This is a genomic window from Fulvivirga sp. AWR4_260 (assembly GCF_056158185.1).
In genome coordinates this window covers 988851-1104193 of record NZ_JBSWSU010000001.1, presented here as the reverse complement: position 1 = coordinate 1104193, position 115343 = coordinate 988851, and the positions used below count along the sequence as shown (strand labels likewise).

General features: G+C 35.7%; 101 protein-coding genes (1 of these 101 only partly in view). 48 read left to right on the top strand and 53 right to left on the bottom strand.

Annotation, left to right across the window (positions count from 1 at the left end; translation table 11 throughout):
- The 7 genes from ACXACQ_RS04725 to gldB form a co-directional block, all read right to left on the bottom strand.
- On the bottom strand, window positions 1-417 hold the 5' portion of the coding sequence (locus ACXACQ_RS04725) for a thioredoxin family protein (protein WP_474974779.1). Its footprint begins 39 nt before the window's first position; only the first 417 of its 456 coding nucleotides appear in the window; it begins with the start codon at window positions 415-417; its stop codon lies beyond the left edge, outside the window.
- Window positions 418-573: 156 nt separating this feature from the next.
- Window positions 574-1938 (bottom strand): dipeptidase, encoded by a 1365-nt coding sequence (locus ACXACQ_RS04720; RefSeq protein WP_474974778.1) that lies wholly within the window; start codon window positions 1936-1938, stop codon window positions 574-576.
- A 75-nt stretch (window positions 1939-2013) separates the two neighbouring features.
- A complete protein-coding gene (locus ACXACQ_RS04715) occupies window positions 2014-2550 on the bottom strand; it encodes an OmpA family protein (protein ID WP_474974777.1) in 537 nt (178 codons plus the stop codon).
- A gap of 125 nt (window positions 2551-2675) precedes the next feature.
- On the bottom strand, window positions 2676-3644 hold the full coding sequence (locus tag ACXACQ_RS04710; protein ID WP_474974776.1) for a DUF697 domain-containing protein: 969 nt from the start codon (window positions 3642-3644) through the stop codon (window positions 2676-2678).
- A 2-nt stretch (window positions 3645-3646) separates the two neighbouring features.
- A complete protein-coding gene (locus ACXACQ_RS04705) occupies window positions 3647-4393 on the bottom strand; it encodes a type III pantothenate kinase (RefSeq protein WP_474974775.1) in 747 nt (248 codons plus the stop codon).
- A 10-nt stretch (window positions 4394-4403) separates the two neighbouring features.
- Window positions 4404-4997 (bottom strand): hypothetical protein, encoded by a 594-nt coding sequence (locus ACXACQ_RS04700; RefSeq protein WP_474974774.1) that lies wholly within the window; start codon window positions 4995-4997, stop codon window positions 4404-4406.
- Between the two features lie 30 nt (window positions 4998-5027).
- Window positions 5028-6044, bottom strand: coding sequence for a gliding motility lipoprotein GldB (gldB, locus tag ACXACQ_RS04695; RefSeq protein ID WP_474974773.1), 1017 nt, complete (start codon window positions 6042-6044; stop codon window positions 5028-5030).
- Between the two features lie 75 nt (window positions 6045-6119).
- On the opposite strand from gldB, the gene ACXACQ_RS04690 reads away from it, so the two are divergent.
- A complete protein-coding gene (locus ACXACQ_RS04690; protein WP_474974772.1) occupies window positions 6120-6755 on the top strand; it encodes a porin family protein in 636 nt (211 codons plus the stop codon).
- A 5-nt stretch (window positions 6756-6760) separates the two neighbouring features.
- Window positions 6761-8083, top strand: a complete 1323-nt coding sequence (locus ACXACQ_RS04685) for an HTTM domain-containing protein (protein ID WP_474974771.1) — start codon at window positions 6761-6763, stop codon at window positions 8081-8083.
- Here the strand turns inward: ACXACQ_RS04685 and ACXACQ_RS04680 are convergent.
- The gene (locus tag ACXACQ_RS04680; protein WP_474974770.1) at window positions 8016-9071 is read right to left on the bottom strand and encodes an alpha/beta hydrolase; all 1056 of its coding nucleotides are present in this window, start codon (window positions 9069-9071) and stop codon (window positions 8016-8018) included. The genes ACXACQ_RS04685 and ACXACQ_RS04680 overlap by 68 nt on opposite strands.
- 9 nt (window positions 9072-9080) lie before the next feature.
- On the bottom strand, window positions 9081-9731 hold the full coding sequence (locus tag ACXACQ_RS04675) for a YciI family protein (RefSeq protein WP_474974769.1): 651 nt from the start codon (window positions 9729-9731) through the stop codon (window positions 9081-9083).
- A 144-nt stretch (window positions 9732-9875) separates the two neighbouring features.
- Here ACXACQ_RS04675 and ACXACQ_RS04670 point away from each other — a divergent pair, with 144 nt between their 5' ends.
- A complete protein-coding gene (locus tag ACXACQ_RS04670; RefSeq protein WP_474974768.1) occupies window positions 9876-10058 on the top strand; it encodes a hypothetical protein in 183 nt (60 codons plus the stop codon).
- Between the two features lie 285 nt (window positions 10059-10343).
- A complete protein-coding gene (locus ACXACQ_RS04665; protein ID WP_474974767.1) occupies window positions 10344-10628 on the top strand; it encodes a hypothetical protein in 285 nt (94 codons plus the stop codon).
- On the opposite strand, the gene ACXACQ_RS04660 is transcribed toward ACXACQ_RS04665, so the two are convergent.
- Window positions 10609-11001, bottom strand: coding sequence for a VOC family protein (locus ACXACQ_RS04660; RefSeq protein ID WP_474974766.1), 393 nt, complete (start codon window positions 10999-11001; stop codon window positions 10609-10611). The genes ACXACQ_RS04665 and ACXACQ_RS04660 overlap by 20 nt on opposite strands.
- 155 nt (window positions 11002-11156) lie before the next feature.
- Between ACXACQ_RS04660 and ACXACQ_RS04655 the strand changes: the two genes are divergently transcribed.
- From ACXACQ_RS04655 to hutF, 7 genes are all read left to right on the top strand, one after another.
- Window positions 11157-12932, top strand: a complete 1776-nt coding sequence (locus tag ACXACQ_RS04655) for a chloride channel protein (protein ID WP_474974765.1) — start codon at window positions 11157-11159, stop codon at window positions 12930-12932.
- 550 nt (window positions 12933-13482) lie between these two features.
- A complete protein-coding gene (locus tag ACXACQ_RS04650) occupies window positions 13483-13959 on the top strand; it encodes a TlpA family protein disulfide reductase (protein WP_474974764.1) in 477 nt (158 codons plus the stop codon).
- Window positions 13960-13971: 12 nt separating this feature from the next.
- Window positions 13972-14580, top strand: coding sequence for a thioredoxin family protein (locus tag ACXACQ_RS04645; protein WP_474974763.1), 609 nt, complete (start codon window positions 13972-13974; stop codon window positions 14578-14580).
- Window positions 14581-14689: 109 nt separating this feature from the next.
- Entirely contained in the window at window positions 14690-15994 is a 1305-nt protein-coding gene (locus tag ACXACQ_RS04640) for a D-alanyl-D-alanine carboxypeptidase/D-alanyl-D-alanine-endopeptidase (RefSeq protein WP_474974762.1), read from the top strand.
- Window position 15995: 1 nt separating this feature from the next.
- Window positions 15996-17081, top strand: a complete 1086-nt coding sequence (locus ACXACQ_RS04635) for a glycoside hydrolase family 3 protein (protein ID WP_474974761.1) — start codon at window positions 15996-15998, stop codon at window positions 17079-17081.
- 9 nt (window positions 17082-17090) lie between these two features.
- Complete coding sequence (locus tag ACXACQ_RS04630) at window positions 17091-17891, top strand: N-formylglutamate amidohydrolase (protein WP_474974760.1); 801 nt, start codon at window positions 17091-17093, stop codon at window positions 17889-17891.
- Window position 17892: 1 nt separating this feature from the next.
- Complete coding sequence (gene hutF, locus ACXACQ_RS04625; RefSeq protein WP_474974759.1) at window positions 17893-19266, top strand: formimidoylglutamate deiminase; 1374 nt, start codon at window positions 17893-17895, stop codon at window positions 19264-19266.
- 33 nt (window positions 19267-19299) lie between these two features.
- On the opposite strand, the gene ACXACQ_RS04620 is transcribed toward hutF, so the two are convergent.
- From ACXACQ_RS04620 to ACXACQ_RS04610, 3 genes are all read right to left on the bottom strand, one after another.
- Window positions 19300-19881 (bottom strand): hypothetical protein, encoded by a 582-nt coding sequence (locus ACXACQ_RS04620; protein ID WP_474974758.1) that lies wholly within the window; start codon window positions 19879-19881, stop codon window positions 19300-19302.
- A 69-nt stretch (window positions 19882-19950) separates the two neighbouring features.
- On the bottom strand, window positions 19951-20841 hold the full coding sequence (locus ACXACQ_RS04615; protein WP_474974757.1) for a hypothetical protein: 891 nt from the start codon (window positions 20839-20841) through the stop codon (window positions 19951-19953).
- Window positions 20842-20862: 21 nt separating this feature from the next.
- Window positions 20863-21471 carry an inorganic diphosphatase gene (locus tag ACXACQ_RS04610; RefSeq protein ID WP_474974756.1) on the bottom strand — a complete coding sequence of 203 codons (609 nt, stop codon included), beginning with the start codon at window positions 21469-21471 and terminating at the stop codon, window positions 20863-20865.
- Between the two features lie 564 nt (window positions 21472-22035).
- Here ACXACQ_RS04610 and ACXACQ_RS04605 point away from each other — a divergent pair.
- A complete protein-coding gene (locus tag ACXACQ_RS04605; protein WP_474974755.1) occupies window positions 22036-22734 on the top strand; it encodes a hypothetical protein in 699 nt (232 codons plus the stop codon).
- A 14-nt stretch (window positions 22735-22748) separates the two neighbouring features.
- On the opposite strand, the gene ACXACQ_RS04600 is transcribed toward ACXACQ_RS04605, so the two are convergent.
- Complete coding sequence (locus ACXACQ_RS04600) at window positions 22749-24548, bottom strand: GAF domain-containing protein (protein ID WP_474974754.1); 1800 nt, start codon at window positions 24546-24548, stop codon at window positions 22749-22751.
- A gap of 231 nt (window positions 24549-24779) precedes the next feature.
- Here ACXACQ_RS04600 and ACXACQ_RS04595 point away from each other — a divergent pair, with 231 nt between their 5' ends.
- A complete protein-coding gene (locus tag ACXACQ_RS04595) occupies window positions 24780-28145 on the top strand; it encodes an amidohydrolase family protein (RefSeq protein WP_474974753.1) in 3366 nt (1121 codons plus the stop codon).
- A 16-nt stretch (window positions 28146-28161) separates the two neighbouring features.
- Here ACXACQ_RS04595 and ACXACQ_RS04590 read toward each other — a convergent pair whose 3' ends face one another.
- From ACXACQ_RS04590 to ACXACQ_RS04545, 10 genes are all read right to left on the bottom strand, one after another.
- On the bottom strand, window positions 28162-28635 hold the full coding sequence (locus ACXACQ_RS04590) for a nucleoside/nucleotide kinase family protein (protein WP_474974752.1): 474 nt from the start codon (window positions 28633-28635) through the stop codon (window positions 28162-28164).
- Window positions 28636-28895: 260 nt separating this feature from the next.
- Complete coding sequence (locus tag ACXACQ_RS04585; protein WP_474974751.1) at window positions 28896-30725, bottom strand: tetratricopeptide repeat protein; 1830 nt, start codon at window positions 30723-30725, stop codon at window positions 28896-28898.
- A gap of 386 nt (window positions 30726-31111) precedes the next feature.
- Complete coding sequence (locus ACXACQ_RS04580) at window positions 31112-32815, bottom strand: Ig-like domain-containing domain (protein ID WP_474974750.1); 1704 nt, start codon at window positions 32813-32815, stop codon at window positions 31112-31114.
- Window positions 32812-33696: a class I SAM-dependent methyltransferase gene (locus tag ACXACQ_RS04575; RefSeq protein ID WP_474974749.1), complete on the bottom strand. Its 885-nt coding sequence runs from the start codon at window positions 33694-33696 to the stop codon at window positions 32812-32814. The genes ACXACQ_RS04580 and ACXACQ_RS04575 overlap by 4 nt, the downstream gene beginning before the upstream one ends.
- Entirely contained in the window at window positions 33696-35561 is a 1866-nt protein-coding gene (gene mnmG / locus ACXACQ_RS04570) for a tRNA uridine-5-carboxymethylaminomethyl(34) synthesis enzyme MnmG (protein ID WP_474974748.1), read from the bottom strand. Before mnmG ends, ACXACQ_RS04575 begins: the two co-directional genes overlap by 1 nt.
- A 123-nt stretch (window positions 35562-35684) precedes the next feature.
- Window positions 35685-36098, bottom strand: coding sequence for an rRNA maturation RNase YbeY (ybeY, locus tag ACXACQ_RS04565; protein WP_474974747.1), 414 nt, complete (start codon window positions 36096-36098; stop codon window positions 35685-35687).
- Window positions 36098-36499: an ATP-binding protein gene (locus ACXACQ_RS04560; protein WP_474974746.1), complete on the bottom strand. Its 402-nt coding sequence runs from the start codon at window positions 36497-36499 to the stop codon at window positions 36098-36100. The genes ybeY and ACXACQ_RS04560 overlap by 1 nt, the downstream gene beginning before the upstream one ends.
- 4 nt (window positions 36500-36503) lie before the next feature.
- The gene (locus ACXACQ_RS04555; RefSeq protein ID WP_474974745.1) at window positions 36504-39782 is read right to left on the bottom strand and encodes a DUF4175 family protein; all 3279 of its coding nucleotides are present in this window, start codon (window positions 39780-39782) and stop codon (window positions 36504-36506) included.
- A 141-nt stretch (window positions 39783-39923) separates the two neighbouring features.
- Window positions 39924-40292, bottom strand: a complete 369-nt coding sequence (locus ACXACQ_RS04550) for a hypothetical protein (protein WP_474974744.1) — start codon at window positions 40290-40292, stop codon at window positions 39924-39926.
- Window positions 40289-40636, bottom strand: a complete 348-nt coding sequence (locus ACXACQ_RS04545) for a carboxymuconolactone decarboxylase family protein (RefSeq protein WP_474974743.1) — start codon at window positions 40634-40636, stop codon at window positions 40289-40291. The genes ACXACQ_RS04550 and ACXACQ_RS04545 overlap by 4 nt, the downstream gene beginning before the upstream one ends.
- Before the next feature lie 44 nt (window positions 40637-40680).
- Between ACXACQ_RS04545 and ACXACQ_RS04540 the strand changes: the two genes are divergently transcribed.
- Window positions 40681-41355 carry a ComF family protein gene (locus ACXACQ_RS04540; RefSeq protein ID WP_474974742.1) on the top strand — a complete coding sequence of 225 codons (675 nt, stop codon included), beginning with the start codon at window positions 40681-40683 and terminating at the stop codon, window positions 41353-41355.
- Window positions 41356-41692: 337 nt separating this feature from the next.
- Here ACXACQ_RS04540 and ACXACQ_RS04535 read toward each other — a convergent pair whose 3' ends face one another.
- The gene (locus ACXACQ_RS04535; protein WP_474974741.1) at window positions 41693-42289 is read right to left on the bottom strand and encodes an HD domain-containing protein; all 597 of its coding nucleotides are present in this window, start codon (window positions 42287-42289) and stop codon (window positions 41693-41695) included.
- A 113-nt stretch (window positions 42290-42402) separates the two neighbouring features.
- On the opposite strand from ACXACQ_RS04535, the gene ACXACQ_RS04530 reads away from it, so the two are divergent.
- The 5 genes from ACXACQ_RS04530 to ACXACQ_RS04510 all read left to right on the top strand — a co-directional run bounded on the left by ACXACQ_RS04530 (window position 42403) and on the right by ACXACQ_RS04510 (window position 47872).
- Complete coding sequence (locus ACXACQ_RS04530) at window positions 42403-42957, top strand: RNA polymerase sigma factor (RefSeq protein ID WP_474974740.1); 555 nt, start codon at window positions 42403-42405, stop codon at window positions 42955-42957.
- Entirely contained in the window at window positions 42950-44281 is a 1332-nt protein-coding gene (locus tag ACXACQ_RS04525; RefSeq protein WP_474974739.1) for a hypothetical protein, read from the top strand. Before ACXACQ_RS04530 ends, ACXACQ_RS04525 begins: the two co-directional genes overlap by 8 nt.
- Before the next feature lie 56 nt (window positions 44282-44337).
- Window positions 44338-45324: a DUF6268 family outer membrane beta-barrel protein gene (locus ACXACQ_RS04520; protein WP_474974738.1), complete on the top strand. Its 987-nt coding sequence runs from the start codon at window positions 44338-44340 to the stop codon at window positions 45322-45324.
- Window positions 45325-45687: 363 nt separating this feature from the next.
- Window positions 45688-47247: an alkaline phosphatase D family protein gene (locus ACXACQ_RS04515; RefSeq protein ID WP_474974737.1), complete on the top strand. Its 1560-nt coding sequence runs from the start codon at window positions 45688-45690 to the stop codon at window positions 47245-47247.
- 76 nt (window positions 47248-47323) lie between these two features.
- Window positions 47324-47872: a TlpA family protein disulfide reductase gene (locus ACXACQ_RS04510; protein ID WP_474974736.1), complete on the top strand. Its 549-nt coding sequence runs from the start codon at window positions 47324-47326 to the stop codon at window positions 47870-47872.
- A gap of 26 nt (window positions 47873-47898) precedes the next feature.
- Here the strand turns inward: ACXACQ_RS04510 and msrA are convergent, their stop codons facing one another.
- The 4 genes from msrA to ACXACQ_RS04490 all read right to left on the bottom strand — a co-directional run bounded on the left by msrA (window position 47899) and on the right by ACXACQ_RS04490 (window position 52588).
- The gene (gene msrA / locus ACXACQ_RS04505; protein WP_474974735.1) at window positions 47899-48444 is read right to left on the bottom strand and encodes a peptide-methionine (S)-S-oxide reductase MsrA; all 546 of its coding nucleotides are present in this window, start codon (window positions 48442-48444) and stop codon (window positions 47899-47901) included.
- 52 nt (window positions 48445-48496) lie between these two features.
- Window positions 48497-50848 (bottom strand): 7TM diverse intracellular signaling domain-containing protein, encoded by a 2352-nt coding sequence (locus tag ACXACQ_RS04500; protein ID WP_474974734.1) that lies wholly within the window; start codon window positions 50846-50848, stop codon window positions 48497-48499.
- 11 nt (window positions 50849-50859) lie between these two features.
- Window positions 50860-51960 (bottom strand): 6-phosphofructokinase, encoded by a 1101-nt coding sequence (locus ACXACQ_RS04495; protein ID WP_474974733.1) that lies wholly within the window; start codon window positions 51958-51960, stop codon window positions 50860-50862.
- A 232-nt stretch (window positions 51961-52192) separates the two neighbouring features.
- Window positions 52193-52588, bottom strand: coding sequence for an acyl-CoA thioesterase (locus ACXACQ_RS04490; RefSeq protein ID WP_474974732.1), 396 nt, complete (start codon window positions 52586-52588; stop codon window positions 52193-52195).
- Between the two features lie 180 nt (window positions 52589-52768).
- Here ACXACQ_RS04490 and ACXACQ_RS04485 point away from each other — a divergent pair, with 180 nt between their 5' ends.
- A complete protein-coding gene (locus ACXACQ_RS04485) occupies window positions 52769-54664 on the top strand; it encodes a M61 family metallopeptidase (RefSeq protein ID WP_474974731.1) in 1896 nt (631 codons plus the stop codon).
- A 24-nt stretch (window positions 54665-54688) separates the two neighbouring features.
- Here the strand turns inward: ACXACQ_RS04485 and ACXACQ_RS04480 are convergent, their stop codons facing one another.
- Genes ACXACQ_RS04480 through lipB form a run of 5 tightly spaced genes read right to left on the bottom strand, consistent with a single transcriptional unit; the run spans window position 54689 to window position 59748 of the window.
- Window positions 54689-55663 carry a polyprenyl synthetase family protein gene (locus ACXACQ_RS04480; RefSeq protein WP_474974730.1) on the bottom strand — a complete coding sequence of 325 codons (975 nt, stop codon included), beginning with the start codon at window positions 55661-55663 and terminating at the stop codon, window positions 54689-54691.
- Window positions 55664-55699: 36 nt separating this feature from the next.
- Complete coding sequence (gene rnr, locus ACXACQ_RS04475) at window positions 55700-57853, bottom strand: ribonuclease R (protein WP_474974729.1); 2154 nt, start codon at window positions 57851-57853, stop codon at window positions 55700-55702.
- Window positions 57854-57911: 58 nt separating this feature from the next.
- Complete coding sequence (locus ACXACQ_RS04470) at window positions 57912-58625, bottom strand: 3'-5' exonuclease (RefSeq protein ID WP_474974728.1); 714 nt, start codon at window positions 58623-58625, stop codon at window positions 57912-57914.
- A complete protein-coding gene (locus ACXACQ_RS04465; protein ID WP_474974727.1) occupies window positions 58625-59029 on the bottom strand; it encodes a hypothetical protein in 405 nt (134 codons plus the stop codon). The genes ACXACQ_RS04470 and ACXACQ_RS04465 overlap by 1 nt, the downstream gene beginning before the upstream one ends.
- Window positions 59026-59748: a lipoyl(octanoyl) transferase LipB gene (lipB, locus tag ACXACQ_RS04460; protein WP_474974726.1), complete on the bottom strand. Its 723-nt coding sequence runs from the start codon at window positions 59746-59748 to the stop codon at window positions 59026-59028. Before lipB ends, ACXACQ_RS04465 begins: the two co-directional genes overlap by 4 nt.
- Before the next feature lie 37 nt (window positions 59749-59785).
- Here lipB and ACXACQ_RS04455 point away from each other — a divergent pair, with 37 nt between their 5' ends.
- On the top strand, window positions 59786-60133 hold the full coding sequence (locus ACXACQ_RS04455; protein ID WP_474974725.1) for a YraN family protein: 348 nt from the start codon (window positions 59786-59788) through the stop codon (window positions 60131-60133).
- On the opposite strand, the gene ACXACQ_RS04450 is transcribed toward ACXACQ_RS04455, so the two are convergent.
- From ACXACQ_RS04450 to ACXACQ_RS04405, 10 genes are all read right to left on the bottom strand, one after another.
- On the bottom strand, window positions 60130-60855 hold the full coding sequence (locus ACXACQ_RS04450) for a sensor histidine kinase (protein ID WP_474974724.1): 726 nt from the start codon (window positions 60853-60855) through the stop codon (window positions 60130-60132). The genes ACXACQ_RS04455 and ACXACQ_RS04450 overlap by 4 nt on opposite strands.
- Before the next feature lie 231 nt (window positions 60856-61086).
- Window positions 61087-61743 (bottom strand): response regulator transcription factor, encoded by a 657-nt coding sequence (locus ACXACQ_RS04445; protein WP_474974723.1) that lies wholly within the window; start codon window positions 61741-61743, stop codon window positions 61087-61089.
- On the bottom strand, window positions 61744-62118 hold the full coding sequence (locus ACXACQ_RS04440; protein WP_474974722.1) for a response regulator: 375 nt from the start codon (window positions 62116-62118) through the stop codon (window positions 61744-61746).
- The gene (locus ACXACQ_RS04435) at window positions 62111-64438 is read right to left on the bottom strand and encodes a PAS domain-containing sensor histidine kinase (protein WP_474974721.1); all 2328 of its coding nucleotides are present in this window, start codon (window positions 64436-64438) and stop codon (window positions 62111-62113) included. The genes ACXACQ_RS04440 and ACXACQ_RS04435 overlap by 8 nt, the downstream gene beginning before the upstream one ends.
- Window positions 64431-65864, bottom strand: coding sequence for a sensor histidine kinase (locus ACXACQ_RS04430; RefSeq protein WP_474974720.1), 1434 nt, complete (start codon window positions 65862-65864; stop codon window positions 64431-64433). Before ACXACQ_RS04430 ends, ACXACQ_RS04435 begins: the two co-directional genes overlap by 8 nt.
- Complete coding sequence (locus tag ACXACQ_RS04425; RefSeq protein WP_474974719.1) at window positions 65861-66280, bottom strand: response regulator; 420 nt, start codon at window positions 66278-66280, stop codon at window positions 65861-65863. Before ACXACQ_RS04425 ends, ACXACQ_RS04430 begins: the two co-directional genes overlap by 4 nt.
- Before the next feature lie 4 nt (window positions 66281-66284).
- Entirely contained in the window at window positions 66285-67856 is a 1572-nt protein-coding gene (locus tag ACXACQ_RS04420; protein WP_474974718.1) for a sensor histidine kinase, read from the bottom strand.
- Window positions 67857-68389: 533 nt separating this feature from the next.
- The gene (locus ACXACQ_RS04415; RefSeq protein WP_474974717.1) at window positions 68390-69217 is read right to left on the bottom strand and encodes a toxin-antitoxin system YwqK family antitoxin; all 828 of its coding nucleotides are present in this window, start codon (window positions 69215-69217) and stop codon (window positions 68390-68392) included.
- Window positions 69218-69432: 215 nt separating this feature from the next.
- Entirely contained in the window at window positions 69433-71325 is a 1893-nt protein-coding gene (gene htpG, locus ACXACQ_RS04410; protein ID WP_474974716.1) for a molecular chaperone HtpG, read from the bottom strand.
- A 164-nt stretch (window positions 71326-71489) separates the two neighbouring features.
- Window positions 71490-71969, bottom strand: coding sequence for a DUF4293 domain-containing protein (locus tag ACXACQ_RS04405; protein WP_474974715.1), 480 nt, complete (start codon window positions 71967-71969; stop codon window positions 71490-71492).
- Between the two features lie 97 nt (window positions 71970-72066).
- Between ACXACQ_RS04405 and ACXACQ_RS04400 the strand changes: the two genes are divergently transcribed.
- From ACXACQ_RS04400 to ACXACQ_RS04380, 5 genes are all read left to right on the top strand, one after another.
- A complete protein-coding gene (locus ACXACQ_RS04400) occupies window positions 72067-72750 on the top strand; it encodes an HAD family hydrolase (protein ID WP_474974714.1) in 684 nt (227 codons plus the stop codon).
- Window positions 72747-73493 (top strand): tRNA pseudouridine(38-40) synthase TruA, encoded by a 747-nt coding sequence (gene truA / locus ACXACQ_RS04395; RefSeq protein ID WP_474974713.1) that lies wholly within the window; start codon window positions 72747-72749, stop codon window positions 73491-73493. Before ACXACQ_RS04400 ends, truA begins: the two co-directional genes overlap by 4 nt.
- A gap of 63 nt (window positions 73494-73556) precedes the next feature.
- Window positions 73557-75269, top strand: a complete 1713-nt coding sequence (locus ACXACQ_RS04390) for an ABC transporter ATP-binding protein (protein WP_474974712.1) — start codon at window positions 73557-73559, stop codon at window positions 75267-75269.
- A 54-nt stretch (window positions 75270-75323) separates the two neighbouring features.
- Entirely contained in the window at window positions 75324-76028 is a 705-nt protein-coding gene (locus tag ACXACQ_RS04385; RefSeq protein WP_474974711.1) for a hypothetical protein, read from the top strand.
- A gap of 23 nt (window positions 76029-76051) precedes the next feature.
- A complete protein-coding gene (locus ACXACQ_RS04380; protein ID WP_474974710.1) occupies window positions 76052-76573 on the top strand; it encodes a hypothetical protein in 522 nt (173 codons plus the stop codon).
- A gap of 2 nt (window positions 76574-76575) precedes the next feature.
- Here ACXACQ_RS04380 and ACXACQ_RS04375 read toward each other — a convergent pair whose 3' ends face one another.
- Window positions 76576-78360: an ABC transporter ATP-binding protein gene (locus ACXACQ_RS04375; RefSeq protein ID WP_474974709.1), complete on the bottom strand. Its 1785-nt coding sequence runs from the start codon at window positions 78358-78360 to the stop codon at window positions 76576-76578.
- Between the two features lie 204 nt (window positions 78361-78564).
- Between ACXACQ_RS04375 and ACXACQ_RS04370 the strand changes: the two genes are divergently transcribed.
- The 7 genes from ACXACQ_RS04370 to coaE all read left to right on the top strand — a co-directional run bounded on the left by ACXACQ_RS04370 (window position 78565) and on the right by coaE (window position 83898).
- Window positions 78565-79665: a Glu/Leu/Phe/Val family dehydrogenase gene (locus ACXACQ_RS04370; RefSeq protein WP_474974708.1), complete on the top strand. Its 1101-nt coding sequence runs from the start codon at window positions 78565-78567 to the stop codon at window positions 79663-79665.
- Window positions 79666-79874: 209 nt separating this feature from the next.
- Window positions 79875-80984, top strand: a complete 1110-nt coding sequence (nusB, locus tag ACXACQ_RS04365) for a transcription antitermination factor NusB (RefSeq protein WP_474974707.1) — start codon at window positions 79875-79877, stop codon at window positions 80982-80984.
- 11 nt (window positions 80985-80995) lie between these two features.
- Window positions 80996-81310 (top strand): YtxH domain-containing protein, encoded by a 315-nt coding sequence (locus ACXACQ_RS04360; protein ID WP_474974706.1) that lies wholly within the window; start codon window positions 80996-80998, stop codon window positions 81308-81310.
- 28 nt (window positions 81311-81338) lie between these two features.
- Window positions 81339-81884, top strand: coding sequence for a DUF1573 domain-containing protein (locus ACXACQ_RS04355; protein ID WP_474974705.1), 546 nt, complete (start codon window positions 81339-81341; stop codon window positions 81882-81884).
- A gap of 103 nt (window positions 81885-81987) precedes the next feature.
- On the top strand, window positions 81988-82317 hold the full coding sequence (gene yajC / locus ACXACQ_RS04350) for a preprotein translocase subunit YajC (RefSeq protein ID WP_474974704.1): 330 nt from the start codon (window positions 81988-81990) through the stop codon (window positions 82315-82317).
- A 29-nt stretch (window positions 82318-82346) separates the two neighbouring features.
- Window positions 82347-83309 (top strand): YbbR-like domain-containing protein, encoded by a 963-nt coding sequence (locus ACXACQ_RS04345; protein WP_474974703.1) that lies wholly within the window; start codon window positions 82347-82349, stop codon window positions 83307-83309.
- The gene (gene coaE, locus ACXACQ_RS04340; RefSeq protein WP_474974702.1) at window positions 83296-83898 is read left to right on the top strand and encodes a dephospho-CoA kinase; all 603 of its coding nucleotides are present in this window, start codon (window positions 83296-83298) and stop codon (window positions 83896-83898) included. The genes ACXACQ_RS04345 and coaE overlap by 14 nt, the downstream gene beginning before the upstream one ends.
- A gap of 55 nt (window positions 83899-83953) precedes the next feature.
- Here coaE and ACXACQ_RS04335 read toward each other — a convergent pair whose 3' ends face one another.
- The 3 genes from ACXACQ_RS04335 to ACXACQ_RS04325 form a co-directional block, all read right to left on the bottom strand.
- A complete protein-coding gene (locus ACXACQ_RS04335) occupies window positions 83954-84556 on the bottom strand; it encodes a hypothetical protein (protein ID WP_474974701.1) in 603 nt (200 codons plus the stop codon).
- 309 nt (window positions 84557-84865) lie between these two features.
- Window positions 84866-85918 carry a lysylphosphatidylglycerol synthase transmembrane domain-containing protein gene (locus ACXACQ_RS04330; protein WP_474974700.1) on the bottom strand — a complete coding sequence of 351 codons (1053 nt, stop codon included), beginning with the start codon at window positions 85916-85918 and terminating at the stop codon, window positions 84866-84868.
- On the bottom strand, window positions 85919-86668 hold the full coding sequence (locus ACXACQ_RS04325; protein WP_474974699.1) for a segregation and condensation protein A: 750 nt from the start codon (window positions 86666-86668) through the stop codon (window positions 85919-85921).
- 191 nt (window positions 86669-86859) lie between these two features.
- Here ACXACQ_RS04325 and dxs point away from each other — a divergent pair, with 191 nt between their 5' ends.
- Together dxs and ACXACQ_RS04315 are read left to right on the top strand one after the other, a co-directional pair.
- Window positions 86860-88782, top strand: coding sequence for a 1-deoxy-D-xylulose-5-phosphate synthase (gene dxs, locus ACXACQ_RS04320; protein ID WP_474974698.1), 1923 nt, complete (start codon window positions 86860-86862; stop codon window positions 88780-88782).
- Window positions 88782-89561, top strand: coding sequence for an alpha/beta fold hydrolase (locus ACXACQ_RS04315; RefSeq protein ID WP_474974697.1), 780 nt, complete (start codon window positions 88782-88784; stop codon window positions 89559-89561). The genes dxs and ACXACQ_RS04315 overlap by 1 nt, the downstream gene beginning before the upstream one ends.
- Before the next feature lie 5 nt (window positions 89562-89566).
- Here ACXACQ_RS04315 and ACXACQ_RS04310 read toward each other — a convergent pair whose 3' ends face one another.
- Window positions 89567-90163, bottom strand: coding sequence for a DUF4202 domain-containing protein (locus ACXACQ_RS04310; RefSeq protein WP_474974696.1), 597 nt, complete (start codon window positions 90161-90163; stop codon window positions 89567-89569).
- A 371-nt stretch (window positions 90164-90534) separates the two neighbouring features.
- Between ACXACQ_RS04310 and nirB the strand changes: the two genes are divergently transcribed.
- The 8 genes from nirB to ACXACQ_RS04270 all read left to right on the top strand — a co-directional run bounded on the left by nirB (window position 90535) and on the right by ACXACQ_RS04270 (window position 103698).
- Window positions 90535-93027, top strand: coding sequence for a nitrite reductase large subunit NirB (nirB, locus tag ACXACQ_RS04305; protein WP_474974695.1), 2493 nt, complete (start codon window positions 90535-90537; stop codon window positions 93025-93027).
- A 22-nt stretch (window positions 93028-93049) separates the two neighbouring features.
- Complete coding sequence (nirD, locus tag ACXACQ_RS04300) at window positions 93050-93445, top strand: nitrite reductase small subunit NirD (protein WP_474974694.1); 396 nt, start codon at window positions 93050-93052, stop codon at window positions 93443-93445.
- A 74-nt stretch (window positions 93446-93519) separates the two neighbouring features.
- Window positions 93520-95310 carry an ATP-binding protein gene (locus ACXACQ_RS04295; RefSeq protein ID WP_474974693.1) on the top strand — a complete coding sequence of 597 codons (1791 nt, stop codon included), beginning with the start codon at window positions 93520-93522 and terminating at the stop codon, window positions 95308-95310.
- A gap of 9 nt (window positions 95311-95319) precedes the next feature.
- The gene (locus tag ACXACQ_RS04290; protein ID WP_474974692.1) at window positions 95320-95997 is read left to right on the top strand and encodes a response regulator transcription factor; all 678 of its coding nucleotides are present in this window, start codon (window positions 95320-95322) and stop codon (window positions 95995-95997) included.
- 134 nt (window positions 95998-96131) lie between these two features.
- Window positions 96132-97394 (top strand): alginate export family protein, encoded by a 1263-nt coding sequence (locus tag ACXACQ_RS04285; RefSeq protein ID WP_474974691.1) that lies wholly within the window; start codon window positions 96132-96134, stop codon window positions 97392-97394.
- Between the two features lies 1 nt (window position 97395).
- Entirely contained in the window at window positions 97396-98736 is a 1341-nt protein-coding gene (locus ACXACQ_RS04280; RefSeq protein WP_474974690.1) for a NarK family nitrate/nitrite MFS transporter, read from the top strand.
- Between the two features lie 24 nt (window positions 98737-98760).
- Window positions 98761-102267 (top strand): molybdopterin-dependent oxidoreductase, encoded by a 3507-nt coding sequence (locus ACXACQ_RS04275; RefSeq protein WP_474974689.1) that lies wholly within the window; start codon window positions 98761-98763, stop codon window positions 102265-102267.
- Window positions 102268-102276: 9 nt separating this feature from the next.
- A complete protein-coding gene (locus ACXACQ_RS04270) occupies window positions 102277-103698 on the top strand; it encodes a rubredoxin (RefSeq protein ID WP_474974688.1) in 1422 nt (473 codons plus the stop codon).
- Here the strand turns inward: ACXACQ_RS04270 and ACXACQ_RS04265 are convergent, their stop codons facing one another.
- Window positions 103699-103845: a hypothetical protein gene (locus tag ACXACQ_RS04265; RefSeq protein WP_474974687.1), complete on the bottom strand. Its 147-nt coding sequence runs from the start codon at window positions 103843-103845 to the stop codon at window positions 103699-103701.
- A gap of 178 nt (window positions 103846-104023) precedes the next feature.
- Between ACXACQ_RS04265 and ACXACQ_RS04260 the strand changes: the two genes are divergently transcribed.
- The 4 genes from ACXACQ_RS04260 (at window position 104024) to fabF (ending at window position 109376) form a co-directional block, all read left to right on the top strand.
- Window positions 104024-106072, top strand: coding sequence for a S9 family peptidase (locus ACXACQ_RS04260; protein ID WP_474974686.1), 2049 nt, complete (start codon window positions 104024-104026; stop codon window positions 106070-106072).
- 204 nt (window positions 106073-106276) lie between these two features.
- Window positions 106277-106735 carry a hypothetical protein gene (locus ACXACQ_RS04255; protein WP_474974685.1) on the top strand — a complete coding sequence of 153 codons (459 nt, stop codon included), beginning with the start codon at window positions 106277-106279 and terminating at the stop codon, window positions 106733-106735.
- 69 nt (window positions 106736-106804) lie between these two features.
- Window positions 106805-108070: an MFS transporter gene (locus tag ACXACQ_RS04250; RefSeq protein ID WP_474974684.1), complete on the top strand. Its 1266-nt coding sequence runs from the start codon at window positions 106805-106807 to the stop codon at window positions 108068-108070.
- Window positions 108071-108125: 55 nt separating this feature from the next.
- On the top strand, window positions 108126-109376 hold the full coding sequence (gene fabF / locus ACXACQ_RS04245) for a beta-ketoacyl-ACP synthase II (protein WP_474974683.1): 1251 nt from the start codon (window positions 108126-108128) through the stop codon (window positions 109374-109376).
- Here the strand turns inward: fabF and ACXACQ_RS04240 are convergent.
- The 3 genes from ACXACQ_RS04240 to ACXACQ_RS04230 form a co-directional block, all read right to left on the bottom strand.
- Window positions 109370-110497, bottom strand: coding sequence for an adenylate/guanylate cyclase domain-containing protein (locus tag ACXACQ_RS04240; protein WP_474974682.1), 1128 nt, complete (start codon window positions 110495-110497; stop codon window positions 109370-109372). The genes fabF and ACXACQ_RS04240 overlap by 7 nt on opposite strands.
- 167 nt (window positions 110498-110664) lie before the next feature.
- Window positions 110665-111132, bottom strand: a complete 468-nt coding sequence (locus ACXACQ_RS04235) for a DUF4199 domain-containing protein (RefSeq protein ID WP_474974681.1) — start codon at window positions 111130-111132, stop codon at window positions 110665-110667.
- Between the two features lie 56 nt (window positions 111133-111188).
- Entirely contained in the window at window positions 111189-113603 is a 2415-nt protein-coding gene (locus ACXACQ_RS04230; protein ID WP_474974680.1) for a GAF domain-containing protein, read from the bottom strand.
- A 198-nt stretch (window positions 113604-113801) separates the two neighbouring features.
- On the opposite strand from ACXACQ_RS04230, the gene ACXACQ_RS04225 reads away from it, so the two are divergent.
- Window positions 113802-114902 carry an adenylate/guanylate cyclase domain-containing protein gene (locus tag ACXACQ_RS04225; RefSeq protein ID WP_474974679.1) on the top strand — a complete coding sequence of 367 codons (1101 nt, stop codon included), beginning with the start codon at window positions 113802-113804 and terminating at the stop codon, window positions 114900-114902.
- Window positions 114903-115343: the final 441 nt, after the last annotated feature.

Genomic DNA, 115343 nt, shown 5'->3' with positions numbered 1-115343 from the left:
AGCTGCACCACCTTCCTGATAACCGGTTTTCTTTATTACCCTTCCATTGTAATCCATTAAAACAACCAAAGGAAATGCTCCTGAATTATTATACTCACTAGCCAATTTTTCATTCTTAGTAATTTGATCCTTGTCAAGTTTATTCTTTTTCAAACGAGGAAAATCTGCTAAAACTAATACCAAATGATCATTGGCATAATCAATAAAGCTGGGCTGTTCAAAAACCTCGCGTGTAAATTTGATGCATGGCTTGCACCAGTCCGATCCGGCAAAACTCAACATCACCATCTTATGCTCTTTTCTGGCTAGCTGCTTTGCTTCCTCTATGTCATAATGCCAATCTGGCTTTTCACCTTCTTGCTCCATTACCGAAAATGTAGGAGCTATCAGTAACAATATTTTCAATAAGGTTTTCATATTCTTTTTATTTTATATCACGCTTATAGTGATCTAAAGTTGATGAACCATATTTATTTATAAAAATATATAAAGCCTGCGTTTTTAAATTAAATTTCAGGCCAAAAAAAAGGCCACTTATTAGTGGCCTTTATATTTCAATTCTCGAAAAGAGATTTACTTCATAGCAGCAAAATGCTTATAAAATAAAGTGATTGTTTCAATTCCTTTAAAATAGTTAAAAACACCATAATGCTCATTTGGAGAGTGAATTGCATCAGAATCTAACCCAAAACCTAAAAGCACAGTATTTACCTTTAATTCCTTCTCAAATAAAGAGACAATAGGAATACTTCCGCCATCTCTTGTTGGTATTGGAGTTTGGTTCCAAGCCTCCTCAAATGCTTTGCTGGCCGCTTGGTATGCAATAGAATCTGTAGGAGTTACTGCAGGCTCACCTCCGTGATGTGGAGTAACTTTTACCTTTACTGATTTTGGAGCTATTGATTCGAAGTGTTTTTTAAACAGATCGGTAATTTCTTGAGATACTTGATCAGGAACCAGTCTCATAGAAATTTTTGCATAAGCCTTAGAAGGCAATACCGTCTTAGCACCTTCTCCTATATATCCACCCCATATTCCGTTAACATCTAAAGTTGGTCTAATACCAGTTCTTTCTAAAGTAGTATAACCGTCCTCGCCACTTACATCTTCCACATCTAGGTCTTTCTTGTACTCATCAAGATCAAAAGGAGCCTCATTTAAGGCTTTTCTCTGCTCCTTTGTGAGCTCTGCTACCTTATCATAAAAACCAGGAACCGTAATTTTATTATTTTCATCTTTCAATGAGGCAATCATCTCACATAAAGCATTGATAGGGTTGGTTACACCTCCTCCATAAACACCCGAGTGCAAATCTCTGTTTGGTCCTGTTACTTCTACTTGTACATAACTTAAACCACGAAGCCCTGTAGTAATAGATGGATGCTCATTCGAAATTATAGCTGTATCTGATATTAAGATTACATCAGCAGCTAACTTCTCTTTATTTTCTTTTACAAATATTCCTAAATTGTCAGAGCCAACCTCCTCTTCTCCTTCAATCATGAACTTAACGTTACAAGGTAGGCTGTTTGTAGCCATCATTGTTTCGAAAGCTTTCACATGCATGTACATTTGACCTTTGTCATCGCATGCACCACGAGCATAAATTTTATCGTTTTTGATTACCGGCTCAAATGGAGGAGAATCCCATAGCTCATATGGGTCTGCAGGTTGCACATCATAATGACCATAAACAAGTACCGTGGGTAACTTTTCATCAATGATTTTTTCACCGTATACAATAGGATAACCAGCTGTAGGGCAAATTTCAGCCACATCAGCTCCGGCCTTTTGTATGCTATCTTTTACAGCTTCAGCTGTTTTTAAAACATCATCTTTAAACTTACTATCAGCACTTACCGATGGTATTCTAAGCAAGTCAAGAAGTTCATTCAAAAACTTGTCCTTATTCTTGTCTATATATTCTTTAGTAGTCATCTATTATGGATTTTCTTAAAAACCCAAAGGTAGGATGTATCAGTCAATTATACCAATACTGTACTATGACTACTTCTAACGGTAAGCAAACTCTATCTGAGCACAAGCATTAGCCCACTTATTCATGGCGATATCATTAGAATCAGGCTTTGGTTTATCTGATAACCAACGCATTACGTGAATTCTTTCTTTTGGAATTCCTTCATTTACTAAATAATCTTTCACGATTTCGGCCCTTGCTTTGGAGAGGTCAGTGGCAGAGCCATAGCTCATGTCATTGGTTTTATCATTTAGATCAAAGTAATCTGCAGATTCTCCTTTAATGATCATCGGCCCAGCGGCCTTTCTACTGGTATAACCCTGAATGTAAATCTTAGAGTCTGGGTGTTCTTCCAAACTTGTCATCACCTTTTCAATAACCGGTCTAGATTCGGGTAGTATTAAAGCTGCATCGAGATAAAAATATATACTATATACAGAATCCGACAAATCTTCCTTTTCAGGAATAATGCTAGCCTTTTTTATAACAGGAGTTTTAATGTCCTTATGAAAAATGAGAGAAACAACATTTATAGCCAACAGCACAACAATTAAATAACTATAATGCTTCACTTTTAACCGACTTTTTGACTTCTTATATACTTATTCTCTGAATATAAATTATTGCCATATAATTTAAACTATAATATCGATTAAAGGATGGGTATAAAGGATGATAAGCATTTTATAGCGATGAGTTATTCTTGTTGCTTATCAATATTCTTTTTTCTTTTAAACAAACCTGATACCCCTTTACCTGCTGACTTGATAGTGTTTTTACTTGCTGATTTGACCGCAGTTACCACACTATTAACCACTTGACCCGAAGATTCTAAAACTAACGCTTTCAACAAAGTAGACGCTGTAATGAAAGAATTTTTACGTATACTTTTTTGAGTCTCCTTTTGCTGAGCACCACAATAATTTTGTGTAACAATGCCAATTCTCAGGGTTAAAAATGCATTAGTAGATCCCTCTAATAAACTATCAGTAATAATATGTGCAGCATGACCTATAACAGGGATGGATCTACCTGGACTTTTAATTACAGCATTAATCACAGGATCGATCTGTCTGGTTATATCCACTTCATCAAGTTCTGAAGCTATTAGCGAAGTGGCGGCTACATTACCATACAAATAAAGCATGTCTTTTAAAAAGGGGCGTTGCCAATAAACATGAGCCACTTCCCAAATCATTTTACTTTGGGTAATAAAAACAGTTAGCGCATCCAATTTTCCGTTTTGAGATATGGCTGTAGTTAAAAATACGCTTTTAGCCGTTTTCTTTATGATTTCATCAGAGGTAGACTTCAGTAAATCCAGTGCTTCAGCTAGTCCTTGGTCAGAAGATAAGTCTATGGCAGAAGATTTTACTAGCTTATTTCTTTTCAATCTTCGTTTTAAACTAGCAATGTACGCCTCTTCATTATTGTTATCATCAGGGAAAATTATCGCCTTGGGTAACCGAAGAATTAAAACCACTGGCACTAAAATTAAAAGCAACAGCACGGTAGCTATCCCGCCTGTAACCAACCAAGCTAGTGTTTCATTAATTGTTAACAAGTTAGCATGTAGCATAGCCACTTGGTTAATAGAAAATATGATAAAGCCTATTACCAGTGCTCCACACACCATTGCACCCATCTTTTTAAATGACTGCAACATACTTAATCTTTATTAGCTTCAAAGATTAACCTTACTCCTTCTAGGGTAATGTTTGCATCAATTTCATCGAATGTATTTTCTAATGGCTTTAATACTTTTGATAAACCACCAGTAGCTACAACTTTCATTTTAGTTGATAATTCTGCTTCTATACGTTCAATCATTTTTTCTACCAAGCCAACGTACCCCCAAAGAATGCCCGACTGTATAGCTGTAGTTGTATCAATGCCAATAACAGAATCAGGGAGCTCCAAAGGTATTTCGTTGAGCTTTACAGCGCTGCTAGCCAAGGCTCTCATGGAAGTTCTTAACCCCGGAGCAATATTTACACCTCTAATTTTTTTATCAGACACAATGGTAAATGTAAGTGCAGTACCAAAATCAACGATAATACAATCGCCTCCCGTAAGTGTAAAACCAGCCAAAGCATCTGCCACCAAATCGCTGCCTATCTTATCAGGATGAAGCACTTCAATAGGAAGTTTTGCATAGCTTTTGTGGTCTATTACATAAGGAGTAATGCCCAATTTATCCGTTAGCTTAGTCTTTATAATATTGGTAAAGAAAGGCACCACGCTACTTATAGCCACTGCAGTAACATCAACATTGTCAAGATTTTCATTTAATGAACTAAATAGCACTGCCTGCGATTCATCTTTAGTTTCCAAGCGCCACACTTTAACCCAAGAAGAGCCATCGTGCAAACCAAAAACGGCATTGGAGTTTCCTATATCTACTGCTAATAACATGATTAATATTTTAAATTTGGTGGATTAAATGTGCATAACCATACGAGTTTTCTGCCTTCAGAGCGTAAGGTATAGGCTTTGTTTCAAAAATATAATTTAAAGTTTTTTCTAAATTATCCGAAGCTGACGGGCCAAAAGCCTCAAAAGCTAATGACCAATATTGTTTATTTTTAATAGTTATGGTAGACAACTCTATTTCACAACCTTGGTTAGGTCTAACCTCCATCTTTACTTGGTCAGGATACCCTCCGTCCAAGGTGAACTTAATCATTCTTCGATCTTTGGTTACCGGAATCCATACTTCTGGTTGTTCTATCAAATAAGACCATTCTGAATTTTGCTCTACTTTAAAGCTCCATTTTGAATAACTCTCTTTATTACCAATTATAGAGTTACACATAAAATTTCCATGCTGGCCTAATCGTGACTTGATCTGTATATTCCCTTCTCTCAGTTTAATCCCTAAAGTACCTCCCTCGGTTTGGTGATAATAATAATCCGTACGTGGAGCCTGCTCTTCGGGCGATAATTCATTAAACCAAAGCTCTAACTCACTAGGTAAAGCTTCATTAAACATCCATCGGCATTCAAAAGATTTTATCATGGCACAGTAACAGTCTAATTTAACAGGGGTTTAATGCTTTTCAGGTTTATACTTAGATTTTTCAAAAACCTTTCTTGCATTAGGCTCAGCCATTAATTGAGGTAAAGTGGCATCGTTATTATCCATATATTGTTTTACAATTTGCCAACCAAGCCATGTAGCTATCCTACCAGGTGCTTTATCTCCAACTTCGTAGGTTTTTGGTCGCTCATCTATGTATTTCTTCTTTATCAAATGATCGGTTTCATATAATAACTGGTTTTCTAAAAAATGAGCATAAATAATATCTTGGTTTTGCTCAGCTCCGGCAATCTCTTCACCAGAATACCAAATTAGCACACTATCTGGCGTGCAAGGCATCATATGCTTTGCAAAATAAAATGACTTACCATAGCCAATCATATCTGCCAAAATTGTTTTATCACTGATGTCGGTTTTATTATACTGAGGAGATATTCCATAAAGCAACATCACAGAAGGCACTACATAACCGGGTCTGTAGCGTTCAAGAATATAATTGAATAACCCTAGAGGTCTATATTTTGCACCATCACCCAAATAATAATCTAAACCCACAATCAGTAAAGAATCTGATACATACAAATCATTGTCCAAACCAGAAGCTACAAATTTCACCTTAGGTACTTTCGCTTCCGGATAGTAATATTTTAAATTCTTAAATGCATCAGTAAATTCGGCTTTTAATTCAGAGAGGTCTCCAAACACACGGCTAATTTCCATTTGTAAGGTATCTATGTGTGGGTTAGTAAACCTGCTGAATAACGTTTCCATCATAATGGAATCATTTGGGTACTGATCACGCTTAAGAAAATATTGAGTGAGTATATCGTTAGATTGCAACACTTGTCGCAATTCACTCTTAGATTTCACCCCCAAAAGCATACTGTCCAATCTTTGAAATTCTATTTCAACATTTATGTTTGATAAATCGGGTTGAAACACACATTCTTCATTTTTTTTACTACATGCTGTAATAATTGAGGCAATAACTACGATAGATAGTAAAAGTCTAATTCCTTTTTTCATGTTCAAACTATTCGTTTATTTGGACGTTAGTGTTCGTAAGCTAGAACTTGCTAAGTAACTAAAAATTATGTTCTGATGAGAAGAAATCTGTTTTTACTGTTGTTTTTAATTGTATCTTTTAATGCCTACTCGCAGTTTCAGCTAGGCTTAAAGGCGAGCCCTACAATAGCCACCAACAGGATAACCTCTGATTCAGATAGCTTAAAATTTAATACTGATGGCGTTGGTCTGAGATTTACGGTTGGGCCATTTGCAGATATTCAGTTTAAAGAAAATTACTTTATAAGCACAGGTATCTTTTTAGTAGCGAAAAGATCGGCTTTTGAAGTAAATAATAAAAACACAGGTTTTTCTAAATCAGAATCTTACAACCTTCATTATATTCAGATACCCCTAGACCTAAAATTATATACTAACGAAATAGCACTGGACAAGCGAATTTATTTTAACGTAGGTGCTACCATGGAATTTAACGTAAAAGAAAAGGCTGAAGAAGAATCTAATTATTATGTAAATGACTTCAAACTTTTCGATTCCTCAGTACAAATAGGTTTTGGACTTGACTATAAAATAGGTTTAAATACCAGTGTTTTTGGAGGTTTTAGCTACCATAGAGGATTGATAAACGCAGTGAGCAAACAGATTAAAATGGACGATAAACTTGTAATTAAAAATGACTACATTGGTCTCGACTTTGGGATCAAGTTTTAATTACAATGCATCAAAAATTTTTTAGAGAGGTTGATAACAGCCCTCTTATAGTGTTTAGAATTTTATTTGGTTTTTTACTCATAGCAGAATCATGGGGTGCAATACTTACCGGCTGGGTTACAAAAACCTTTGTTACTGCAGCATATAATTTCCCTTTTATCTTTTTTGATTGGCTACGCCCATTACCTGGTAGCGGCATGTATTATTATTATGCATTGATGGGACTGCTCGGGGTATTCATCATGATCGGGTTTAAATACCGCATCAACATGATTTTGTTTGCCATTATGTGGAGCGCAACATATTTCATGCAAAAGACCCACTATAATAATCATTACTATTTAATGGTATTATTGTCATGGTTAATGACCATTATGCCAGCCAATACTTATGCGTCTATCGATGCAAAAATGAATCCCCAATTAAAAAAACTTAGCTGTCCACAATGGTGCCTTTGGGTGTTTGTTGTTCAAATGACCATTGTATACACCTATGCATCTATTGCTAAGATGTACCCAGATTGGGTGGCATTAAAGCCGATTGAGATTTGGTTTAGAATGAAAAGCCACTATTATGTTGTGGGAGAATTATTACAATTAAAGTGGTTTCAATATTTAATCGCTTACGGTGGTATTTTGTTTGATTTACTGATTGCTCCAGCACTTATATGGAACAAAACGCGTAAATATGCCTTCATCACAGCTGTGTTTTTTCATTTATTTAATTCTGCCGTTTTCCAAGTTGGCGTATTTCCGTATATGGCCATAAGCATTAGTATATTCTTTTTTCATCCAGAAACTATACGTAGGATATTTTTACCTAAAAAGGATAAACTCGAAAGCTCAGAACTTAGCCATGCTGTTGAGTCAAGATTTCAACCTGTAATCTTTTACCTGCTATTAATATATTTTTGCGTTCAGGTTGCATTACCACTAAGGCATTATTTCTATACTGATAAGGTAGTTTGGACCGAAGAAGGCCACCGGCTAAGCTGGAGAATGATGCTTCGTATAAAATCTGGTTACGTTAAGTTTAAAATAATAGATCCTGAAACGCATAAAGAGTGGATCATCAGCCCTAATCAATATTTAAATGCTAAGCAATCTTATGCTATTGCAAGCAAGCCAGATATGTGTTGGCAATTTGTACAAATATTGAAAAAGGACTTTGCCAACAAGGGTTTTTCTAACGTAGAGATATATGCTAATGGAAAAGTAGGAATCAATGGAAGACCAATGACTCCTTTATATAACCCTGAAGTTAATCTTGCAACTGTAGAGTGGAGTCACTTTCAACACTCTGACTGGCTTCTGCCTGCGCCTTTTTAACCGGTGAAAGGTGAAGCACATTTTCTATGAAATCATAAGTAGCTTTTTTAACCGAGGGTAAATCCTGAGAAGTTAATGCACTACCAATTACATGACTCCCTGCCTCAGGAAACGCTACTTTTACTTTTAAATCATCGGGTGTTCCTAACTGATCATACATTTCGAGCATAGCAGGCACAGAAACAGTATGGTCTTGTAAGCTATCGTTTTTGTAGTAATAGCCTAAAAAAACAGGCTGAGTTACTTGTTTGAAAGTTGACTCAATCATAGTTCTATCAAGTAACATTTCTAATTGCGGTAAAGCTTCTACTCTTACTCGCTCATACCAATATGGCTTGCAATCTGCACCATCGTCATTAATATAATAATTACCGCCTAATACTTTTTTGGCTATCTGTAAGCCCCAAGGGTTATCAAGTAAAAATGCTTTGGAGTCAAAAACCCTAATATTTGGCGAATAAAGAATCTGAGCTGCCACATTAGCATTACCTCCAGATAAATAAAGACTTAATGTTCCTCCTGTAGATGTACTGAACAATATTACTTTTTCACCGAGCTGCTCTCCTATGGCAATTGCTCTTTTTGCTGACTCCATTAATTTCTCAGCGGTAAAATCAATCATAGGCTCTTCACTTTCCAAGCCATGAGTTTGTAATCGTGACAAATACAAATTACAGCCATAACGCTGAGCCAATTCTTTGTGAATGGGGGCGCCCTCAGCCTGGCTAGCTCTAAATCCGTGCAAATAGACAATGCTATAAGGTGTTTTTTTATAAGCACTATCATACCATATTATTCTGGCTTCGTTATCAGGTCTTACTTTTACACTATCTTCTTCAAAAGCATTGACTTCCATTTCCAATTGTTTTAGGTTGGATGTCACCACGGGCATTGTTCTATTAAATTCCGCAGGTTCCACTTTAGGACCTAGAAAATAAATAACTACTAGCAATAGTACTATTGCAGAAAACCACTTCAGAAATTTCATATCAGCTTATTATAATTCGCAAAATGTGCCTTTGAGCGCCCATATTTTTTTTATTTCAGGGCCGATAATGCCATTTTTCACGCTTGGGTCTGACATAATCACTTCCTGATCCAAATCTCCTTCCATAATCATTATTCCGCCATCGCTATTATCAAAATAGCCTTCTAACAATACATTACCTGTCCGCTTGATTTGCTGTAAGTAAACATCGTGCTGCCGAAATAAAACAGGGGCGTCCCTTACATTAAATTTAGTAATATATGTGTTATACCTAATAAAAGTATATGAAGAATATTCTGAATTTACATCCGCATCGCACACCTTACCATATCTTAAAAACCATGGTAATACTTCACTATGATACAAACCAGCTTTAATTGCCGGATCGCTACTAATCCAATTTCTGGCCGAATCTGGCTTATCGGTTTCTAGAATAAAAAATATCCCGCCTTTATCAAAAGGACCAGCAACCATTAATTTACGCTCATTTTTTAGCCTTTCTATATTTGATAAATGTTTTCTCCTAAGGCTATCGAGCTGATTTCGCGAGTATTCTTGTACTTTTTGAGTGGGCTTTAAAAAAGCAAACATATATTTTTCCTGGGCATTGGCTACACACGCAATCATGCACAGCGCCACTATTAGACATGCATTTTTCATTTTTTGTGGAGTTATCTCCTCGTTTTCACATAAATAACACATCTAAAGTAAGCTTTATTTACAGTTTAAGATACTTCTACTCATTTATTTATATGCTTAGTCTGAAGGAACGGTATTTGTAATACTTAAGAAAAAGGAAAAGTTATGATTAAAAATTTAGCATTAGCACTTACCATAATTGGCATAATCGGTCTAATATTTGGAGTACTCGGTATATTTGGGAGTAACCTTGTGAGTCTCAGCCCATGGGCATTGGCCATATTGGGACTTATTTTCTTCACTTCGGGAATAGGAATTTTAAAGAAACAACCCAACGCAGATAATTAATTCTGTTTAAATATAAGTTAAGTTAATCTGTAGAGAATAACGATTCTTTAACTTTAAAAGGAGATAATTAACCCTATTTTGCTTTTAAAGTTCAAAATTTTAACCAATTTTACATAGATATTTAATACCACTAAAGCTATAAGCCTATCTTACTTTAAATCAACACTTAAAGTAAATGTTGGTATATTTTTTAATATTATTCAGAAATAGATATTAACTATAGCCAAGGAGCTACGTTATAAGATTTATTAATTCTGATTTTTTCTTTCTCAGGCCATTAATAGTATGATTAAAGCTACAAACTACAAAGGGATTATTTATGTAAGAATAAGCGAACTTCCTGAAGAGCAGCAAAGCGCCATTTCAAATTGGGCTAACGATGATATTATCATTAAAATTCAGGATGATAAAACACTTATGAGAGATTGTGTGCTTTACAAAGATTACCAACACTGGTTTGAAAATATATTTACTAATGCTGTAGCAGACTCACCCGAGACCACAACTGACAATAAAGAAAAGGCAAATGCTCTTAGAAAGATAGGGTTGCCTAATCCCAAACACCTTTAGGAACTATCTCCAGCACATTCATTTCAGGATCATTAAAGTAAAAAGATTCATATTGGCCTGGCCACAGTTGTGAATCAATAATAATCACGCCTTTTTTAACAAGCATTTCTTTAACGGGTTCATAGTCTTCAGGGCTTACTTCAAAGGCAAAATGCTGATTTCCTTTAGCAAAATGACCCGGTGGTGAAGTTTTTTGCTTGCTATCCTCCGGGTTAAAACATAATAATACCGAAGCCCCTGCCTTAAAAAATATATGCTTCTCTGGCTGATAATGAATAACCTCTAGCTCCAGTATTTCTGTATAAAATATTCTGGCTCGCTCTAAATCATTTAAATACAAACAGTTTTCTTTTATCTGAATAATTTCTTTCATAGCTTTTCCATTTATATCTTTCGAAACAATAATTCTATTGGGCTATAAATGTGGTCCATTCATTTACTGATAAACTGAAATTAACGAGTTAAGTTTATTGTTTAAAAAGTATTATTCTAACTTTGCATTTTAATTAAATTAATAGCCATTACATTGTGAAACACGAAAGCCTGTTAGTGAGATTTTTAATCTGGCGAATCAAGCATATCAGTAATAAAAACTTCGTTCTTATCCTGGCAGGTATTATTGGTTTGCTTTCTGGTCTTGCAGCGGTAACGCTTAAAGAATCAGTCCACTTTATTCAGCACCAACTCACCGGAAATTTTGATAAGGAATATGAAAACTACTTTTATATTGGTTTTCCTCTGATAGGTATTTTTATCACAGCCGCTGTTTCAAAATATATTTTTAAGGATAAAACTGGTCACGGCATTACTCAAATCTTATATGATATTTCAAAAAATGGGAGCATCATAAAAAGAGCGAAAATGTTTTCAAGGATGATCACCAGCGCCATAACCGTAGGTTTAGGTGGTTCAGTAGGGCTTGAGGCTCCGATAGCGGTTACTGGTTCTGCCATAGGATCTAATGTAGGTCGCTTCACACATCTTAATTACAAAAAAAGAACTCTCTTAATTGGCTGTGGTACGGCCGGTGCCATTTCTGCCATATTTAATTCGCCAGTAGCAGGAGTAATATTTAGCATGGAGGTGATCTTAGCCGATGTTACAATTTCCATGTTTATTCCTTTATTAATTGCCTCTGTTAGTGCCGCACTAGTTTCTCTTACTCTCCTTGGTGACGATGTACTTTTCTCTTTTAAACTAGTAGATGGTTTCAAGGCTTCTGATACTCCTTATTATATTTTACTCGGAATATTGTGTGGTTTAGTTTCTGTGTATTTCACCAGAATGACTTACAAAATTGAAGGGCTAATTGCCAAAGTTAAAAACCTATTTAGCCGAGCACTAGTAGGAGGTATTTTATTGGGCATCATTATTTTCATTTTTCCGCCTATTTACGGTGAAGGATATAGCACCATCAAGTTATTACTGTCGGGCAAAGAGCTTGATATTTTAAATACCAGCCCATTTTTTAGTGAACTCGATAATATTCTAATCATCTTCATTTTCATTTTTGGAGTTATAATGATTAAACCTGTAGCTTCTGCACTTACTATTGGGTCTGGCGGAAGTGGAGGTATTTTTGCCCCTGCATTATTTTTAGGTGGGGTAACAGGTTTCTTATTTGCGGCCGTTCTCAATGAAGTAATATGGGTCAACATCAGTACCAGTAATTTTACTCTAGTAGGAATGTGTGGTTTAATGAGTGGTGTGCTTTATGCTCCATTGACAGGGGTCTTTCTTATTGCTGAAATTACCAGTGGTTATGAACTCTTTGTGCCGCTCATGTTAGTGTCTGCCATTTCATTTAGTACCAGTTCTTTCTTTGAAAAACATTCTTTATATACCAAGCATCTTATTGAAAGAGGAGACTTAATACAGTACGATAAAGATAGGCAGGTATTGAGCCTAATAGATCTTCATAAGATAATTGAAAAAGATTTACTAAAAATAGACCCTCATGCTAGCTTGGGAGACTTAGTTAATTTGGTGAGGATCTCTAAAAGGAATATTTTTCCTGTAGTTAATGAAAATCAAGAATTACTAGGAGTAGTAACCTTAGACGATATCAGAAATATTATGTTTGATACCGAAAAGCAAGAAAACACCCTAGTTAAATCATACATGCACAGCCCTCCAGCATATATTTCGTCTCATGAAAATATGCAATCAGTAATGAGCAAATTCGAGCTTTCTGGCGCATGGAATTTACCAGTAATTGATGATGGAAAATATGTTGGTTTCTTATCAAAATCAAGGATTTTTAATACCTATCGTAAGAAGCTAATTAGGCACAACAAGGAATAGCTGTATTTCAAAAATCTTACATAAAAAGAAGGAGTTTACACAATAAAAAATTTCCTTCTTTAAGCTCTTGATTTTTAGAATTAAATCCTTAGTTTCGCAGCCCGCCCAAAATTATTTTGAGTTGTCCACAAAGTGACCATTCAAGAATATTACCACAACACACTGATTTACAAGCATTTATACATTAACCAAAATGCAATGTGGATAAATAGTCAAAAATGTGGAAAACTTTCAGTTGATTTTTCAAATTCTTCTTTTTGTCTAAACGATGTATATTAGACTTCAATCAAAAACCACGATTTTCTCAAAATATTACACACTTCAACTTTAGAATAAAATCCGTGTTTTTAACGGTTAACCCAAATTAAAATAGTTGAAATGTATAAACTCCAAGAGTTATCTAAATATTATGGCAGTATGTAATTAACATTATGCCACATTGCAGGAGGTTTAAATATTAATTCGCCCGGGTAAATCAACATCTCAAAATAATGATATTCCTAAACACTTAGTAAGAATCTTCTTACGGAAAAAATCGTATATTTTCAGTATGAAAAAATTATATTTAATACTACTAGTCTCTTTGGTTGGTTACAAAGGTTTTTCACAAGATATACCGGTTATAAAATTTGATAAAGTACAGCAGACTTTAGAATCCAAATCAGATAAAATTCAAATAATAAATTTTTGGGCTACTTGGTGCGGGCCTTGCATAAAAGAGCTGCCTTACCTAGAAGAGGAAGCTAAAAGCAACGCCAACGTAGAAGTTCACCTGTACAGTCTAGATTTTGCTGATAAACTCACTAATGTTGAAAAATTTGTAAGTAGAAAAAATATCTCGGCAAGCAAAGTAGCCCTTCTCGATGAGGTGGACTATAACAGCTGGATAGACAAAGTAGACCAAAGCTGGAGTGGAGCAATTCCCGCAACTTTAATCATTAACCCTAAAAATGGTAAAAGGGTATTTACAGAAAAAGAATTGCACGAAGGAGATTTGCAAAAATTAATAGCAGAAGTATCTAACTAAACCAATCATATAATGAAAAAGATAATATTATTAGCATTTTTTTGTCTGCCAATAATTTTTGCAGCCAAAACCATAGATAAAGGATATACCGTAGGAGATACTGTAAAAAACTTTACCCTAAAAAGTGTAAATGGCAAAGACATTTCCTTGTCTGATTATAAAAAAGAGAAAGGCATTATATTGATCTTTGATTGCAATACATGTCCATTTTCTAAAGCTTATAATGAGAGAATAAAAGAACTACATAGCATGTATGCTTCTAAGGGCTTTCCAGTATTAGCCATCAACTCCAATGATCCTAAAAGACAACCCGATGATTCTTTTGATAAAATGAAATCGTATGCAAAAGAGCACAATTACAAACATGCTTACGTGCAGGATGTTGATCAAGCAGTGGCTCATGAATTTGGAGCTACCAACACTCCTCATGTTTATGTTTTACAACAAGTTGAAGGAAATTTTAAGGTTGCTTATATAGGAGCCATTGATAATAATACCAAAGATGCTGAAGCGGCTGACAAAAAGTATGTGCAGAGTGCAGTAAATGCTTTGCTTAATGGAGATGAACCAGAAATTACCCACACAAAAGCTATAGGCTGTACTATTAAATGGAAAGAATAAACTAAAATATGGGAGAGTGTTCTCCCATATTTAGTATAAATAAGCTTTGCAGTACAACAGTACACAGACAAACCTTTCAAAGTAGCTTGCAATATTCGTAATTTGCAGCATGAGTTATAAGCTGCGCTTAAATTGTAGTATTTTAATAGCATCCGTTTTATTCGGCTGTGGCTCCTTAGCCAAAAAAGCTGTAGTAAATGATGTTAAACAATTAGAAACAGATTTTCAAAATCATTCTGGTTTTGTACTATATGATCCTATAGAAGACAAAACCGTTATAGATTATCATGGTGATAAATACTTCACGCCAGCATCTAACACAAAAATTTTAACGTTTTTCCTTTCTTCTCAAATTTTAGGAGATTCTATTCCTGGACTTTATTACACTGAAAATAAAGACTCTTTGATTTTTTGGGGATCAGGAGACCCCACATTTCTTTATAACAACCTGCCGCAAGGAAATATTCTCGATTATTTAAAAGGTAAGAAACAGGCATTATTTTTTAGTGCTTCTAACTATCAAGACAATCAATTTGGACCCGGATGGGCTTGGGACGATTACTATTATTCTTTCTCTAGCGAGAAATCACCCTTTCCTATTTATGGCAACACGGTGCATGTAAGTTATAAAAAGGGGCAAGACCATTTGTCTATAGATCAGCCTATCTTCAAAAGTAATTTTTGGCTAGGCGACTCCATCAAAGGAAGATCAACAATAGTTCGTGCATATGATAGCAATCATTTTATTTATTACCCCTCTAGAAATAGGGCCATATTTAGTAAAAATGTACCCTTTCATTATTCTGACCAAGTTTTCACTTCTTTACTAGAAGACACCTTAAAGGCTCCAGTACATATAATTGACTCCAAACTTCCTGCAAATCATCAAACTTTATTTAGCATTAGCACGGAGTCTGCTTATAGAGAAATGATGAAAGAGAGTGACAACTTCATAGCAGAGCAACTTTTATTAACCTGCGCAGGCGTATTATCTGATACGTTAAACTCAGATATTGCTATTCAATATGGCTTAACTAAGCTTATGCAAAATTCTCCAGATCCACTGATTTGGGTTGATGGCTCAGGGCTATCTAGATATAACCTCTTCACTCCACGATCATTAGTATGGATATGGAGTCAGCTTTACCATTCTATGCCACAAGAAAAACTCTTTAGCATCATTGCCAATGGCGGAGAAAAAGGAACTTTGAAAAACTATTATGCTAATAGTGAGACATATATATATGGTAAAACCGGTACTTTAAGCAATAATCATAACCTGAGCGGGTTTTTAAGAACAAAGCGTGGTAAACTTTACATTTTTGCTTTCATGAATAATAACTACCCGAGCAAATCAGCTCCGGTAAAAAAGGAAATGGAAAGGATACTACAAGAGATACATGAAAATAACTGATATGAAATTATACCTAAGTGCACTTTTGGCCATAAGCTCATTATGTTCTTATGCCCAAAAACAAGATAGTCTTGACATTAAAATTGGCCAGATGCTTATGGTGGGCTATCCCGGACAATCTGTTACGGAAAACAACCCTATCATAAAAGATATTGAAACTGGCAAAATAGGAGGCATTCTACTCTTTGAGAAAAATATCACTAGCCATAACTCATACATTAATTTGAAAAGGCTCAACACTACTTTTCAAAACCATGCACATATCCCTTTATTTGTTGCTATTGACCAAGAAGGCGGGAGAGTAAACAGACTAAAAGAAAAGTATGGTTTCCCTAAAACTGTATCTGCTGAGTACTTAGGACAAGTAGCCAATAGCGATTCTACAAAATTCTATGCTGAAATTACAGCGGCCACATTGGCCGGACTAGGTTTCAATGTAAATTTTGCGCCAGTAGTTGATGTAGCTATTAACAAAAACAACCCTGTTATTGCTAAAATCCAGCGCTCATATTCAGAAAACCCTGATACGGTGGCTCTACATGCCGAAACGGTAATAGAAGCGCATAAGAAATTCGGAATAGTTTCCGTTCTTAAGCACTTTCCTGGGCATGGTAGTTCTCATGCAGACACACATTTGGGAATAGCCGATGTAACCGAATATTGGCAAGATAAAGAATTAGTGCCTTACAAAACTTTAATTGCACATGACGCAATTGATGCAATTATGACCGCTCATATTGTAAATAAAAAACTAGACAAAAAGGGGCTTCCAGGCACTTTGAGTAAAAAAATAATAACTGACCTTTTGAGGGACAGTCTTAATTATAATGGAGTGGTCTTTTCTGATGACATGCAAATGCACGCTATCACAAAACATTATGGACTGGAAACTTCTATAAAGCTGTCTATTCAGGCTGGTGTAGATATATTAATTTTTAGCAATAACATTCAAGGCAGTGAAGAAAGAACTGTAGATGCTGTACACAACATTATCAAAGAACTAATTAAAAAAGGCGAATTGACTGAAAGCAGAATCGATGAATCTTACCAGCGAATTATTAAATTAAAAAAAGAAAGAATCGAATAGCGATTAAATATGAGTGTATACAAAATTATAGAACCTACGGCACCAAAAGTTCCTATTTTAATTAGTGTACCACATTGTGGCATAAATTTTCCTGATGAACTTAAAAGTCATTATAACCCTGCGTTAACCTCAGCACCAGATGATACTGATTGGTTTGTAGATAAATTGTATGATTTTGCCCCTGAGCTTGGCATTACTATGATAACAGCAAACTATAGCCGGTGGGTAATTGACCTAAACAGGGATCCGGAAAGTGCACCTTTGTATGATGATGGAAGAATAATTACCGATTTATGCCCAACAACATCTTTTGCAGGAGAACCTATATATAAAGAAGGGCACATGCCACCTGCGGAAGAAATTGACAGAAGGGTGGAAAATTATTATTGGCCATACTATAATCAAATTCAAGCAATGCTCAACGAACTCAAGAAGAGTTTTGGTCATGTACTTTTCTGGGATGCTCATTCTATAAGACAATACGTTCCGCTCATAAGAAAAGAAGTTTTTCCTGACCTTATTTTAGGAGACAACAACGGAAAAACAGCTAGCAAAAAATATATAAATACTGCTTTTGAAGCACTTTCTGCTCAGCATTTAAAGCTTCAGCACAACGAGCCTTTTAAAGGCGGGCACTTAACCCGATATTTTGGTAAACCAGAAATAAACCAGCACGCACTACAATTGGAAATGACCAAAATCAATTACATGGACAATAAAGAGATAAATTACGATCAAGAGCGTGCCGGTAATATCAGAGAATTATTAATAACCTGTTTTAAAAATCTAATAAAAGAGCTTAGCGCCTAGTATGAGAACTTACCGATTCAAAGCCGTATTACAAAATGACGGCTGGTATGAGAATACATGTATAAGAGTAAATAGCTACGGTTTAATTGAAAAAATCGGGGCTGAAAAAGAATTTGAAGGAGATGAAATTGAAACGGTAAACGGCTTCGCATTGCCTGGGTTTCAAAATACACATAGCCATGCCTTTCAATACGCTATGGCCGGTGTTACTGAAGTTCAGATGGCAGGTAATAGTGCAGATGATTTTTGGTCATGGAGAGAAACCATGTACCAACTGGCTCTTACAATGGATCCCGAAGATGTTGAAAATATAGCTGCTATGCTGTATAGTGAAATGGTGCAACATGGCTATACGCATGTGGCAGAGTTTCATTATTTACACCATGATAAAAATGGCAAGCCTTATGCTAACCTTGCTGAGCATGGAGATAGGTTAATTGCAGCGGCAGAAAAAGCTGGTATAAGAATAACATTGGTACCGATGTTTTATCAAAAAGGAGGCTTTGATCAAGCTCCTCAAGAAAGACAAAGGCGTTTTATAAGCTCTACAACAGATGAATATTGGAAACTACTAGAAGCTTCTAATATGTCTACCTTATTTTATGATGGAGCTTCAATAGCTTATGGCATTCATAGCTTAAGAGCCGTAAGCTCGGATGATATTATAACTACAATAGAGCAAGGCCCGAAAGGTATTCCTTTTCATATTCACATTGCAGAACAACTAAAAGAAGTTGAAGATTGTAAAGCGCATTTAGGCGCTCGTCCGGTAGAGTGGCTGTTGAATAATGTAAACGTTAATCACTCATTTCATTTAGTACATGCCACGCATTTAACTAATAGTGAAATCATAAATTTGGCAAAATCTGGAGCCCACGTGGTGGTTTGCCCATCTACGGAAGGAAATTTAGGCGATGGCTTTTTCAGGTTAACAGATTATCAAGAAGCTGGCGGAAAATGGTCTATCGGAACTGATAGCCATATAGGGTTGAGCCCATTAGAAGAACTACGCATATTGGACTACGGCCAGCGTATGATATCACACAAAAGAAATACATTTGCGGCAGGTGGAGTGGCCAATACAGCCATTGAACAATGGCTAACCAGTGGTAGAAATGCCATGGGCCACAGTGAAAATTCTTTTTTTAGAGAAGGAAAGCCTTTAGACGCTGTAGTTTATGAAGCCGATTCACCACTTTTAAACTGCTGCAGTAATAAAAATTTATTGCCTACTATCATGTATTCTCAAGGACGTGTAAATACTTTGGGTACGCTGGTAAGAGGCAAATTTGTAGTTAAACATCAGCATCACATTAATAAAGCTGAAATAGTAGATAAATTTCAGCAGAGCATGAAAAAGCTAAATATTAGATAAAAAAGAAGGCAGATTTAAAATCTGCCTTCTTTTTTATATCAATACTTTTAAGTCACTCATCATTTGTCTGGTGTCATTAAAATAATCATTAACTACATCAGATTGATCAGCAAGGCTTACATTATCCTCAATAGAATTAATGTCTTGCTCTAGCTTGTACATATCTCTATCCACTTCTTTATTAACATCAAGATCAATATCATCAAACAAAGTATTAGCCTGTGTTAATAAATCTTTTAAGTCCTCTGCAGAAGCTTGCGTATCAAAGTTGTTTACTGCTTTGTTAAAATCCAGTACATCATCTGCCTCTAAAGCTGTAACCTCACTAAGGTCATCAAAAGCTCGCCCCATTCTAGTCAAAGCATTTTTCGCATATTCAGTTGGGTTGTCAGCAGGCGCATGCTCCACAAATGATATATAAGCATCAATAGCCCTGAGCTTTCGCTCTCGGTTTAACTTACCAGAGATTTGTGTCTCACTTTCCCTTACCACTTTTTCATGTTCTAGTGTGGCTTCACTTTCAGCTGCCATAAAGTACTGATATCCTAGAAAAGCCACACATGCCAAGATAAAACCTACAAGAAGGCCTCGGCTTGTTTTTCTATTATCACTCATAGCTGTATTATTTACATTCAATAATTATTATAACAGCTAAAAATGAGCTTTGTTAAGTAATTATCAAGATTACTTGCGTTTGTAATAATATAACATGGCCTCAAGTCCAAGAGGTTCTTCGCTTAAAGTAAAGAAACCAGATCCGTCCTTTTTCCATGCGATGGCTTCGCCTTGAGGTTCGGCAGTATATGGAATTTCTGAAGGCTCTTTCATTAATGCATCAGCTATGCTAGTATTAGCATCTCTATTCCAATAGTAAATTTTGCTATATGTTTTTATAAGAATCTCTAAGCCATCAGAAGAAATATCTCCTGCCACCACATTATTAAGCGGAATAGTACACACCTTTTCCATCTTATTATCTTTATCAACAGCTTGTGGATAAACTACCTTATACACAGAAACACTCTTTTCTCGTTTCGACACTATGTATAAATCCTTAGTTAACGGATCCACCATTAAACACTCAGCATCTCTTTTTCCATCAGGATAAACGATAGATATCTTGTCCACCTTACTCACCACTTTCTCTGTACCAGGCATAGGCTCTTCAAAACGATAGATATATTTATCTTCAAATCGAGCCAGATTATCGCCTGTTTCAGCAATGTAGATATAATTCTTACCTTTTTCCGGTCCAGGTCCGGTGGCTATATCTTCCCAGTCTCGGTTCTTTACTCCTTGAATTTGGTATGTACCCTTGTCTTTACCATGCTCATCTATAAGAAAAATGCGCGGTTTACCACCACTATCGTTATGAGTCCATAACATACCTGCATTATTTATGCCCTCAGCTATTCCTGAGGCTTCATTAATAGCAGGGTTTTCAATCTGACCTTGAGAAACACCTGTTTCAAAACTTTTTGAGATGGCATCTACAATTTCTTCCGATATGCCTGCTCCACAGGCGGCCACTACCGCTAAGGCGGAAAGCCAGTACTTGGGTTTTAAAATATTCATTTCAAAGTCATATTAATTGTTTCAATCATTTTTTTTCCACTTATCAATAATTCTCATAGCCTCCTTTTCATCACCCCAACCGTTAGTCTTCATTTTCCCAACTCCTTTATAACTTGTAAACCATTTTTCTATAATGGCAAGGGCATTAGGATATTGTTTATCAAGGCAAGCGAAATCTTCACACTCGATAATTCTTAAATTTTCAGCAGCGGGCACGGCTATTATTTTGTCATCTTGCTCCCCTCTATCAATAAGATGTAGTACTCCCACAGGAATTACTTCAAGCAAAGTAGCTTGAGGCAAAGTTTCAGAAACCACCAGTATGTCTAAAGCATCTCCGTCACCACCTCTGGCAGTATCCATTAATGTGGAAGGAATAAAACCATAATTACCCGGATAAGGTAAGAACTGAATAATCCGACCTTTGCCATTTATGGTATCAAGTTCAAATTCGCCCGTAGTTGGGTTAAACTCAAATTTCTTGTTCGTTCCAGCAGGAATTTCAACCACCATTTGAATAAATCCGTCCTCACTTGTAGTAGGTGCGTTATAATTGTTACCACTACACCCATATATAACGCAAGTTATCAATAAAAGATAATTAAAAATACCACGTTTGTTGTTGAACATAATTAGACTTTTAAATTTAAAATTTTGATTCACCATTTATATTAATGTTAAAAATAGACAAGTGTTAGAGGTATAGAAGATTAAGACCGAAATCCATTTCAATTCAAAATTAAATTTATGAAAACCATTGCTAATACATTTTTTTTCATAAATTTAAGGCGTTTAAGGTTGTAAATTGTTTCATCTCGACTTTGAACATATAACTGATAGCCAGATTTTGTTAAGTACGACCAACAAATCTGGCTATCAGTCTTTTTACTCATCTCCACATTTCACATTCATTTCTACTTCCACTGTTAATCTATAAACATAAGGCTGTTGATAACTAATTATTTATATACATAAAAACTGACTAATCAGTCTAAAAGTTGAGAAACATGCTTAATGTGATTATTTATACACAAATTGATGTTAATTAACATTAAAACGATTGACTAGACAGTCTAAATATTTGGATATATAAAACTGTACTACGCAGAAAAATTAAATGACTAACATTCGTCATATCTTTACTTATATATTTTTTCTAATTTCGTGCCTGCTTATAAATCACACTAAATAATTATGAAAGGCTTCAAACTATTACTACTAAGCATACTCATTTTACTAATAACTTTTTTAACACCTTTATACATACAGCTTGATGCAGCCTATTCTCCATTTACTATTTCAGGTTTAAGCATCAGTTTGTTGATAAGTATTGTTGGCTTATTACTTGGCCTTAAAGATAGTGAACCCGAAAACCGCACTTTTGGAAAAATGGGCAACCTACTATTAATAATCTTTTCAATAGCCATGCTATTTCATCACATTAATAACCCAAATGCAGGTAAGCAAACATCCATCAGCCAACAAGATTTTAATGATTTAATGATACGTGAACTATCCAAAACCTCTCCAACAGTAAAATATAGTTTGCCGTCAGATACCGCATTTTCAAGTAAGATTTATAATATGAAATATTGGCTTGAACAAGATGATCGACTAGCGGCCATTGCAGAATATAATGGTCTGCAATATGAGAAAATGTTTAATTACGACATTGGAGAGATTGATTATTTAAGAGAATTTGAATCCATCAACGATATGGGAAAGCTAAGCTTTGAGTTTGATGATAGAAATACAGAAGGTACTAAATCTGTGGATGTGATGGTTAAGGCTATTTTCAAAAAGGATTCAGTACAATTTGATACAACTTATAAATCTACATTTACATATTACTTAAAAGAGGATTCTATTGGATACAAAAAAGGATACCTATAAGTATCCTTTTTAATTTATATATTTTCAGCCATCTCGGCTTTTCGTCTCCTCTCCTCTTTGTAGCCTTCTAGCTCCTCTCTCAATAACAGCAATTCGCTTTCTCGCTCCGACAATTTTTCTGTTTGTTGCTCTGCCTCATGTACAAGATTCTTCATGTTTTCTGAAGACTGTTTACTGGCAATAATATTGGCAATATTATCGGCTACATTTTCTACAAACTCAATTTCATGTTTTGCAAACTCGCTAAACGAAGCTAACTCCAATGCACCTACTATTTCTTCTCTTATTTTAAGAGGTACTATTAACACACACGAAGGTGTAGCTGCACCTAGCCCACTAGTAATTTTAACGTAGCTTTCAGGTATATCCGTTACGTAAATTGTTTCTCCTTCTAATATTGCCTGCCCCACTAAGCCTTGCCCAGCATTTAATTTTTCTTCAACAAATCTCTTTTTCTCATAAGCATAAGTAGCTATTCTGTAAATATCTTCATCCTCTCTAATAATATACAGTGCCCCCTGATTCGCCATCAAATATTTAGTCATTTGAGATACTATGTCATCACCTAATGCTTGAATATTATCAGACTCATTTTTCAGTATTTCAGTGAATTTTGCTAACCCTTCATTTGACCAATTAATCAGGCTTTGCTTTTGTTCAGAATCAATGAGTTGTTCTTGCATATCAATAATTGAACTGGCCAAAACATCATTATTAAAACGGTCATCATATTTAATTTTCAAATTTCCTTTACCTAATGATCGAGCAAAATTTACAGCTGTTTTTATTCTTTCAACCAATTGATTTAATGCCTTCTTAGTTTCTGCTAGTTCATCGTTAGATCTCGTTTTCAAATCATCAGGAAAAACACCATTTGAAAGATCGACCATTGCATCTTTAATTTCTTTTATACTTTTGGTAATAAGTCCTGAATATACCAACACCAATAAGAGTCCCACCACCAACTGACCGGCAAACAGAGCAACTATCAACATTATACTTTTAGAAGTTAAACTATCTGTTTTATATTGAATATGATTGGTCAGTTTTAAAATATCGCCTTCCACTAAAGCTGCTTCATCGTTAATTTTACCAAGCACACCAACACTATTACTTAAACCAATATTTTCTTCAAGTTTAACAATCTCATTAAATAAACTCTGGTACATTCCGAGGCTAGCAATTATATCATTCTTTTCGAAATCAGAATTGTTTGTATTGCCTATATCGTTTTTGAAATCAACTACTGCAGTATTGAACTTATTCAAATATTTCATGTCCTTACGGAGAAAGAAATCTTTTTCGTGCCTCCGCAACATGAGCATATCTGCAGCATTAAAATTATAGGTAGAGTTTTCCACAGTATGAATGGCTTCTCTTAGTTTGCCCTCTAATCCATAATCTTGAAAACCTCTAATTTTATAAAGTTCAACTAAATCATTAAACAGAATATGATAGTTATCCACATGCTCCTTCAGCTCTGTTAAAAAATGATCAGATTCAGGATCTTCGAAATACTTTAAATCAGACAACATTTGTAAATCTACTTTAACAGAATCCATAGTACCGTTGAAACTTTTAATCAGTTTACTTTCTCCTGTTTGTAGAAATTGATCGTCTTTAAAACCTCGGTTAGCAAAATCTTTTAAATGCAAGTCAGTATTTAAAACCATAATATGAGTTCTGTCTACCACACTTCTAAGTTCTCGCAAATCGAGAATAGAATTGATAGCAGAAATAGTGAGGATTACCAACAGCACCGAAAGTAGTAGTATAGAACCAAACGCAAGAAGCAATTTTGTTTTGATTCTCATTTTTTTGAAAATACTTTTCATCATCTAAAATCAACCATTAAACCATACAAAAGTAAACGTATTTTCAGAAATACGTTGCTATCTCATTCATTATGATTGCATTATGATAACATGAAGATGAATTAACGTGATCTTTAATTCCAACAAAAAATACTAATAACTAACCACTTGCATAATTATTCTATCACTAAAGTGGCATTTTAATTAATTTTTCAAAAAAATGTTTTTTTCATGAAATTATTGATGAGCCTAATGGTCTGCGGGCTAATTTATATACCTTGTTTTGCACAACAAGATAGTATAGCTGTTGCAGACACTGTATCTCGCGAAGAGACAAAAAAAGAATTGCCCCTTTCTGCCGAAAGGAAAATAAAAATCGAAACGGACGAAGCCTCTTGGATTTCGCTTGATGTAAGCCCAGATGGTAAACAGATAGTTTTTGACATGCTAGGTGATTTGTACCTTTTGCCCATTGAAGGCGGAAAAGCTGAAAAACTAACTGAAGGAATGGCCTTCGATTCTAACCCTCGTTATAGTCCTGATGGAAAAAAAATAGTTTTCATCTCTGACCGAAGTGGTGGCGAAAACGCTTGGACTATTGACCTTAATGATAAATCTACCAAACTCATAACAAAAGGAAATAACAACACTTACCAATCTGCAGAATTTTCACCTGATGGCAAATACATTGTAACTGCCCAAGGAACCAGAAATTTGAAACTTCATATCTATCACATAGACGGGGGATCGGGTGCAGCCATCATAAGCAAACCTGAATATTTAAAAACTGTGGAGCCCGCTTTCAGCACCGATGGAAGATACATTTGGTATTCGAAAAGAAATTCTGGCTGGGAATATAATGCAGGTTTACCTCAGTATCAGTTAGCCACTTATGATCGTGAAACAGGAGAATCTTCTGTTGTTACTAACCGATATGGATCGGCTTTTACTCCAACCTTATCGCCTGATGGCCAATGGCTGGTTTATGGAACTAGATACAATGTAGAAACCGGATTAATTTTAAGAAATTTAAAAACAGGAGATGAAAAGTGGTTGGCGTATCCTGTACAAAGAGATGAGCAAGAATCCATAGCACCTCTTGGAGTTTTGCCAGCCATGTCTTTTACACCGGATAGCAAAAATCTAATTGCATCTTATGGAGGAAAAATTTATAGTATACCCATAGCAGGTGGTGAAGCCACAAACATTCCTTTTGAAATTGATACTGAAATAGAATTGGGCCCACAACTAAAATTCACCTATCCTATTTCCGACAGCACAGAAATGACCGTTACTCAAATTAGAGATGTGCAAATTTCTCCTAATGGAAATCAAGTTGCCTTTACTGCTCTAAACGAATTATATGTTATGGATTTGCCAGATGGCCAACCACGAAAAATAACAAATTTTGATTTTAATGAAGCTATGCCAAGCTGGAGTCCTGATGGTAAATATTTAGCTTTTGTTAGTTGGCAAGCTGCAGAAGGTGGGCATATTTATAAAGTGAATACCAAGGGAAAAGCCAAACCTATTCAATTAACAAAAGTACCCGCTACCTATACTTCCCCTGCCTGGAATAATACTGGCGATAAAATAGTTTTTCTTAAAGGTGCCAGACAAAATTTTTTAAATAGTACAGGACCCGTTGGTTTTAAAACACAAGAGGACATCTGTTGGATAAGTAGCAAAGGTGGCGAAATAAATTTTATAGATAAATCTAAAGGCAGGAGTTATCCACACTTCACCAACAATAGCGACAGAATATTTTTATATAGCGGTGGTAAAGGTCTAGTATCTATTAGATGGGATGGAACTGATGAAAAAGAAATTTTAAAAGTTACCGGAATCACGCCTTATGGATTTGGAATTAGCGGACTCGATTTGCATGATCATTCTATTTTACACACTGAAGATGCCGAAGCTCCTAGCAAACCTTCAAATGCAGGATTAATTTTAATGGCACCGGAAGGTGATCAAGCTTTGGTACAAATTCACAATGAAATATATGCTGTAACGGTACCACTCATTGGTAAAGATGTGGTAAAAATAGCTGTTGCAAATCCTGCAAATGCGGCATTTCCAGCAAAAAAACTTACTAAGATTGGAGGCCAATTTCCTAGCTGGGGGCACCAAGCCAAAAAAGTTTATTGGGCTATCGGTAATGCATTATTCAGCTACGATCTGGATGAAGCCAAACAAATTGACCTAAAAATAGAAGCAGAAAAAGAGGCTAAAAAAGATGATGGAAACAGTGCCGATGATAAAAAAGAAGAAAAGGGTACAAAACCCTATGAAGCCAACGAACTTAGAATTAAAGTTAAGGTAAAACGAGATGTACCACATGCGAAAATTCTTCTTGAAAATGCAAGGGTCATCACCATGGCTGGAGATGAGATAATTGAAAATGGTGACATATACATTGTGGATAACCGAATTGTTGATGTTAAAAAGCATGGTGAAATAGCAGTTGGTCAGGATGTTGAAAGAATGGATTTTACAGGAAAAACTATTTTGCCCGGTTTTGTTGATACACACGCTCACCTAAGACCAGCTTGGGGTTTAGAAAAAAATGAGACATGGCAATATGCAGCTAACTTGGGCTATGGGGTAACCACAACTCGAGATCCACAAACTGGAACTACAGATGTACTTACCTATGCAGACATGGTGGAAAGTGGAAAAATGGTTGGGCCTCGAATTTACTCCACGGGACCTGGTGTTGGATTTTGGGCTTATAACATTAAAAACCTAGATCAAGCAAGGGATATTCTAAAACAGTATTCTGAATACTACCACACCAAAACAATTAAAATGTACATCACGGGAAATCGACAACAAAGGCAGTGGATAATTATGGCTGCGAAAGAACAAAAGTTGATGCCTACTACTGAAGGAGCCCTGAATTTTAAACTGAACATGACTCAGATAATTGATGGATATCCAGGTCATGAACATAGTTTTCCTATATATCCATTGTATAAAGATGTTGTAAAATTTGTTAGCGAATCACAAACTGCCTACACTCCTACCCTGCTTGTTTCTTATGGTGGACCTTGGGCTGAAAATTATTATTACGAAAGTGAAAATGTGCAGTACGATAAAAAACTAAATTACTACACTCCGAAGTCAGAATTAGATGCGAAAACAAGAAGAAGAAAAGCGGGCTGGTTTATGGATGAAGAATACGTTTTTGAAGATCATGCAAAATTTGTAAAAGATTTAATTGATGCAGGCGGATTGTCAGGAATTGGTTCTCATGGTCAGTTACAAGGTTTGGGATATCATTGGGAATTATGGTCTGTACAATCTGGCGGGTTAACCGAACACGAAGCTTTAAAAATTGCCACAATTATTGGAGCGGAAGCCATTGGTTTGCAAAACGATCTTGGTTCTATCGAAAAAGGTAAGGTAGCTGATTTGTTAATTTTAGATAAAAATCCGTTAGAAAATATTAGGAACAGCAACACCATTAATTTGGTGATGAAAAATGGAAGATTATATAAAGGTGATGACTTATCCCAAGTTTATCCACAAAAGGTAGAGGCTAATTTCAAATGGCATCAACCAATACCAAAAAACCTTCCTGGAATTAAATAAGCAATATTTTGAGTTATTAGAGACCGGCAAATGCCGGTCTTTTATTTTCAGAAATGTTGATAATCTCTAAGTTATCCACATGGGATGGCAAACCATATTGATTATAACTTTTCCAGATGTGCTCAATATACCAGTTTGGTTCAGCTCCCCATCTGTTATCCTCCAATTTTCTCTTTAAAAACAATGACTTTTCTATTTTGAGAAAATACCTTTTGTCATAGAGCTGGTTCAAATCGAAATCATAAAACGCCAACAAGCCTTCTACAATAATCACCTTGGCGGAGCAAGTGTGAATATGTGCTAAAAGCTTTTTGAAATTGATAGACTTTGGATGTTCCCAATCTGTTCTATCTTTAATTTTTGGTATTTGATTTTCAGGATAAGCAAAATCATCTTGATGAAAAATATGAACATCATCAAATGATTTGGCCAAAATATGAGCAAACGTAGTTTTGCCAGCCCTACTCACTCCTCCTATTCCAATTACCATAGTTCCGTCTCTCTTGTTTGAGTAATTAGCACTTGGTCTATGCTAATGATTAGCGATCTCATGGCATTAAAAATTTTAGCTAAATCAAATTCCGGCATACAGGCTGAAGACAAACTAGATATTCTAAGCGATTTTAAGCGTGGTTTAAGAAACTTATACATTTTATTCGACCCAATACACCAAAGCATTCTTAGAACGGCTTAAAATAATACTTAATTTTTGAAATCGTCAAAACGAAGGCTTTATACAGCGCACAGAAATTAGTATTGCTGGCTAACGTCCGTATAATCTCCTCTGAGGGCCCTAAATCGCTTTCTTGCTTCGGCTACAAAAACACTTCCGGGGTATTTTGTGAGAAAGTCTCTATAAATCTCCATTGCTTTTTGCTTTTCGTTCAGCTGCTTGTCATAAATTGAAGCAATCATAAAATAAGCATCATCACTTAAGATATCGTAATCATACTCTTCCACAATTTTAGAAAGCAACAGAATGGCTTCCGAAAATTTGCCTTGTTTTTTCATTATTTCAGCTTCTTTCCACAAAAGCTCATCGGTTAAACTATGGCCTGAATACTGCTTCAACATATTTTTAATTTCTGATAATGCGCTATCTTCCTTATGCTGAAACAGCAAAAGTTCTATAGCAGCATAATTTTTCATTGCGGTTTCTGAAGAATCTAGCGCCACATTGTCTTTGATTAAAATACTTAAAGCCATGGCATCATTGGCTATTTCCCTAGTAGTTGCTTCTTTCAGAATATCGAGATGTTCTTGAGCCAATTGAAAATCTCCTTTGAAGTAAGAAAGTTTAGCATTTTTCAATTTGGCTTCATATCCTAATGGCGATTCTTTATTGTCTTTTTCCACTTGGGAGTACAGCAATGTAGACTCCCATGGTTGTGCATCCAACAAATAAATATCTCCTAAGTCTAATTTAGACTGAGCCACAATATCCGAATTTGCCCTTGGCGTATTTATGATTTTTTTTAACAATGTAATAGCTGAATCTCTTTGATCAAGATAAAATGCATGCAATAGTGCTTTGCTCCGCATAGCTTCCAAAGTACTACTACTCATTCCTGATTCATCTATAAATTCCTGATAGTCTTCAATAAGAATTACTATATCGTTGAGTTCTACAGGATAGGTATTTTTCACTTTCTGCTCATAAGCCTTTATCAAATACATTTTAGCGAGCATTTGATTGTGCGAATCGGGAAACTCATTAATCACATAATCGAAAATTTTGATAGCAGTATTGTAATCTTTGTTATCGAGAGCAATGAATCCTATATTCAAAGATTTTGCTCCACCAGTTTTTAAACGTTTATCCACAGCACGTGCCTGAACAAAGGCACCATAAAAATTTTTCTGCTGAAGGTTAACCCAAATCAATAACTCAGAGAAAATTTGACTATCCGGATTTTTTTGAATTTTATCCAACAGTAAATTTTCCAAAGCCTCATATTCTTCGGGAGTGGTCAAAAGATTTTGAAGGGTGTTTTCAACATAGGCCACATTAGACGGATTTTGAGTAATGTAATTTAAATACTCTTCCACCATTTCATCTTTTTTGTTCATAATACGGTAAAGGTTGGCTAGCTCCAATCCAAATGCCGCGTCATTAGAAGAATTTTTTCTGGCTTGTTGATAAGTTAAAACAGCGTATTGGTTCAGCTGCTTATTGATAAAATACTCAGCAGCTACTCTTGTATGGAAAGTATTACCTTTTATTTCAGCAATAATATCTTTAAAATATTTGTCGGCTTTTTCTTCTTCAGCTTGATATTGATACAGCAAACCTAAGTCTAAGCGGTATTCCAGTTCGGCCGGAAATTTTTTGTTGAGATTTTTTATGTACTTTTCAGCTTCTTTAAAATCGCCAGATTTCAATAGAAGGAAATAATAATTACTGTGGATAAGTGAAATATTGCGCAAATTTTTCGCAAGGTCTTCGTAAAGACTTTTAGCCTTTTCAAATTCACCTTTAGAATAATATTCATTAGCCAACTGTACATCTACATTGTTTTGAGCTTTTAAAGAAAAGCTTAAAACACAAAGTAGAGTAATGAGTCCGATATATCTTTTCATGTTATTCACACTTTCAACATCCCTATATTATAATATATATATATTAATTAAAGTTTATTATTATTTATTATGCTGTGGATAAGTGGATAAATGAGTAAAACTAAATTTGGATATATAACTTGTTTATCATTTTAACACTTATCAAATATTTATCCACACAGAAAAATTAGTTTAAAGTACTGATTTTCATTAGTTTATAATTTCAATCAACATTCTAGTTCACATTGTGGATAATGAATGTGAATTTGTTGTAAGTGTGGATTACCTGAAGGAAAACTCTGAGTTGTTTTAGATAATCCACACATCTTAGTTCAATTTTTAAATTCTTTTCTGTTTCCCACATTAGCGTTTGAGATTTCCACACATTATTATGTGGGTTATCCACACTAAAACTCGAAGTTGTTAGGACCTAATTCCCAATTAGCTCTTAGTGTGAGTTTCTCATTTCCTTCCGATGTACTGTAAAACTTGATTTCTTCTGGCTCTTTATTAAATAGAATATTACCCAAATCCCATTTTTGATTCCCATTGTTGTCAATGAGAGCTCTTAGTTTATAATCACCAGGAGTTACATTATCAAACCTAAAGTCCTTTCCATTATACACCTGCCTTACTACCTCTCCTTTTTCGTTTGTTAGTTGTAGATAATAGCTTGGTTCGTTAGTTTTTACATTAACTATAATTGTACCCAGTTGATTAGGTGTAGTAAATGAGAGGGCTTCTTTAATGGTTGTAGAGCTATCATTCTCTGCGCTTATAAAGGTGCCTTTCATTACGTAGAAATAAGGTGCTATCTGTACTTTCTTTTTGGCTTTGGAAGTATCTGCCTCGTTAGAATGGTTGTATCTTTCTGAAGCGGTTATATTTTTATCTTGCTGAACAAATAGGCTTGGGTCTATGCTATAATTTAAATGAGCGGTATCTCTGTACATGTTCCACGTGAAGTCTTCAGCTGTAAACATTTTTATGTTAGCCGAATCAAGAAATAAGTAAACGGTGTCATCTACTATTTCTTTCACAGGTTTGTTAAATGTGAATTCGGCTTTCAATACTGGAGTAATACTTAGTATTTTTTTTAGGTTATGCTTTTGAGTAAAAGTGGCGGGTTTTCTATCTGTTGTTTCAAATTTTATATAGGTAGTGTCCGTACGCTCCGCCAGAGATGAATCTGTGGCTGTTAAAATACCTTGTATACTATCGGTGAGATTAACATTATTATAAAACTGAACTGTATTGTGATTTTCATTGTCAATGTTGTACAATATATCATGTCCAGTATTATTCAATATAATTTTATCTATGTATTTGTTGTATTTTATATTGAACGTGGTGCCTGTTTGTCTGCCTCTTTGAAACTCTAAAGGTCGCACATCCATGCTATATACAGGGATTAGAATGTTGTTTTGATTACTATCTAATTCAATGATATCTGACTTAAAACCATAACTTTCTGATTTACTGTCCAGCATCAAATTCTTATTTTTATCGTTTAGAGCATATATTTTATAACTCCCTGCTTTGATATTCTGGATTTTAAAGTTTCCTTCTTCATCTGTTTTGGTGAGATAAATAGGTTTTCCGTTAAAGACATCTACTGTGTCTTTACTGTCATATAATGATACAGTTATGTCCTTTTTGGGCTGATTGGTGTACAAGTCATAAACGTTCCCCCCTACTTTGAGAGAATCTAGAAAATCCCCAGTACTGAATGCTAAAATCAATTCATTTGCTGGATTGCCCTCAGTAATGTCTTTTACAGCTTCTCTAAAATTGATTGAATATGTGGTATTATCTTTAAGAGGTTCGTCAAATTCAAGAATAACTTTGTTCTTTTTGTATTTTACCTCGTACTCGGAATCTAATGTGGGCGTTATTATTATTTGTTCCTTGGCTTTATCTAGTTTAATATACTCATTGAACTCCAACACTATTTGCTCACCTTTAAAATTAGTAGATTCATGCTTAGGTATTGAATTTTCTAATTCAGGTGGTTCCTCATCTTTAGGCCCGCCTGTTGGTGATGATTGATTAGCACACGCGTATAATAAACACAATGTTGGTATTAAAACATAACGTGATATTATTCTCATTTCTTTTTAATGATATAGATTAAGCTTGAGTAATTTTTATTATTGGCCCTAGCATAGTTATTGGCTTTCAATCCTTCTAACAATGCTTTTGGGTATTTCATAATACCGGTGCCAGTATTTGATTCACTTAGTAGAGAAACGTAAAATGAATCAAGTTTCATTGGTAGCACCTCTATTATTCTAAATTGATGCAATTCCATTAAGTGATGCATGGTACTTTGATTAAAATGATACAAATGACGAGGAACATCATAGGCGGCCCAGTCAGCACCATAATCTTCTGCATCCTTTGATTCATGGTTAGGTACTGCGATCATTAGCGTACCATTAGTGGCGAGTAGTTCGTATAATTTACCTACATACCAAGTTAAATCAGCTACATGCTCCAGTACATGCCACATGGTAATGACATCAAATTTTTCTGTGTGCAGTTCTTTTAAGTTAGTAAATATCGGTGCCTGAATGTTTTCAACAGATAGTTTACGAGCATTTTCGTCTGGTTCAATACCTGTTACAAACCAACCGTTATTCTTAGCTTCTGTTAAGAAATGACCTGTACCACAGCCTATATCTAGTAAATGACCTTTGCTACTATATTTATTAATCAGGCTTATTTTACTTTTTAAAGTAAATTTACGGGCTACTTTGTAAATAGCATTGGTGATATTGGTGGACTTGTCACTATGTGATATATAGTCTTCTGACTGGTAATATTTACCCAGTTCCTCATCTTTAGGTCTTGGATTGGTAAATATTAGATCACATTCGTTACATCTGTCTAAATTAAATGTTTCCTTAGACACCGAATAGTCCTTACACTTGAGATAATGTACGTAGTTATTACTGCCGCATGCAGGACATTGACTTAATTCTTTTAACATTACTTGCTTAAATAAACCATTAATATTGATATGTCAGCTGGTGATACTCCACTGATTCTTGTTGCCTGCCCTATTGTTTGTGGTTGCACCTGCTTTAGTTTTTCTCTGGCTTCAGCTGAGAGTGCTTTTATCTCATCATAGTTGAAGTTGGCTCTTATCTTTTTATTCTCTAATGATTCCATCTTTTCTGCCAGTTGCTTCTCCTTATCTATGTAACTGTCATACTTGACCTGAATTTCAGCTTGCTCTAGCACATGGTTAGAATACTGATTCATGTAATTATCAATAGCCGGGTCTAAAGATTTTACCTGATATATGTTTAACTCTGGCCTCTTAAGTAATGAGATTATAGGACCTCGTTGCTTTAATGTAGCAGACTTAAATTCTTCAAGTTTAGGGTTCGCTATATTGGGTTCAATTCGTTTTTGGTTCAGATCATTGATAAGATGTGCTACCTGTGTTTTCTTATCATTAACATTTTTTAGACGCTCATCAGAGGCTAACCCTATGTTGTGCCCTTTTTCAGTTAAGCGTATATCCGCATTGTCTTGTCTTAAAAGTATTCTGTATTCTGCTCTTGATGTAAACATACGATATGGCTCTTTAGTACCTTTATTTATAAGGTCATCAATGAGTACGCCTATATATGCTTCAGACCTCTTAAGGACAAATGGATCTTGTTCATGAACTTTGTTGTGGGCATTGATACCTGCTATTAAACCTTGGCAAGCTGCTTCCTCATAACCTGTGGTGCCATTAATCTGTCCAGCAAAGTATAGGTTGTCTACCAGTTTGGTTTCTAGAGTATTGTTTAACTGTGTTGGTGGAAAGAAATCATATTCTATGGCATAACCAGGTCTAAACATTTTGGCATTCTCAAAACCTGGAATCAAGCGTAGTGCTTTATGTTGCACATCTTCTGGTAATGAGGTTGAAAAGCCATTAACATATATTTCCACTGTATTCCAGCCTTCTGGTTCTACAAAGATTTGATGTCTTTCCCTTTCAGCGAATCTGTTGATTTTGTCTTCTATAGACGGGCAATACCTAGGTCCTAGCCCCTGAATTCGTCCATTAAACATTGGTGACTTTTCAAAGCCCGTTTGCAATGTTTCGTGTACATCAGAATTGGTGTAAGTAATATGACAGCTGCGCTGATGCTCTAAAGCCTGAGTTTCGTTACTGAATGAAAACTTTTCAGGGTTTTCATCACCGGCTTGTTCTTCCATTTTGGTATAGTCCAAAGATCTGCTATCCACTCTTGGAGGCGTGCCTGTTTTCATTCTACCTGATTCAAATCCTAGATTAACTAGATCTTCTGTAATGCCTTTGGCTGCTCTTTCACCAGTTCGACCACCACCAAAGTTCTTTTCTCCAATATGTATTAAACCATTTAAGAAAGTACCATTGGTGAGTACTACAGACTTTGCTTTTATTTCTAATCCTAAACTTGTCTTGATTCCAGCTGCTTTCCCATTTTTGACAATGATGCCAGTTACCATTTCTTGCCAAAAGTCTACATTAGGTGTATGCTCTAAAGCCAATCTCCACTCTTCAGCAAAACGCATTCTGTCGTTTTGGGTCCTTGGACTCCACATGGCAGGGCCTTTAGACTTATTAAGCATTCTAAATTGTATCATTGACTTATCTGAGATTATACCAGACATACCGCCTAAGGCATCTATTTCTCTAACAATTTGCCCTTTGGCTACACCTCCCATTGCAGGATTGCATGACATTTGAGCAATGGTATTCATGTTCATGGTTGCTAGCAAAACTTTCGATCCCATCTTAGCTGCTGCATGAGCGGCCTCACATCCAGCATGACCAGCCCCTACTACTATTACATCGTACTCTTCAAACATATTTTTAGTGTTCCACGTGGAACAGTTTTCATCTAATCTATAAACATAAAAAGTGTTCCACGTGGAACACCTTGTTTTTATTTTTTACTTACTGTAACTGTTCCACGTGGAACAGTTGTGTATTTATAGTGAAGTTATGCTCTCATCTTCCTTTTGTCGCATAACTGTTTTTTCTTCTGCAGTCTTGTCTTTATATCCTAATAGGTGTAGTGTTCCATGTATAAGGACACGAGCAAGCTCTTTTTTGAAGTCTAAATCCATGTCCTTTGCATTGTCCTCTACTCTTTCAATGCTGATGAATATGTCTCCTTCAATTTCTTTTTCTACTTCACTGTTGTCGAACGTGATAATATCAGTTAGAGTGTCGTGGTCTAGATACTCTACGTTGATATTGTGTAGGTAGTCATCTGAGCAGAATATGTAGTTTAATTCCTTTAATTCATAGCCCTCTTTAGTGATGATGCTTTTGATCCATTGATGGTGATGTTCTGGATCATGTAGTTCAAATTCAATGTCTTCAGTGAAAAAATTGATCATTAGTTTATATAGAAGTTAAGTTCTACAGTTTTGCCTTCGTCTTTAAATGTTACCTCGTCAGATAAATGCCTCATTAAAAAGATGCCTCTTCCTCCTGGTTTCTCTAAGTTTTCTGGAGATGTGGGGTCTGGAAGGTTCTTAAAGTCAAAACCTGGGCCTTCATCTTCAATTATAAATTTGATTAAACTGTCGTGTAGCGTTAATGATAGCGCTACATTCTTTTCTTTGTCTAGTTGGTTGCCATGTTTGATCGCGTTGTTAACCGCTTCAGTTACGGCAATCATAATGTTACCATAGATGTCATCATTCAATTGAAACTTCTCCTTGGCATTGTCAATGAAGCTTTCAATCATTCGAATGTTTTCTGATAACGATGGAATCTCAATTCTGATTGTATTCATCTAATTAGAGGTTAGGGTCTGTGCCTAGTCTTTTAAAATATTCGTTAACTTCTTTTTTATAATATGGGTACAGTTTCGGAGGAACTGTCTTTAATAATTCTATTTCTTTTTCCTTCATTTTAAAGTATTCTTCAAATGCTTTAGGCAATTCATTGTTGTAATCTTTAGCTGTTTCAGCTTCTCTTTTCTTCTCTTGTTCCTGCTCTCTCATAGCATCTTCAGCTTCTAGCATTCTAGTAAGGATCTCTTCTTGCCTTTTAATGGTCTCTTCTGTTAGTTGTTTGTTAACTAAATCTTTTTCAGTTTCCTCCATTTTCTGTGGTATACCTTGGCCTGGTTTATTGCCATTTCCGTCTTTAGGTAACCCTTCTTGCATCCCTTCCATTTGCTGCCTTATACGTTGTTGCTCTGCTGCAAGTTTTGCTAGTTCTTCAGAAAGCTGTCTGCCTGTCTTACCACTACGTTTTAGTTCGGATATTTTATTGTTTAATTGCTTCTGTAGATCACTTAAAGATGGCGTATTTCCTTTCTTCTCTCCTTTCTGGTTGCCTTTAGCATCGTTCATAGCGTTTTGCATTTGTTGAAGTACATCATCAAGCAATAAGGCTAAGTTATTCATAGATGTCATGGTAAATTGCTGCTCGGAAACAGCTACAGGTTTCTTCCTTTCTTTAATGGCATCTAAGCTGTTATTGATATGTCTGTTCATATCTCCAACCTCTCTTGTAACAAATGAACTAATTTGGAATACTCTTTTTGCTAAAGATAATAGACTGTCTTCTACAATTTTGGCATCATCTCTTAATTTAAGCTGCTCTTGCCCAAGGTCAACAAACCTAGGATCGCTTTGTTTTACGTTGCTAAATTCATTCATTAGAGCTTCTTCATCAAAAGAAAGGGTAATCAGGTTATGGATAATGTCACGCAGATGGTCTAGGTTTTCTTGCATCATGCTCATCTCCATGCCTTGCTGCATCTGTTCAAGCTTTTGTTTCATTTGCTTCATTTTCTGTGAAGCATTATTTTGTGATTGTTTGGCCTGCTTTCTTTTGTTTTTCTCTAATGATTCTTTCGATTTCTGTTGTTCTTCGCTTACTTCCTTTTGCTCTTCATCTGTGTTTGGTAAAGATTTAGGGCTTTCCATGTCTTGATTCAGCTCCTCTAACTCCTCTTGCTCTTTCTTAAGCTCATCAAATTCTTTGTTTAGCTCTTCTTGTTCTTTGCTTAATTCTTCTAAGTCAGTTTTCTTGTCCTCTGTCTGCTCACTGAGTTCTTGCTGTTTTTTAATTTGCTCATCAAGCTTATTAATCATTTGATCTAGTTTGTTCTCAAACTTCATCTTCTTGAATAGCTCCAAGGTTCTGTCTAGCTCTTTCTCTAGGTTATCTTCCTTGTTATTTATTTGGTCGAGCTTTTTCTGTATGTCTTCTATGTTTTCCTGATCCTCTAATAGCTTTTGAAGTTCTTCATAGAGCTTTTTAGTTTCTTCATCTAGTAACTCGTCCATTAGCTTCTGGAGTTCTTCAGCCTTTTTTTGAAGCTTTTCATCTTGCTCAGTAAAGCGATCCTGCTTTTGTTGATTCGCTTTGTTCTCTTCCTTGAGCTTTTCTATTGCTTTATTTAGCTCATCCTTCTTTTCAAGTATGTCCTTCAGCAGATTCTTTTCCTGCCATGTAAGCTCTTTCTTTCCTCTAAGTTTATTTTCAGCGTCTTTTATCTTCTTTTGTAGCTCTTTAGACTCTTTCAGTGTTTCTGATATCTCTTTTTCTGTTTTAGCTGTAGCTTGGTCTATCTTCTCTTGTACTTCTTGCGCTGTAGGTATTTTAAAAGAGAAAACACCTGTTTTTGTTGATTTTGATCCGTTTACTCCATCATTGTCCCAAACTTGTAAATAATATTGGAGTCCATCTCCCTTGTGGATATCGATAGAATCTAAATTCCATTGATAGAAGAATCTCTGACTACTCTGATTCGAATGGATGGGTATCTGAATGGATTTGTAATTTTTCTGTTCTGTATTCTTATAAAAGAGCTTTAATTGGGTTAGTCCATAATCATCAGAGATGTTACCGCCAAGTGCTATGTATTTAAACATGGTCGTATCTTGGAAGTTTTCTGAACTGATTTCTGGGTAGGCGTCTTTTATAACGTCTACCTTATATAGAATTTTCTCCTTATTGCTGCTGTACTTATTCTTTAAATTGAGGCTGTAAATTTGAGAATTAAAGAATTGTTTTTGATATATGAATTGATCCTCTTCTTTTCTATTGAATGCGTAAGGTTCATGTTTGCTGTCAAAATCTATAGCTAGGCTATCTGAGGCTATAGTGTTTATCTTCCATAAAACTTTGGACCCTTCTGGTATTTGTAGATTGCCTGTATTATTGAAAATTTCTCCTTTTCTAGATAAATACCGAGGAAACTCTACCTGAACAGTGAAATTTCCAATATTGGGTCTTGACACTACTGCAATGTCATAGTTCTGCGATGTAAAGCCTGCAGCTTCAAAATAAAGCGATTTGCTACTTTGTATTTTGTTAAAGGTGTAAGAGTATGTGTGTCCCTGCCCTTTTTCCAGCTTTATTTTTCTGCTGTTTTGCACCATATAAACCATTTCTGGCATAGCTTCTCCTTTTAGCTTTAGCTGTAGGTTGAAGTCTTCATTTTTAAAAGCAGTAAGGTCTTGGTTTATTACTTCAAATGTAAACGGTGCCTTTGGAGCAAATTCTTCGTTGTATTTCAGTATTCTTTCTGAAGATGCTGTTAATAGTGAAGGTTGTATGAAGTATAAAACCGCGATAATTAAAACTGGTACTATCAAATACTTATATAGAGAACTATTCTTTGAGGTATCAACGGCTTCAGAGAAATTATACTGATTAATAGCTGCATCTTTTTGATGTATACTAGCTTCAACTAAACTTCCACTCAAATTATTTAATTGAATGATATTCAATAATTTATCGCTCACTTCAGGGAAGTGAATCCCAATGTTTTTTGCAGCATCCTCATCAGAAATTACTCGACTTTTAGAGTTAAGTTGAAATAATGGGTATAGTACATAAACAAAGAGAGCCACAAGTGTGGCTGCAATGAATAGGAATAGTAAAGATGCCCTTATGATAGAGCCGAATCTGAAAGAGTATTCGAGTAAATTAAATACTACAAACATGGATAACACAAACCCGAGAGAAATGAACATTCCCCTAAGTGCTATATTTTTATAGTACTTCCTTTTATAAGATTTTATCTTATCAGATATTTGATTGCTATTACCTTTCATTTTATAGAATCCCTTTTTTGTGGGTTATCCTATCATTGATTTTGTTCAATATATACGCTTTTCTACTCTTGTTAGTTCACAGTCTTTGTGCTGATTCGGATAAATATACGTGCATCTATTTTTTAAACCAAAATGGGCATATCATCCGGCTTGGATGGAAATGCCCATTTCAACTTGAAAATATTCGATTACATGCATTTTGAGCATCTTTTCTTGTTCTAAGAGATCAAAGTGAGGTAATTTTTTTACTAGTTTCCAATGTGGCCAGCCCTGCTCATCTAATCCTTCTAGTTCATAGAAGCCAGAAAGACTTAATACTTTGCAAATGGCTATATGCATGAGATCTTGTTTTTCCTCTTTACTAAATATTTTTTTGCCCTTGCCGAGCTCCTGAACACCTACTAAAAACAATACAGCATTTAAATCCTTTGGCTTTTTGCCTATGATTTGTTCTAATTGCTTTAATAGCTGTTGCCAGGTTCTTTCTAGCTCCAGATCTTTTTTAATCATCCCTTATGGTTTTCTAGTTCTTCCCAATATTCAACAGCTCTTCTCAAATGTGGTATTACAATAGTCCCTCCTACTAAATTGGCTATTGCAAAAGATTCAAATACTTCGTCTTTAGTTAGCCCTATTTCATGACATTTACCTAAATGATAGCTGATACAATCATCGCACCTCAATACCATGGATGCAACTAGCCCTAAGAGCTCCTTAGTTTTAACATCTAAGGCACCTTCTGCGTAAGCATTCGTGTCTAGGTTAAATATCCTTTTTATCACTTTATTGTCGGCCGAAAGAATCTTATCATTCATTTTGGCGCGGTAATTATTAAATTCTTCGACTTTATTCATTATCTTCTAATACTTTAATCGGCAAATATATTGATTCTCACAAAATGCTAAGTGATTTCGTATCATTGTTCTTTCCTAATTGCTGTCTTATCTGTAATAATGGATTGGTTAAAGGCGAACGCTTTATTTGTGAAGTCTGTCAGGTAGAGCTTCCTAAAATAGATTTCACTTCTCCTCAATCTAACTTTGTAATACAGAAATTCTATGGGAAAGTTCCTATGCAGCATGCCCTTTCCTACTATAAATTCAATAAGCAAAGTCACGTACAGAAAATGCTGCACAAACTTAAATACGATAATTACCCCGATCTAGGTGTCTATTTGGGCGAAAAGTTTGCTATTGAGTTAAATGAAGCAGATTGGCTGAGTGAATATGACCTTTTAATACCCGTTCCCTTGCATAGAAGTAAATTAAGACGAAGAGGTTATAATCAGAGTACTAAAATTGCCGAAGGCTTAGCATCTATAACCGGTATTCCTCTGGTTGAAGAAATATTGGAGAGACGTATCAAAACCCAGACTCAAACGAGAAAAACGAGACGTCAACGTTGGGAAAATGTGGAATCTATATTTACAACTTCTGTTCAGCAGCTTAATCAGTCCTGTCTTATAGTTGATGATGTCATTACTACTGGTGCCACAGTTGAGTCATGTGCTATTGAGTTGATCAAAATCGGATGCCCCAAAATTGGTTGTCTTAGTTTGGCCGCTGCTCAATGAATAGTGACTATAGTTGAATAAAACTTCGGCTTTTTAACTTAATTTGATACCTATAAAATTATATTATAAAACATAATAATGAATTTATTGATATTATGTTATTAAAATTAATTGATGTATATTTTATAAGACTTATATTAATTTATTTTCTGTAAAATTCTTGATTTATTTAAAATGAATTTAGTTTTCTTAAACTCATTGAAAGCATATTTAATTAAGATTGTTTTATTAATTTAATAAAACTTAATAAAAATTTTAATACCTTATTTTTTCAATTTTATAAAGACTAATTCTGAATTTATTTGGTAAATATTAACATAGAAATATTATATTAATATCAACTAATTGAATTGAGATGTTGGAGGTTTGCTTTAATATTTTTTTGCTTTTTCATTTCCCATTTTCGCTTTCCATATTTTGTACAGAACTTGTGTTTTCTTAAAAATTCGTAGTTCCTTCGGTAAAAATCCTGATCTGTAAAATTTGATTGAAAAGTACTCTCCCACTCCATTCTAAGCCTTTTTAATATAGAAAAGTAGTGATTACAAGCTAAATGAAAGGCGTCAGCATCGCGTAGAATTTTCTCTTCTGTACATTGAGCCGTATAATTAATTCTGGTGGCATTAATTGCGTTTAAAACTTTATTGATTTTACGTATGGAATATTGCTTTTTTAATAAAAATTCCATAGCAATATTTTTGCTCTCTTCTTCATGCCCAATGTATTCTTTGATGTAACCGGTGTCATGAAACCACGCAGCAATTAATACTACTTCTCGGGTTTCATCATCAGCTCTTATTTCATTACAAATTTCATTGGCTGCTTCTACCACCATGTGAGTATGGCTTAAATTATGAAAGTGATAATTGGCCGGTATTCGTGAGAGTAAATCACTTGCAAATTTTTCGACCTGTTTGAGAATAGAAGTTTCCATAATTAAAAAATCGTTATCATATTCACCACGTAGAATTTTTTTAAATGGTTGGTCACTGTTTTCATTATTTAATACCAACCATTGTGTAGTTCTATGCGTGTAGTATTTGGATCATGATAACAGATAAAAGTTTTAAAACTTTAATTAAAAAATGTAGAGCGGGGGATCGGGAATCGCAGAACTCGATTTACAGAGAATACTATTCTTATGCTATGAGCATATGCCTTCGCTACTCGAGAGATAAAGAAGAAGCGTATGAAATAGTTAATGATGGTTTTATTAAAGTATTTACTCACTTGGAGAAGTATACCGATACATTGTCTTTTACTGGATGGATCAGAAAAATAATGATTAATACTTCCATCGATTATTATCGTAGAAACGAGAAACATTATCATGGTGTAGACATATTGTATGCTAAATATGAAAATAGTACCGAGGATATTTTGGATACCATTTCTGAAAAGGAAATTATTGATTTGATTCAGAATTTGGCTCCTTCTTATAGAATAGTGTTTAACCTGTACGTAATTGAAGGTTATAAACATCATGAAATAGCTAAGAAACTAGGAATTAGTGAAGGTACTTCAAAATCAAATTTGTCGATAGCGAGAGCAAAATTACAAGCCGCTATTTTAAAAACTCAAAATCGAAGAAGTCATGGATGATAATAAATTTGACGATAAAATAAGAAATAAGGTTAATGACTATCAATATACTGATTTTGATCAATCAGCTTTTGCTGATTTTCAATCACGTATGGATAATGTAAAGATAGTTAGGTGGTACGAGCCTTATTTGAAGCCATTGAAATATGCTGCTGCCATAATTTTTATATCATTATTAAACTTTGGGCTTTATGCATATTATGATGCTAAGAATAATGATTTGCTAATGACGCAATTGGCCGAACTACGTGCCGACAATGAAGAGCTAGATGCTTTGAAAAACCAATTGTCGGAGATTCAACGGCATCGTAACACTCCTGATACTGTGTATGTAAAAAGCAGTTTCACAAAAATAGGTAGGTATGCTTCAAATTATGAAAACTATGAAAAAGGTGGTTCGTCTAATCAAGAAGCAATTTTGAAATTCATTAATCAACTTCCTGTTTCATACCAGCAGCTGATTAATGAATATGCCTCAACAAATTCTGATTTCTCAAATCTATATCAGTACAATAAAAATGAGTTATATTCACCTAGTAAAATCCAAGGTAAGGGCTTTGAACCTTATAAAATTGCTTTAAACAGCCGTTTTGAGATTGCGCCTGTAGACATGCCCGCTAAAAATGCTTTGGACAAAGAAGACAAAAAATATAGTGTAGCGTTTTTAAGAAATGTAGAAAAGCATCATATGCATGGCATAGGTGTAAAAGTGGGGCCTGAGTTGGAAATAGGTAAACTTGGTGGAGCAGATATGAGTGGAAGAGCTTATTTAGGGCTTGGGGCTGAGGCCGAAATTATATTTACCCCTGCTGTTCGCCTGGTAACGGGTGTAAATTATATCACCAGTAATTATGTATTAAATTCTGCCCATGATCTCAAGGCAGAAGCGCAGAATTATCCTGCCATTGATAATGAAATTGGAGAGTTGAATAAGATTGAAAGTCGTACGCATGCAATAGTCACGCCCATTCATGCCAAATATAATTATCCTTTAGATAGAAATAGAGATATTTTTGTGAGTGCTGGCCTATCTCCATATGTGGCTACTGTCCAAAATTTCAATTATTCCTATGGGTTTAATTATGATGGTGCAGGAAATCAGGATGATTATTCTGTTGATATAAAAGCTAAGAAGCATACCGATAGTCCAAAATTTTATGCAGGAACTGTAGATATGAAAGTAGGCATGGAGAGAAAAGTTAATGATAATTCTACTGTAAGTTTTGCTGCGTTTTATAAAAGAAGTGTAGAGCCAATAGGAATAGAAGGTGAAAATTATGGTGTTGCGGGTATTCAAACGGCCATAAAGTTTACAGCCCGATAGGTTTTTGGAACTTTCTAAAAGGGTTTCCAGTTTCTTAAAAACTCATATACGACTCTATGCAAAAACTGACCATTGTTCTATTATTATTAGTTTCTGGCCAAGGTGTTAGGGCACAACTGACAGAATCAGCAAGTGAACTTGAACCAGCTTCGCTGCCATATAGGCCGCGGATAGCTGAGATTACTTTCAACAACTTGTACGATTATTCCATGAATAGCACTTCTAGTGCTTATGGTGAAGCCAGCTCTAAAATACAGCGCGATAAACAAATGAAAATAAGGCTGGGTGTTCCGATAATAATGAAGGATAAGAAAATGTTTGGGGTACAGTTTAAGTATGACAAGCACAATTTTGTTCTGGATCGGGATCTCAATGCAAGTGCTTATGAACTATATGATCATCTTGAAAGTAAGAATTTTACTAGCCTGGGGGCACGTGCTTTGTATCAAGTAGAGCTCACGGAAGATAAAAAGCTCTCATTTATTGCGGGAGCAGAACTAAAAAGTGACCAAATTCAGTGGCAATTAAATACAACAAAGTATTATGCGCATGCTGGATATGAAGTGAAAATAAATAAAAACAGTAAAATTGGAGCTGGTTTGGCTATTGCTTACACATTGAAAACTCCGCAGATTTATCCACTTGTTAGTTATGAGCATCACTTCAATAAACAGTGGACTATGGATTTGTATCTACCTAAAAAAGTGTCATTCCGATATAAAGTAAACGAACGTTTTTATATCACTGCCTCTACGGAAGTTAAAGGATGGCGATATGCCTATAAGGAAAAGGATTTCTATGATAATGAAACAGTTACTTTAAGAAAGTCTGATATTTTCAGTGGCCTTTCTTTTGAGCATGAGCTCCATGATTGGTTATGGTTTTCTTTGGATGCGGGATATGCTGTTAACCTTAGAAGTTATGTAGCCAAAGTTGGTGATCGAAGACGCGATGCCATTGTTGATATGAAGGCAGGCAACGCACCGTATGCCCGATTCGGGATTTTTATAGTTCCGCCTAAAAAGTTTTATTATAAACATTAGTTATCCACAACTGTGGATAACTAATGTTTATAGACTCATTTTATCTTAAAATTAGGCGTGATTTATATTCATATTATATATTACTTATGATATTTTTTTCAGTATAAAATTGAATGAAATATGTGGAAAAGTTATGTTGATAAAAATTATATTTAATTCAATTAAGAATAGATTTTTAGACCATTTTCCCTATTAATTTTTTTATTATTTTATAAGTCTTAATTTAATTTATAACTTATCTTTTTTACTGTTCTAATTAGTCATAAAATTTATCTTATTCACTAGAATGAATAATTGAATTAGGAAATATTATGTGTAGCAAAATTTTATGTAGAAATTAGCCGCGGATAATATCTTTAATTCATGAAAAAATATATTGCGTCAATATTAACAGTTGCTACGCTGTTCTCGTGTGGTAAAAAGTCTGAAACTAATGCCATTAAAATGGCGGATACAGATTTGTCTAAATTCTATAAAGCTGATCTGAAACCATTTTATCATGGTGTGGCTTCAGGAGACCCCCTTTCTGATGCTGTAATTATTTGGACACGTGTAACGCCCGAAGATTCGGTTGATCACATTAAAGTGGTTTGGGAAATGGCTCAAGATAGCTCATTTACTGAAATTATAGCTTCAGGTGACACCATTACTACTCCGGAGGTGGACTATACGGTGAAGGTAGATGTAGAAAAATTGAAGCCAGCTACGCACTATTTTTATAGATTTAAGGCATTAAATGGGGTTAGTAGCACTGGGCGTACTTTAACAACACCTGTTGATAATATAGACAGTCTCAAATTTGCTGTGGTAAGTTGTAGCAATTTTGAATGGGGGTATTTTAATACCTATGGCAGAATTGCGGACAGACAAGACATAGATGCTGTAATTCATTTGGGCGATTACATTTATGAGTATGCACCTGGAGGTTATGGAGATACTACGCTGGGTCGAATACATATTCCGGATCACGAATTAATAAAACTGCAGGATTATAGAGAAAGATATGCAGAGTATAGGTTAGATCAGGATCTTATGAGAGCTCATCAAATGCATCCTTTCATTTCTGTTTGGGATGATCACGAAGTGGCTAATGATGCTTATGTAGGTGGCGCGCAAAATCATCAGCCCGAAGAAGGCGATTATACAATTAGAAGAAATGGAGCTAAACAAGCTTACTACGAATGGCTGCCAGTGAGGGCAGCGGCAAATACACCGCTATATAGAACGTTTCATTTTGGTGATTTGGTGGAGGTAATTATGCTTGATGAAAGAATGGCCGGAAGAACAGCCCCTGTCGATACTGTAGACGCTCCAGGTTTTGCCGATAGTACAAGAACTATGCTCGGCAAAAAGCAGTTTGCATGGTTTACTAATGAGCTCAAAGAAAGTAAAGCCACTTGGAAGTTAATTGGAAACCAGGTAATATTTTCTTATTTAAATTATGATTGGCCAGATTTTAAAATAAATATGGACTCTTGGGATGGCTATCCGGTGGAGCAGCACAAGCTTGCCGATAGTCTGGGAATGAATGAAATTAAAAATGTAGTTTTTGTTACTGGAGATACTCATTCAGCATGGGCATTTGAAGCCAATATTGATCCTTTTAATCGTTATAATGATGAATATTCTTCTAAGCCTGTAGCTATTGAGCTTGGTGTAACCAGTATTAATTCAAGTAATTCGGATGAAAGGCATCCGCTTGATACGGTATTGCATCATCAAAAAATTGTGATGGAAAAATCAGTTAATCCACACATTAAATATACCAACTTGCATGATCATGGATATTTATTATTAACCTTATTCCAAGATCATGGGCGTGCCGATTATTATTTTGTAGAAACGGTTAAGAAACCAACAGATAAGGAATTTTTAGAACAAACGGTGCTGTTCAACAAGGATGATTATAAACTTAAACTGTAAATAAGGTAACTTAAAGATTACTCAATAGAATTACCTATCAATTTTAATAGATTTAAATTCAAACAAAACTTATCTCATGTATATAAAGTCTTTAATTTCAGCGGTTTTATTGATGACTACATTCAGTCTTGCTAATGCGCAAGTGGTAGGTAAACAATTTCCAGAATTAGAAGCCGAAACGGTAGAAGATAAAGTAGTTAACTTGCCTAATGATACAAAAGGTAAATTTACTTTACTGGGTCTGGCTTATAGCAAAAAGTCTGAGGGTGATCTTAACACTTGGTTTAGTCCTATTTATAACAAATTCATAAGAGAAAATACCGGCCTTTTTGGCTCATTTGGATATGATGTGAATGTTTATTTTATACCTATGTTTACTGGTATTAATGCTGCTGCCACGGGTACAGCTAAAAATAAGGCCAGCAAAAAAATAGACCCTAAATTGTTACCTTATATATTATTCTACAAGGGTAAGCTAAAACCGTATAAAGAAGCGCTAGCATTTGAGAAAAAAGATGTTCCTTACTTATTTGTATTGGATAAGGACGGAAAAATTGTATACGCTACATCAGGTAAATTTACTGACAAGAAAATGTCAGAAATAGAGTCTAAGTTAGAAGAATAAGTAAAGGGCAGTTATCTGCCCTTTTTTTATTTAAGCTTTTCAGCAAAAACAGCTTTTACTTTATCTACTTTTGGTTTCACTACAAATTGACAGTACGGTTGGGCTGGGTTATCATTAAAATAGTTTTTGTGATAATCTTCTGCAGGGTAAAATAGGCCTAACTCCGTTATTTCAGTAACGATAGGACTTTCAAAAGCTTTAGCAGCGTCTAATTTTTCCTTCATTTCTTCTGCTGTTTTTTTCTGCTCATCATTATGGTAATACACCGCTGACCTATATTGCGTACCAACATCGGCTCCCTGCCTGTTTAATGTTGTAGGGTCGTGAGTTTTCCAAAACACTTCCAAAATTTCAATATAACTGATAACACTAGAATCGTATGTTATTTGTGCCACTTCCGCATGACCTGTTAATCCGCTGCACACCTCTTTATAGGTTGGATTTTTTACTTTTCCTCCCGTATAGCCGGGCATTACCTCAATAACCCCATTGAGCTGTTGAAAAACCGCTTCAACGCACCAAAAGCACCCCGCTCCTAATGTAGCTGTTTCTATATTTTTATTATCTCCCATTGTTTCTCTCTCTTTGGTCTTAAATAAAGTATACGATGCACTATATTCTTGGTTACTTAACAGGAATCTCCACAGTAAATGTAGATCCTACTCCTTCTATACTATTCATTATTATTTGGCCATTCAATCGTTCTACGATCTCTCTAACAATGTATAGTCCTAATCCAGTACCACCTGAGCTTTCATTAGCACGATAAAACATATCGAAAACACGATGCTGATACTCTTCCGGTATTCCTGGTCCAAAATCTTGAATGGAAATTGATAAAACTTGATGCCTTAATACAGCTTTTATGTTTAGCACTTTGTTATCTGATTCTCTACACCCATAAGATATGGCGTTGTTCATGATGTTTCTCACAATTACACGTAGGCGAGCCAAATCAGTGTAAATGGGTTGATCCACAATTACCTCTATATTTTCCTTTACATCTTTAATTCCGTCCAAATAACTAAGTTCATAAAATGTATCTCTTATCAATTTATTGATATCGATCTCCTTTTCTTGTATATCTAGTCGTGCATTTCTAGAAAAATCTACAATATCTTTTATGGTACTATTAAGTCTATGAATGGAATTGGCCATCATTTCATAGTAAGTTTCTCGAGAATCTATTTCAGTTTCGTATTTGACCAAGTTAATAAGCCCTAATACTGAAGTTAGTGGAGCTTTTAGGTCGTGACTTGCACTATAGACAAAACTGTCTAATTCTCTGTTTACTTTAATTAACAGCTTGTTTTGTTCTAATAATTTTTTCTCAGATTTTATGCGTTCGGTAATATTATAGGAGAAAAATGATGCTCTAGTGATTACATTATTTTCTGATATTGGATATCCGTATATTTCATAATGCGCAATATTTCCATTTATAATACGCTCTTCTTTGTAATAACCTTTATTCCCAGCCAAAACTTCATCATATCTTTGCTTCCAAGTGGCAGCGGCTTCCCTTCTATCACTTTTGGTTAGATAATCTATCACACTCACTCCTCTTTCAGCTTTAATTTGATAGAACTCTTCAAATGTTTTTTCAAAAATAGTATTGAAATCTATCAGTGTGTAATCTTCATTAATCAATGAAATAGAACTATCGGCATTATCTAAAATAGCCCTTAGTTTTATTTCCTTATTTAGAATATCTGCAGTTCTTTCTTTAACTTTTTCTTCTAGCTCTCTATTTTTCTGTTCTATCAAATGCTGTTTATTAATCTCTTCTTTTATTAAGCTTTGATAAATTTTATATATTCTTTCTCCTAGGCCATAAGAAAGTATTAAAGTACTTACAATAAAACCAAAATGAATGGAGTAATTAAACACCTCATTATAATTAATAATACTTAGCTGATTGAAAATAAAAGCTATAGTGAAAATTCCTAAAAAAGTGTAAGCAATGAAAAAATAGCTAGCCTGTGGCACCTTCTTTTTAGTTGATTTATAGCCTACATAAATCATTCCTGAGCATACAATAACACTTATTGCATTTTTTAATATAAAGCCAGTTATAGGAGCTATCAATAGGCTTAAAATGGTAACTAATAATATGCTTCCGATAATGATATTAACTATTTTGTTGTCATTTTTTGACCATGTTTTCAAGTTTAAAAACTCTTTCATGAATAGTAACCCCAAAACATGCGTGAGTGTCATGGTCACCACATCTTGATAGCCCGCAGTAAATTCTGTAAGCCAAAAGAAATATTGAGAGGCGAAACCGTCAGTAGCACCTGTTACCAGAGCTACAAAGAATATGTAAATAGCGTAAATACCAAACACTGGAAATTTGGTAGTAATAAGAAGTAAAATGTTATATAGTATTAGTATAAAAAGAGCACCATAGAAGAGACCTAAAAATGTTCTTTCTGTAGTAGAGTCTGAGAGTGCTTTAGCATCGCCTTCTAAAGTAACGGCTATATTTTTATAATTGGGGGAGCTAACTTTAAAATATAATTCAGTAAACTGGCCAGGATCAATAGTTACCAAGAAGTTGTTATGATTGCCTCGTATATTTTTTTCCAGTGGGGCTACACTTGCTCCTGTTTTGGAATAGGTTTGCCTGCCAGATTCACGTGCTTCATATAATTCTATCTTATGAAGAGATTGATCCTTAAAGTCTATTACCACTTTTTGAGGATCAAAACTTAAGCCCATGATGGTTAGCTTAAGCCATATGGGAGAATTGGAAACCCCTTTCCATAGTCCTTTTTCAGTTACCGGTTTCCAAGTTTTGAAGTTTGCTTCACTTACTTTATCTATGGTAAGTGAAGAAGAAGAATCAACTACATAACTGAGATAGCTGTTTAAATTCAATTTATGATCAACATCTTCTATCTGTAAAATATTTTGAGCTTCTGAGCTAAAGGCAGACAAAAGAACAAAAACAAATAGGCAAATCTTCCCCCTCATCAACTACTGAATTAATCTCCAAAAGATATACCAATACCTTTGGCTGCTTTAACTAAATAAGAATCTGGCTTCACAAAATTGTAATCGGTAATAGCTTCTTTTAGCGTTACTGTGGCTATTTCATTATTGATATAAGAAACCATTTTTCCATAATCTTCAGCTAGCGCTAATTCAAAAGCCCTAACACCAAATAATGTTGCTAAGGTTCTGTCAAATGCCACAGGTGTACCTCCTCGCTGCGTATGACCAAGTACAGCTTCGCGAATGTCAGCTTTACATCCTGCAGCTTTTAGTTCGGCTGATAGTTTATAAGCTACGCCACCAAGTCTTACGTTTTCATAACCCAGTTCATCGCTATTTCGTGCCAATACAGTACCCTCTTTTGGTTTTGCCCCCTCAGCAATTACTATATTAACAAAGCCCTTGCCTTTATCGTATCTTTTATTGATTCGCTTTACTACCTTTTTTATATCGTAAGGAATTTCTGGAATAAGACAAATTTCAGCTCCGCCAGCAATGGCTGTGTGCAGCGCAATCCAACCAGCATCCCTACCCATCACTTCCATTATCATCACACGATCATGACTTTCAGCAGTGGTTACAAGTTTATCAAAACTATCGGTAGCAATTTGCACCGCTGTGCTAAAGCCAAAAGTTAAATCAGTGGCCGATAAATCATTATCTATAGTTTTAGGAACACCAATGATATTTAATCCTTTTTCATAAAGGTGTTGTGAAATTCTTTGGCTACCATCACCGCCTATACTTATTACCGCATCTATTCCTAAAGATTTAATTCTTTCTATTAAAAACTCTGATCGGTCTTCCGTAGTCCACGTACCATCTTCTAACTGTACAGGAAAGTCAGTAGGATTACCCTTGTTGGTAGTTTTTAAAATGGTACCACCTTTTACATGAATACCAGCAGTGGTTTTATCGTTAAGTTTAATGAGTTCCATGGGATCTTTCATCACCCCATTAAAAGCTTCCTTACTACCTATTACTTCCCAACCTTTTTCTTTTTTTGCTCTTTTTACAATTCCTCTTATTACAGCATTTAATCCTGGGCAGTCGCCTCCGCCAGTTAGTACTAATAGCTTTTTCTTACTCATTATTTTAAATTTCAAAATTTGAAATGCAGTCAAAAATTACAGACTTCTTACTCTGAGAATATCTGCATAGTAATATTACTTACTAACAACATAATGTCAATAAGATATATATATTTTATTTATAATGATCTTGTAATCATATTGTTTACCCAAACTAAAAATAGATCAACTCCTTGGGCCTGTGCAAGATAGGACCTCACCCAGAAGTAAACCGGGTGAGGCAGTGTATGTTTTAATTGTTGTTATCTAAACGATCTTTAACATAGGTGATTTCAGTTTTTCCATGTGGTAAAGGCTTACCATTTTCATCAAGGCTAACAAAAACTATTTTATCCACAGCTAAAATAGTTTTGTGGGTAAGTTTATTTCTTACAACACAAGTTAATGTTAGGGATGTAGTTCCAAAATGAGTGGCTTCCATACCCAGCTCTATTATGTCTCCTTCTTTAGCTGAACTAACAAAATTAATTTCAGACATGTATTTTGTTACACAGCGTTGATTTTCTAGTTGAATAATAGCATAAATAGCAGCTTCTTCATCAATCCATTTCAAAAGACTACCTCCGAAAAGTGTTCGGTTAGGATTCAAATCCTCTGGTTTTACCCATTTTCTGGTATGAAAATTCATAATCAATCTATTTAAGTATAAAATAGTTACAGTTAATACCTGTACATATAAAAATCAACGAGATCCACAGCTAAGGGTTGTTATTAAAGCTTCTAAATTAGCCACCTTCCTTTTATCAAAAAAATCTAACTATTACTTACATTATTGCGTTTCTTCACCAAAAGAACATTAAAGTATATTATGAAAAAACTTTTGGTTTTGCATTTTTTTATAGTGCTATTAGGCACTCAATTATATGCAGCTGACGATTACCAGTATATATTGGACCTTACCAATGTTAAAAATGATAAAGTTCATGTAGAATTAATTCCGCCAAAGCTTAAAGAGAATACCATCAGCTTTTATTTTCCAAAGATGATTCCCGGCACTTATGCTATTGAAGATTATGGAAGAATGATATCTGATTTTAAAGCATTTGATAAGAAAGGGAATGAACTACAAGTAGAAAAATCTGATGCTAACACTTGGGTTATTCACAAGGCTAAAAAACTGATGAAGATTTCTTATTGGGTTGAAGATACTTATGACACTCAACTAGAGGGGCCTGAAATTTTTCAACCTGCTGGTACTAATATAGAAGCTAACACTAATTTTATCATTAATAGTAGCGGGTATTTTGGTTTTTTTGAAGGACTTCAAAAAGCACCTATTACATTAAGTGTTATTAAGCCCGAAGGGTTTTATGGTGCTACTGGACTAAAGCCAACGAGTGTAAACGCTAAAATATCTTCTTTAAAAGATTATAAGGCTCAAAACGGTGGAGCTGTTGATGTATTTACTGTTAATGATTATGATAAGTTAGTTGACTCTCCTATTATGTACAGTAAGCCTGATACAGCTACCGTAAAAGTAGGGAATACTGACGTTTTAATAGCTTCGTACTCTCCTACTAAAAAAATTAATTCAAAAGAAATAGCGGCCAGTATACAAGAAGTATTAATGGCACAGCAGCAATATTTAGGCGGTGAACTACCTGTAGATAAATATGCCTTCATATTTTATTTTACAGATCAGCCTGTATATTCTTACGGTGCTTTAGAGCATTCTTATAGTTCGTTTTATTTTATGCCCGAAATGACTATAGAGCAAATGGCTCAGCAGTTGAGAGATTTTGCTGCGCACGAATTTTTCCATATAGTAACGCCATTAACCATACATTCAGAGGAAATTGAAAATTTCAATTTTCATGCACCAGAAATGTCAGAACACTTATGGCTATATGAAGGTATGACAGAATATTTTGCTGGGAATATGCAGGTTAAGTATGGGCTGATTACTAAGGAAGAATACCTCAAAGTAATAAGAGAAAAAATGATTACTGCTTCTCAGTTTATTGATTCTGTTGCCTTTACTACTATCAGTAAAAACGTGTTAGATAAATATGAAGATCAGTATTATAATGTTTACCAAAAAGGTGCGCTAATAGGAATGTGCCTGGACATAGAACTGCGCGATTTGTCTGGTGGGAAATATGGAGTTCAAGATTTAATGAAGGATTTGTCTACCAAATACGGTAAGAATAAAGCTTTTAAAGACGATGAATTATTTACAGCCATTACTGAGCTTACTTACCCTGAAATAGGTGAATTTTTAAGCACATACGTAGCAGGCACAGCTCATTTGCCATATGCTGAAGAGTTTAAAAAAGTAGGTATTGCATTTAGCCCTGAGGAAATTATAAAAACCTTGAGCTTAGGTATACAACAGGCCAATTTAAGTATTGCTAACTATGAAGATCAGCAATATTTGGCTATCACAAATGCTGAGAATCTAAACCCTATGGGAGATTCTATAGGATTTGAAAATGGAGATATTATATTCGCGATTAACGGTGATGAGCTCCCTCCACTTGGACCAGATTTGGGTAATTTTATTGTTGATAAGCAACATAGTCTTAAAGTAGGAGAAACAATTACTTACACAGTATTACGGGAAGATAAAAATGGGGGTAGAAAGAAAGTAAAATTATACACCACTATATTTGAGATAGAACAACCTCAATTGTTTTTACTTCAGTTTGACCCGAATGCCACACCAGATCAAATTAAGCTTAGAAACTTTTGGCTAGAACCATAAAAAAGGCGACTTAAGTCGCCTTTTTTAGTTTTCTCTATTGATTAAGCTTTCTGCAAAAGCTCTTAGTTCTTTCTTTTTGTAAAGAGGTGCATTTAATTTATTGAGTGCTTTGAATCCTTTTTCAAAATACTCATTCATTTTAGCTTCTGTGAGCGATTTTATATTCACTTTATCATAAAGTGCTGTTACCGCGTTTACTTTCTCTTCATTGTCAAATTCAGACGTAGTGAGCCATTGGTTTAAGCTCTCTGCATCATTACCAGTGCACAGTTCCATGGCTTTTATCAGGAGAAATGTCTTTTTATTAGAAATGATGTCTCCCCCAACCTGCTTACCAAACTTCTTCTGATCTCCATAAACATCCAAAAGGTCATCTTTTAACTGAAAGCCAATACCAATGTTAATTCCGAATTCGCGTAGATTTTTTCGGTTTTGCTCATTATTATTACTTAGTATAGCTCCAAGCTCTAAACTCAAACCTAATAATACAGCCGTTTTGAGTTCTATCATTTCTAGATATTCGTTTTCAGAAACATCGCTTCTCTCTTCAAATAACATATCTAGTTGTTGGCCTTCGCATACTTCCGTAGCACATTTGTTGAATGCTTTTAAAAGCTCATTAGTAATACAAGGGTCACTGCCAATTAAAAAATCATAAGCCTTAATAAGCATTACATCTCCAGATAGAATAGCTCTGTTGTTGTCCCATTTAGTGTGTACAGTGGTTTTCCCTCTTCTCAATGGAGCCTCATCCATAATATCATCATGCATTAACGTGAAATTATGAAATACCTCAACGGCAAGTGCTTGTTTAATGACGCTTTTAACATCATCACTGTATAATTGATAAGATAACAACGCCAAAAGAGGTCTTAGTCTTTTACCTCCTAAACTCATAATGTAATTTAATGGCTCATAGAGTTCTTTAGGTCTTTCGCCATAAGAGAGCTTGGAAATTTCTTTGTCAATAAGCTTTAAAAGCTGCTTGGTATTTTTCATAAGGTTATTTAAATCTTGGCTAAGCTAAATACAGAATTACTCTTCGACAAATATTAAATCAATAGTTCGTTTGTCAATATCTGTAGCCTTTACCTGCACTTTAACATCGTCACCAAGTGTATATATCTTTTTGTTGCTGTTACCTATTATTCTATAATTTTTGTCATCGTATTCATAGTAGTCATCTTTAAGGTCTACCAGCCTTACCATACCCTCACATTTTGTTTCTGTAATTTCTACAAAAATACCCCACTCTGTTACTCCTGAGATTATACCATCAAAAACTTTGTCTTCTACACTCTGCATAAACTCTACTTGCTTATACTTAATGGAAGCTCGTTCTGCATCGGCTGCTCTTTTTTCTCTTTCCGAAGAGTGTATACACTTCTCTTCATAATCATCCTTACTTACAGATTTACCCTTGTCAAGGTAATGCTGAAGTAAGCGGTGCACCATCATATCAGGATACCTTCTGATAGGCGATGTAAAGTGGGTATAATGATCAAAGGATAAACCAAAATGCCCGATAGCTTCTGTAGTGTATTTTGCTTTGGCCATGGCACGTATTGCAAGCTGTTGTAACACGTTTTCTTCAGGTTTACCTTCTATTTCGGACATAAGGCTGTTTAAAGACTTCGAAATTACATCTTCTTCGGTTTTTAAATTATGCCCAAATCTTTTTGCAAAAAGAGAGAAGGAACTGATTTTTTCAGGATCAGGGTAGTCATGCGTTCTATAAACAAAGGTATTTCTATCCTTACCTTTTTTCATGTCAAAAATATAGGTAGCTACGCGTTTGTTAGCCAAAAGCATAAACTCTTCTATGAGTTTATGAGCGTCTTTCCTGATTTTAGGAATAATACCTAAAGGTTTTCCTTTTTCATCTAGCTTAAATTTAACTTCGGTAGTTTCGAAATTAACGGCTCCATGCTTAAACCTGGCATCACGAATTTTCTTAGCCATGTGGTTGATAATTTGTAACTCACCGGCTAGGTCTCCAGCACCTGTTTCAATGCCCTCCTGTGCTTCTTCGTATGTAAATCTTCTGTCAGAATGGATTACGGTTCTACCAAACCATTCTTTTTTCATATTACCTTGCTCGTCTAACTCAAAAACAGCCGAGAAGGTCAGTTTATCTTCGTGTGGTCTTAGCGAACATAAACCATTGGAGAGCCTTTCGGGTAGCATAGGTATTGTCCTGTCCACCAAGTATACAGAAGTAGCCCTTTCGTAAGCTTCTTTTTCTAAGATGGTATCGGGTTGTACGTAATGCGTTACATCTGCAATGTGAATACCTATTTCATAATTACCATTGTCTAGTTTTTGAAATGACAATGCATCATCAAAATCTTTGGCATCTTCAGGGTCTATTGTAAATGTGAGAATGTCTCTGAAATCTTTTCTTTTCTCAATTTCCTGACGGCTTATTTTAGCGGGTATAGATTCTGCATCTTTTTCTACTGCTTTAGGAAATTCAAAAGGCAAATCAAACTCTGCCATAATGGAGTGAATTTCTGCATTATTTTCACCTGCTTTACCTAAAACCATGGCCACTTCCCCTTCTGGGTTTCTATCTTGTCCGGGCCACTGCTTTATTTTTACAATAACTTTATCGTTGTGCTTTGCTTTGTTGGTTTTATCTAAGGGCACAAAGATGTCTTGATGTATTTTTCTACTATCAGGTATTACAAAGGCAAAGCGTGGCGAAAATTCAATTTTACCAACGAATTGCTCTCTGGCTCTTTTGAGTATTTCTACCACTTTACCTTCCGGCCTTTTTGAGCCATAATTATTAGGATACAAGGCTACTGCTACAGTATCGCCATCCATGGCGAAATTCAAATCGCGACCCTTGATATAAATATCATCTTCTCCTTCAGGAGTTAATAAATAGGCAAATCTCGGGTTTACATGATCGATTTTACCAGTTAAGCTTTCCGCAACATGATTACTTTTATAACTGCCGTTACTTAGCTGGCTTATGCGGCCTTCTTTTTCTAATTGGTGAATTATGAAAGGGATTTCTCGGTTGTAATCCTTTCTTTTATATCCTAATTTTTTTGTAATCTGCTGTGTTGTGTATGCTTGGGTAAAATTCTTGTTTAATAAGCCTGCTATTTTAGCCTTTAGCCTATCTTGTATACCCTTACCTTTATTCTTTTTCTTTTTTTTATTCGTTCTTCTACTCATGATAATTAAATCCTCTTCTTGTCCACACTAGTATGTTAACAAGTGCTTCTTTTTTTAGTTAGTGATTTACTCGCTTCACTATAAAATCAGTTAATGGGATGCTCTTTAATTTTAAATATAGCTTGGCAGTAACCACTACATCCCGTAAGCAATACTCTGAGATTCTTTCCAAATCTCCTGTTTCATAATATACACTATTAACCTCACTTCCATTAATGTCTTGCTTACTTGATTCTATATTAAAAAGTGCGGCTAATAAATCTAAAGAGGTAAAATGCTTCCAATCTCCAAATTTCCATAAATCCATGGTATCAATATGTTTGATTTCCCATGGCTTTTTGCCTGATAGATTGAGGACCTCAGGCAGTAAAATGCTATTGATCAACATTCGTCTACTTATATAAGGAAAATCAAACTCTCTGCCGTTGTGGGCGCATAAGCAAAGTTTATCTGACCTAAATTTTTCTACAGTTTCCTTAAAAGCTTGTAGTACTTCAAATTCATTATCGTTTGAAAGTACCTTTGTTCTAAAAATAGGCTTTTCATCCTCTTCACTGAAAAAGCCCATTCCTATAGTTATTATTTTTCCAAATTCTGCGTAAATACCCGCTCTATTGACATATACTTCCTCATCCGTTACATCTTTACCAGCTTTTAAAAAAGATGCTTTTCTTCCCCATTGCTGTTTAAGGCGCTCATCTAAATCATCATAATATTCGCAGCCATTAACAGTTTCAATATCTATAAATAAAATATTTTTTAGCTCTGTCATTAAGAGTGTAGAATGCCTTTAGTTCCTAACTCCTTAATATATATAAGGTTTTCGTCTTTTATTGAATCTGGTAAGAAAATAAATTTTTTATCGTATACTTCTGTGCCTACATAAAAGCTAACCCAGTACTGATTATTTAAATGAAATACTTCAGGGCTTATTGGTTCTATTAGCGAGGTGCTTTTGGCGGCTACTGTTTCTAGAAAATGGCGAAGGGTAGATGTTTTCTGCTCTCTCCCATCTTTTTTACCATAGCCTTCAGAAGCTACTAAGGTATTTTCAATATCGTAGTTATTATTGTTTATAAGATGAACGCTCCATTCTTCTTGGTTCAGCTCATTTACCTTTTTTGCTATAGCTACAGTTACGTTTTTTACTTTAGGTTTCTTTATGTCCTCTTTCATAATCCAATTAACTCCATTTCAAAGAGCTCTGCTAGTTTATTAATTAGCACTTTTTTTACTGCTGATATATCTACAGCCTGCCCCAGTTCTTGTTGAAGAGAGGTAACTGCTTTATCATCAATACCGCAGGGCACAATATTATTAAAATAATTTAAATCGGTGTTTATGTTAAATGCAAAGCCGTGCATAGTAACCCACCGGCTGCTTTTAACTCCTATGGCGCATATTTTTCTAGGGTTAATCATATCTTCATGGCCTAGCCATACACCAGTTAATCCATCTACTCTGCCGGCAGAAAGGCCATATGCTGCTAAGGTTTGAATTACAGCCTCTTCTATAAACCTAAGATATTTATGGATATCGGTAAAAAAATTATCTAAATCTAAAATGGGGTATCCTACTATTTGCCCAGGCCCATGGTAGGTAATATCGCCTCCCCTATTTATTTTATAATAAGTGGCATGTTTCTTTTCCAGTTCAGCTTCATTCAACAACAAATGGCTTTCATCACCACTTTTACCCAAGGTATAAACATGTGGGTGCTCACATAAAATCAAGTGATTTTTGGTAACTACTTGCTGGTCTTCTTCAACTTTTCTGTTTTGAATTTTGGTGTTTACAATTTTATCAAAAAGCTCGGTTTGATAATCCCACGCTTCTTTATAATCTATTTCCCCTAAGTCGATTACTTCAACTTTTTTATTCAAAATGGTATTCACAATGCCTATATTTAATAAGCAAAGTTAGTTAATATTTATGAAGAGTAGTGCTAAAACCGGAGCGGAAGGTGAAAAGCTGGCGGCTGATTACCTTCAAACTAATGGATATTTAATACTCGAACGTAATTATAGGTACCGTAGGTCTGAGGTTGATATTATTGCTAAAAAATCTGATCTCTTGATTTTTGTTGAAGTTAAAACTAAGAGCTATGTAAACTTTGGATACCCAGAAGAAGCGGTAAATGAGGTGAAGGTTAAAAAAGTACTTGAAGCGGCAGATAATTATACTTATGTACATTCGTGGCAAAAAGATATTAGGTTTGATATTATAGCCATAAATGCATCTACGGGTCAAATTAAGCATTTTATAGATGCTTTTTACTAGTTGTTTTTCACCATATCAGGTAGTGTTAATATAAAATTAGTGCCTACTCCCTTAGATGAAATGGCATTTACTTTTCCATTAATTTTATTTAAAGCTTCTTTTACCAGAAAAAGGCCTAGGCCTGAGCCTCGTGATGACTCTGAAGACCTATAAAACATTTTATAAATATCATTAATGCTGTCTTTGGGAATACCTTCACCATTATCACAAATTTCAATTAGTGCTATTCCATTTTCCACCTTAATTTCTATATCAATAAACTTTTCGGTTTTTCGCCTATCCTGATAACAAAAGGCATTTTCTAATATATGTTGAAGGATGATTTTTACCCTTACTCTATCAGAATAAAATACTTCGTTATCATTTATCCGATGGTTGACTTTAATGTTGTACTTATCTATGGTTTCTTTATGGGTGATGAGTATCTGCTCTATGATATGAGAAAAATTAATCTTATCGGGAATAATTTCAGAGCGAGCATTTAACATATAATCTTCCATGGCTTTAAGAAAATGATCCATTCTTATGGCACTCTCATGAATTAGTTTCAGGCATTCACCGGTGGCGTTGTCCAAAGAAGATTTTTCAGCTAAGTGAATAAGCCCTTTAATAGACGTTAATGGGCCTTTTAGGTCATGAGAACAACTATAAACAAACCTGTCCAGAAGGGCATTGACTTCTGTAAGCTCTTGATTTTCTTTATTTCCATTTACCGTTTCCATAATCCTCCTTTAACTTATTAATAAAAATACTAGTTGGCGGAGTGATATTAATTGGGGTAATTACTGAAAATATAAAATGGCAATTATCCTTAGAACTAAAGAAATAATACAAATGGACTCCCTGATAATGAAGGCTATAGCTTTACCTTAAATTAAAATAGGGCCTAAATCAAAGATTATACTGAAAGCAATAGGTAAAACCCTGAAAAAAACTCTCAGGGTTTTGGGTGATTAAAGTTCTATAATATTATTCTTGATGGCGTACTTCACCAGCTCAGCTGTATTTTTTAAATTGAGTTTAGACAGTATGTTTGTCTTGTGCGTTTCAACAGTTTTTATGCTTATAAAGAGTGTGTCAGCTACTTCTTTGTTAGATTTTCCCAATGCGACCTGCTCTAATACTTCCATTTCCCTTTTAGATAAGTCGTTATTTTTTTTAACAGGTTTTTTGTTGGTAGACTCTTGCTCGTAGAAATTTTCAAATACAATTTCCATTATGGATGGGCTGAAGTGTTTCTCTCCGGCATTCACTTTTTTTATTGCATCTACTAAGTCTTCTTTGGTTACATCTTTTGGCAAATATCCGTTTATGCCCACCTTGGCTCCAAGTGAAATGAAATCTTTGCTAACTTCACTGGATAGTAGAATTACTTTAATCTCCGGGTTTTGCTCTTTTATCCATCTTGTGGCTTCTATGCCCGTCATTCCCTTCATCATTATATCCATAAGTATAATGTCTGGCTCTACTTCTTGTGCCAGATTGATAGCTTCCTCTCCACTGTCTGCTTTACCTACAACTTTAACCAATTCAATGTTTTCAAGAAGGCTGGCTATGCCCTCTCGCATTAATGTGTGATCATCTACTAGCAAAATTTTTATTGGGGTCATTTACTCATGTTTGTTTAATAAAATGTCAATCGCTTCTAATAGTTCATCAGCAGAACAAGGTTTTTTCAAATATTTATCAGCGTTTAGTGTTCTTGCTTTAGAAATATTCTCTTTCGCTGCCTGGGCAGACAGTACCACTATTGGAATATGTTTGTGCTTGTCTATAGATTTTAATTTTTCTATTAATTGAAATCCATCCATTTCAGGCATTAGTATATCGGTGATGATGAGGTCTGGGTTCTGGGTTGCTATTTGGCGCATGCCATCAAAGGCATCGTTAGCTGTTAAAACTTCATAACCCTCCATTTTTAATACATCAGAAATCTCTTCTAAAAGAGGTATGGTGTCATCTATGATTAAGATCTTATTACTCATAAGTAGGAATTTCAATTTTAATTGTAGTTCCAGCACCAAGAGCACTGTCTATTTCTATAGACCCTTTCTGAATATCCACCGCTTTTTTTACTATAGAAAGCCCTAAACCTGTACCTTGAATAGCTAATACTTTATTTGATCTGTGAAAAGGTTCAAAGATTTTATCTTGATCCTCCTGATCCATGCCTAAACCCCAGTCCCTCACGGTTATTGTTAAAACATTGCTTTTGTATAAAACATCTAATAAAACCTTGTCTTGTCCTGGTGAAAATTTAATAGCATTAGTAAGTAAGTTAATAATAATGTTTCGTAATAACTTTTCATCAACAATAATTTCATCTTTTTCTGAAACCACTGAGACTAAAATATCATGCGTATTTAAGTTACTTTCTTGAACTTCGTCTGCTAGCTTATCGCAAAATTCATTAAGTGTTATTAAAATAGGATTGAGCTTGATGTTTCCTGATTCACTCTTACCAATTAATAAGACGTCATCGAGTAAAAAAGTCATATGCTTTACCTGCTCTTCTACTTTTTTGAGCTTTGCCTTAATTTCTTCTTCGCTTAGTTTTTCTAAGTACTTATGAATATAGTTCGTAGCAAATGTGATAGTAGAGAGCGGAGTCCTAAACTCGTGAGATGCCATAGACACAAACTTTGATTTTAGGGTTACTAGTTCCTTTTCTTTGGTAAGTGCTTCTTTTAGTTCTTTTGTTCGTTCGGCTACCTTATACTCCAACCGCTCTCGGTATTCGATTAATTCGGTTATATCCTGACCAACACCTAATAAACCAACAATATCATTTTTAATATTTCTTCTTGTGGTGGCATTGAAAAGCATGGTTACTACCTTGCCTGTTCGTGTGTATATTGGCAACTCGTAGTTTGTTACCGGATTTCCTCTAAATGCAGTTTTTAACAAATTAGTTACAGCCACTTTATAACCATCTAGAATAAACTCATCTATTAATTTTTTTCCAAATACCTCTTCTTTGGAGTAGCCTGTAAGTTTGGCAGTAACTTGGTTCCATTCATTAATTTTACCATCCCAATCTAAACCAAAAATGGGCGCATTGGCAGTATCAATGAGTGTAGTTAACTCTCTGGCTACTGTACTTACTCTGTCTTCATACACTTTTTGTTCGGTGATATCTGACATTGAAACTACTACCCCCACTTGGCCATTAGGTTGTGGGTAAGGCTCGGAACTGATGGATAACCAGGTTAGATCCCCGTTTTTTCTTAATCCTACCAATATTTGAGAACACCGCTGCCCCGTATTAATAGTTATCTGAGGTGGAAATTTTTCTGGAGACAATGGTGTCATGTCTGGTTGAATGAAATCCAGTTTATGATGTAACTCAGACAATTCGTGGATATGACTTTTAGGTATACCCAGTATTTTGGAGGCGCTTTTATTAATATTTACTATTTCGCCATCTTGGTCATATAATATTACTCCTTCAGCAATGGATTCTATTACGCTCTGATATCGCGATTCACTCTCCATTAATAAGTCATAGGCTAACTTCTGTTCGGTAATATCGCGTGTTGTAGTGACAATAGAGTTTATTTCATCGCCATCATAAATGGGTTCGGCAATGGTTTCCATATAGGCCACCGATCCTTCTTTGCGTTTAATTCTATAGGTTAGCCTTACCGGTAGTGATCTTTTGCCTCGTGCGTAGGTATTCCATATTTGCTCGTTTACTAGCTCTTTATCCTCGGGTATAACTAAGTGTAGCGGATCTAGCTGCATGAGCTCTTCATGAGAGTAGCCACTTAATTTTCTGGCAGATGGGCTTACCCATATGTAACTTCCATCAGGTTTATGCAAGCAGACTAAGTCATGAATGTTCTCTGCAAGTAGTTTAAACTCCTTTTGCTGCTGATGAAGACTTTGCTGAGCTATTATTTTATCGGTTTTGTTCTGGACTTCATTCAATTCTCTTTCAATAGCTGGAATTAAACGTGCCAAATTATCCTTGATTAAATAATCATTGGCGCCACATCTCATGGCTTGTACTGCATCTCCATCTTTTATGGTTCCGCTAACTATTATAAAAGGAATAGTGTGGTTTAAAGACCTTGTTAACTTAAGGGCGGTTAGGGCATCTAGAGTTGGTAATTTATTATCACTTAATATAATATCAATATCCTTATTATTGAGTGCATTTTTTAACTCCTCTCTGTTTTCAATTCTCTGGCTATTAACGTTATAACCACTTCTTGTTATTTTATCAATTATTAATTCGTAATCATCTTCTGAGTCTTCGATTACTAATAAACTAATGTTCTTTTTAGTTTCCTTATTAATCATTCCAATCGGGTATTTGGATTTTAAATTTACTACCTACATTCACTTTGCTTTCACATGTTACATGGCCTTGCATTTTATCAAGGGCATTTCTTACAATATATAATCCTAGACCGGATCCATGTGAAGAAAGGTTGGCTCTATAGAACATTTTGAAAATATGTGGTAGAAATTTATCGGGGATACCTTCTCCATTATCGATGATATTAATGAGGTTGATATTATTGTTTTTGATAGCGTCTATTTCAACAATGCTTTCGCTGCCTGGCTTTTTGTATTTAATGGCATTCTCTAGCAAATTCTGCATTACTGATTTTAATAGCCTCTGATCGGTGCGTACTTCTAATGTGCCATCTATTTTAAGAATTACCTTCGCATCTTTATAACCATCATTGTATTTGAGGCCATCTATTACTTCCATAATTAATTCTGAAAGGAATATTTTCTCTGGGTTAATTTGACCTTGTTTGATTCTGGTAATGTTCAATAGTTCGTCTAAGGTATTTCTTAGTTTATCGGTACTATTTTCCATCATGTACATGAGGCTTTTGACATCATTTAAATTGGCAAAGTCATTAAGCCCAATGTTTATAAGCCCCTTAATGGAAGCTACAGGTCCTTTTAAATCATGAGAAATCCTATACATTAATGTTTCTAGTTCATTGTTTATCCTAATTAGGTTTTCTTTAACCTTTTTCTGCTCTGTTACCTTTTTAGCAATAATTGAAATACCGTTTTCGGTTGGGTAAATACTCCCCTCGAAAAACTCTTTTTGCTCGTAATCAAAGGAAATGTCTTGTGATTTTTTTTCAAGAATTACATTTTCAAATTTATCATCAAGACCTAATTCCAGCCATTTAGGGAATATAGAAAAAATATTCTTCCCTAACACCCGCTCTTTGGGTAGAAATTCTTTCGTAGCGTAATCATTCCAATCCAAAATACGGTATGATTTGTTTAGTGCTATGAACACATCCTGAATACTGCCTGAAAGAAATTGGTACATTTTCAGACTCTGGTTAAGAGCAAGCTCAACCTCCAAACGCTTAAAGTGCTTTTGATGTTCTCTTAATTCACGTTCTATGGCAGGAATTAATCGATTTAGGTTATGTTTAAGAATATAGTCATTAGCGCCTGCACGCATAGCTTCCACAGCAGCCTCTTCTCCAATAGTACCACTCACTATCAAGAAGGGAATGTGAAGGTCTCTACTGCGAGTTATCTTTAATGCCTTGGGAGCATTAAAAGTAGGCAGAGAATTATCGCTAATAATTACGTCCCAGTCTTTGTCTAGTGCAAGTATTAATTCGCTTTCTGTTTCTATTCTTTCGGATATTACTTTATATCCGGCTTTTTTGATTTTTAAAAGCACCAATTCGTAGTCATCTTCCGAATCTTCAATGATTAATATGCGAATTCTATGACTCATTTATAATTAGGGTTGGGCCTGTTTAAAGCAAGCCAATACATTCCTAGATCACCAATGGCTTCTTCAAATTTTTCTTTACTTAATGGTTTTTTAATGCAGCTATTAGCACCAATGATATAGCTATTGTCAATATCATTTTCGTTTTCTGCAGATGTTAATATCACCACCGGTGCTGCTCTAATGAGCTGATTAGATTTTATGGTTTGTAGTATTTCTAGACCCGATACTTTTGTAACACTCAGGTCTAGCAAAATTAAAGCAGGTAAAATATCTCCGAATTCTTCTATCTGTGCCATAGCTTCTTCTCCATCTCGGGCAAATACTAGCGGGTTAGTAATGTTCTTATCACTTAAAGTATTTTTAATAAGTGTTATTTCATCTTCATTACTGCCAATTACAAATATTACATTTTTCATAGCCTTAACTTAAAGTGAAATAAAATTTGGTCCATTTATTTATGAGGCTGTCAGCCCATATATTGCCACCATGCTTGTTGATAATTCTCCTTACAGTTGCTAATCCTATGCCTGTACCTTCAAACTGTTTTTCGCTATGCAGTCTTTGAAATGCTCCGAATAATTTTCCTGCATAGTTAGTGTCAAAACCCACACCATTATCTTCTATGATATAAGTTGCTTTACCATTTATCTTTTTTGATTTTAATGATATAATGGCCAGCTCTTCATTACGAGAGTATTTAGCGCCATTTTCTAATAAATTTTGTAATACAATATTTAATAATCCTGGATCAGCTCTATCTTCTAACTGCGGTTCTATGTCAAATTGAGCTCTGGGGTATGTTTCTTTCAATACAGCACATATGTTTTCTGCAGCACGCGATATGTTTACTTGCTGCATGTTCATTTCACTTTTGGTGATTCGGGCCAATGAAAGTAGGTCATCTATCAATTTGCTCATTTTTGAGGTAGAATTGATGATTCTTTCTAGGTAATGAAGTCCACTCTCATCCAAAGTATTTTCGAAATCTTCTTTTAAAGCATAACTAAAACCCTGAATACTCCTCAGTGGTGACCTTAGGTCGTGAGATACTGAGTAACTAAAAGCTTCAAGCTCTTTATTAGTGGCTTCTAATAGGGCAGTTCGGTCCTTTACAAGCTGCTGAATTCTTCTCTCTTCTTCTTTTCTTTTAGTTATTTCCTGAATATGACTTATAAAGTATAAAGGAGCACCTTTGCTACTTTTAATGGTAGACACATTAAGCTGTGCCCAAAACACTTCGCCATCTTTTCTAACATACCTTTTATCTAGTTGGTAGGTGTTAATAGTACCATCTAATATGTCTTCAACAAGATTAAGGTCCTCTCCTAAATCGTCAGCATGGGTGAGATCTTGAAAATTAGTTGCTAGCATTTCTCTTGTAGTGTAGCCAAAGATTTTAATTAAGGCATGATTTACTTTTACCCAGTTGCCTTTTAAATCTAATATTCCGATACCTACGGGAGAGTAATCAATGGCGGAGCGAAACCTTTCTTCACTTTCTTTAATGGCTTGTTCTTTTAGTTTATCCTGAGTGATGTCACTACATAAACCTATAAGCCTTATGGCCTTTCTATCTTTATACCTTATAGCACCTTTTATTCTGATAAATTTTTTAATACCGTCAGCAGTGGTGATCTGAATTTCATCTCTAAATTTTTTTTTATCGATGGGCGCGGATGCGGTGAGTTCTAAAATTTTAGTTTTATCCGAAGGATGAACTCGGTCTAAAAGGTCGGCAATAAAAAAGCCTTTAGTTGATGCTTTTAGACCAAACAATTTAATCACCTGATTATCTAATAAAACAGAGCCTTCTATTATATTCCAATGCCAGATACCTGTTTCACTTGACTCTAAAGCTAGCTCCAGAATTTCTTTTTTTTCTTCATTTTCTAAGTCATTCAATGAAGATGGATTGGTATGAAACAGCGCAAGGCCGAAAGTGACGGTTAGGGTAAGTAGTAGTTCAATGTTTTGAGTAGTGAATATTAACATTGATGTTTTATAGGCGAAAATGAGCATCGATGTTATAGCTATTGCTACCACAGCAAGTGAACATTGAATAACAAATGTTTGATTGTTACTCTTAAGGCATTTTACAATACATGAAAGGTTTTTCTTAAATAGAGAGGATGATAAATGGTATATATCAATTAGCAGATTAAATACGGATATAGTTACTGTTAACAGCAAAAAAGTTGTTTTGACATTTTTTCGTTTTATATTCATCATATTTCACTGCTCCTCTTGTCACATGTGCTTCTTGCTTATTTTAACATGTAATCTCCAGATGTTGAGAGTACTTAAGGTCTGAGCTTAAAAGTATTTATATCTCAATAATGGATATATAAGAAAATATACAAAATTTTATCATTATATCTTCATAAACAGGTATTTAGCAGGGCTGCTGTGTAAGTTTATGATAAAGATTTATGCAATGTGAAAAAGAAAAGGCTCAAGTATCAGCTATTTGCAAATACTTGAGCCTTCTAGGTTAAAATATGATATGTAATATTAATGAATGCCTTTTACCTTTGTTCGTAAACTACTTTACCCCTACGATCCCACTCCTTATAAATATATGGCCTTTCTGCACCTTCAAATGGTTGTTTAGGGTATCTGATAATCTTTTTCCTTCTTCCGCTAGAATAGTACTCTATCCAATCTCCCACGCGCTGATCCCATTTGAATTCTCCTTTTACGGCTACTTTACCTGTTTTATGAAAGTAATAGTAGTCTCCATCTTTTTCTCCATATGCTATAGGGATGATTTCTTTAATTTCCTTCGTTTTAGCGTTGTAGTAACTTACCATTGACTCTTTAGGCCAACCTTTGTAATATTTTTGTTTATCTACCAGCAAGTCGTTTTTGTCATACTGTGTCCAGCGGCCATGTTTCATTCCTTTATAAAAAATGCCACTTTCCAAAACCTGGCCACCAAGCATTTTCTTATAAGGACCGTGTAATATAGCACCATGCACCTGATCTACCTTACCTCCATGCCTTATAGAGCCTCTTCTATAATCTAACCAATAGATATCAGTTACATATGGATCAGTTTCTATTGGCTCTTTTAAAACATGAAAAAGCTCTACTTTTTTTCGGTCTCCAAAACCTTCTTGAGTAAATCTTTTCTTCGTTTTTATCTCATAAAAGACATTTTTCTTTCTTTTTTTCTTTTTAGGTTCCACATAGTCGTCTTCCTCTTCCTCATCTTCTTTGTCTAGATCTAAGGTAATAGGAGTATCTATGGTAAACATCTTGTCGGTACTTTCAGGGTCTACTACCTGAGCATAGCCGGCATTAGAAATGGCAAGTAATGAAAAAGCGGTTAGGTATTTAAAAAGGTTGTTCATAATCTGTTGAAACGGTTACATTTCCCTTTTATTTTTCTCTGGTAATAAGTTTTTAAGCTTAAAAGTTCCAAATTTATTAGCTCAGATAAAAATGACGTAGCAATTTAATGAGTTAAAGACTAATTAGGGCAAATTTATTTGCTGTATAATAAAAAAGTTGCACCAGAGAGTATATTCTCCAATGCAACTTTGGTGTTATTTTGCCAATTAGGAAATTACTCTCCTACAAGCTCCACACTTCTTTTAATGAAGTTAGTAAGATCTTTACCTGTAAGCATATTTTGTGAAAGCATGGCTAAGTCATAAGCTTGTTTTGCAAATGTCTCTTTTTTATCCTCGCTTTCAGCTTTTAATATTTTACCTACAATGCTGTGATTAGCATTAATAGTTAAATCAAACTGATCTGGCATGTTGCCCATCATTGCGTACTGGCCGCCACCACTTTTGGCCATGTCTTTCATTCTTCGCATAAACTCTGACATGGTTATGGTAACAGGCATTTCTTCAGGAGATAGTGACTCTACCTTAATATTCATGCTAGTATTATTAACTGCCTTAGTGAATATTTCCTTTACCTGATCTTCTTCTTCTTTGCTTAATACGCTTTCTATTTTCTCATCTTTATCGATGATTTTATCAATAGTTTCAGCATCCACTCTTTTCAGTTGAGTGTTTTCAAGCTTTTGCTCTAAGAAATTAACATAGTGACTGTCAATAACTGTGTCTAAAAGCAATACATCATATGCTTTGTTTCTAGCGGCTTGTATGTAGGTGTCTTGTTTGCCAGGCTCAGTGGTATACAAATAGATAAGGTTGTTGTCTTTATCTTTTTGGTTAGCCTCCACTTTGTTTTTATACTCCTCGAAAGTGTAGAACTCCCCTTCCGTATTTTTGAACAATGCAAAGTCTTTAGCCTTGTCGTAGAATTTATCTTCGCTTAGCATTCCATATTTTACAAACATGCCAATGCTATCCCACTTTTCTTCGTAAGATTTTCTTTCTTTTTTGAATAGCTCGTCAAGTTTGTCAGCAACCTTTTTGGTAATGTGGTTATTGATTTTTTTAACATTACTATCTGACTGTAAGTAGCTTCTAGATACGTTTAATGGAATATCTGGAGAGTCAATTACACCGTGTAATAACATCAAAAATTCTGGAACTACATCTTTTACCTCATCAGTAATGAATACCTGCCTTGAGTATAACTGGATTTTATTCTTTTGAACTTCGAAATCCTGCTTTACTTTAGGGAAATAAAGAATACCCGTTAGGTTAAATGGATAATCCACATTCAGGTGAATCCAGAATAGTGGGTCTTCAGACATAGGATAAAGCTCCTTGTAGAAGTTTAAGTAATCTTCATCTTTAAGCTCTGAAGGAGTACGAGTCCATAAAGGCTCAGTATCATTAATGAAACGGTCTTTAGTAACCGACTTGTATTTTGGTTTTCCCTCTTCGTCAGTACCATCTTCTTCTTGCTCAGTGGTAGTTCCGAATTTGATAGGAATAGGTAAAAACTTGCAATACTTATCTAAAATTGATTTTAGTTTCCATTCATCTAAAAACTCTTCAGAGTCATCAGCCACATGCAAGATAATATCTGTACCTCTGTCTGCTTTTTCTGCAGCAGTAATTTCAAATTCTGTAGATCCATCACATATCCAACGAGCAGGCTCTGCTCCTTCTTTGTACGATTTTGTAATGATTTCTACTTCCTTAGCCACCATAAAGGCAGAGTAAAACCCTAAACCGAATTTACCGATGATGTCTTTAACATCAGCTCTGTCTTTAAATTTCTCAACAAATTCTGTAGCTCCTGAGAAAGCAATTTGGTTGATGTATTTCTTAATTTCTTCCTCAGTCATACCAATACCTTTATCGCTAATGGTAATGGTCTTTTTGTCTTTGTCAAAACTAACTTCTACAGTAGTGTCACCTATTTCTTCACTGATGTCACCCAATGAAGATAAGCGTTTTAACTTTTGAGTAGCATCTACAGCATTTGAAACCAACTCTCTTAGAAAAATCTCGTGATCTGAGTATAAGAACTTCTTAATAATCGGAAAGATATTTTCCGTGTGAATTGAAATAGTGCCTTTTTCTGCCATTATTATATGCTTTAATGTATTGAAATTAATTCAAGTATATAATTCGCCCTTTTTCAAATTCTATTCCACCTTGTTTATTGTGACATATTGACAGAAAATATGACATAAAAAAAGCCGAACAAAAGTTCGGCCTTGGCATATTTCTCATTCTTAGAACGAGCTAGTTATCTTATTCTGTCTACAGAGCGAACAAGCTTTTCATCTTTGCGAATAAACCTATTTGCTAATACATTGCAGATCATGGCTCCAACAGGTAAATAAATACCAATGGCATAAGCTCCTTCTGCCGCTAAATTATGGTCTGCTATTATCTGTTTAGAGAACCAAAAACCTAAGCCCAAAGTAACTGTCATTAAAATGGAGTTAAGAAAGCCCAATTTCATTTGAGTAAGCCTACTTTTAAATTTAAATATTTCTATAATACCTACTATGGCTGCACCTATGGCGGCTACAGCAATTAGAGTATAGGGGAAAAATATTTTTGTACCTTCAGCTGCACCATTTTGAGCTAGTAGGTAAAAGGAAGTTAACATAAATTTATCATCAACCCCAGGCTGAGTATAAACCCACATAGGGAAAATGAGAGTTAATAGCATGAGTATAACTACTAGTGATAGAAATACAGTTTGAATTCTTTGTAACATATGGCTATTGGCTTAAATTGCAGCTGCAAATTAAATCAAACCACACGTTTTAAAAAAAATAATAATCAGAGAAAGTCCTCTCTGGGTTTAAATCTTTATGGAAATTGATGTTGTTGGTTTTGACGCAGATGACACACTCTGGGTTAACGAAAACTACTTTAGAGAAGCGGAGAGCCGTTTTGCCGATTTTTTTAAAAATCATTATGCTTTAGATTTTATAGAGGAAACTTTATATGAGACCGAAATCCAAAATTTAGCGTTATATGGCTATGGAATAAAAGGATTTACGCTGTCTATGATAGAAGCAGCCAATAAAATTACAGGAGGTAATGTACCCAGTGAGATCATAAGTGAGCTGGTACAAATAGGGAAAGAGATGCTCGATAAACCTGTGGTGCTTTTGGATAATGTTAAAGAAATATTAGAAACCCTAAAACCTAAATATAGATTAATATTAGTGACAAAGGGTGATCTACTGGATCAGCATAGAAAACTAAAAAAATCTGGTTTAGAGTCTTACTTTCATCATATTGAAGTAATGAATGAAAAGAAGCCAGAAGATTATCAAAAGCTAGTAAAGCATTTAGATCTCAATCCTGCTCAATTTATAATGATAGGTAATAGTTTGAAATCTGATGTAATGCCTGTTTTGGAGATCGGAAGCCAGGCCATTTATGTGCCTTATGAAATTACCTGGCAGCATGAGCATGTAGAGGAAGAGCTATTAGTGGACAGCTACATAAAAGTCCCGAAACTGCACGATATACTTAAATATTTATGATAAGGTATTTTTTTGAGGTTGCCTATCATGGAAAAAAATACCATGGTTGGCAAAGGCAACCAAATGCTATTACTGTACAGCAAGTGTTAGAAGAAACCTTGTCTACTTTATTGAGGTCAGAAATAAGCATCATGGGCAGTGGAAGAACAGATACTGGCGTGCACTGTGCTCAGCAATTTTTTCATATCGATTGTGAAGAAATTCGAGATATTGAAAAACTTAAATACCGGTTAAATGGCTTTTTACCACCAGACATCAGTATCGCTGATATATTCGCTGTTACTAATGACACTCATGCCAGGTTTACAGCTACTTCTAGGAGTTACGAATATAGAATTATCCAAAAAAAGAGCCCTTTTTTAAATGGTTTGGTCTATTACTATACAAAGGACCTAAATGTAACAACCATGAACGAGGCTGCTTCGTTCTTAATTGGAGAGAAAGATTTTGAAGCGTTTAGCAAAGTAAAGACTGATGTTAATACTTTCTTCTGCAACATTACAAATGCCAAATGGGAAGAGGTTAACGATGGACTTATATTTCATGTAACTGCAAACAGGTTTTTACGTGGTATGGTTAGGGCGCTAGTAGGCACTTTGCTAAATGTAGGTGAAGGGAAAGTTGCTGTGGAAGATTTCAATAAAATAATAGAAAGTAAAGATCGTAAAAAGGCGGGTGCCTCTGCACCGGCAGAAGGCTTGTTTTTAACAAGAGTAGAATATCCAAAAGAAATTTATTTATAGCCATTGGAAAAAGATAAAATAAATAGCGGGAGCATAGTTGATTTTAAGGTTTTGAAAAGGCTCATGCGTTTTCTTAAGCCTTATAGTGGGCGGTTTATATTTTTAATAGTTTTAACGGTTGCGTTAGGGGTATTAGCTCCATTAATGCCACTATTAATACAAAAAACATTAGATAGTTATGTGGCTATTGGAGATTACAATGGCCTCTTAATTATGGTATGCATACTGGTCGGAATCTTGGTTCTTCAGGCCATAGTTCAGTATGCACATACTTACTTATCTGGCTGGTTGGGCCAATATGTTATCAGAGATATACGTATTCAGCTTTATGAACACTTGGTTAAATTAAGACTTAAGTTTTTTGACCAAACCCCAATAGGTAGGTTAGTTACTCGTACTATTTCTGATGTTGAAACTTTGGCCGATGTTTTTAGTCAAGGTTTAGCTGCCATGATGGGTGATTTACTTCAGCTAATTTTTATTCTCATCATCATGTTTTGGAGTGATTGGCGTTTGTCTTTAATCAGTTTATCTACTCTGCCTATATTGTTAGGTTGTACATATGTGTTTAAAGAGAAAATTAAAGTGGCATTTAATGATGTGAGAAATGCTGTAGCTAACCTCAATTCTTTTGTGCAAGAGCATATAACGGGCATGAGCATTGTTCAAATTTTCGGAAGTGAAGAAAGAGAATATCAAAAGTTTAAGGAAATAAATGAAGAGCACAAAAAGGCTAACTTAAAATCTGTGCTTTATTATTCTATTTACTTTCCTGTGGCAGAAATAATTAGTGCGGCAGGTATAGGTTTATTGGTTTGGTATGGAGGAAAAGGCGTGATAGATGAAAATTTAACCGGTATTACTATAGGTAAGCTTATTGCTTTTATCATGTATATTCAAATGTTCTTCAGACCCATACGTATGATTGCTGATAGGTTCAACACCTTGCAGTTAGGCATCGTAAGTTCTTCCAGAATTATGAACCTTTTAGATAATGACGAATTTATTTCTAATCAGGGAGAAAAGAAAGCAGACAGTATTTCAGGAAAGGTGAGCTTTAAAAATGTATGGTTCGCATATAATGATGAAGAATACGTACTTAAAGATATTAATATAGAAGTGGAGCCAGGGCAAACCATTGCCCTAGTGGGAGCCACTGGCGCAGGAAAATCATCAGTAATCAATCTCTTGAATAGATTTTATGATATTAGAAAGGGTACCATTGCTGTTGATAACATCAATATTAATGATTATGACTTACAAAGTTTAAGAAGGCAGATAGGTGTTGTTTTACAAGATGTGTTCTTATTCAGCGACACTATAATGCATAATATTACCCTTGGTAACTCTGATATTTCAGAGAAGGAAGTAACAGCTGCGGCAGATTTGGTGGGTGCAAGAAAATTTATTGAGCGACTGCCCGGAGGTCTAATGTATAATGTTATGGAGCGTGGCTCTACGCTATCAGTAGGACAAAGGCAGCTAATTTCTTTTGTAAGAACTATGGTCTATAATCCAAAAATTTTGGTTTTGGATGAGGCTACTTCATCAGTAGATACGGAAACTGAAGAAATGATTCAATCGGCTATAGATAAAATGATGGCAGACAGAACTTCGATTGTAATTGCCCACAGGTTATCCACAATTCAAAAGGCAGATAAGATTATTGTACTTGATAAGGGGGAAATAAAAGAAGTAGGCACGCATGAGGAGTTACTTTCAAAAGATGGGTATTACACTCAACTCCATAAAATGCAGTATAAAGAATTTGTTTAATGGGCATAGTTCATAAATTCCGACATTCGTATTAAAATGTGGAAATTCTGATTTATGTATTTGAAGGCCATTCTTTTAGTCTTAACTACGACTCTATTTTTTAATAACTTTCAGTGTAATAGCCAAAGCTTTAAAAAGCATGGTTTCCGAAATAAGTATGGCAGGTCAGCCAATAGAAAGGGCAAGGTGACTTGCCCTATTTTTGAAGACAATAAATACCCGTATCATGGTTTAGGCTTTAAAGTTGGAGACCCTTTTGCTCTTACATATAAGTTTTATCCAAACAAACGGTTAGCCTTCGTTTTAGATGCAGGCTTTCCCGCTAGCGGCTTATACAGCCATTACTATAAAGATCATTTTTTTGAATATGCTGAGTTCCCAGAAGAGGAGCGATCAAACCTGCATTATATTACTCACCATGTGAAATATAACTACATGGGCGATTTCAAAATGCTATATCAGCAGCCAATGGATTTTTTGTCTAAGGGGTTGTTTTTGTATGCTGGCCCGGGGTGGCAGGCAAGAAAAACAAAAATCCAATATGAGTATCTATTCGAAATGGACATTAATCAGAATGAGATTGGTACCTTTGACACAGAAAAGATGGTTATGGGGGTTACAGGCACATTTGGAATAGAATATGCTTATTTTGATATTCCCATATCGGTGTTTTTAGAAACAGCTCTTTTTTGCGATTTGACCGAAAACTCGGGTGATACAAAACTGCAAGGTGGGGCTGGTATCAGGTATGTTTTTTGATTCATTAATATTTATTGTTGCAGATGGTTAAGAAAATTGCTCCTATTGTTATTATTATTTTATTACTAGCGGCATTCTTTTTTTATAAACTAGGTGGAGGAGAGCCTCTTCAATATACACTAAAGCCATCCCAGAAACTGATAGTGGCAGGGGCTGATTTTACAGGAAAGTATAATAGCAGTAAAGCTGAAAAGCTGTTTTTTCAAGCCAAGAATGCAGCTGATGCTGACAGCGGCCTTAACCTGACAGTTATCAATTATTTTTACCCCGAATTAAAAGACTCTGTAGTTCAGTTTATAGGAGTTTCTTCTTCTGAAAAACCAATGATGAAAAGTATCTACTTTTCAGAAGAGAGAACATTTGATACTGCAGATTTTGTATTTGTAGAGATCAAAGCTCACAACTTTGTAATGCCTAAACCTGAGGAAGTAAGAAATGGTGCAGAGCAATTTGCTAAGGAAAAAGGAGTGAAATTAGAGCCAATTTCAATAGAGATTTACAAAGGGGAAAGACAATTAGATATCTATTTCCCCATTAGTAAATGATTTTAGATGTTTTCTTCGGCTACGGTCTGTTTCTCAAAAAGCTCTTTGTAAGTGCCGTTTAGTTTCATTAGGCTATCGTGAGTGCCTTCTTCAACCATTTCGCCATCGTTGAGCACAATAATTTTGTCTGCAAGCTTGGCAGATGATACCCTGTGAGAGATAACTATTGAAGTCCTTCCTTTCATAATCTTTTTCATACTATTTAAAATAGTATTTTCAGTTTTGGTATCTACTGCAGATAATGAATCGTCAAGCATCAAAATTTTAGGATCTCGTGATATTGCTCTAGCTATAGAAACACGTTGTTTTTGACCTCCACTCAGTGCAATACCTCTCTCTCCTACCCTGGTTTCAAAGCCTTTAGGGAAAGCAATTATATTCTCATAAACATCAGCCTCTTTAGCAGCATTTATTACTCTTTCTTCCGATGCGTTTGTAGCCCCAAAAGCAATGTTATTATATATAGTATCACTGAACAAGAATACATCTTGCGGCACATAGCCAATTTGGCTGCGTAAGCTTGTTAAATTATACTTTTTGATGTCTTCATGATCAACAGTGATTTCGCCATCTGTGGTATCATAAAGTCTACTTAGCAAATTAGCAATAGTACTTTTTCCTGAACCCGTTGTTCCAATTATAGCAAGCGATTCTCCTGGTTTTATTTCAAATGAAATGTTTTTAAGTGCTTTGATGCCACTATCGGGATACACGAATGAAACGTTCTTAAAAGAAATTAATCCATCAATTTCTTTATGCATATCTTCAGTGCTAAGAATGTCATTCTTAGTTTTTAAGAATTCATTTATTCTTTTTTGAGATGCTGCCGCTCTTTGAATTAAACTACTAATCCAACCCAGTGAAGCTACGGGCCAGGTTAATAAGTTTACATACATTATAAATTCGGCAATGTTACCAAATGTTAATGAACCATTAATTACCTCTACACTGCCTATATAAATGGTTAAAACTGTGCTTAGCCCTATTAGCCCTAAAATTAGTGGGAAGAAAAGAGACTGAACTTTAGTAAGTCTTAATGAACGATCTTTGTATTCGTTACTTTTATCTGTAAAATTTTTAACAGAATCCTGCTCTCTGGTAAATGACTTTAATACCCTTATTCCTGAAAATGCTTCCTGAGCAAAAGTGGATAACCCAGATTGGCTTATTTGAATTTCTTCGCTCCTCTGGTTAATGATATTATTCACATAATAGATACTGATCGATAATATTGGCAAAGGAATCAAAGCATATAACGTCAGTGTTGCGTTAATCGAAAACATGTATGGAATAAGTATTATAAACAATGTGAAAAGGTTAACACCATACATTATTGATGGACCAATGTACATTCTTACTTTACTTACATCCTCAGAAATTCTGTTCATTAAATCTCCAGTATTGTTTCTTCGGTAGAAGCTTAATGGTAATGACTGGTAGTGGGCATAAATCTCGTTTTTTAAATCATATTCGATTAACCGAGACATAGCAATAATGGTTTGACGAACAAAAAACAGAAATACACCTCTTAGTAAAGCTAATATTAATATGAGAGCACCATAGATTAATATGCTACTGGCAAAAATAGAATAGAAATTATTTTGCAGCTCCAGTCCATCTAATGATTTATAGATGGAGATGTTTTCAGTAATCAAGTTGATAGCATACCGTACTACCTGAGCAGGGATAATCTGAAAAATAATTGAAAGTATAATAAACACAAAGCCAAGCAATAAATGGTATTTGTATTTTAATAAATACTTGTTAAGATAACTTAATTCTTTCATGAAGTGACCTGAAAAATGTATTGGTATGTGGTTTAACTAATGAGTACTAACGGCATTATTAGTAAGGTAGTTGTGTAGAATTTTCAGGGTTTTAACCTATTGTTAAAAATTCAAAAAAAACTCTACTTTTGCGCGACCTCATTTATAAGAGTAACCCTCTTTAAGTAGGTCAAATCTACAATAAACTAATTATTTAACATTATTATGATGGAAATAAATGAACTGGAACAAGTGAATGGTGCCGTCTTTGGCGGAGTTCAGAGTTTAGGACATGAGCAGGTGGTATTTTGTTATGATGAGCCTACGGGACTAAAAGCCATAATTGCGATTCATAATACTATACTTGGACCAGCATTGGGTGGAACGAGGATGTGGAATTACGCTTCAGAAAAAGAGGCGCTGACAGATGTATTGAGACTTTCCAGAGGGATGACTTACAAAAATGCCATTACTGGCTTAAACTTAGGCGGTGGAAAGGCTGTAATAATTGGTGATGCTTCTCACATGAAGACAGAAGCATTTTTGAGACGCTTCGGAAAATTTGTAAACAGCTTAGGTGGTAAGTATGTGACAGCCGAAGACGTAAACATGAAAACTAGAGATATGGAGTACATAGGAATGGAAACGTCTTATGTTACAGGTTTGCCCGAAACTATGGGTGGTGGAGGTGATCCTTCTCCTGTTACTGCATATGGTACTTATATGGGTATGAAGGCTTCTGCCAAAAAAGTATATGGTAGCGATAGCTTAACCGGTAAAAAGATCGGTGTGCAAGGTGTTGGCCAGGTAGGAATGTATTTAGTAGAGCATTTGACTAAAGAAAATGCCGAGGTATATATCACAGATATTAATGATGATAAATTGGCAAAAGTGTCAGCGGCTACTGGTGCTAAGGTGGTAGGAATGGACGAAATATATGATTTAGACTTAGATATTTATGCTCCTTGTGCTTTGGGTGCTACGCTTAATGACAATACCATTGGTAGATTAAAATGTGCAATAGTAGCCGGTGCTGCTAACAATCAGCTTGCCGAAGAGAAAAAGCATGGAGAACTATTAATGACAAAAGGTATTACTTACGCTCCTGATTTTCTTATCAATGCAGGTGGTGTAGTAAACGTGTATGAAGAGTACATGGGCAACTACAATCGCGAAAGAGCTTATGCTACTGCCGAAAATATATATCAAACATGTTTTGACATCCTAAACAGCGCAGAAAACGACAAAATTTCTACGCATCAGGCCGCAATTCAAATGGCTGAAAAAAGGATTGCAGATATTGGAAAAGTGAAGTTGCCACGATAAGCAATTATTGCTAATTTTGCAGCATGGTAAAAGGCTGTCTCAAAGGTCAGAGGTAAAAGATTTAAAATTTAAATAACCTTTTTCACTATAAAACATTAATTTATAGTAAAACCAAAGACTTTGGAGACAGCCTTATTTTTTTAATTAAAAAAGAATAGCTTCTTTTCATTGCTAAGATGCTCAATAGACGAACATTACGTATAAAAACTATGCAGACCATATTTGCTTTTAGGCAAAGTAGGGACGCTAATTATGGTATTGCATTGGAGTATATAGACGAAAGTTTTGCTCCTGACCTGAACTCTATGGAAGTACAGGATAAAGCATTGTTAAATGCGCAGAAGGCTGAGGCCAAAGAAATCTTTGTTAAAAACTACAGAGATAGATACTTCTCTTCTAATGGAGGCTCTGTAGAAAAAATTAATGAAGTAGTAGAGGCTGCTATTAAGAGTTACTATTCTGATATCGAAAAAGACTACCAGTTTTTTAAGAAAAACATGGTGGTGGAAGCGGAAAAGATATTAGATAGATATATCTCTATCCTTAACTTATTAATTGAGTTTTCTACGCTTGCTGAGCAGGATAAACGCGTTAATCATGGCAATTTTGTTAAAAATTTGTTAACAAAGTCGTTAAAGTTTAACAAGTCTCTTGAAAATATTAGCTTGAGGAGAAATATCAATTGGGATGATTTTCAGGATGAAGCTAGGCACTGGTTTAAGGAGATAGTAAAGACTGATCCTGAGTACCAAGCTTACTTGAAAAAACAAGAGCCAACATTTGAAGAAGATAAGGCTATTGTGTCTCACGTTCTTAAAAATATAATTTTCAAGAATGACATCATTGATAAGTTTATGGAAGAGCAAGAACTTAATTGGGTGGAAGACAGATCCATTATTAAAAGCCTTGCTACTAAAACTATAAAATCTATCCCTGAAGAAGAAGGTGTAGAATTTGAATTACAAGAGTTGTCTTACAACTGGGAAGACGACAAATCGTTCTTTATATCGCTGTTTGAAGATACTATTAAAGTAGAGGCCGAGTACGAAGAGTTAATAGCTAAAAAAACTAAAAACTGGGACATAGAGCGAATAGCAACCACCGATAAAATAATTTTGGAGATGGCTATTTGCGAAATGATCAATTTTCCGAGTATACCAGTAAAAGTAACTATTAATGAATATATTGAAGTTGCCAAGCGTTATAGCACTCCAAAAAGTAAAACATTTATTAATGGAGTATTAGACGTAATCGCTAACGATTTACAAGCAACTGGCGTTATAAAGAAAAGTGGACGAGGATTAATCGATAATAAATAAATGCATTAATTATGAGTAAGAATTCAGGAAACTCCCTATTGGCCTTTTTATTTGGTGCTACTGCCGGGGCTGCTATAGGTATTTTATATGCTCCAGATAAAGGTTCTAACACCAGAGATAAGCTCACTTATAGATTAGATAAGTATAAAAAAATGCTTGAAGAGCTTGTAGAAGATTTAGTATCTGAAAAAGAAGGCAATTTTAACGAAGCCAAAAGCCATGGTCAAAAAGTGGTTGACGATGCTAAAGAAAAAGCAGAAAGGCTTCTAGAAGATGTGGATGAGTTAATCAGCCATATTAAGAACGGTGAAAAGAAAAGTAACTAAATTTTTATAAACGATAAGTTAAGAGGTTATGATTAAAGGAATGAGAATTTCAATGCTAGTTGCTTTAGTGGCTTTAGTATTTGCCAGCTGTGGCAGCAATAAAGAATCTGAAAAGAAGATTTCTGATTTAGAAAATAGAATTAACGAGCTTGAAAGCACAAGTAGTACTAGTGCTCAGCCTGCTACTACTGTTAATCAAGCACAGCCAGAAGTAAAACCAGAAGGTCCACTTCCTAAATTCGAATTTGAAGAAGAAGAATTTGATTTCGGTACTATTACTGCTGGTGACGAAGTAGAACATGTTTTTAAATTCAAAAACACTGGTGAAGCACCTTTAATCATCCAAAATGCTGTAGGTTCTTGTGGATGTACAGTGCCAACTTGGCCTCATGAGCCTATCGCAGTAGGTGAAACTGCTGAGATTACTGCTCACTTCAACAGTAAAGGAAAAGTGAATGCTCAAAATAAAACTGTAACTATTACAGCTAACACTTGGCCTAAAAAGACTGTTTTGAGAATTAAAGCTATGGTTAACCCTAGTGAAGATAGCTCTCAAGGCCCTGTGAAAAAATAATTGATTGATTATATATAAAATTCATCCCAGCTCCTTAATCGGGGGTTGGGATTTTTTGTTTTAAAAGGTGTACTTTTGCCGAAATTTTAATTATTAAAGACGTATGTTTAAGACAGTTTTACTTCAGGCAGCAGGTGGTGGAGGCGGATTTACTTCTCTGATTTTATTTGGAGGTATGGCCATTGTGTTTTATTTTTTCATGATCAGGCCGCAACAGAAGAAACAGAAAGAACAGAAGAAGTTTATAGAAGACATTAAAAGAGGCGACCAGGTAGTAACCATTGGTGGTATTCATGGTAAGGTATTAAGTACTGATGAGGCCAATGTAGTACTAGAAATAGACAAAGGAGTTAAAATAACTATTTTAAGAAGCTCTATTTCGTTAGAAGCTTCTAAGCCAGCTCCTACAGCAGAAGAAAAGGAAAAGAAATAAGCTATAATTTGAGCAAGCTAAGCGAAATATTGAAATCATTACGGCCCGAAAGTTATAACCACATTCGGGTCATTTTGCTTTGTGTTTTTGCTGCTACTACGTTCTGGTTTTTAAATGCCCTGAACGAAAATTATAGTACCACACTTAATTATCCTGTTCAGTTTATCTACGATAAGGAATCGTACATGCCTGTAGATGAGCTTCCCGAATATGTGCAGCTAAATGTTAATGGATTAGGCTGGAACTTATTTCGTAATAGTTTGGGAATAAAGGTTACACCATTAGAAATTCCATTAGACGCACCCTCAGAAGAAAAGAAAATTGTAGGTGCTGCTTTACCCGGTTTGATTTCTGAACAGTTAGATGAATTTCAGCTCAACTATGTGCTTACAGATACTTTGGCTATTAACATTCAAAAAAGGGTAAGCCGTACTTTTATTTTACGAGTAGATAGCGCTGCTATTTCCTTGGAAGATAATTATCAGTTAGTTAGTCCCATTGCTTTTTCTCCTGATTCGGTTCTACTTCAGGGCCCAGAGGAGGTGCTAAATGCCATGGGAGACACTATATATATTCAATTACCCCAAGAAAATATAGATGATAATTATAAAGAGGACGTGCCTATCTCTATAAAGAATGAGAAGGCTTCTTTAATAAGGAGAAACCCTCCCATAGCTTTAGTTAGTTTTAGGGTGCAAGAGTTTAGTAGCGAAGAGGTGACAGTTCCATTAGAGGGTGTTAATTTTCCGGAGAGATATACGGTAAATGTAACTCAGAATACCGTTCTGGTTAAATATTATGTAGCTGCATCTAAACGAGACGAAGTGAAGCCAGATGGCTTTGAAATTGTCTTGGATTATAATTCTATGAATAAGGCGGATTCTACCATTTCTCCTAAGCTTGAGAAATATCCTGAATTCTTACAAGAGGTAAGGATTGATACTACTTTGGTTAAAGTAGAGATTGCAGAAAAAGATAATGCAAAGAAGTAAGCCTTTCCAAGTAGGAATCACTGGAGGAATTGGCTCGGGCAAATCTCTCATTTGCCGTATGTTTTCCTTATTAGGAGCCCCTGTTTATAACGCAGATGAGCGCAGTAAGTGGCTTACAAATAATCATCCAGAAATAATCTCATCCATCAAAGACCATTTTGGCAGTGAAGCTTATCAAAACCGTGAGCTGAATAGGTCTTATATAGCATCTAGGGTGTTTACTAACCCTGAAGAACTCAAGGCATTAAATAGTATTATTCACCCTAAAGTAGCGGAAGATTACTCGCAATGGGTATGTGAGCAGGAGTTTGCTTATGTTATTAAAGAGGCTGCTATTATGTTTGAATCTAACTCGCATAAGCAACTCGATTATGTCATTAACGTAGCCGCGAGTGATGATATAAGAATAAAGCGGGTTTTAATGCGCGATTCTTTTAGAAGCGAAGAAGAGATAAAGAATATTATTGCTAAGCAAATGAGTGAAGAAGAGCGTGCTAACTTGGCTGATACTTCTATAATTAATGATGGCTCTGTATTGGTGATTCCGCAAGTATTGTCACTTCATAATAAATGGTACAAAAAAAGGTAGCTCATTTAACGAACTACCTTCTCCTTGTTGTTATAGCTAAATTGTAACCTCTTACTTATTTTATAGTGTAAGTTTCTGTACTACCAGAGACAGTTACATTGATATATTTAATTCCTTCTACTTTATTTAAGTTGTAAAGTTTAGCGAAAGTGTTTTCGAAAGCCTCCGTGCTATTGTAAATTACCTCGTTTTTATCGTTTAATACTTCAATTTCGGCAGACTGATCTCCTGCTTTTATTAAAGTAACCATTACCAAGTTGCTATCCCTTTTAAGCTGAGTGAACTTAATGGTTTCTAAAGAAGGCTCGAGTATTGTAGTTATGTTTCCATGTAGTATAGTTTCTGTACTCACTACTTTGTTACCTTCCATTACTTGTAAGTAATAGATGCCATCTTTTAATGCATTGAGGTTATAAGGCCTTACAAATGCATTAACATTTCTTAAGCTTTCTGTAAATAATACTTTACGTTTTGCATCAAGTAGATTTACAGTGACTTTACTGTTGCTTTTATTACGATAGTAAAGTTCATAAACACCCTGCTTATTATTAAGCATTGAAACTTTTGCTGTTTCGTTGTTATTTGCTTTGTCTTTTTCTGTGGCGAAACCTTGAAGAGCTGTAGCAATAATTGTGAAAACTAAGATTAGCTTTTTCATTCTGTTTTGAGTTTTTTGTTTTTTGACAGTGCAAAACTCGTAAAAGAATCAAAGTATTTGGTTTCTATATTTTCAAGGGATTTTTAAATAATTGTTGGCACAAGGCTCGATATCTTAAGTATAAGTAACTTGGTCTTAATATAATTCAAAGTTGCTTTTTTAGTTCACCAATTTCTATTTGGTAAAAGCATGAGATTGCAAAATAGCTTATTCCCACACATGGAAAGAATACCTAACTCTACTGAGCTGTCCCTGAGAGGCAGATGAGTTGATTTGTTAACATTAACTTAATATTGGCGTGCGGAAAAATTAACTTTGGTAAAGCTTTTTTTCTTCTTTAGTAAAGAAAACTTTCTTTATCCAGCGAGGAAGTACTGCAGCTCCCCCTAATAAGTAAGGGTAATATGTTATCAACCTCCAGAAAAGTGTAGTACCTAAGGTGAATTCTACCAAGTACCCGTCAAATAGTTTGATGAAGAATTCTTCAGCCAAACCTGATCCTCCAGGAGTAGGTGATACCAGCATTACAATCCATAATATTAGATGCTTACCCAGTATTAATAGGTGATCTGCAAAGGTTAGTCCACTAGTATAGGCCTCAATAATGCAGTTAAGTATGGCATATCTTGCTAGCCAAGCCACTATAGTGGACAGGATAATTTTTATCCAATAGCGTTTCTTTTTACCATTAAGTAGGGTTGAAGCCCACATAACTTCATTGCCGTGCTGATATGCGGCATATCTCCATTTTCTGAGAAATTTAATGGAAGTAACCTTAATCAATATCCACTTAAATACGCGAGGTCTATAAAACAATGCAAATGCCATTACAAATGTGTATATGGCTATTAGCGAATAGCTGGTAATAAATAATCCTTTTATTGTGCCTTCGAAATCAGGGAAATGATCGGTGCCGATAAGAAGTAGAGCTACCGGGGCAAATATTACAAAAAACAAGTTATCTAGTATGGCAGTAAGCATTACATAAGCCAATGACTTACCTAGGTTTATGCCTTCTTTAAGTAAGATGAAAACGGCTACGGCCGTGCCTCCTACCACACTTGGTGTAACTGCCGATGCAAATTCCCAGAGTATAATAACGTATACGCTGTTTTTCCAGCTTAGCTCTTCATTAGTTAAAGTTCTAATCCTGTAGATATACGCTGCATCTTTTAAGAATAGCACAAAAAATGCTAGAATAACAGGTATTATCCGAGCTTCGAAAATGAGGTTTAGCTTTTGAGGAGTAAAGGTGTCGTCAGATAGGATTTTATAAACAACAAAACCAATGCTTATTACAGCAGGGACCCAAATTTTGTTAGGGTTGAGTGTTTTTAGTATTTTCTTAGTGTCAAGATTCATTTACTCCGTAGCGACTTCCTCTAGTTTTTCAATCCAGAAATTATTAAACCCCTCTCCTATGTACATAGTAATAATGTTGAGCTGCAGTAATTCCAGAACAGATAAAAAATTAAATATTACCGCAATTTTAACAGGAGTCTCTTCTATAAGTTTAGAAAAAGCAATTTTTGGAGTGTCCTTTAGTAAGGTTAAGATATGTTGTTTTTGCCCTGTAATGGTATAGGGGTATTGTATAACTTCGTGTTTTGGCTTGTTTTGCTCTATTTCGTATCGCTCCATCACTCTTTGAAAAACCTTTAATAATCTATAAAGGTCCAAATCTTGTAATTCAGATTCTACATTTACTGTTTCTGAGAGCGATTTAATTTCTTTTAATACATTTCCTCTCTTTTCTTTACTAATTTGAGCTTCTTCCATTTCTTTCAGTTGCTCTAGTACAGATTTATATTTTTTGTATTCTAAGAGGTGCTTTACCAGTTCTTCACGAGGGTCAATTTCATTCCCCTCTTCGTCCAAAACAGGTCTTGGCAAAAGCATTTTTGATTTAATACGCATCAGCGTAGCAGCAACCAAAATAAATTCGCTGGCCACTTCTATGTTCATCTGCTCTAGCCGATGCAAATAATCAAGGAAATCATTAGTAATGCCAGAAATAGGAATGTCATGAATATCTAATTCATCTCTTTCTATGAAGAAGAGAAGCAGGTCAAAAGGGCCTTCAAAAAGGGGTAATTTAATTTCGAAACTCACGATATTCTATCCTCTGTTTTATTGCGCGAAGCACTCCAAAGATATTACTTAAAGCTCGAAATCGTATCCTTGTGTAAAAAAAAATGTAATTTTGTAAATTACTGATTAAGAATCGCTGCACGGTTTGCAAGAGGTTTATAAAACAGTTACCTTCAGTTGTTGTTTATGAATAACAAATCCATTTTTTGCCGATGTTAATTGAGCCAGGAAAACTACTAGCTACCATTGATAGCCCTGATGATTTGAAAAAATTAGATCAGACTCAACTGGTACAGCTTTGTGACGAATTAAGACATTTTATTATTGATAATGTTTCTGTTTATGGTGGGCATTTTGGTGCCAGCCTCGGAGTGGTTGAGCTAACAGTAGCCTTACATTATGTTTTTAATACGCCTGATGATCAACTGGTCTGGGATGTAGGACATCAAGCTTATGGCCATAAAATATTAACAGGCAGACGTGATGATTTTCATACTAACAGAATTTATAATGGGCTTTCTGGTTTTCCTAAAAGAAAAGAAAGTGAATATGATGCCTTTGGAGTAGGACACAGTAGTACTTCTATTTCTGCCGCGGTAGGCATGGCGGTTGGTTCAAAATATAAAGGCGAAAAAGACAGGCAACACATTGCTGTTATTGGTGACGGAGCCATGACTGGCGGTTTGGCTTTTGAAGGTATGAATCATGCCGGTGTTTCAAATTCTAATTTACTTATCGTACTCAACGATAACTGCATGTCAATAGACCCTAACGTAGGGGCGCTTAAAGATTATTTGACAGATATAACCACATCTCATACTTACAATAAAATGAAAGATGATGTGTGGAAGATTCTTGGCAAGGTTAGCAAATTTGGGCCAAATGCCAGAGAAATTCTTTCTAAAGTAGAGAACAGTGTAAAATCATTCCTGCTTAGCCAAAGTAATATGTTCGAGTCTTTGAACTTAAGATACTTTGGACCAGTAGACGGGCACGACATCAACCACTTGGTGAGTGTGATGGAAGATCTTAAGGATATAAAAGGACCTAAGATTTTGCATTGTATTACCATGAAAGGTAAAGGCTATGCTCCGGCTGAAAAGGGAAATAAAACTACTTGGCATGCACCAGGTAAATTTGATAAAGTAACCGGGGAAATCCGTAAAAAGGAATATGACGCTCCGCAACCACCGAAATACCAAGATGTATTTGGTAATACTTTAGTGGAGTTAGCGGAGAAAAACGAAAAAATAATGGGGATAACCCCTGCTATGCCTTCTGGCTCGTCATTAAACATTATGATGAAAGCTATGCCCGAAAGGGCTTTTGATGTAGGTATAGCAGAGCAGCATGCAGTTACTTTTTCTGCAGGCTTAGCCACACAAGGGCTTATCCCATTCTGTAATATCTATAGCTCATTTATGCAGAGAGCATATGATCAGGTTATTCATGATGTGTGCATTCAGGATCTGCCTGTGAATTTCTGTTTAGATAGAGCAGGGCTTGTTGGTGCTGATGGGCCAACGCATCATGGATTATACGATATCGCTTATATGCGTAACATTCCTAACATGATCATAGCTTCGCCAATGAATGAAGCTGAGTTAAGAAATTTAATGTATACTTCTCAATTGCCAAGAGAAGGAAAAGCATTTACCATTCGTTATCCGCGTGGCCAGGGCGTAATGCCAGAATGGAAGACACCTATGGAAGAAGTGAAAGTAGGTACTGGCCGTAAAATAAAAGATGGTGAAGAAGTAGCCATACTTACTATTGGTCATATTGGTAACTACGCTGTGGAAGCTTGTGCTAATTTGGCTAAAGGAGGTTTGAATCCGGCACATTATGATATGCGTTTTGTAAAGCCGCTAGATGAAAATATGCTTCATGAGATTTTCAAAAACTATACTAAAGTAATTACTGTAGAAGATGGTTGCTTAATGGGAGGTTTTGGATCTGCCGTGTTAGAGTTTATGAGTGACCATGGTTATCAGTGTACTGTGAAGAGACTAGGAATTGCTGATACCATTGTAGAACATGGCGAGCAACAACAGCTACACAAAGAATGCGGCTTTGATGTAGAAGGCATTGAAAAGGCCGTTATAGAGATTTCTGAAAAGGCATACGCAGAATAATGGCCGCAAAATTAGCGTATAGCGATGCAGGCAAAGGTTTTCCTCTTGTGCTGCTTCATGGTTTTTGTGAGTCTAAAGCCCTTTGGGATGATTTCATTGCTCCATTAAGTAAAGAATATCGTGTATTAGTGCCTGATCTGCCCGGCTTTGGAGATAGTAAACTTCCCGAGGGAGATTTTACCATCGATGAGGTAGCTGAGTATGTAATGGACTGGTTAAAGGCTATTGGTGTAGATAAAGCTGTTTTTGTAGGGCATAGCTTGGGTGGATATGTCGCTCTTTCCATTGCTAAGTATTATCCAGAGTGTGTTACTGGTTTGGGGTTATTTCATTCTTCAGCTTTTCAAGATGATGAAAATCGTAAAGACAGCAGGAACAAAACCATTGATTTTGTGGAGAGAAAAGGCGTTAAAGTTTTTGCCGAATCATTTATTTCTCAGCTATTCTACGTTAAAAACAGATCTGTTAATCAGCATTTTATAGACAGGACTATTGCAATGGCTTCAGCCACTAAGCAGAATACTTTAATTCAGTATACTAAAGCAATGCGTGACCGCCACGATAGCCTCGATGTTTTGAGACAAGCTCAATACCCCGTTCTAATTATAGCTGGGGATCAAGATACAGCAGTACCTTTAGATAAATCAAAAGAGATGGCGGAGATGACGCCCAAAGCGATGTTTTCTGTATTGACCAATGTTGGTCACATGGGTATGTATGAAAAGCAATCAGAAACCATTCAACTCGTTTCTGATTACATGGCATTTGTACTTAAATAGCTTTATTACTCTGCATTTAAAGCTGCATGAATATATTTACTTTCTTCTTCATCAAAGGGTATAGTTAGAGCTGCTTCATGACCTTTTTCAGACATTTTACCCCAGGTTTTTCTTAAGATGCTAACCACTTTTTCTTCTTCATGCCCTTTAGCGAATGCCTTAAAATAATGCTTTAAAAACACGAGACAAATCACATCTTCTAATACCTGTACATCAGGGTTGGATTTTAATCCTTTTTTCAAAATCAGTTCCGAGACTTCTTGAATTTCTGATGATTCATAGCCATGCTTTTGCATAAGCTCTCCAAGTATTTCACTGTGCATTTGTTTTGCTTTAGTTCTCCAGAGCAGATACCCTTTTCTGTCCATAGGAAAGTCAGACCTTGGAATAGCCCATCTTTTTATATGCTGCCCCCGTGCTGCTATTTCTAACGTTGCTTTTGGAGTGGCTATATACTTTTGTAACGTCTCTGTCATGCGAAGAGAGTAAAGATATTCCTTTGCGAAATTTTGCCCGTCAACCACCTCTACCGTAGGGTCTTGCTGATTGGTGTTATCAATTTCGTTGATAACGTGAATTAGACGAGAATCATTTATAGTCACAGAGTTGTTGTGTTTTCTTTAATGTTCAATTTGGCATTTCATGTCCTCCCCTATCGGGGCAACGTGCAAAGATTAAATTTCTTTGTAGATATTTCGAAGGGAAGAAAGTACTTTTTTCTCATTACTACAAGTGTCATCCTCAATAATGCTCATAGATCCTTTTCATTCGTGGTCTTTGGCAAATAACTCATGTGTTTTTAAGGTTTTTCTCTAGTGTCTTAATGTTATCCTTTCTGTGCGATTGGCATTTGATCGGATGAAAATGACGCTCTTAATTTTTAATCTTATCGTAAATATACGTAGATATGTTTGCTTAATTAAGTATTATTTACGTAATATTACGTAAGTTGTTGAGTAATTATACATCCGTTATGAAAAAGATAGTTGTAATAGGTAATGGTATGGTTGGCTATAAGTTTTGTGAAAAGCTGAGGGACAAGGCTGAGGCTAGTCGATTTAGAGTTGTGGTTTTTGGTGAAGAATTTTTGCCGGCTTATGATCGTGTTCATCTCAGTGAATTTTTCTCAGAGCAGTCGGCCGATGCATTGCTCATGGCTCCAAAAGATTGGTATAGCGCCCATCACATTGAGCTAAGAACGGGCGAGTTGGTTACAGGTATTGATAGAAATAAGAAATTTATTACTACCCATAAAGGACACACAGAAAATTACGATTATCTGATATTGGCAACAGGATCGAAGCCATTAGTGCCACCTATCGAAGGGGTAGATAGAAGTGGCGTGTTTGTTTATAGAACCATTGAGGATCTTGAAAATATTATGGAGTATGCGAATTCTGCTGAGAGTGCCGCAGTACTTGGTGGCGGCCTGCTAGGCTTGGAGGCTGCCAAGGCTCTGCTAGATCTTAACCTTCTAACACATGTAATAGAATTTGCAGATAGGTTAATGCCCCGACAGCTAGATCAGGCAGGCTCTGATATGCTCAAAGCATCTTTGGAATCTCTTGGATTGCAAATTCATCTGAATAAAAATACGAGAAGTATCGAAGGAGCTGATAAGCCAGAAACTTTTGTTTTTCAGGATGGTAAAACTTTGAATGCTGATATGCTGGTAATTTCTTGCGGTATAGTGCCTAGAGATGAGCTGGCGAAGGAGTGTGGTCTAGAAACGGGCACTCGAGGCGGAGTGATTGTTAATGAAATGCTTCAAACATCGGATCCTAATATTTATGCTGTTGGAGAAGTAGCACTATACGATGGGTTCATTTATGGCTTGGTAGCTCCAGGTTATGAAATGGCTGACGTAGTGGTTGACCAGCTGTTGCAAGAAGAAAATAAAGTTTTTAATGGTTGCGATATGTCAACCAAATTAAAGTTGATAGGCATTGAAGTGGCCAGTTTTGGTAATGCGCTTGATTTGGAAAAGAAGGGTACGGCTATAACTTATGTTAATGATAAGAAAGGAATTTATAAGCGAATAAATGTTTCTACAGATGGTAAGGAATTGCTTGGGGGAATACTGGTTGGTGACAGCTCTGACTATAATTTCTTAATGCAAATGATGCAAAATGGCATGGTATTACCTCCAGATCCCGAAGACCTTATCTTAGGTTCAAGAGGTGGTGCAAGTACTAATGACATGATGGGGAGTTTGCCAGATGAAGCTCAGATCTGCTCGTGTGAAAATGTGACTAAAGCAGATATAGTAACTGCCATCAAAAATAATTCATTGGAAGAGTTATCTCAGGTTAAAAGTTGCTCTAAAGCTGGTACTGGCTGCGGTGCCTGTACTCCAATGGTTAATGATATTCTACAAAGCACACTAAAGTCTCAAGGCAAAAGGGTACGAAATGTTATTTGCGAACATTTTGACTACACCCGACAAGAGCTGTTTGATTTGGCAAAAGTAAAGGAAATAAAAACATATAATGAACTTCTAAATGAGTTCGGTACAGGTAGTGGGTGTGAAGTGTGCAAGCCAGCGATAGCTTCCATACTAGCCAGTATATTCAATGACCTTATTGTAAAACAAGATACTATTCAGGATACTAATGACCGTTATTTGGCTAATATCCAAAAAGGCGGATCTTACTCAGTAGTGCCTCGAGTGGCAGGTGGAGAAATTACTCCTGAAAAGTTAATCATACTGGGGCAGGTGGCTCAGAAGTATGGTTTGTACACTAAAATTACAGGCGGGCAACGCATTGATTTGTTTGGTGCGCGCTTAAATGATCTGCCAAAAATTTGGAAAGAGCTAGTAGAAGCAGGTTTTGAAAGCGGTCATGCATACGGCAAATCTTTAAGAACAGTTAAGAGTTGTGTAGGCTCTTCATGGTGTAGGTATGGCTTACATGATTCCGTTTCTTTTGCCATAGAAGTAGAAAATAGGTACCGAGGCTTAAGGTCTCCTCATAAACTTAAGGGGGGTGTTTCGGGCTGTAGAAGAGAATGTGCCGAGGCTCAAAGCAAGGATTTTGGCATAATTGCCACCGAAAAAGGATGGAATTTGTATGTATGTGGAAATGGAGGAGCCAACCCTCAACATGCTCAGCTATTGATAGGAGACATAGATAAAGATGCATGCGTCAAATACTTAGATAGGTTTCTTATGTTCTACATCCGTACGGCAGAGCCGCTAAACAGAACAGCCACTTGGTTAAACAAGCTTGATGGCGGTTTGGATTATTTATATGATGTTGTGGTTAATGATTGCCTAGGCATTGGGGAGGAACTTGAGAAGGATATGAGTTACATGGTTGATACTTATAGCTGTGAGTGGAAGGAAGTAGTGGAAAATGAGCACTTACAAGCTAAGTTTAGTCATTTTATGAATTCAGAAAGTCATGATCCTAATCAAAATTTCACTGAAGTAAGAGGACAAAAAAAACCGGTTGAATGGTCATAAATTATCAATTAAGCATTGGGTTATGAAAAATAATGAATCAATAGTTGAAGTAGATGCCGTTTATGAGTCTGTAGGGCGCGAGGAGGTGAAAGTATGGATTGAAGCAGCTCCTATAAGCAGTTTTCCTATTAATGGCGGAGGGTGCATTTTGTATAAAGGATTACAAATTGCCATTTATAATTTTACGCACAGAGCGGAATGGTATGCGGTGCAAAACTTGTGTCCACATAAACATCAGATGATCTTATCGAGAGGTATGATTGGAACGCAAGGAGAAATGCCAAAAGTGGCGTGTCCATACCATAAAAAGACTTTTTCGTTGAAAACTGGTGAAAATCTAAATGACAACCTCTGCTCGTTAGCTACCTACCCTGTAAAAGTTGAGAATGATATTGTTTACGTAGGTTTTAAGGCGTAATCTGTTACGTAATTTTTCGTACTCAATAATTTTAGTTTAAATTAGGTGCCTAATTAAGTGTCTGATGGTAAACTATGGTCCGATTATTAAAATTTGATAAACTTGGCAGGTTTTATATTCTGGCACTTTCGGCAATAGCGGCAAGTATTATATTTAGCCAGGTTGTAATTCAAACCTTTATGGGGAAACAGCAGAATGATGCACGAACCATAAACGTAGCGGGTCGGCAGCGTATGCTCAGCCAAAAAATTAGCAAGGTAGTGCTTCAACTTGGAGCTATGGACTCGTCCACTATACAGAGAAAATACCTTGTTGAGTTAGATACTACCCTAAACCTATGGATTAGGTCTCATAATGCATTGCTCCATGGAGATGATACGATGGATGTTCCGGGCACAAAATCTGAAGAGATTTTGCAAATGTATGAGCAGATTTACCCACATTATCAGGCAATGGTTGATAATTCCAAGGCTATTTTATCAAAATTAAGAACTCATCCCAATACCGATATATCCCCAGAGATTAAAGCAACTTTAGAACATGAAGAGCCATTTCTTTCTGGTATGGATGACATCGTTTTTGCTTACGATAAATATGCCGAATCAAAAGTTATTCAACTCAAAAATATAGAGATAGGTTTACTTATTCTTTCGCTTTCTATCATTCTTTTAGAGTTCTTTTTTATATTCAAACCACTAGCCAGAAATGTAAGACTTACTTTAAAAGAACTTGTTGATTCTGAGGCTAAATCTGTGTCTATGGCAGAGGAAATGAGTAGGTTGTACGAAGAACTTGTAAGGTCATATCAAGAGCTAGAGTCAGTAAATACTGAGAGTGAGCCACAGCAGGTTTATGCTACTATATATTCCTCAGGAAAATTTAAAACAGTTGCACCAATATTTCTGAAATTATTGGTTGAAGAGACTGCGGCTTTCCCCACTTCATTACAAGGTTTATTACAAGCTAATGATTTTAATGAGCAGTTTATTAACGATTTATTTTCTCTAATAAATGAAGGACATTCATGGAACGGAGAGCTCAAATTAATTGATTTTGAAGGTGATTTTTGCTGGCTTGAAACCTCTATTATACCTGTTAGTTTTGGAGTGAAACAAGAGTTTAAGATAATTGGGCGAAACGTAACAGAGCTTCGTGAGGCCAAGATTAGATCTCGAGAGATCAATAGAGAAAAGATAGAGAAAAAAGTAAAGGAACAGCAATACCGCTCGGTACTTATACTTGAAGGTCAGGAAGAAGAACGAAGAAGATTAGGGCGTGAAATGCATGATGGTATTGGTCAAATGCTTACTGCTTTAAAACTAAGTATTGAATCGATCACACCCACAGACTCTATTCATACCAAAAAGAGATTGCGAGATACCAAATCTCTAATGAAAAGCATTATACAGGAAGTAAGACGGATATCATTTAACCTTACCCCTACCAGCTTAGCTGATTTTGGTATAGTACCGGCTGTAAAAAAGTTTTGCTCAGAAGTTAATAATATTTCTGTACCTGAAATTATTTTCATTAATAAAACCAATTTTGTTAACCGGTTAGAAGCCCATATTGAAAGTAACCTGTATCGAATAGTGCAAGAGGCTGTCAATAACGCTATTAAATATGCAAAGGCAAAAAATATAACTGTCAGTTTTGAGCACAATTTGTATCAATTGGTGATTAGGATAGAAGACAATGGCAAAGGCTTTAATTACGAGAATCTTGTTCATTCTGGCCATTTTAAAAAAGCAGGTCATGGTATTTTTAATATGAAAGAAAGAGCTGCTTTTGTAAATGCCACTTTTGACTTAAATTCAAAAAATGGCGAAGGAACTGAAATTACTGTAAAACTTCCCCTCGAATAAATAAAGTATATGATAAATATAATGCTCGCGGATGATCATGAGATTGTCAGGAAAGGAATAAAGATGTTATTGGAAAGTGAATCTGATATAGATGTAGTGGCAGAGGCTTCTGATGGTGAGGAGGCGGTGAAGTTGCTATCTGAAATCCAACCAGATTTAGTCATAATGGATATACGTATGCCGGTGCTCAATGGTATAGAAGCTACCAAGGCTATAAAAACCTCCTTCCCTGCCATTTCTGTCTTAGTGCTTTCTATGCACGATGATGAAGAGTATATCACCAGGTCTATTGACTGTGGCGCAGATGGCTATTTGCTAAAAGATTCGGGAAAGGAAGAATTTGTAAAAGCCATACACACCGTATATGACGGGCAAAAATATTTCAGCGCTGATATTTCAAATATTTTGGTTAATAATTATTTATCTGCGAAAAAAGGTGCTGTAAATAAAGAAATAAAACCCCTTGATCAAGGAAAAGATTATGGCCTTACCAAGAGAGAGCATCAAATTCTACAAATGATATATGCGGGCGTTTCCAATAAGGACATTGCCGATCAATTAGAGAAAAGTATACGAACTGTAGAAACTCACAGGTTTAATATAATGAAGAAGTTAGAAGTAAACAGTATTTCTGATCTTCTACGTAAAATTGAAAATGAACCAATGTTAAAAAGCCAGCTGAGATAGAATAAATTCATTTTTATTCTATATTTCTACGTAGTTTTTTAGATTACGTAAATTATTACGTAGAAAAGATTGACTTTGTGATTTTATATTACGTATTTTTACTTAAAATATTTAAGTAATTAACTTGCGAAATCATGAGGCACTTAGTCAACCTTACCTTATTCATGATGTTGAGCATATCTTCATATGCACAATTTTCAATATCAGGACAAGTACGCCCCAGAGCCGAATTGTATAATGGCACAAATTCGGCCCTTGCTCCAGAAAATAGTCAACCCGGACTTACGATTCAGCAACGTACTCGTTTAGCTTTTCAGTTTGAGAAGGACAACGTAATCGTTCATTTCACTCCACAATATATCAATTTTTGGGGCCAATACGCTGAAAACTCTTCTGAAGGTATGATTTCAGTCTTTGAAGCCTGGGCTGGTTATAAGTTTTCCAAGTCTTTTACTTTACAGTTTGGTCGTCAACCTATTTCTTATGGAGATCAGAGATTTCTTGGGGCTCTAGACTGGGCTGCTTCTGGCCGTGCTCATGATGCACTGGTAGGAAAGTGGAGGACTTCACATATTAAAATTGATGCAGGTGCTACCTGGAATCAGGTAGGGTTTACCAATGATATTAGTGCAGCAGTAAACACAGGGGAGGCTAATGCTAAAAGCTTGCAATACCTATGGATAGACGGTGGGGGCAAATTTCTAAAATACTCCATTGTAGGGGCTAATATTGTTACCGAAACTACTCCAGGAACCTATTATTCTTATGGAACCTTTGGCTTGATACCCAAAATTATTTTGTCAGATAATTTTTCTATTAATGCTTCTGGTTATGTGCAGCTGGGAAAATTTAAAGGTAAAAAGGTGGCCGGTTCTTTATTTTCTCTGGAAGGAACTTATAAGCTTGGAAAAATGCCTTTAACCGCAGGTGCTGATGTAGTCTCTGGGGACAAAGAAAATACAGGGAAGGATGAGAATTGGAAGCAGCCTTTTGGAACTAATCATAAATTTTATGGTTTCATGGACTTCTTTTACGTAGGTGAGCAACCTACCATGGGTTTAAATGATTATTATTTTAAAACAGCCTTTCCCACCGGAGAAAAATCTAAGTTAATATCTCACCTACATTATTTCGCAGCTAATCAAAAGTTTACCGATAAGGTCAGTGATACAGGCCTTACATCTGAAGGCTATTTGGGCACAGAGGTAGACTTGATATATGATCGTAATATTGGTGCTGAGCTCAACTTAAAAGTTGGGTACTCTCAGCTATTTGCCTCAGATAATTTTGAAATGTATAAAAGCGGTTCGGCAGACAGGATCAATAACTGGGCCTGGGTACAACTGTCTTTAAACACTGAATTCTTCCATAAAAATAACCTACTTAATCAAGACTGATATGAAAACATTAGAAAATGGACAAGCAACCAAAATTAAATTGTGGAGCATAAGCTCACCACAAATGCGCGCATTTCACTTTTCCTGGATGGCATTCTTTCTTTGCTTTTTCGGGTGGTTCGGTATAGCTCCTATGCTACAAATAGTAAGAGAAGACTTGGGTATTACTACTGATCAGATCGTGACAACAAACATGGTGGCAGTAGCATCTACTGTATTTATGAGGTTAATTATCGGTTGGTTATGTGATAAAATTGGTCCGCGTATTACCTATACATGGCTATTGATTCTGGGCTCTATACCTGTAATGACTATCGGTCTTTCCCAAAATTATGAACAGTTTCTGCTTTTCAGAATGTTTATTGGTGCCATTGGAGCGTCTTTCGTTATCACTCAGTTTCATACTTCGGTTATGTTCGCTTCTAATATAGTTGGAACTGCTAATGCTACCACTGCGGGCTGGGGAAACCTTGGTGGAGGAGTAACTCAGCAGATTATGCCAATAGTGTTTGCTGCTGTATTAGCGGTAGTGGGTTCTGAAACTCTGGCGTGGAGGTATGCCATGGTGGCTCCAGGGGTATTATTATTCATTATGGGAATATTGTATTATAAATTCACTCAGGATACTCCCACAGGAAATTACAACGATTTAAAAGCTGAGCAATCTGAGAAGGACAATGCCGGGAGCGCATTTTTAGAGGCCTGTAAGGATTATAGAGTATGGGTGCTGTTTGTAATTTATGGTGCCTGCTTTGGTGTAGAGCTTATAGTCAACTCTAAAGCTGCATTGTATTTCTTTGATTATTTTAAAATGGATATGGCCACAGCAGGTCTTATAGCCGGTCTTTTTGGTTTGATGAACCTCTTTGCTAGGTCTTTGGGAGGTATTATTGGCGATTTCTTTGGTAAGAGTTCAGGTTTATCTGGCAGGGTAAGGTGGCTATTCTTTGCTTTATTATTTGAAGGTATGGCGTTAGTATTATTTTCAAGAATGGGTACTATACCTACTATTATTGCTTCCTTAATAGCCTTTAGTCTTTTTGTGCAAATGAGTGAAGGTGCCACTTATAGTGTAGTGCCTTTTATTAATAGAAAAGCACTGGGAGCTATTTCTGGAATAGTAGGTGCCGGAGGTAATGCAGGTGCTGTTGCAGGTATGTTTTTATTCAAAAAACAGCTTACTGGACTCGAATGGACGGATTCTTTCATGATTTTAGGAATTATAGTTTCTTGTATCAGCTTCTTTACTTTCATAGTGCGTTTCTCGCCTGAGACAGAAGCTGCGGTGAAAGAAGAAAGAGAAAGAATTTCACAAGGGGAGCCTATTCTCCAGGCTTCTTAATAAGAATAAAACTTCTCAGCTGTTATGGTCAAAAAACAAAATACGTATAAAAGCACCTGTTCTTACTGTGGTGTTGGCTGTGGTATAAAACTGACAGTAGACCAGAAAGGTATTATTCAGCTGCAAGGTGATGAAGACTATCCTGTAAATAAGGGCAAGCTTTGCTCTAAGGGTATGAATTTGCATTATACCGTAATGGATAAATCTGACAGGTTGCTTTACCCTCAAATGCGAGGCAGTAAAAGTCACCCCATGACCAGGGTAAGCTGGGAAGATGCTATGTCGCGTGCCGCGGCAGTATTTAATACTTTAATTGCAAAGCACGGACCTGATTCAGTTGGGTTTTATGTTTCGGGACAATGCCTCACAGAAGAGTATTATTTGGTTAATAAGTTAACCAAAGGGTTTTTAGGCACTAACAATATTGATACTAATAGCAGACTTTGTATGAGTTCTGCAGTAGTAGCATATAAGTTGGCTTTGGGCGAAGACTCAGTGCCACTTTCTTATGACGACATTGAGCTGGCCGATTGTTTCTTTATTTCTGGAGCGAACCCGGCTTGGTGTCACCCTATTTTGTTTCAAAGAGTTTTAAAACATAAAGAGAATAATCCACATGTAAAGATTATTGTGGTCGATCCGCGCAGTACTGACACGTGCAGCATGGCTGATCAGCACTTGCAAATTATGCCAGGCACTGATGAGGTGCTACTTCATGCGATAGCTCGGGTTCTTATTGAAAATGGATATATCAATGAAGATTTTATTGCTAGTTATACAGATGGTTATGAATTGCTGCATAAGCAGGTGATGAGCATTTCAGTAAAGGAAGCAGCTGCTATTTGTCAGATTTCTGTGGATGATATTTTGCTCGCTGCCAGAACGATAGGCCAGTCTAAAGCTTTTATCAGTATGTGGGCAATGGGCTTAAACCAAAGTACGGAAGGGGTGAATAAAAATTTGGCTTTGCTTAATCTGCACCTTGTTACAGGCCAAATTGGCAAGCCTGGTGCTGGTCCTTTGTCGTTGACAGGCCAGCCAAATGCCATGGGTGGTAGAGAGGTAGGTGGTATGGCCAATTTGTTAGCGGCTCACCGAGACTTGGCTAATGATGATCATAGAAGAGAGGTGGCTGATTTTTGGGGAGTAGAGTCTATCAATGCTCAGCCGGGTAAAACAGCTACTGAAATGTTCGAGGCTTTGAAATCAGGTGAAATGAAAGCCATCTGGATAATATGCACTAACCCCTCGGTAAGCATGCCGAATGCTCGATTAGTAGATGAAGCTCTTTCGCAAGCCAAATTTGTTGTGGTTCAGGATATTTCATCCTCCAGTGATACTGCTAATTATGCCGACCTTTTACTACCAGCTGCCTCATGGCTGGAGAAGGAAGGCACCATGACTAATTCTGAACGAAGAGTTAGCTATTTACCCCAAGTAATTTCACCCCCGGGAGAAGCGTTGCCAGATGTAGAAATCCTAATGAAATTTGCACAGGCAATGAATTATAGAGGATTTGACTATGATTCTACTGAAGATATTTATCTGGAACATTGTGCACTCACGAAGGGCACCAAAATAGATATCTCTGGGCTTAACTATAATATTCTTAAGGAAAAAAGTATGCAGTGGCCGGTGCCCCATAAGCAACATGAAGGTACTCCGAGGCTGTTTGAAGATAAGATATTCTATACACATAATCAGAAAGCAAAAATTCACATTTCTGGTCTTGGTCTTAAACCTGAACCTCTAACTACTGACAGGCCTTTGATTCTTACAACAGGTAGAATACGGGATCAATGGCATACTATGACCCGTACAGGAAAAGTCAATAAGTTGAAAAAGCACATTCCTAAACCCTTTTTAGAAATGCACCCAGATGATGCTTCCGTAAGAGACCTTAGGGATGGTGACCCTGTAAATGTGATTGGTGATAGAGGAGATGTTCGTGTTACAGTAAAAGTCACTTCCTCTATAAAAAAAGGTGTAGTATTTCTGCCTATGCATTGGGGCAAATTACTCGGTAGTGATAAGGGCAGAGCTAACAATCTCACCAATGACACCATCGATCCAAGGTCTAAGCAGCCTGGTTTTAAGTATTCTGCAGTTGAAGTTACTAAGTATGTTAAACCAGTTTCGAAAATTATCATTATTGGTGCCGGTACAGCGGCTTACAGGTTCATTCAAACCTACAGGGAAGTAAATCAAAATGATGAAATTCATGTGTTCTCAAAGGAAAAATGGCCTTTTTACAATCGAGTATTGCTTCCGGAATATATAAATGATATAAAAGAATGGAAGGACCTGATGAAGTATCAGGATGCTGAGCTTAGATCCTTAAATGTTTACATACATTTATCCAATGGTGTAGTGTCTCTTGATCGTACAAAAAAAACAATAACCGATGAAAAAGGTGAAATACATCATTATGATCAACTTATTTTAGCTACTGGTAGCAAGGCTTTTGTACCTCCGGGAGCACCACTTCATTTACCGGGCGTTTTTACTATGAGGGAAAGAAAAAATGCTGATGATCTCAAGAGTTTTCTATCACCTCATGATCACGTATTGGTTATAGGAGGCGGCCTTTTGGGGCTAGAAATGGTGGCGTCTTTGAGAGAAATGGACATGGAGGTTACTATTGTACAGCTTAGTTCGAGGTTGATGGAGCGGCAGTTGGACGCCATGGCAAGTACCTTACTAAGGCAGTATGTAGAGGAGCTGGGTGCACAAGTAGTTACTAACGATCAGGTCATTAACCTATACCAAAAATCAGACAATGAGCTGGAAGCAGTTTTTAGAAGTGGTCGTTCGGCAAGGTTCAAAAGTGTAATCTATGCTGTGGGTACTAGACCAAACATAGAGCTGGCAGCCATGGCAGGATTAACTTGCTCTAGAGGCATAAAAGTAAATGAAAATATGCAGACCTCTGATCCTGAAATTTTTGCAATCGGTGAAATTGCCGAGTATGAAAAGAAAACTAATGGCACTACCGCTGCTGCTGAGGAGCAGGCAGATTGCTGTGCAAAGTTTTTACTTGGAGATCCCTGTGCAGCCTATTCTGGTTCTACCATCATGAATATCTTGAAATTTTCGAACCTGGACCTGTGCTCCATTGGCCTTCCGGAAATACCGGTCAATGGTAAAAATTATGATGAAATCATTTTTATGGATAGGTCTCAATTGTATTATAAAAAATGTATTATCCATCAAGATAAACTTGTTGGCGCCATTTTGATGGGTGATAAGAATGAGTTTGCGGACTTTAAGCAACTGATAGAAAACAAAACGGAACTTTCTGATAAGCGCCTCCAATTACTAAGATCAGGAAAGACCACTAACCCCATAAAAGGAAAACTTGTTTGTTCTTGTAATAATGTAGGATCTGGAAATTTGGAGTCGGCCATAGAACAGGGGTGTCAGGACTTGAGTTCAGTCTGTCAAGCAACGGGTGCCGGACTTGGCTGCGGTAGTTGCAAGTCGGAAATTCAAAGAATGTTAAATAGTAAATTACAGCACGTAGAGGTGTAATTTTATAGTATGATTAGAGAAGAGAAGTTTAAAGACCTTGTTAGGGTCTTTGTAAAAGGTGGGATTATCTCACCAGGCGATCTGCTAAAAATTTTGTTACTAGCAGAAAAGCTAGGTTCAGATTATATTCATATTGGCTCCAGACAAGATATTTTATTTCCAGTAAAACGGGAATATATCCCAAACTTAAAGCACCTTTTTAACGAAATAGCAGTGTCTTATGAGGTAGAAAACTTTGTAAAGCAAAATATTGCCAGCAGCTATGTGGCTTTGGATATTCAGCCTAGTAAAAAATGGCTGGCCTCACACCTTTATGATTATATTCTCAATAGTTTTGACTATTTACCTAAGCTTAGAATAAATATTGTAGACCCATCACAGAGTATGGTTCCACTATTTACTGGCAACATAAACTTTGTAGCTTCGGAATACGAGAACTTCTGGTATGTTTACTTCCGCTTTGATCATCTTAATAATAATAAGCCGTGGCAACTTCCATACTTAATTTATGGTGAAGAAATTTGTCGCTTTTCCAAAACCATTGAAGATATTGACATTGAGCAGAATGGAATTGAATTTTCAGACTTACTTCACCTCCTGTCTGAAAAGGTTTTTAATACTCAACCGATCTCTGAAAAATTAGTATTGCCAGAAATCAATTTTTCGTACTATGAGGGTATCAACAGAATGTCTGATGGTAAATATTGGCTGGGGCTTTATTGGCGAAATAATAAATTTTCTATTCCTATCTTAGTTTCCATCTGCAGAAGATGCTTAAATACTGATATTGGTATTATAACACTCACCCCATGGAAATCTTTAATAATTAAAGGAATACATGAGCAGCATCGGGTAGGTTGGGAAAAACTCATGGGAAAGGCAGGTATGAACCTTCGTCACTCTTCTTTAGAGCTAAACTGGCATTTACCAGTGCGAGATGAAGAGGCACTAAATCTAAAAGTAGAATTAGTTCGAACCCTAGATCAGCAAGATATTAGTACTTACGGCCTTACGTTTACCATTAAAACAACCAATGATATCACGCCTTTTTCAACAGTTGTAATTGAGAAAAATGGTGAAACTTATAATATTCTTTATTCAAAAGATTTTAATCCTAACCTCATGGATTATAGTGTATATGCAAAAGAAGTTGAAAAAGAATCATTGGCGGCTCTATTAATTGAGCTGAGCCACATTTATTATGATAATTTACCAGAAGATACTGTTTTACATAACATTGGCGATACTTTGCTCGAAAATTTGCAGAAGGAATTATATCAGTGTAGCAAGTGCAAGACTGTTTACGATAAAGAATATGGCGACCCTGGTAATGGGATAGTTCCAGGTGTCGAATTTTCTAATTTACCAGACACTTACGAATGCCCATTATGTGGATCAGGTTTAGCTGATTATGAGAAAATGCTGCTCTGATTATCCCCCGCAACCTAAATTCTTTTTCAAGTTTCGGTTGGGTATACCTCCAAATTGATTTTTACTATCATCTTCTTCTTTAGGCTTTTCTTCTTGGTTCGATTTTGACTTATTATCTTCTTTTTCTTTTATCTCTATTTTAGGCATAATTATATTAATTTTAGTTTTAAATATCTTTATAAACGTTTCTAGCATTCGATTAGTTTTCCTAATTGCTATTTATCTCCAATGCCTCGTTAAGATGAAATTATTTAACAACATAACCGTAGCCTGTTTGATAACCTGTAGTTTTACAGCGTGTCAGAAAATTGAAAAAGAAAATAACATGAATAAACCTATTGCACCAAAAGCAGAGAAAGTAGAGAAGAAATTAGTAGCGCACGGTGAGACTAGAATAGATAATTATTATTGGCTTAATGATAGAGAAGATTCTAAAGTAATAGCCTATTTGGAAGCAGAGAATGCTTATACAGATACCATATTAAAACATACTGAAGGGTTACAGACCAAGTTGTACGATGAAATTATAGGTAGAATTAAGCAAACAGATGAATCAGTACCTTATAAATCTAATGGTTATTGGTATTATACTCGATTTGAAGAAGGAAAGGAGTATCCGATTTTCTGTAGAAAGAAAGGTAGCCTTGAGGCCGAAGAGGAATTGATGTTGAATGTAAATGTTATGGCTGAAGGTCATGAATTTTATATGGCAGCAGGACTTAATGTAAGTTTAGATAACAAGCTTTTAGCCTATGGTGTAGACAGTGTGGGAAGAAGGCAATATACCATCCATGTTAAAAATTTAGAGACAGGTGAAATTTTAGATTTAGCTATTGAAAATACTACAGGTGGTAGCACGTGGGCTAATGACAATAAAACCCTTTTCTATACAGCCAAAGATCCAAATACTTTAAGGTCTGATAAAGTTTACAAGCATAGATTAAATGCCAAAACTGCTGATGAATTAGTTTTTGAGGAAACAGACGACACTTTTTATACTGGCATATATAAAACTAAAAGTGACAAGTATTTGGTGATTTGGTCAGGTAGTACTTTAACTAATGATTATAGAATATTAGACGCTAACACACCAGAAGGTGAGTTTAAACAATTTACTCCAAGGACTAGGGGGTTGGAGTATTCAGTGGAGCATTTCGAAGATAAATTTTATGTGGTAACTAATCTTGATGCTGTCAACTTTAGGCTAATGGAAACACCAGAAGGCAATACCGACATAAGTAATTGGAAGGAAGTAATTGCTCATAGAGAAGAGGTGTACCTAGAAGGGATTGAAGTATTTAAAAACTACTTAGTGGTGGAAGAGCGCAGTAAGGGATTGACATTGCTTCGCATTATTAATCAGCAGACAAAAGATGAGCATTATTTAGATTTCGGAGAAGAAGCCTACACTGCTAGCGTAAGTGTTAATCCTGAGTTTGACACAGACTTATTACGGTATAGCTACACATCCATGTCCACTCCTCATTCTACATATGATTATAATATGCAGACAAAGGACAAAAATTTATTAAAGCAGCAAGAGGTTATAGGTGGTTACAATTCGGACGAATATATCACTAGGCGTTTGTTCGCTACTGCCAGAGATGGAGTACAAGTTCCTATTTCATTAGTTTATAAAAAATCACTGAAGAAGGCAGAGGGTAACCCGACTCTATTATATGGGTATGGTTCATATGGTCACACAGTAGACCCATACTTTAGCTCAGTTCGTTTAAGCCTTTTGGATAGAGGGTTTGTTTTTGCTATTGCGCATGTGAGGGGAAGCCAAATGATGGGGCGTCAATGGTATGAAGATGGTAAAATGTTCAAGAAGAAGAATACATTCAATGATTTTATTGATTGTGCGGAGTATCTTGTTGAAGAAAAGTTTACAGAGAAAGATAACCTCTTTGCTATGGGAGGAAGTGCCGGAGGTTTATTAATGGGTGCTATTATAAATCAGAGGCCAGATCTATGGAAGGGTGTTGTTGCTTCAGTGCCCTTTGTTGATGTAATGACTACCATGCTTGACGAGTCTATTCCGCTGACTACTGGCGAGTATGATGAATGGGGTAATCCTAATAACAAAGACTCTTACGATTATATGCTATCATATTCCCCTTATGACAATGTAAAGGCTCAGGCATACCCTAATTTATTAGTGACAACAGGCCTTCATGATTCGCAAGTACAGTATTGGGAACCTGCAAAGTGGGTGGCAAAACTTCGCGAATTAAAAACGGATGATAAAATTGTATTGCTAGAGACAAATATGGATGCAGGACATGGCGGTGCCTCAGGAAGATTTGAGCAATTTAAAGAGGTAGCTCTTGAGTACGCATTTGTGTTAGATTTAGCAGGTGTTAAAGAATAATACAACTCTTAAATAACAAGAGAAGCAGCACTTTAAGTGTTGCTTTTTTGTTGGTGTGGTGTTGAATATTTATATATGAGGTGGCAAATATTCCACACAGTGGAACTTGCGGTATTTTCAAATATTCTTTTTTAGGCTGTTTGGGCGGTTTTTAAAATTGGTATATCAATTGAATTCATAGAGATATTTAAAATTTAGAAAACTATGAATGCTAAACACGCTAACCACACTAAAAGAATAATACATGCATTGGATAAGTTAATCCAGAATCACAAATCATCGTTAAGCGCATATGAATTTTTATGTAGCGGAGTTAATGAGAATGAACTAAAACAATATTGCACTTCGGCCATTGAGTTAAGAAGAACTTTAATCGAAGACCTTACAAGTGAAATTTCGGTTGTAGATGAAAGTTATGAACTATCAGATAGCACTTTATTCTCACCAGAATTAAAGGATAAGAAAAAGCCTTCTAAAGCGGTTATCATGGAAACAATCAAAAAACTAGAAAAGGCCGTTGTTAGAATTTATATGGAAGTAATGAGAAGCAATACTTTCTCAAACATGACAGAAAGCATTTTGAGAGGGCATTTAGAAACCTTAAGAAATAGACTTAAGCAAGTAAAAGAACAAAACGCATCAAGCATGCTACAAGCGGCTTAAAAATCTTCAGTAATTAGAATTCTCTTTCCCTGATAATATATTACTAATACTTTGAATTAACTTCGCAGCATGAAGTCAAAGAATGATCCATATGCTGCGTTGAGAATCAAAGAATTCCAGCATTTTTTAATTTTACGATTTGCCCTAATCTTTGCCTGGGGGATGCAATTTGTCGTAATAGAATGGGAAATCTACAGTCTTACTAAAGATCCTCTTTCACTGGGCTTTATTGGTTTGGCGGAGGTAATACCTGCAGTATCGCTAGCGTTATTTGCTGGGCATATTGTAGATCAGCTAGAAAAACGAAATTTACTAATTAAATGTATTCTAGGTTTTACTGCTATCAGTGTAGGTTTATTCTTACTTACTTGGCCTTACTTTAACCAGCACATTGCAGAGAATCATATAATAATATTTGTATATATTCTGGTTTTCTGTGGAGGCATTGTAAGATCGTTCTTAGGGCCCACGGTCTTTTCATTGTTTTCGTTAATTCTACCAAAAAAACTATATCCTAATGGTTCTACTTGGAGTAGTGGTGCATGGCAAATGGGGGCAGTACTTGGCCCTGCTATAGGTGGCCTTACCATTGGCTGGATAGGCGTACACTGGTCATTATTAGTAATTGTAGCTTTTGCTATTTTGGCTTTTGTGTTTTTACTATTAATAGAGCCAAAACCAATTTTAAATACAGCCAAAGGTGAACCTGTGTTGAAAAGCTTAAGAGAAGGCTTGAAATTTGTCTTTGATACTAAAGAGGTGCTAAGTGCTATTTCATTAGACATGTTTGCAGTATTATTTGGAGGTGCAGTTGCCCTTCTTCCTGTTTTTGCGCAAGATATTTTAAAAGTTGGCTCTACTGGCTTTGGTGTTTTAAGAGCAGCCCCTGCCGTAGGCTCTTTCCTTACTATTATGGTGGTAACGTACTTCCCCTTAAATAGACGCGCAGGTTTAAAACTTTTGCTAGCTGTTTTTGGGTTTGGACTATCTATTATAGTATTCGGTTTATCAAACATATTTATAATTTCTCTTCTGGCGTTACTATTCAGTGGAATTACGGATGGCATTAGTGTAGTTATTCGTCAGACTATATTACAATTAAAAACACCTGATAACATGAGGGGCAGGGTATCTTCAGTTAATAGTATGTTTGTGGGGAGTTCTAACGAGCTCGGGGCATTTGAGAGTGGAATAACTGCTAAGCTGATGGGTACAGTTACCGCTGTAGTGTTTGGAGGCTCCATGACCTGCCTTATAGTACTTTTTACAGGGATATTCTCTAAAAAAACAAGAGACCTTGATCTTACAAAAGATATAGAAGAAAACGACCTGTAAATCTCTTCTATAGAAGTTATAATAATCTATACAGAACAATCAAACTTTATATATAATGAGTAAGCGAGTAGTAGTTACGGGCCTTGGTGCTCTTACTCCTCTTGGTAATGATGTAGAAACATTCTGGGAGAATATCAAAAGTGGTGTAAGTGGCGCAGGGCCAATCACCAAATTTGATACAGAGTTGTTTAAAACCAAGTTTGCGTGTGAATTGAAGGATTTCAGCTTAGAAGATTACTTCGATAGAAAAGAAATCCGTAAGAATGATCCATTTACCCTGTATGCGATTATCGCTGCAGATCAGGCTCTGGCTGATTCCGATATCCAGTTTAATGATATAAACGTTAACCGGTATGGAGTTATTTGGGCTTCAGGAAATGGAGGTATTCATACTTTTGAAAATGAAGTATTAGAATATGCCGAGTCTGAGCGGGGGCCACGTTTTTCCCCGTTTTTTATTCCTAAAATTTTGGTTGATACACCTTCTGGAGCCATTGCTTTAAAACATGGCTTGCGAGGTATCAATTACTGTACTGTTTCCGCTTGTGCTTCTTCTAACAGCGCAATAATGGATGCTTATAATTACATAAAGTGGGGTAAAGCGGATATGATGGTGGCTGGTGGTTCTGAAGCTGCTATTACTAGAGCTGGTATTGGAGGTTTTGGAGCTATGAAGGCATTGTCTACTAGAAATGACAGCCCGGCAACAGCATCAAGACCGTTTGATGTAGATAGAGATGGTTTTGTAATGGGCGAAGGTGCTGGAGCTTTGGTGTTAGAAGATTATGAGCATGCCATTGCCAGAGGAGCTAAGATATATGCAGAAATAGTGGGTGCTGGTATGTCAAATGATGCGTATCATGCTACTGCCACACACCCGGAAGGCTTAGGTGCTAGGTTGGCGATAGAAATGGCTTTAGAAGAAGCCGGAATATCGTTAAAAGAGATTGAATATATCAACCTGCATGCTACAAGTACGCCTGTAGGTGATGCCTCTGAGTTGACAGCCATTGAAAAAATGCTGGGCGGAGAGACTGATCACCTTCACGTAAGTGCTACTAAGTCAATGACAGGGCATTTGCTAGGAGCTGCAGGAGCAGCAGAAGCTATAGTTAGTATTTTAGCCACTAGAGATGGTATTGTTCCTCCTACTATTAATACCACTACGCCTGATCCGGAATTGCCACAGAGAATTAATTTAACTCTTGGAAAGTCCGTGAACAAGGAAATAAACTATGCTATGAGCAATACCTTTGGCTTTGGTGGCCATAACGCTATTGCTATTTTCAAAAAATGGAATCAATGACCTAATTGATCCTGAGCCTGTACAAACTTTCTGTTAACACTGAAAATTTGTACAGGTTTTCTTTTGCCTTTAAGGGGAATATCACCTATTTCTTTGATTAAATAATCTTCGTTTTGAGGGAGTAAATCAACCAAATCCCCAGAAATGAGTAGCTTTTCATTAAACTCATTACATTTTGCTTCAATGCGCGAAGTGGTATTTAATACATCTCCGGTAAAAATAATATCTTTCTTAAAGGTGCCTACTTCTCCCGTTGTTACCTCTCCACAATGTATGGCTGCCTTAAAGGTGGGTTTTACGCCATATTTGGCTAAATATTTATGACCTCTTTTGTTTATAATATCTTCTAATTCAAAAAAGCATTTGATACAATTGCCGTGGGCAATGCCATTGTCTAACTTCCATGTTATAACTACTTCATCACCTACATATTGATATATTTCACCATCTCTTTCAATTATGCCTTTGGTGACATCTTCAAAGAAACGGTTTAATAGTTTAAAGTATCTTTTATGGCCGAGTCGTTCTGCTATGGTGGTAGATGACTTCAAATCAAGGAACATAAATATACGCTCCTCATTTAATGGGCTGTGATATTTGCCAAGTAACGTTTCTAAGAAAAAACCACGACCATATTTATCGTTAACCTGTAAAATAACCATGGTTACGGTAGAAATAATGCTCCAAGACATAAGGTTAAGCAAAAATGCATAGCTGCTAATGAACTCACTTAGGTTAAACCAAATGTTACCATCAAAATAAGCTTCACCTATAAATACCCAGTAATAAAACAGAAAGGCTGAAATACTCACTATGCTTATTATAATTAGGAAGGAAGCTAAGTTGATTAAAATCACCAGACCTAGCGGTTGTTTTCTAAGCCTGTCTTTAAGAAAAAATGTAATGATTGTGCCTCCAACAATACCCGCTATAGTTACACCAAATAAGTTGGTAATTAAAGTGGTGGATAAGTCATAATCGTTAAACTCAAAAGCTTCTTGCGATAGCTTAATAAAGTGATTGTAGTAAACTATTAAGGCACTAACTGCCATCCAACTGATGGTAATGAAAAATACTGTCCTTAGTTTTATCGTAGTATTTTTAGAAATAAGCTTTGTCATATTGGCTATACTCATCTAATAATGAGAATAAGTCAGAAAAATAGTGAAGTGTTTTGAGAAATGATAAATTTAGACAAAGTCTTAACAGTAAATTAAACTATAAAAAAACATCAGGTTTAAGGTGTGTAACCTTTGTCCTGATGCTTTCTTCATTTGATTTTTATGATTTATGGTAGAGGTGTTGAAACTTCCTTAGAATGGCTATATTTAAAATATTGCATCAGAATAAAGGAAGTTAAAATGCCTGAAAATGTACCTTCAACAAATATTGCCACCCCAGCAATGTAGGGATTCAAATATTCCCCGAAGTATTCAAACTCTTTTAAAGAGTGCATAAACACCGTGTCAATAGATAAATAAATGGTGACGAAAACAGCAAATGTAAATAATGCTATTGCTGATGTAGCGACACCCACTCCTAGCCCACTTAAATATGAGAAACTAAGGGTATTTTCTTTTTTAAATGATTTGATGGCTAGTAAAACGCCACTAAACAAGAAAATGAAATTTAACCCACGCAACTCATAATTATACACTAGCCCCGTTAAGCGCATTAAGAAAAAGAATGCAATTAATGCTATGGCTGTAAAGACTCCATAGCGAAGGCTGATGTTTTGATTAGATCGCTTTTCCATAGTCTTTATACATTGGTGTATATAAATAACCATGAAAAAGCGTTAAATGTTTATTCTTAGAACGAAAAGCCAGTCTTGGCTTCAGAAAGTATGTCTCTAAGTAAGTCTGCACTGTCTTCGTAATGCTTAACGAGTAAATTAACCTCTACCCTTATAGCTTTTAATCCGTGAGCACCTTGGAGTTCTTCTAATTCTACATGCTCTACACTATCCGTTAAATAATTTAAGGATTGTAAATACTGAATATAACCTGCATACTCTTCAGCTTCTTTTTGCTGCGAGTAGACGATGGCTATTTTGCCTGGCTGTGTTAACCTTTCACCACTTCCTTTAATTAGAGCTTTATCTATCCTTTTCTTTACTATTTCATACCTGATGTTGTAGGCGCCATCCACGTCAAACCTTTTTTCATCCCTTCTAAATTTAATAGAAAGAGGTTCTCCATGTACTAGTATCAGGTTCGTAATGTCAAGTTTTTTGCTTAAAGAGTCTTTCAGTTGCTCTATGTTAATTGCAATTTCACAATGCGAGATCAACTGCCATAGTCTGAAATTCCTTAAATATAAAGGGTCAAACTTTTTATCTTTTACGAGCGATTCGCCTAAGTAAGCATTGTATTCAACCCCATCAGTTTTATATTTTTCATAATAATGAGGGTAGATTACTTGCGCATCTTTTTCATTACCGTCTAAGTAAGCCGAAATGTAATTGTTGATTTGTGTCAGGCTTTCTTCAAACTTCTTACGTTCATTATAAATGATTCCCAATTTGGGATCTAACATTTTCTCGTAAGAAGTAATAAGTCCTTCTACTTCTTTGTTTTGCTTAAAATAGCTAAACGTAGGGTTTATATCTTTTCTAATAAATTCTAAAATACTAGCCTCATCGCCTGCATCTATGCCATCAGATATTTTTGCTATTTGTTTATCAACACGGTATTTAATCTCATCAAGTATAGACATGTTTTTGTATTCCATTAGCTTAGAGATTACCTTTTTAATTTCTAAAAGGTTGCTAATCAAGTCTTCTTGAATGGCAAGATTTCTCTCTCCTGATGAATTTCTTATATCTGTTAGACCATATAAAGGATAAACTTTAGGAAATACCATGTCATCAAACTTTCCACGCTTACCTTTTCTTCTTTTGTGCATCAGGTCAAAGCCCGTTTCAATAAATTTCCACTCTACTGATGGGTGAATGGCCGTACATTCTTCTTGGATTAAAGCGCGTACTTCAGTTTGCATATCAGCCAAAACACGTCTTACCGCAGCCATAAACATCGGTAGCACATTGTAAATTGGTGTGGTGGTGAGAGGCGTGAGCTTACCAGCCTCGGGGCTGCCGAGCTCTATCATTCCTAACACTACGCCCTCATGCACAAGAGGTGCCACTACCAAATTTTGAATGCCTTTATGGATTAGAGCATCTTCTATACAACCACATGAATTGTATAACCTTAAGTCTTCAATAACGATTGGCTTTTTAATATTGTAAGCCTTTTCATATACGCTATTCATGAATTGATCGCACTCCAAGTTGTCTTCCTCACTAGGCATTACGAAACTACTCCAGTTATCTTCTCCATAATTAGAGATGATGTTATAATTAGGGTCAAAGTAAGATAAGCCCAATTGTAGGTTGGGAAGTTTAAAAATGGCTCTTATCTTCTCCCTTATTTCAAAGAAAGTTTTTTTATCAGTTACGGCATCTTTCTTAAGCAAATCATACTTAATGGAGGATAACATTTCTTCATTTGTAACTTCTGTAAGTTTTAAAATATTAAAACCTGTAAAGATGTATTTCTCCGGCTGTATGTGTTTTAGCCATAGTTCTGTATCATAGATGTTGTCTAACATATGATCCAGCGTTTCTTTGCTTATTGGGTTGGGCTCATCTGTACATATAATATCGACAAAACGGGTATTCATTTCCATTTTGTACACACGAGCTAATCCGGTACTTTCATCAGGGATATGTATTAAAATAGGATGATCCATATCCAGATTAGTGCCATAGAATTTGTTTAATATATAAAGACATGCCTTTGTGATTTTTCCTGCCATCACATCCTGATCATCGTTTATGGCAGTAACAGAAAGGTCATCTCTTCTTCTGTCAAATGGCAATAGTTTTAGGTACTCTGGGGTGGCATATACTCCTTTAAAGTCAAAAGGAAGTATTGCAGCTGTTATTTCACTATCAAGCATGGCTGTAGGAAAAATAACGCTCATTAAGAGGCCTATTAGCTCTTGGTGCTTATCAAGTACAGAAAGATCAGTAATTGGTGATTTAAATTCAGGAGCACTATCAATTAGTGATTTTATCTTTTCTGCAGGATACCCTGCTAGTATTTTATTTGAACTTAAGTTGGTTTCCCAGTAGTTAACCAAGCTTGATAAATCAAGCACTGATTTGAAGGGGAAACGCTTTAAATATTCAGGACAGCTAGACATATGGTAGTTCTGTTTCATATATTTAGATATCAACGATGTTTGATAAAAATAAGTTTGCCGATTCCATGAAAGAGAAAGGCTTTGTTATAAATAAAGTCGGATGTGAAGACAATATATTTTAATGATGATGAAAAATATTAAGGTCATCATATTTGACGTATTTATTTTATACTTCAAAACCTTTTGCTAACTAGATTTAATCTCCACCTTTGCTTAGTGAAAAAGCTCCGACTATACCTTCCTATTTTTATTTACTGGATATTATTAGCCAACCTACTTTGTGTTTTCTTAATAACATCTATCCGTTTTTTTTTAGATGCCTCTCATGTAAATACGAGTGATCTTGGAGCTGTAGCTAAGGGTTTAATCTCTGCTCATCAGTTAGTTGATAGTTCATTGTTTGGAGCATTTTTTGGGTTACTTTTTATCGGGGTTAATGAATTGGCAATAAAATTAGAGCTTGAGAAACGGAGCTTTGGCCGTATTATTTTATTGAAGAGCCTCCTCTACCTATTAGGCTTTATAGCTAGCATAATACTCGTTTTTATGCTTTCTACGCTAACTAATACTTTTCCTGTTAATGCCATTGAAAGTATAAGCAGTTCTAACTCCTTATTTATACTTATTTTCTTCATTTTTATTTTTGTTGGTTTTCAGATATTCCTTCTCAACTTTCTATTGCAGGTGATTACCAAGTTTGGTAAGAGTAACCTAAAAAAATTCATCACAGGAAAGTATCAGCATCCTGTTATTGAGAAAAGAGTATTTCTTTTTATGGATTTGAAGTCATCTACTACATATGCAGAAAGCTTAGGAAACATATTGTATTCCTCTCTAATAAAAGACTGCATTACATTAGTAAATGAGATTGTGGATAAGTATGGAGCTGAAATATATCAGTACGTAGGGGACGAAATTGTACTCACGTGGGATTATGACAAGGTGAAGGATAAAAGTTGTTTTGTTGATCTTTATTTTGCTTTTCAAAATGAGTTGAACAACAGATCGGCCTATTATATGAAAAAGTATATGATGGTGCCTGTATTCAAAGCGGGACTTCATGGAGGAGATGTTACCGTGGCCGAAATTGGTAATATAAAGAGAGATATAGCTTTTCATGGAGACGCTGTAAACACTGCTGCACGTCTTCAAAGTGCATGCAACGATTATGGAGCTCATTTTTTAACTTCAGGAAATATGTTAACTGAATTTGTGAAAGTAAAGCAGAAATATCCTGTGAAGTATTTAGGGGGCGTGGTACTTAAGGGAAAGCGAAATTATATAGATGTTTATGAGGTGCAGAAACATAGCGCTTAGTTGATAGTATAAAAAAAGCAACACTCCATTTGAGTGTTGCTTTTTTTTAGCTGTAGAGGGAGGAGTCGAACCTCCACGGAGCGGTTAGCGCTTTTAATGTTATTGGATAACTAAAAGAATTTATCCCGTGACCTCCACCCCCGAGACCGGAGGGCATGTCTGCCAGTTTCATCACCCTACATTGTATTTCAATTCTTTGATTGATGTCTCAAATTTAACAATTTGGTCGTTTCTGTGAAAATAAATTAATTATATAGCCATAATTTTAGCTTGTTTTTAATGTTGGTGTTCTTTTTTTGAAAATATTGTTTTTTGAAAGGCTAACTCGTTGAGTCATTTATGATATTTTCAATGGGCTTTGCTTATAATGTAAGCAATAACTGTATGTAACAAAAAAAGCCCCAACATTTACTGCTGGGGCTTTTTTTATGATGTTTTCTA

Bases quoted from the DNA above. Each gene is read 5' to 3' on its own strand.
- ACXACQ_RS04720 (WP_474974778.1), bottom strand. From the start codon at position 1,938: ATGACTACTAAAGAATATATAGACAAGAATAAGGACAAGTTTTTGAAT.
- ACXACQ_RS04710 (WP_474974776.1), bottom strand. From the start codon at position 3,644: ATGTTGCAGTCATTTAAAAAGATGGGTGCAATGGTGTGTGGAGCACTG.
- ACXACQ_RS04705 (WP_474974775.1), bottom strand. From the start codon at position 4,393: ATGTTATTAGCAGTAGATATAGGAAACTCCAATGCCGTTTTTGGTTTG.
- ACXACQ_RS04700 (WP_474974774.1), bottom strand. From the start codon at position 4,997: ATGATAAAATCTTTTGAATGCCGATGGATGTTTAATGAAGCTTTACCT.
- gldB (WP_474974773.1), bottom strand. From the start codon at position 6,044: ATGAAAAAAGGAATTAGACTTTTACTATCTATCGTAGTTATTGCCTCA.
- ACXACQ_RS04690 (WP_474974772.1), top strand. From the start codon at position 6,120: ATGAGAAGAAATCTGTTTTTACTGTTGTTTTTAATTGTATCTTTTAAT.
- ACXACQ_RS04685 (WP_474974771.1), top strand. From the start codon at position 6,761: ATGCATCAAAAATTTTTTAGAGAGGTTGATAACAGCCCTCTTATAGTG.
- ACXACQ_RS04680 (WP_474974770.1), bottom strand. From the start codon at position 9,071: ATGAAATTTCTGAAGTGGTTTTCTGCAATAGTACTATTGCTAGTAGTT.
- ACXACQ_RS04675 (WP_474974769.1), bottom strand. From the start codon at position 9,731: ATGAAAAATGCATGTCTAATAGTGGCGCTGTGCATGATTGCGTGTGTA.
- ACXACQ_RS04670 (WP_474974768.1), top strand. From the start codon at position 9,876: ATGATTAAAAATTTAGCATTAGCACTTACCATAATTGGCATAATCGGT.
- ACXACQ_RS04665 (WP_474974767.1), top strand. From the start codon at position 10,344: ATGATTAAAGCTACAAACTACAAAGGGATTATTTATGTAAGAATAAGC.
- ACXACQ_RS04660 (WP_474974766.1), bottom strand. From the start codon at position 11,001: ATGAAAGAAATTATTCAGATAAAAGAAAACTGTTTGTATTTAAATGAT.
- ACXACQ_RS04650 (WP_474974764.1), top strand. From the start codon at position 13,483: ATGAAAAAATTATATTTAATACTACTAGTCTCTTTGGTTGGTTACAAA.
- ACXACQ_RS04645 (WP_474974763.1), top strand. From the start codon at position 13,972: ATGAAAAAGATAATATTATTAGCATTTTTTTGTCTGCCAATAATTTTT.
- ACXACQ_RS04640 (WP_474974762.1), top strand. From the start codon at position 14,690: ATGAGTTATAAGCTGCGCTTAAATTGTAGTATTTTAATAGCATCCGTT.
- ACXACQ_RS04635 (WP_474974761.1), top strand. From the start codon at position 15,996: ATGAAATTATACCTAAGTGCACTTTTGGCCATAAGCTCATTATGTTCT.
- ACXACQ_RS04630 (WP_474974760.1), top strand. From the start codon at position 17,091: ATGAGTGTATACAAAATTATAGAACCTACGGCACCAAAAGTTCCTATT.
- hutF (WP_474974759.1), top strand. From the start codon at position 17,893: ATGAGAACTTACCGATTCAAAGCCGTATTACAAAATGACGGCTGGTAT.
- ACXACQ_RS04620 (WP_474974758.1), bottom strand. From the start codon at position 19,881: ATGAGTGATAATAGAAAAACAAGCCGAGGCCTTCTTGTAGGTTTTATC.
- ACXACQ_RS04615 (WP_474974757.1), bottom strand. From the start codon at position 20,841: ATGAATATTTTAAAACCCAAGTACTGGCTTTCCGCCTTAGCGGTAGTG.
- ACXACQ_RS04610 (WP_474974756.1), bottom strand. From the start codon at position 21,471: ATGTTCAACAACAAACGTGGTATTTTTAATTATCTTTTATTGATAACT.
- ACXACQ_RS04605 (WP_474974755.1), top strand. From the start codon at position 22,036: ATGAAAGGCTTCAAACTATTACTACTAAGCATACTCATTTTACTAATA.
- ACXACQ_RS04600 (WP_474974754.1), bottom strand. From the start codon at position 24,548: ATGAGAATCAAAACAAAATTGCTTCTTGCGTTTGGTTCTATACTACTA.
- ACXACQ_RS04595 (WP_474974753.1), top strand. From the start codon at position 24,780: ATGAAATTATTGATGAGCCTAATGGTCTGCGGGCTAATTTATATACCT.
- ACXACQ_RS04590 (WP_474974752.1), bottom strand. From the start codon at position 28,635: ATGGTAATTGGAATAGGAGGAGTGAGTAGGGCTGGCAAAACTACGTTT.
- ACXACQ_RS04585 (WP_474974751.1), bottom strand. From the start codon at position 30,725: ATGAAAAGATATATCGGACTCATTACTCTACTTTGTGTTTTAAGCTTT.
- ACXACQ_RS04580 (WP_474974750.1), bottom strand. From the start codon at position 32,815: ATGAGAATAATATCACGTTATGTTTTAATACCAACATTGTGTTTATTA.
- ACXACQ_RS04575 (WP_474974749.1), bottom strand. From the start codon at position 33,696: ATGTTAAAAGAATTAAGTCAATGTCCTGCATGCGGCAGTAATAACTAC.
- mnmG (WP_474974748.1), bottom strand. From the start codon at position 35,561: ATGTTTGAAGAGTACGATGTAATAGTAGTAGGGGCTGGTCATGCTGGA.
- ybeY (WP_474974747.1), bottom strand. From the start codon at position 36,098: ATGATCAATTTTTTCACTGAAGACATTGAATTTGAACTACATGATCCA.
- ACXACQ_RS04560 (WP_474974746.1), bottom strand. From the start codon at position 36,499: ATGAATACAATCAGAATTGAGATTCCATCGTTATCAGAAAACATTCGA.
- ACXACQ_RS04555 (WP_474974745.1), bottom strand. From the start codon at position 39,782: ATGAAAGGTAATAGCAATCAAATATCTGATAAGATAAAATCTTATAAA.
- ACXACQ_RS04550 (WP_474974744.1), bottom strand. From the start codon at position 40,292: ATGATTAAAAAAGATCTGGAGCTAGAAAGAACCTGGCAACAGCTATTA.
- ACXACQ_RS04545 (WP_474974743.1), bottom strand. From the start codon at position 40,636: ATGAATAAAGTCGAAGAATTTAATAATTACCGCGCCAAAATGAATGAT.
- ACXACQ_RS04540 (WP_474974742.1), top strand. From the start codon at position 40,681: ATGCTAAGTGATTTCGTATCATTGTTCTTTCCTAATTGCTGTCTTATC.
- ACXACQ_RS04535 (WP_474974741.1), bottom strand. From the start codon at position 42,289: ATGGAAACTTCTATTCTCAAACAGGTCGAAAAATTTGCAAGTGATTTA.
- ACXACQ_RS04530 (WP_474974740.1), top strand. From the start codon at position 42,403: ATGATAACAGATAAAAGTTTTAAAACTTTAATTAAAAAATGTAGAGCG.
- ACXACQ_RS04525 (WP_474974739.1), top strand. From the start codon at position 42,950: ATGGATGATAATAAATTTGACGATAAAATAAGAAATAAGGTTAATGAC.
- ACXACQ_RS04520 (WP_474974738.1), top strand. From the start codon at position 44,338: ATGCAAAAACTGACCATTGTTCTATTATTATTAGTTTCTGGCCAAGGT.
- ACXACQ_RS04515 (WP_474974737.1), top strand. From the start codon at position 45,688: ATGAAAAAATATATTGCGTCAATATTAACAGTTGCTACGCTGTTCTCG.
- ACXACQ_RS04510 (WP_474974736.1), top strand. From the start codon at position 47,324: ATGTATATAAAGTCTTTAATTTCAGCGGTTTTATTGATGACTACATTC.
- msrA (WP_474974735.1), bottom strand. From the start codon at position 48,444: ATGGGAGATAATAAAAATATAGAAACAGCTACATTAGGAGCGGGGTGC.
- ACXACQ_RS04500 (WP_474974734.1), bottom strand. From the start codon at position 50,848: ATGAGGGGGAAGATTTGCCTATTTGTTTTTGTTCTTTTGTCTGCCTTT.
- ACXACQ_RS04495 (WP_474974733.1), bottom strand. From the start codon at position 51,960: ATGAGTAAGAAAAAGCTATTAGTACTAACTGGCGGAGGCGACTGCCCA.
- ACXACQ_RS04490 (WP_474974732.1), bottom strand. From the start codon at position 52,588: ATGAATTTTCATACCAGAAAATGGGTAAAACCAGAGGATTTGAATCCT.
- ACXACQ_RS04485 (WP_474974731.1), top strand. From the start codon at position 52,769: ATGAAAAAACTTTTGGTTTTGCATTTTTTTATAGTGCTATTAGGCACT.
- ACXACQ_RS04480 (WP_474974730.1), bottom strand. From the start codon at position 55,663: ATGAAAAATACCAAGCAGCTTTTAAAGCTTATTGACAAAGAAATTTCC.
- rnr (WP_474974729.1), bottom strand. From the start codon at position 57,853: ATGAGTAGAAGAACGAATAAAAAAAAGAAAAAGAATAAAGGTAAGGGT.
- ACXACQ_RS04470 (WP_474974728.1), bottom strand. From the start codon at position 58,625: ATGACAGAGCTAAAAAATATTTTATTTATAGATATTGAAACTGTTAAT.
- ACXACQ_RS04465 (WP_474974727.1), bottom strand. From the start codon at position 59,029: ATGAAAGAGGACATAAAGAAACCTAAAGTAAAAAACGTAACTGTAGCT.
- ACXACQ_RS04455 (WP_474974725.1), top strand. From the start codon at position 59,786: ATGAAGAGTAGTGCTAAAACCGGAGCGGAAGGTGAAAAGCTGGCGGCT.
- ACXACQ_RS04450 (WP_474974724.1), bottom strand. From the start codon at position 60,855: ATGGAAACGGTAAATGGAAATAAAGAAAATCAAGAGCTTACAGAAGTC.
- ACXACQ_RS04445 (WP_474974723.1), bottom strand. From the start codon at position 61,743: ATGACCCCAATAAAAATTTTGCTAGTAGATGATCACACATTAATGCGA.
- ACXACQ_RS04440 (WP_474974722.1), bottom strand. From the start codon at position 62,118: ATGAGTAATAAGATCTTAATCATAGATGACACCATACCTCTTTTAGAA.
- ACXACQ_RS04435 (WP_474974721.1), bottom strand. From the start codon at position 64,438: ATGATTAATAAGGAAACTAAAAAGAACATTAGTTTATTAGTAATCGAA.
- ACXACQ_RS04430 (WP_474974720.1), bottom strand. From the start codon at position 65,864: ATGAGTCATAGAATTCGCATATTAATCATTGAAGATTCGGAAGATGAC.
- ACXACQ_RS04425 (WP_474974719.1), bottom strand. From the start codon at position 66,280: ATGAAAAATGTAATATTTGTAATTGGCAGTAATGAAGATGAAATAACA.
- ACXACQ_RS04420 (WP_474974718.1), bottom strand. From the start codon at position 67,856: ATGTTAATATTCACTACTCAAAACATTGAACTACTACTTACCCTAACC.
- ACXACQ_RS04415 (WP_474974717.1), bottom strand. From the start codon at position 69,217: ATGAACAACCTTTTTAAATACCTAACCGCTTTTTCATTACTTGCCATT.
- htpG (WP_474974716.1), bottom strand. From the start codon at position 71,325: ATGGCAGAAAAAGGCACTATTTCAATTCACACGGAAAATATCTTTCCG.
- ACXACQ_RS04405 (WP_474974715.1), bottom strand. From the start codon at position 71,969: ATGTTACAAAGAATTCAAACTGTATTTCTATCACTAGTAGTTATACTC.
- ACXACQ_RS04400 (WP_474974714.1), top strand. From the start codon at position 72,067: ATGGAAATTGATGTTGTTGGTTTTGACGCAGATGACACACTCTGGGTT.
- truA (WP_474974713.1), top strand. From the start codon at position 72,747: ATGATAAGGTATTTTTTTGAGGTTGCCTATCATGGAAAAAAATACCAT.
- ACXACQ_RS04390 (WP_474974712.1), top strand. From the start codon at position 73,557: ATGCGTTTTCTTAAGCCTTATAGTGGGCGGTTTATATTTTTAATAGTT.
- ACXACQ_RS04385 (WP_474974711.1), top strand. From the start codon at position 75,324: ATGTATTTGAAGGCCATTCTTTTAGTCTTAACTACGACTCTATTTTTT.
- ACXACQ_RS04380 (WP_474974710.1), top strand. From the start codon at position 76,052: ATGGTTAAGAAAATTGCTCCTATTGTTATTATTATTTTATTACTAGCG.
- ACXACQ_RS04375 (WP_474974709.1), bottom strand. From the start codon at position 78,360: ATGAAAGAATTAAGTTATCTTAACAAGTATTTATTAAAATACAAATAC.
- ACXACQ_RS04370 (WP_474974708.1), top strand. From the start codon at position 78,565: ATGATGGAAATAAATGAACTGGAACAAGTGAATGGTGCCGTCTTTGGC.
- nusB (WP_474974707.1), top strand. From the start codon at position 79,875: ATGCAGACCATATTTGCTTTTAGGCAAAGTAGGGACGCTAATTATGGT.
- ACXACQ_RS04360 (WP_474974706.1), top strand. From the start codon at position 80,996: ATGAGTAAGAATTCAGGAAACTCCCTATTGGCCTTTTTATTTGGTGCT.
- ACXACQ_RS04355 (WP_474974705.1), top strand. From the start codon at position 81,339: ATGATTAAAGGAATGAGAATTTCAATGCTAGTTGCTTTAGTGGCTTTA.
- yajC (WP_474974704.1), top strand. From the start codon at position 81,988: ATGTTTAAGACAGTTTTACTTCAGGCAGCAGGTGGTGGAGGCGGATTT.
- coaE (WP_474974702.1), top strand. From the start codon at position 83,296: ATGCAAAGAAGTAAGCCTTTCCAAGTAGGAATCACTGGAGGAATTGGC.
- ACXACQ_RS04335 (WP_474974701.1), bottom strand. From the start codon at position 84,556: ATGAAAAAGCTAATCTTAGTTTTCACAATTATTGCTACAGCTCTTCAA.
- ACXACQ_RS04330 (WP_474974700.1), bottom strand. From the start codon at position 85,918: ATGAATCTTGACACTAAGAAAATACTAAAAACACTCAACCCTAACAAA.
- dxs (WP_474974698.1), top strand. From the start codon at position 86,860: ATGTTAATTGAGCCAGGAAAACTACTAGCTACCATTGATAGCCCTGAT.
- ACXACQ_RS04315 (WP_474974697.1), top strand. From the start codon at position 88,782: ATGGCCGCAAAATTAGCGTATAGCGATGCAGGCAAAGGTTTTCCTCTT.
- nirB (WP_474974695.1), top strand. From the start codon at position 90,535: ATGAAAAAGATAGTTGTAATAGGTAATGGTATGGTTGGCTATAAGTTT.
- nirD (WP_474974694.1), top strand. From the start codon at position 93,050: ATGAAAAATAATGAATCAATAGTTGAAGTAGATGCCGTTTATGAGTCT.
- ACXACQ_RS04295 (WP_474974693.1), top strand. From the start codon at position 93,520: ATGGTCCGATTATTAAAATTTGATAAACTTGGCAGGTTTTATATTCTG.
- ACXACQ_RS04290 (WP_474974692.1), top strand. From the start codon at position 95,320: ATGATAAATATAATGCTCGCGGATGATCATGAGATTGTCAGGAAAGGA.
- ACXACQ_RS04285 (WP_474974691.1), top strand. From the start codon at position 96,132: ATGAGGCACTTAGTCAACCTTACCTTATTCATGATGTTGAGCATATCT.
- ACXACQ_RS04280 (WP_474974690.1), top strand. From the start codon at position 97,396: ATGAAAACATTAGAAAATGGACAAGCAACCAAAATTAAATTGTGGAGC.
- ACXACQ_RS04275 (WP_474974689.1), top strand. From the start codon at position 98,761: ATGGTCAAAAAACAAAATACGTATAAAAGCACCTGTTCTTACTGTGGT.
- ACXACQ_RS04270 (WP_474974688.1), top strand. From the start codon at position 102,277: ATGATTAGAGAAGAGAAGTTTAAAGACCTTGTTAGGGTCTTTGTAAAA.
- ACXACQ_RS04265 (WP_474974687.1), bottom strand. From the start codon at position 103,845: ATGCCTAAAATAGAGATAAAAGAAAAAGAAGATAATAAGTCAAAATCG.
- ACXACQ_RS04260 (WP_474974686.1), top strand. From the start codon at position 104,024: ATGAATAAACCTATTGCACCAAAAGCAGAGAAAGTAGAGAAGAAATTA.
- ACXACQ_RS04255 (WP_474974685.1), top strand. From the start codon at position 106,277: ATGAATGCTAAACACGCTAACCACACTAAAAGAATAATACATGCATTG.
- ACXACQ_RS04250 (WP_474974684.1), top strand. From the start codon at position 106,805: ATGAAGTCAAAGAATGATCCATATGCTGCGTTGAGAATCAAAGAATTC.
- fabF (WP_474974683.1), top strand. From the start codon at position 108,126: ATGAGTAAGCGAGTAGTAGTTACGGGCCTTGGTGCTCTTACTCCTCTT.
- ACXACQ_RS04240 (WP_474974682.1), bottom strand. From the start codon at position 110,497: ATGACAAAGCTTATTTCTAAAAATACTACGATAAAACTAAGGACAGTA.
- ACXACQ_RS04235 (WP_474974681.1), bottom strand. From the start codon at position 111,132: ATGGAAAAGCGATCTAATCAAAACATCAGCCTTCGCTATGGAGTCTTT.
- ACXACQ_RS04230 (WP_474974680.1), bottom strand. From the start codon at position 113,603: ATGAAACAGAACTACCATATGTCTAGCTGTCCTGAATATTTAAAGCGT.